Genomic DNA, 115,343 nt, shown 5'->3' with positions numbered 1-115,343 from the left:
TACCTGAAGTCGGCCGCCGGCAGCATGGGCGATATCGGCACCCTCGTCAGCTACCCGCTGGCCATCCCCGTCACGGGACTGGGCACGGTCAATCTCGACGTCAACCTGCTCGACTACACCATGGGCAAGGCGGCACCCACCGTCGACAGCCTGCTCGAGCAATTGCGCGTGCAGCTGCGCGGCGCCCTGGCCGCCAAGGGCGTGCCGGAAGCGCAACTGGAGGCGACAGCCGCTGCCGTGCAGGCGGGCTTGAAAGCGAGCACTGACTTCAGCACGACCCTGCTGGGCCTGGCGCAGCAATTGTCCGGCCTGGGCAACAACCCGTGGATCAAGCATCTGAATACGGATGCGCAGGGCTACACGGTGGTGACTTTGACGCCAGGCAAGCTGGTGGCGCAGTTCAAGCAGGTGAATAAACTGATCGGCACGGCGGCGCCGGCGAACGTGATTGCACGGGTGACGACGGCGACGGTGACGGCGGGCGCGGCGGCGGTAGTGGTTTCCTAACCCAAAAAGCAAGGGCCGGGGTCGGACCCTCAGGGTCCGACCCCGGTATTTGCCGTTGGGCTTATCAGCCGCCTTTCGCTTTTGCCATTACAATCTGGGCATGAGCTCCAGTTCCCCGCAAGCAACCCCATCTTCGCTTCCCCGTTCCGTCTACCTCGGTGGCCTGGCTATCGCCGTGGGTGGGGCGGTGCTGTTTTCCACCAAGGCCATCGTCGCCAAGCTGCTGTACCGCTACCAGATCGATGCCGTCACCCTGATTGCCTTCAGGATGATTTTTTCGCTGCCCGTGTTCGCGGTCATCGCCTGGTGGAAGATGCGCACGGAGCCGCCGTTATCAAACAGCGACCGCCTGCGCCTCGTCGGGCTGGGCCTCGTCGGCTATTACCTGTCCAGCTATCTGGATTTCCTGGGCTTGCAATACATTTCAGTGGGCCTCGAGCGCCTGATCCTGTTCCTTACGCCCACGTTTGTGCTCCTGATTACCACCGTGTACTTCAAGCAGAGCATCAGCCGCTTGCAGTGGCTGGCCTTGCTCACGTCCTACTGCGGCATCGTGCTGGTGTTCGTGCATGACTTGCAGGGCGGCGCCAGCAATGTGGCGCTGGGGTCGACTCTCGTGCTGGGCTCGGCCTGCTCGTATGCCGTGTATCTGCTGGGCTCGGGTGAACTGGTGAAACGCATCGGCTCGATGCGCCTTGTTTCCTACGCGATGTGCGTGGCCAGTTTTGCCTGCATCGCCCAATTCTTTATCCTGCGTCCCGTCGAACTGCTGATCCAGCCCATGCCCGTGTATGGCTTGTCATTGCTCAACGGCATCTTTTGCACGGTGATGCCTGTCTTCATGACGATGATCGCCGTCGAGCGCATCGGCGCGCCCGTCGCTTCGCAGGCGGGCATGATCGGCCCCGTGTCGACCCTGTTCCTGGGCGCCATGATCCTCGATGAACCGATCACCAACTGGCAACTGGCTGGCACCAGCCTGGTATTGGCCGGTATTTACTTGCTGTCGAAAAAGAAATAATTCCTCCACCCACTGAAAAGTCCTCACCATGAAAACACGCATCGCCCTGATTGCCCACGACAAGAAAAAAGATGACATGATTACCCTGGCGGGCGAATACCTGGATTTTTTGAAGGGCTGCGAACTGTCGGCCACGGGCACCACGGGAGGGCGCCTGATCAATGAACTGGGGCTGGCCGTCGAGCGCAAGCATTCGGGCCCGTTCGGCGGCGACTTGCAGATCGGTTCCTTGCTGGTGGAAGGCTTGATCGATTGCGTGATCTTCCTGCGCGACCCGATGACGCCGCAGCCGCATGAGCCGGACATCAATGCGCTGGTGCGCGCCTGCGACGTGCACAACGTGGCGTGCGCAACGAATTTGTCGTCGGCGCACCTGGTGCTGTCGCAACTGCAGGCACGGGCCAACGCGGCCGCCTGATCCACCCAGACAAGGAGATGAGCATGAGCGCAACGATTACCACCAAAGCCATCCGCATACAGCGCACGGGCGGCCCGGAAGTGATGGAATATGTGGACGTGGAACTGCCGCCGCCCGGTCCGGGAGAGGCGCGCGTCAGGCACGAGGCCATCGGCCTCAATTTCATCGACGTGTATTTCCGTACGGGCCTGTACCCGCAGCCGCTGCCCAATGGCCTCGGCGTCGAGGGCGCGGGCATCGTCGAGGCGGTGGGCGAGGGTGTCACGGAAGTGAAGGTCGGCGACCGGGTGGCGTATGCGGCGCGCATCAATGGCGCGTATGCGCAGCAGCGCAACCTGCCGGCGGCCCTGCTGCTGGTGCTGCCCGAGCGCATCGCTTTCGACACGGCCGCCGCCATGATGCTGCAAGGCTTGACGGTGCAATACCTGTTCCACCGCACGGTGGCCCTGAAGGCGGGCGACACCATCCTGTTCCACGCGGCTGCGGGCGGCGTGGGCCTGATCGCCTGCCAGTGGGCGAAGGTACTGGGCGTGAACCTGATCGGCACGGCCGGCTCCGATGAAAAGGTGGCGCTGGCCAAGGCGCACGGCGCGGCCCACGTCATCAACTACAACACGGAAAACTTCGTCGAGCGCGTGCGCGACATCACGGGCGGCAAGGGCGTCTCCGTCGTCTACGATTCCATCGGCAAGGATACGTTTACGGGCTCGCTCGACTGCCTGGCGCCGCTGGGCATGATGGTCAGCTTCGGCAACGCGTCCGGTCCCGTGCCGGCGTTTACCCTCGGCGAACTGGCCTCGCGCGGCTCGCTGTTCCTCACGCGCCCGGCTCTGTTCAGCTATGCGTCGAACCGCGCCAACCTGGAAGAGATGGCGACCTCGCTGTTCGGCGTCGTCAGCAGCGGTGAAGTGCAGATCGAGATCAACCAGCGCTACAGCCTGGCCAATATCGCGCAGGCGCATACGGACCTGGAAGGGCGCAAGACGACGGGCTCGACCATCATCGTGCCATGAGCGGCGGCAGTGACGGCACGCCGAAATTTGGCCGCCTGCTGATCGTGCTGTTATTGGCCGTCGCCCTGATCGGCGCGCTGACCTTTGCGGCCGAGGCGTATTATTCTTAGGAATGAAATGCAGACATGAAAAACCCGGCTGATGCAGCAATGCACAAGCCGGGTTTTTTTTAAGCATACTTCAGACTTTCCGCGCCTGACAAAACCGTAGCGAGCGGAAGGGAGCTGCGGTCGAGAAGCGCAACTGTACGAAGGTACAGTGAGCATCGCAGGCCGTAGATCGCGACGCGCAGTAGGTTTTGGCTGGCGCTCTCAGTCCACCTTGACTTCGACTTTACGGGGTACGCCGCTCTGGCCGGGGAAGTCGGCAAAGGCGCTCGCCACCATGGCCGGCATCACTTGCGACGTGGCGCGCTTGTTGCTGGTCGATTGCACGGTCACGTCGTACAGTTTCTTGCCGTTGCGGTCATTGATCGTGATGCGCAGTTCGCGTTCGTATTTATGGCGCACGCTTTCTTCCACGTCCAGTGGACCGTACCAGTAGGGGTTGTAGCCGAAGCGGCCGTAGCCAGGCCAGGCGCCGTAGCGGTAGCCATAGCGGCCGGGCCAGTAGCCTGGACCATACCAGAATGGGTCGGTGGCCTGCAGCACGCGCTCAGGATAGTCGACGGTGGAGAAATGCATTGCCACGCGCAAATTGGCTGCCGCAGGGCCGGAAGCTTCGCCGAAGCCGTGCTTGGCCAGTTCCGCGCGCACCAGGTTCTGGTAGCTGCGGTATTCCAGCGTATCGTTTTCCGCCGCTGGCGCTTCAAACGCATACGATTTGTCCTGCAATTGCGCAGGCCATTCATGAAAGACGGTCACATCGCTGCGTATGGTGGTGGCGCATCCGGTCAGCAACACGGTCAATGCGGCCATCATGATGGTGAGATAACGTTTCATTGCATGACCTCCTGATTAGTAGACACAATTCATCGCTTAGTATTATAAGAATAGTTCTATTTGTTTCTATTCATTATTACAGAATGTTACCGAGCATGTCGGCGTGTAAGGGAATCCAACATTCCTGAGGTGAATCGCGACTATCGGGGGCTGGTGTTGGTAAAATAGGCTTTTGCCTCCGCTCCCACCCAAATCCCTATGCGCACAGACAGCCCTCAGACGATTTACCGCAAAGATTACACGCCGCCCAGCTTCCTGGTCGACAGCGTCGAACTTGGTTTCGATCTTGATCCCGCCCGCACAGTGGTGGCGAGCCGGATCCGCATGCGCCACAACCCGGCCAGTACCAGCCGCAGCATCGAATTGCACGGCGAACATATCGAACTGGTGATGGTACGCCTGAATGGCAAAGCGCTGAAGCCGTCGCAGTACAAGCTGACGGCCGGCATGCTGACCATCCCGAAGGCGCCGGACGACGTCGAACTCGATATCGAAACCATATTGGCGCCGCAGGACAACACGTCCTTGTCCGGCCTGTATGTATCGAACCATAACTTCTTCACGCAGTGCGAAGCGGAAGGCTTCCGCCGCATCACCTTCTTCCCGGACCGTCCCGACGTGATGGCCAAATACACGGTCATGCTGCGCGCCGACAAGGAACAATATCCGGTGCTGCTATCGAATGGCAACCTGATCGAAGAGGGCGACCTCGGCGACGGCCGCCATTACGCCAAGTGGGAAGATCCGTTCAAGAAGCCGTCCTACCTGTTCGCGCTCGTCGCCGCGCGCCTGGTGTGCCAGGAAGAGCGCTACACCTTGAAATCGGGCCGCGAAGTGCTGCTGCAAGTGTGGGTGGAAGACGGCAACCTTGATAAGACCGACTACGCCATGCAGTCGCTGAAAAACTCGATCCGCTGGGACGAGGAACGCTTTGGCCTGGAGCTGGACCTGGACCGCTTCATGATCGTTGCCGTGGGCGACTTCAACATGGGCGCCATGGAAAACAAGGGTTTGAATATCTTCAACACCAAGTACGTGCTGGCCAATTCGCGCGTGGCGACCGACGTCGATTACGCGGGCATCGAAGCGGTGGTGGGCCATGAATACTTCCACAACTGGACCGGCAACCGCGTGACGTGCCGCGACTGGTTCCAGCTGTCGCTGAAGGAAGGCTTGACGGTATTCCGCGACCAGGAGTTCTCGGCCGACATGATCGGCACGGACACGGGCCGCGCCGTCACGCGCATCGACCAGGTGCGCACCCTGCGCCAGGCGCAGTTCCCCGAAGATGCGGGCCCGATGGCCCACCCCGTGCGTCCCGATTCCTTCGTCGAGATCAACAACTTTTACACAGTCACCATCTACGAAAAAGGCGCCGAAGTGGTGCGCATGTACCAGACCCTCGTGGGCCGCGACGGTTTCCGCAAGGGCATGGACTTGTATTTTGAACGCCACGATGGCCAGGCCGTGCAGTGCGACGATTTCCGTGCCGCCATGGCCGACGCGAATGGCCGCGATTTCACGCAATTCGAGCGCTGGTACAGCCAGGCCGGTACGCCCATCGTCACCGCTTCCACGCGCTACGATGCTGCCAGCCGGACGTTCGAGCTGACCCTGGCGCAAAGCTGCCCCGCCACGCCGGGCCAGGCGAAGAAACTGCCGTTCCACATTCCCGTCACCGTCGGCTTGCTGGGCGCGGATGGCCGCGACCTGCCGCTGCACGTCGATGGGGTGGCAGCCAATGGCGCCACCAGCGTCGTGCTGGAATTGACGCAGGCGTCGCAGACTTTCCGCTTCACGAACGTGGCGGAAGAACCTGTGCCATCGCTGCTGCGCGATTTTTCCGCGCCCGTGGTGCTCGAATACGGCTATACCGACGCGGAACTGCTGCACCTGTTCCGCCACGACAGCGACCCGGTCAACCGCTGGGAAGCGGGCCAGCGCCTGGCCATGGAGCGGCTGCTGAAACTGACGGGCGCCGTCGCCGCCGGCGAGACCATGGCGCTGGACGACACCTTCATTGAAGCGCAGCGCGCCTTGCTGGCCGACGACACGCTCGATCCTGCCTTCCGCGAGCTGGCCCTGATCCTGCCGTCGGAAACCATCATCGCCGAGCGCATGGCGCAAGTCGACCCGCAAGCGATCCACGCGGCGCGCCAGTTCATGCGCCGCACGATTGCTGCGGCCCTGAAACCCGAATTGCTGGCGCAGTACCACGCCAACCAGACGCCGGGGGAGTACAGCCCCGACGCCCTGTCGGCCGGCAAGCGCGCGCTGAAAAACCTGGCCCTGTCGTATCTGCTGATCGCGCCTGAAGCGGCAGAGCTGGACCTGGCGCGGCTGCAGTTCGACAATGCCGGCAACATGACGGACCGCGCGGCGGCGCTGGCGGCGCTGATTCATTCCGGCTCGCAGCCGCACGCGCAGGCGGCCCTGGCCAGTTTCTATGCCGACTTCGAGAACGAAGCGCTGGTGGTCGACAAGTGGTTCGCCATGCAGGCGGCCGCGCCAACGACCGATGTGCAAGCCGTGCGCCAGTTGATGACGCATCCGGCCTTCACCTTGAAAAATCCGAACCGCGCGCGCAGCCTGATCTTCAATTTCACCAATGGCAATCCTTCGCAGTTCCATGCGCAGGACGGCAGCGGCTACGCCTTCTGGGCCGAGCAAGTGATCGCCCTCGACGCCCTGAACCCGCAAGTAGCCGCGCGCCTGGCACGCTCGATGGACCGCTGGCGCCGTTACGTGCCGGCGCTGCAAAGCCCCATGCGCGACGCGCTGGAAAAAGTCGCCGGCCAGGCCAGTTTGTCGAATGACGTGATGGAAGTCGTTTCCAAGGCATTGGCAAACTAGGCGCAGATTATTTACACCCCCAGGCAGAGACTGGGGTCGGACCCTCAGGGTCCGACCCCGGCCTTTCTTTTTGGGGCAATGGTTAATCATTAAAACAAAAGGGAATTCATGAAACGCATCAGTCTTACGCAATATCTGGTTGAAGAGCAGCGCTCGAACAACAGCATTCCGGCCGAACTGCGCCTGCTGATCGAAGTCGTCGCGCGCGCCTGCAAGACCATCAGCCACGCCGTCGGCAAGGGTGCGCTGGGTGAAGTGCTGGGCACGGCCGACACGGAAAACGTGCAGGGCGAAGTACAGAAAAAACTCGACATCATCTCCAACGAGATCCTGCTCGAAGCGAATGAATGGGGCGGCCACCTGGCGGCCATGGCGTCGGAAGAAATGGAATCGATCCACCCGATCCCGAACCGCTATCCGAAGGGCGAATACATGCTGCTGTTCGACCCACTCGATGGCTCCTCGAACATCGACGTCAACGTCTCGATCGGCACCATCTTCTCCGTGCTGAAGGCGCCGGACGGCATGGGGCAGCCGACCGAGCAGGACTTCATGCAGGCAGGCAGCAAGCAAGTGGCGGCCGGCTACGCCGTGTACGGCCCGCAAACCATGCTGGTGCTGACCTTCGGCAATGGCGTGAACTGCTTCACCCTGGACCGCGAAATGGGTTCGTGGGTGCTCACGCAAAGCAATATGCAGATTCCGCCGACGACGAAGGAATTCGCCATCAACATGTCGAACGCGCGCCACTGGCATCCGCCCGTGAAACGCTATGTCGATGAGCTGCTGGCCGGCGACACTGGCCCGCGCGGCACCAATTTCAATATGCGCTGGATCGCCTCGATGGTGGCCGACGTGCACCGCATCCTGAACCGCGGCGGCATCTTCATGTACCCGGCCGACCTGCGCGACACCTCGATGCCGGGCAAGCTGCGCCTGATGTACGAAGCGAACCCGATGGCCTTCATCGTCGAGCAAGCCGGCGGCGCGGCCACCGACGGCCAGCAGCGCATCATGGACATCGCCCCGCACAAGCTGCACCAGCGCGTGCCCGTCTTCCTCGGCTCGAAAGACGAAGTGGCCCGCGTCACGGCCTACCACGCTGAGTAAAAAAACCGCACTTTTCCACGATTTTCAGCGGCCCGCAGCCGGGCCGCTAAAAAAATGCAAAAAAGTTCGCGTTGACACTAGCAAATTTTGTGCATTGTTTGTAGAATGTGGGTCTTCGCCGTTGTAGCTCAGTTGGTAGAGCAGCACATTCGTAATGTGAAGGTCGCCAGTTCGATTCCGGCCAACGGCACCAAGTTTCATCAGAAAACCCGCTCACTTGCAAAAGTCAGCGGGTTTTTTGTTTTTTGTCATCGTTCCGGCTTCAGATCCACTGATCGTTTTGCACCGTGCGCTCGCCCGCGCCGCCGTCGCCCGTATTGACCACGCCACGCGGTTCGATCAGCAGCAGCCTCGTTTCGGCAAGGGCGCACGGCTTGTGTTCGACACCCTTGGGCACCACGGCCAGCTGGCCGGCAGTCAGCACGATGGCGTGTCCTTCCGCATAGCCAGGGCCGCGCACGGCGATGCGCAATTCGCCGTCCAGCACGATGAAGGTTTCATCCGTGTCGGCGTGCCGGTGCCACTGGAATTCGCCCAGTACCTTGACGACCTTGAATTGGTAGTCGTTCATTTCGGCGATGACGCGCGGTTGCCAGTGCCCGTCGATCAGGTCGATCTTGCCTGCCAGGTCGATGGACTGGCCCTGGCCGCGCGTGGTGGTGGTAATGGTAGTGTCTGGCATGCTGTGCTCCGTTCAAGTGGCGATGCAGCCAGAATACGCAGGTGCTTGCCGGCCGTATTGAACGATCGTGGGTGTTTTCAGCGTGTGCTGGCGCCGCCAGCGTAACGCAGCCAGCGGCCGGGCGTGATTCCATGGGTTTTCAGGAAATGCCGCGTCATGTGGCTCTGGTCGGCAAAGCCCGCCGCCATGGCGGCCGAGGCGAGCGTGGCGCCACCCAAGAGCAGGCGCCGCACCATCTCCAGGCGCCGCATCGTCAGATAGCGGTATGGGCTGGTGCCATAAAACACGCGAAAGTCGTGCGACAGGCTCCAGCGGTCGCGTCCCGTTGCCGCTTCCAGTTCCGCCAGGGTGACGGCGCGCGTGCAGTGCGCCTGCAAGTAGTCGCGCGCGCGCCGCGCCGCCAGGAAGTCGCCTTTTGGACGCTGCGCCGGCGTGCCGGCCGCCGCCGCCAGCGCATGCGCCAGTTCGGCCAGCGCCTCGCTCTGTTCCAGCGCTTCGAGCGGGTGGCCGTCGTGCGGCAGCAAGGTTGAAGTGGCCGCCGCCAGGCGGGGATCGGTCGACACGCCGCCTTCGATGAAGGGCAAGGCGCGGCCGCCCAGCACGTCCTGGAACAGCGCCGGTTCGATATACAGCATGCGGTAACGGAAGCCGGCGTCGGTACCCGCCTGGCCATCGTGCGCCTCGTCGGGATGCAGGATCATGGTATTGCCGGGCAGGCTGTCGCGCTGGCCGCGGCGGTAGCTGAAACGCTGCACGCCGGCCAGCGTGCGGCCGATGGCGTAGGTGTCGTGGCGGTGCATGGCATAGGCCTTGCCCTGGAACCACGCTTCGATGCGTTCGATTCCCTGTACCGGTTCGGCGCACTTGACCCAGTCGCCAAGCGCCGGCGCTGATGCTCGCTTCATGGTGTCTGTTCGCAGATGCCTGCCCTGGTTGCGGAACGAAGACTGTACGCGCCGCGCGCGGGGCTGTCCACGAAAACCGTGCCTCAGAAGTTGTGTTTGATCCCCAGTGCCACGCCCGACATGGTCGCGCCTGCCGTACCTGTTTCGCGTCCGACGCTGTTGATGGCAAAGCCGGCGATGCCGTTATGGCCGTTGGCCAGGCGCGTGTAGTAGGCATACACGCTGCTGCGTTTCGACAGTTGGTAGTCGTAGCCGATGGTGGCGTGGGTGGCACCCGTGCCGGCTCCCGCGCGCACGGTACCGATGGTTTCCAGCGAATTGCCGGTGGCGCTTTGCGCGTGGGCCAGGCCGAAACGCAAGCCGTGGCGGCCGAACTGGCGCGTGGCGGAGACATACACCGTGCGCCGGTGCAGGTCTCCCGTCGCCGTGGCATAGCGCAGGCTTTCCGCGGCCACCGCCAGCTGCGTGGCGCTGTCGATCCGCCAGGCCAGGGCCAGCTTGCTGCCACGGTCGCTCAAACCCCGTCCCTGGTAATCGTGGTGCTCTTCATGCGCCAGGCTGGCGTACAGGGCGCCACTGTCGTAGAGCAGGGAGGCCGACGTCAGTGCCGGATGCGCACCGCTGGCCGGCCGTTCTTCCGCCATGCCGCGCGCCACGCGCAGCGACCAGCCCTGCCACTGCGGCGTCCAGTAATGCACGCTGTTCTGCTGGCGCCGGTCGAACGAATATGCGTTGCTGGTATTGTTTTCGGTGGCGCCCGCGCCATTGCCCATCAAACTCATGTAGCCGGCCGTGGTGGGATAGAACGGGTCGAGCGCGGAAGTGGCGCTGTTGTAGGGCAGGGTCCAGTTGCCGGCAAACAGCGTGCCCCACGGCCCGGCAATGCCGACACGCGTGTCGCGCGCGGCGAGGGAGCCCGCGCCCGTGTCGGGCGATAGCGTACCTTCGACCTGGAACAGCGCCTGCCAGCCGCCGCCCAGGTCTTCGCTGCCGCGAACACCGAGTACCGAGCGGTTGTTGGACAGGCGCTGCACGCTAGCGCCGCCGCCGGACGCATGCAGCGCTTCGAGCGCCACGTTCAGGCGGCCGTACAGCTGCACATTTTCCTGTGCCTTGGCGGGCAGGGCTGCCGCCAGTGCCAGGGCACCGGCGGCGCATGAAAACACGCGCGCCATACGCACCTCAGAACGCAAAGCAGCTGCACCCCAGCGCGCCCCAGAAGCCGGAGTGGCTGGACACGGGTACGGAACTCTTGCGCGCCACGTCGTGGGCGTGGGCATGCACGCCGCAGGCGCCCTGGCACTGGTGCTGCTGCATGACGCTGGTTTTTTGCGGCGGCGCGGAGCGGTAGTGGCCGGCCACGTTTTTCACGGGCGACCAATCGGGCAGCACGGGAATCGCAGGCGGCGCCAGCTTGGTAAATTCCGCCTGGCCGTAGACGATCTTGCCGCCGACGATGGTGAGCACCGATTCGATGGACTTGATCGCCTCTTCATCGATGCTGAAGAAGTCCGCGCTCAGCACGGCCAGGTCGGCCAGCATGCCTTCCTGGATGCGGCCCTTCTTGCCTTGCTCACTCGAAAACCAGGCGCTGCCTGCCGTCCACAGTTCCAGCGCCGTGTCGCGAGACAAACGGCTGCCCGCGTCGTACAGGCGCAAGCCGCCCACGGTGCGGCCCGACACCAGCCAGTACAGCGCCGTCCACGGGTTATAGCTGGCGACCCGGGTGGCGTCCGTGCCACCGCCCACGGGCACGCCCGAGGCAAGCATGCGGGCGATGGGCGGCGTGGCCTTGGCCGCTTCCGCGCCGTAGCGGTCGACAAAGTATTCGCCCTGGAAGGCCATGCGGTGCTGGATGGCGATGCCGCCGCCCAGCGCCTTGACCCGGTCGATGTTTTTCGGCGTGATGGTTTCGCAGTGGTCGAACATCCAGTGCAGGCCGTCGAACGGGATATCGCGGTTGACCTTTTCAAAGACCGTCAGCATGCGGGCTATCGATTCGTCGTAGGTGGCGTGCAGGCGGAAAGGCCAGCGTTTCGACACCAGGTGGCGCACGACCTTTTCCAGTTCGTCGTCCATGCCGGGCGCCAGGTCCGGGCGCGGCTCGAGGAAATCCTCGAAGTCGGCGGCGGAAAACACGAGCATTTCGCCGGCGCCGTTATGACGGTAAAAGTCAGTGCCGTCGCCAGGCTTGATCATGCCCGTCCACTTCTGGAAGTCCTGCAGTTCCGCGCCCTTGTTTTGCGTGAACAGGTTGTAGGCGATGCGTATCGTCAGTTGCTCTTTTTGCGCCAGTTCCTCGACCGCCGCGTAGTCTTCCGGATAATTCTGGAAGCCGCCGCCCGCGTCGATGGCGCTGGTCAAGCCCAGGCGATTGAGTTCGCGCATGAACTGGCGCGTGGAATTGACTTGCAATTCGCGCGGCAGGGTTGGACCCTTGGCCAGGGTCGCATATAAAATCATGGCGTTCGGACGCGCGATCAGCATGCCCGTGGGATTGCCGGCCGCGTCGCGCACGATTTCGCCGCCGGGCGGGTTCGGCGTATTTTTATCGTAGCCGACCACGCGCAGGGCGGCGCGGTTGAGCAGGGCGCGGTCGTACAGGTGCAGGATGAAAACGGGCGTGTCGGGTGCGGCCGCGTTGATCTCGTCCAGGGTCGGCATGCGCTTTTCCGCGAACTGGAATTCGTTCCAGCCGCCCACCACGCGCACCCATTGCGGGTTTGGCGTGCGCAAGGCTTGCTCTTTCAGCATGCGCAGGGCGTCGGCCAGCGACGGCACGCCTTCCCAGCGCAATTCCAGGTTGTAGTTCAAGCCGCCGCGGATCAGGTGCAGGTGCGAGTCGTTCAGGCCTGGAATCACCGTGCGGCCACCGAGGTCGATCACACGGCTGTCGGGCGTGCGGTGGCGCATGACGTCATCCGCATCGCCCACGGCGAGAAATTTGCCGTCGGCGATGGCCACCGCGCTCGCTTGCGGGCAGCTTTTGTCGACGGTATGGAAACAGCCGTTGAGCAGTATCAAGGGCGCGGCGGCGGGGAGGGTGTGTTCTGGCATGGTGCAGCTCCATGGTTGCGGTGCGGGGAGGGCCGGCGTGCGCGGCGCGAAAGTCACGTCGGCCAGTGTAGCTGGCGTCCCGCGTTTGAACACGGGTCAAAAGATCAGGTGAAGCGTGGCGCACTGGCCGAATGGCGGGGGCGCAGGCCGGCCGCATGGCTTACCATGCAGGCAGTGGCGCCGGGGCGCTTCCCTGGCGCGTTTTCGTTTTTTAGTGCATTGCACGGTATCGGGAGTCATTCGATGGATCAGCCACCACACAGCCGCTTGTTCGGCACCAGCCTGGGATTTTTAGCCGGGTATGTCGATACCCTGGGTTTTATTGCCCTGTTTGGCCTGTTTACGGCCCATGTCACGGGCAACTTCGTGCTGATCGGCGCCGCCCTGGCGGACGCATCGCGCATGTCCATCCTGCTGAAGTTTCTCGCTTTTCCCGCGTTTATCGCCGGCGTCGCGATCACGCGCCTGATGGTGCTGGCCGTCGAGCGCCGCGCCGGCCCGTCGCTGACCCTGGCGATGCTGCTGCAGTGGGCCTTGCTGGCCGGCTTCATGGTGTTTGGCATCCTGGCCGAACCGATAGGCAAGGACGTCAGTTCCATGGCCATGGCGGCGGGTTTGCTGGGTACGGCCGCCATGGGCGTGCACAGCGCCACCAGCCGGCTGCTGCTGGCGCACCTGGCGCCCACCTCCATGATGACGGGGAACGTGACGCAGATCGTCATCGACACCGTCGACGTGCTGCGCGGCGCTGCCGATGCCGCCACCCATGCGCGCTGCGGCAAGTTCTTCTGGCCGCTGGCAGCCTTCGCCCTGGGCGCCATCGCGGCCGCCTTTGCCTACCTGGCTTTCGGCTTCGTGGCGCTGGCCGTACCCTTGCTGCTGCTCGCCGGCCTGATCATCGTGCAGCACCGCAGCGGCCGTGCGGCCGTGCCTGCCGCCTGATCCGCCGTGCGCCTGTCCGTCCTGGCCGCGCTGTGCTGGCTGCCTTTGCTGCTGTTGTTCAGCCCGCCCGGGCTGGCCATCGACGCGGCGCGCGGCATCCACCAGCTGCAGCACACCAGCTGGACGTCCAGGGATGGCGCACCGGACGATATCAGCGTCATCGCCCAAGGGGGCGACGGCTTCCTGTGGCTGGGCACCCATGCGGGCCTGGTGCGCTTTGACGGCCTGCGTTTCGAGCCCGTGCGTGCGCGCCAGGGCGCGTTTCCCGATACGGTGACCCTGGCCCTCAAGCGCGCGGCTGACGGCGGCATGTGGGTGGGCTGGCAAGTGGGCGGCATCAGCCATGTCAAGGATGGCGTGGTGCGCAATTACGGCGAGGCGCAGGGCGTGCGGCCCGGTTCCGTCTGGGGTTTTGCCATCGACGCCACGGGCGCCGTGTGGGCCGCCGGCGTGGCCGGGGTGTCGCGCTTCGACGGCCGGCGCTGGCAGGCGATGGGGCCGGCGCAGGGCTACACGGCGCAAAAGGCCTCGGCCGTGTTCGCGGACCGCGGCGGCAGGCTGGGCGTGTTCAGCGAACAGGGCCTGTTTCTCTGGCAGCCGGGCCAGGCGCGCTTTGCGCCGCCCGTGGGGCGCCTGGACCTGCGCGCGCCGCCGCAGCAGGGACCGGACGGCCGCCTGTATCTGCTGGAGCTGCGCGGCATCCGCATCATCGACTCGCTCGAACGCTACGACCAGCTCGATCATCGCTGGATCTACCGCGATACGAGCGGCACCAGCGGCAGCATGCTGGTCGACCGCCAGGGCACCCTGTGGTTCGACAGCCAGTTCGGCCTGCACCGCACGCGCAGCGCCGGCGCGCTGGAGCCGCAACAGCTGGGCATCAGCAGCGACACGGAATCGTTCCTGCCGCGCGACGGCTTGAGCAATGTGCTGATCGGTTCCCTGTGCGACGACAATGAAGGCAATGTCTGGGTTGCCACGTATGCTGGCCTGGACCGCTTTCGCCAGGCCGCGCCCGTGATCCTCAGCGCGCGCGCGGGACCCGAGGCGCCCGAAACCTTCCGCGCGCAGCAGCTGTCGCCCGGCACGGGAGGGCGCATGTGGCTGTCGCGCGAAGGCGATGCGCCGCTGATGCTGGCGGCGCCCGACGGCAAGGTCTTGCGCGCCCCTGCACTGGGGCCCGTCACGGCCATCATGGCGGCGCCGGGCGGCATTCGCGTCGGCACCCGCGCCGGCCTGCTGCGGCTCGATGGCGACGATGGCCGCGTGCTCGAGACGATTGCCTATCCGCCGGAAGCGGCCGCCTTGAAACGGGTGCGCATGGCCGTGAACGCGCCCGACGGCAGCCTGTGGGCGATTTTCAGCGGCGCCGGCGTGTTCCAGTACGCCGACGGCGCATGGCGGCGCGAACCGGCCTTGCCCGAGGGCGGGCGCAAGGTGCCGCTGGCGCTGCTGGCCGATGCGGCCGGCCGCCTGTGGCTGTCCTATCCGGACGGCAGCGTGGCGGTGCTGGACGGCGGGCAGCTGGCCAGCTATGGTCCCGAACAGGGCCTGGACCTGGGCAAGGTACCCGCGCTGCTGGAGACGGGCGGCCAGCTGCTGGCGGGCGGCCAGCATGGCCTGGCGCTGTGGCGCGATGGGCGCTTCGTGCCGCTGCGTGCCGCGGCGCCCGGCGTTTTCGATGGCGTGGTTGGCATGCTGCGCGCGCGTGACGGCAGCCTGTGGCTCAATACGGGCAATGGCGCCGTGCGCGTGGCCGCGGCCGAGATGGCGCAGGCCTTGCGCGACCCGTCGCATCCCATGCAGGCGCAGTTGTACGATGGCGCCGATGGCTTGAACGGCAAAATGAGTTTGCTGCATAACGACTCGATTGCCGAAGCGGACGATGGCAAAATCTGGTTTTCGCGCCAGAGCGCGACCTTCTGGATCGACCCGCGCCAGCCGGCGCCGCCACTGCCGGCGCCGCAGGCCGAGATCGGCGCATTGATGGTCGATGGCGAGAACGTCGCCGCCGCCGATTATGAGCGCCTGCCGGCCGGCACGCGCGACGTGCAGTTCGCCTACAACGCCAGCAGTCTGGGCGCGCCGTCGCGCCTGCGTTTTCGCTACCGGCTGGAAGGCTATGACAGGGACTGGCAGCATGCGGACGAGCGGCGCCAGGCGCAATACACGGGCCTGGGGCCGGGTGCCTACCGCTTCCAGGTGATGGCCATCAATGGCGACGGCGTGGCCAGCGCGGTGGCGCAATTGCCATTTCGCGTGCTGCCCGCTTTCTACCAGACCTGGTGGTTCCGCAGCCTGTGCGCGGCGGCGCTGCTGGCGGCCGCGTATGGCGTTTGCCGCTGGCGGCTGGGCCAGCACGCCGCGCGCCTGCAGGCGCGGATGGAGGCGCAGCAGGCCGAGCGCGAACGCATCGCACGCGAATTGCACGATACCCTGCTGCAGGGCACGCAGGCGATGATTCTGCACTTTCACAATGCCAGCATGGCCATCGCCGAGGATGATCCCGCGCGCGCCGCCATGCTGCGCGCGCTCGACGACGCCGACCGCATGCTGGGCGAGGGGCGCGACCACGTGCACGACCTGCGCGCCGGCGACGATGCCGGCGCGCGCTGGAGCGCCATCCTGCAGCGCGAAGGCGAACGGCTGGCGGCGCAGCACGGCATCGTCTTCCGCTATGCGGAGGAAGGCGAGCCGCGCATGCTGCATGCGCGCGCCGCGCACGAAATCTACCGCATCGCCAGCGAAGCGCTGCGCAATGCCTTCCAGCATGCGCGCGCGCAGGTGGTCGAGGTGGCGGTGCACTATGCGTGCGGCGGCATCGAACTGCTCGTGCGCGACGATGGCCAGGGTTTGCCGCCCGTGGTGGCGGCCAATGGGCAGATTCCCGGACACTGGGGCATGCCCGGCATGCGCGAGCGCGCCGCCAGGCTCGGCGCGCGCCTGTCCGTGGGCGGGCGCGACGGAGGCGGCACGCAGTGGCACCTGCGGGTGCCGGCGCGCCGCGCCTGGCCGGTGGCGCACGGCCCGCTGCGCCGCTGGTGGCAGCGCTGGCGCCGCTCAGGCGTCGAGGATGCCGCGCCGTAGCGCGATGGTGACGGCGTGGGTGCGGTCCCTGGCGCCCAGCTTGGCCAGGATGGTGCTCATGTGCGCCTTGACGGTTTCTTCCTTGATCTGCAGCAGGGCGCCCGTTTCGCGGTTGGAATTGCCTTGCGCGACCTGCTTGAGCACGTCCAGTTCGCGGTTCGACAGCACGTCGCTGCAGGCATACAGCGCCAGCTCCGCCTCGATCTCGGGCGTGATGTGGCGCCGCCCCGCGTGCACGTTCTGTATCGCCGCCAGCAATTCGTGGCGCAGCGCGCTTTTCAGCACATAGCCGCAGGCGCCTGCGCGGATGGCGCGCAGCACTTGCGTGTCGCCCTTGTAGGTGGTCAGCACGATGATGCGCGCCTGCGGATGGCGCACGCGGATGGCGCCGATCGCGTCGAGGCCGCTCATGACCGGCATCTGCAAATCCATCAGCGTGACATCGGGCAGCAGCGCGTCAAATTGCTGTGCCGCCTGCTGGCCATCGGTCGCCTGGCCCACCAGTACCACGCCGGGAAAGGCGCGCAGCAGGGCCGCGATACCGTCGAGCAGCAACTGGTGGTCGTCGGCGATGAGGACGCGTATCGGTGCCGTATCGCTGCGCATGGTGTTGTCTGGCAAAGAGGAGTTATCGATCAAGAGTCGTCGGAGCATGGTGAGCAAAAGGTATTTTACCGCAGCGCCCGCCCTCCTGCAGGTGGTATTTCCCAGAGGCAATCAACATGCCAGCCTATATTTAGATAGTGGTGCGGGCGCGGCGCCAGGCATACGATGCACGGCAGTACCCACTCAACCCTCTCTTCATGGATGACATCATGACCAATCCGAAACTGGAAGTCCTTACCCCCGACAATTGCCAGATCATCTTCATCGACCAGCAGCCGCAAATGGCGTTCGGCGTGCAGTCGATGGACCGCCAGGCGCTGAAAAACAATACCGTGGGCCTGGCCAAGGCCGCCAAGGTGTTCAACATCCCCACCATCATCACCACGGTGGAAACGGAAAGCTTCTCCGGCCACACCTACCCGGAACTGCTCGACGTCTTCCCCGGCAAGGATATCCTCGAGCGCAGCTCGATGAATTCGTGGGATGACCAGAAGGTGCGCGATGCGCTGGCCGCCAACGGCAAGAAGAAAGTCGTCGTGTCGGGCCTGTGGACGGAAGTGTGCAACAACAGCTTCGCCCTGTGCGCGATGCTCGAAGGCGACTACGAAATCTACATGGTGGCCGATGCCTCGGGCGGCACCTCGAAGGAAGCGCACGACTACGCCATGCAGCGCATGATCCAGGCCGGCGTGGTGCCGGTGACGTGGCAGCAGGTGCTGCTGGAATGGCAGCGCGACTGGGCGCACAAGGCAACCTATGACGCCGTCATGGCCATCGTGCGCGAACACTCGGGCGCCTACGGCATGGGCGTCGACTACGCCTACACGATGGTGCACAAGGCGCCGCAGCGCATCCATGGCGACCATACTACCCTGGCACCGGTGCCGGCCAAGTAATCGCCGCGTGGCTATGCCATGCGCCGCGCGCCCGACCGCGCGCGGCGTTTTTTTTCATCGAAAGGAATGCGCCATGAAGTTATATGTGATTTCGCTGGCCGTGGGCTTGCTCGTTGGCATCATCTACGCCGTCTTGCAAGTGCGCTCGCCGGCGCCGCCCGCGATAGCCCTGATCGGCCTGCTGGGCATGCTGATCGGCGAACAGATCGTCCCCAGTGTCAAGCGCCTGATGGCGGGCGAAGCCGTGACGGTATCGTGGCTGCGCAGCGAATGCGTGCCGAAGATCAGCGGCGTGGAAGCCAAGCCAACGCTGGCCAAGGCCGCGGCAAAGTCGGATGATGATGCAGCGTAAATGCTGGGGTCAGACCCGGCGGGCCTGACCCCGGTTCCCGGCAGCTAGAACGCGCCCAGCAAGCCGCGCCGGGCGGCCACCGTGGCCGCCTCGGTGCGGCTTGATACGTTGAGCTTGGTCAAAATATTATTCACGTGAAATTTCACGGTGCCCACCTCGATGCCGGCGCTGCGCGCGATCATCTTGTTGCTCTTGCCTGCGGACAGGTGCAGCAGGATGTCGTGCTCGCGTTTCGACAGGCGGTTCGCGTCGATGCGGCTGGCCTGCTGCGCCGCCAATTCCGGCGGCAGATAGTGCCTGCCGGCTGCCACCTGGCGGATGCACTGCGTCAGTTGCAGGAAGCCGGAATCCTTCAGCAGATAGCCGCGCGCGCCGGCGCGCAAGGCCCGGTGCACGCTGTCCTCGCCCTGGTAGGTGGTGAGGATGATGATCTTCGCTTGCGCGTCGTCCGCGCAGATGCGCTCGATCGCCTCGACGCCATGCATCTCCGGCATGTTCAAATCCATCAGCACCACGTCGGGCCGCAGCTGCCGGTACAGCTCCACGGCGGCGAGGCCCGTGCCGGCCTGGCCCAGCAGGCGCAAACCGGGCAGCGAGGCGATCAGCGAGGCCAGGCCGGCCAGGATCAGCGGGTGGTCGTCGGCGATCAAGAGGGTAATCGGCGGATCGGCCGGGGGCGTGGTCATGTCCATGGTTGTCCTCATAACGCCGGCAGGGTGAAGTGGAAGACGCTGCCGTGGGGCGCGCCGGGCGCATGCCACAGGCGCCCGCCATGCGCGTCGACGATGCGGCGGCAGATGGCCAGGCCCATGCCCATGCCGTCCGGCTTGCTGGAATACAGGGCGTCGTACAGGCGGCCGGCTGCCTGCGGCGCGATACCGGCGCCATTGTCGGCGATGCTGAAATGCTGCACGCCCCCATCGAGGCGCGAGGACAGCAGCACCGTGCACGGCCTGCCGCTGGTGCCCTGCAGGGCTTCGATGGCGTTCATCAGCAGGTTCAGGACGACTTGCCGGAATTGCACCGGGTCGGCGTGCAGCAGCGGGCGGCCCGGTGCCAGCTGCGTTTCCAGGTGGATGGCGTGGCGCTGCAGTGGCGCGCGCAGCAGCGGCAACAGGTCCTGCACGGCGTCGTCGGCCACAAAATGATCGTGGCTGCCCGGTGCCTTGCAGGCCAGGCCATGCACGCTGCGCAGCACGGCGCTGGCATGGCTGCCGGCGCTGGCGACCAGGGCCAGCGCCGCGCGCGCCTCGTCGAGGCGGGGCGGATCGTGATCGAGCCAGCGCAAGGCGGCATCGGCATTGAGCGCGATGGCCGCCAGCGGCTGGCGCACCTCGTGCGCGACCGATGCGGCAAATTCACCCATGCCGTCCATGCCGCCCATGTGCTGCGCGTGCGCCAGGCCGGCGTCTTGCTTCTGAGGGAAATAATGCATGCTGGCCATCGCCGTGCTCCTGTCGCTGTCGCGGCGTATGCCGCATTGCAACAAGTATGCACGCGCCGTCAGGCAAGGCAGTTATACGAATGGGGGAGGCGGGCGGTTTTTTTATGCGGCGGAGGCGATAAACACCGCCGGGCGGGCCGGCGGTGCGGGGAGCGAAGAACGATCAGGACTTGATAAAGGCCAGCAAGTCTTCGTTCAGGCGGTCCTTGTGGGTCGCCGGCAAGCCGTGCGGCGCACCTTCATAGATGACCAGCTTGGCGTTCTTGATGAGCTTGGCCGCAGCCTTGCCGGAAGCGTCGATCGGCACGATCTGGTCGTCGCCGCCGTGCACGACCAGGGTCGGCACGGAGATTTTCTTCAGGTCGGCCGTGAAGTCCGTCTCGGAAAATTGCTTGATGCAATCGTAGGCGTTCTTGATGCCGCACTGCATGCCCTGCAGCCAGAAGGTGTCGCGCATGCCTTGCGACACTTTGTTGCCGGGACGGTTGGCGCCGAAGAAGGGCACGGTCAGGTCCTTGAAGAATTGCGAACGGTCGGCCAGCACGCCGGCGCGGATGCCGTCAAACACCGACATCGGCAAGCCGCCCGGATTCGTGTCCGACTTGACCATCTGCGGCGGCACGGCGCCCACCAGCACGGCCTTGGCCACGCGTTTTTCGCCATGGCGGCCGATATAGCGCGCCACTTCGCCGCCGCCCGTCGAATGGCCGACCAGGGTCGCGCCCTTGATGTCGAGCGCGTCGAGCAGGGTGGCCAGGTCGTCGGCGTAGGTATCCATGTCATTGCCCTGCCATGGCTGGCTCGACAGGCCGTGGCCGCGGCGGTCATGCGCGATCACGCGGTAGCCGTGGCTGGCCAGGAACATCATCTGGTCTTCCCAGGCGTCGCCCTGCAATGGCCAGCCGTGGCTGAAGACGACGGGCGTGCCCGTGCCCCAGTCCTTGAAGTGGATGACGGTGCCGTCCTTGACGGTGACGCTGTTGACGGTGAGCTTGCCCGGCGCGGTGGCAGCGGCAGCGGCAGCGGCAGCGGCAGGCTTGGCGGCGGCGCTGGCGCCACCGGCGGCCAGCAGGCCCGCTCCGGCGGCGACACCGGCGACGCTGACGAGCAGCTTGCGGCGTGAAGTGACTTCTTCGGCTTCGATTTTCTTCGACATGATGCATTTCCTTCGGGGATGGGGGAGGGAGGCCGGTTATGGCCTGGACCAGTGATGGCATCGGCCAGTCTAGGCCTTCGCGCGCGCCGGCGCCTCTGCCAAAAGACCAGTCGCGCCCAGGTGTCCGCCTGCCTATGATGGCTGGCAGCGGCGCGCCGCGCCGACTGGCTTTCCCACTGGAGCGATCATGAAGAAAAACTGGATGGCGGCGCTGGCCGGCCCCTTTTTACCCGATGCGGGTATGCTGTTTGCGCGCCTGACGGGTGCGCTGCTGGTGCTGCACGTGCACGGTCTGCCCAAGCTGCTGCATTTTTCCGATGAACTGGCGCATATCGACGATCCTCTGCACCTGGGCCGCGCCGTCACCCTGTACTGCGCCCTGTTCGCGGAAATCGTCTGCCCGCTGCTGGTCGCCGCCGGCTTGCTGACGCGCCTGGCCTGTCTGCCATTGCTGTTCCTGCTGGGTGTGTCCATGCTGCTCGTGCACCCGGGCTGGAGCATCGCCGACGGCCAGTTCGGCTGGCTGCTGATCATCGTCTTTGGCACCATTGCCATCAGCGGCGCGGGACGCTATTCGCTCGATGCGCGGTTGCGGGCGTAAGCGGTGATGTCAACGATGTGTCGGCTTACGATCCGCTAACCCGGCCTACGCCTAAATAACACCATTTCACCCCGATCCCCGTCCGCCCCACCAGGCCGGCGGGGATTGTTATTTCCAACAGGCATTTAAGTCTGTGCCTCAAGGTGTGGCAGCGCACGGTGGCGCGGGGCGGACGCAGTTAAGGTAGTGCCAACAGCTTGCTGCTGATCCACTGTTTGATATGGCTCAGCCCGGCAGCGTTTAGCCGCTTCTTTTTCCCCGAAGCGAGGAGAATCATGATTCGGTCACGGCATCGAGCATGGTTGAAATTATTCACTGTTAAAGGAAACCATCATGAACGCGATTGAAAAAACCAGCTCCGATATGAATGGCACCGCCCAGGATACCCGCCAGGATTTGCACCGCACCATCGACAAGGTGGCAAGCCAGGCCCAGCCCCTGGCCGACAAGGTGGCCACGCGCGCCCATGACAGCGTGGACCAGGTGGGTGAACGCCTCGGCCAGGTCAGCGACAGCGTCAACAAGGCTTCCGAACGCCTGATGGCGCGCGGCAAGCAATTGGGCGCCGCCTGCCAGCGCGCCGGCGAAACTGGTCGCGGTTATGTGCGCGAACGCCCGGCCGTGTCCCTGCTGATCGCGGCAGCGGCTGGTTATGGCCTGTCGAAACTGCTGGGTTCGCGTAAATAAGTTCTGCGCCTTCCTGGAAGGTACTGTCGTGGGCGCTGTTCCCTCCGCCGTCATGGCGGGGCGGGCCGGCGCCCACGCGCACAAGGTAGTAGCAAGCAGTAAAGGAGAGTGATGATGCGCTCCATTTTGTTGTGGTTGATCGGCATACCTATTCCCATCATTATTTTGATTGCCCTGTTCGTGCGCTGAATGAGGGAGTTGTAGCGTTACTTCCCGGGGCAAACTACTCACAGGAGATGTAATGGCTACCAACAAGAAAACGCCGTCCACGGACGGTGCGGGTTCCGTATTGAGCAGCATGTCCGGCCCATCCGACAGCAATGCGCCGCACAGCCTGGGCGCGGACAATGACGTGACCCGCGCGCTGCTGCAAAAGACGGCCGCCGGCCAGCAGTTGTCCGCCGCCATGGCCGTCAATCCCAAGGAAGATGGCCAGTATGGCGACGCGGCGCGCACGCCGGTCGAAGGCGTGCATGTGGCAACGGGCGAGCCGCTGGCCACGGCCAGCACCACGGGCGAAACGACAGCGTCTCCCAAGACGGGCGACGGTCACCCGGCACTTGGCGAAAATGCGCGCAATGCCTCGCTCGACGGCGCCCGTGCCGACGACAGCGGCTGCGTGCTGACGACGAACCAGGGCGTGCCCGTGGGCGACAACCAGAATTCCTTGAAGGCGGGCTTGCGCGGCCCCACCCTGATGGAAGATTTCATCCTGCGTGAAAAGCTCACGCATTTCGACCATGAACGCATCCCCGAGCGTGTCGTGCATGCGCGCGGTTCGGCCGCCCATGGCTATTTCGAATGCTACAAGGAGCAAAGCAAGCTGACGCGCGCCGCGCCGTTCGCCAAGGCGGGCAAGCGCACGCCCGTCTTCGTGCGCTTTTCCACGGTGGCCGGCGAACGCGGTTCGACCGATACGGCGCGCGACGTGCGCGGCTTCGCCGTGAAGTTTTATACGGACGAGGGCAACTGGGACCTGGTCGGTAATAACATCCCCGTCTTCTTCATCCAGGATGCGATGAAATTCCCCGACGTGGTCCATGCCGTCAAGCCCGAGCCGCACCACGGCATGCCGCAGGCGGCCAGCGCGCACGACACCTTCTGGGATTTTGCGTCGCTGTCGCCGGAAATCACACACATGCTGATGTGGGTCATGTCGGACCGCGCCATCCCGCGCAGCTATCGGATGATGCAGGGCTTCGGCGTGCATACCTTCCGCCTCGTGAATGCCAAGGGCCAGTCCGTGTTCTGCAAATTCCACTGGTCGCCGATGGCCGGCACGCATTCGCTCGTGTGGGACGAAGCCGTCAAGATCAGCGGCGCCGATTCCGACTTCCACCGGCGCGACCTGTGGGAAGCCATCGAGTGTGGCGAGTATCCCGAATACGAGCTGTCCTTCCAGGTCTTCACGGAAGCGCAGGCGGAAGCGTTCCCCTTTGACGTGCTCGATCCGACCAAGCTGATTCCCGAAGAAGTCGTCCCTCTCATCCCCGTCGGTAAAATGGTCCTGAACCGCAATCCCGACAATTTTTTTGCCGAGACGGAGCAGGTGGCGTTCTGCACGGCGCACATCGTGCCCGGCATCGATTTCAGTAACGACCCGCTGCTGCAGGGGCGCATCCATTCCTATGTCGATACCCAGCTGACGCGCCTGGGCGGCCCGAATTTCCACGAGATTCCCATCAATGCGCCGCTGGCGTCCGTGCACAACAACCAGCGCGACGGCATGCACCGCCAGGCCATCAACCGGGGCCGGGTCGCGTACGAGCCGAACTCGCTGGCGGGCGGCTGTCCGTTCCAGGCGGGCGCCAAGGGTTTCAACAGTTTTCCCGCGTCCGCAGAAGGCGACAAGGTGCGCGGCAAGCCCGAGAAATTCGCCGAGCATTATGGCCAGGCGCGCCTGTTCTGGATCAGCCAGACGCCTGTCGAACAAGAGCACATTGTGCATGCGTTCCGCTTTGAGCTGAGCAAGGTGCAGACGGTGGCCATCCGCCAGCGCATCGTCGCCATGCTGCGCAATGTCGACGAGACCCTGGCGCAGCGCCTGGCCGATGGCCTGGGCCTGGCGCTGCCGCCCGTGATGCCGCGCGCTTCCCTGGATCCGCTGCCCGCGTATCCGCCATCGCCAGCCCTGTCGCTCTTTTTCCGCCCTGGCAAGACGGGCATCCATACCCGGCGCGTGGCCATCCTCGTGGGGCCGGGCAGCGATGGCGCGCAGGTGCGCAGCATCTATGCCGCGCTGCTGGCCGACGGCGCCGCGCCGCGCCTGGTGGGCAGCCACCTGGGTAAAGTCGACACGAGCGGCGGGGCGCCGCTGGCCGTGGAAATCTCGCTCGAAGCGGGGCCGGGGGTGCTGTTCGACGCCGTCGTGGTGCCGGACGGCCAGGGCGCCGTGCAGCAGCTGGGCAGCGACGCCAATGCGCTCGACTTCCTGCGCCTGCAATACCGCCACTGCAAGCCGATGCTGGCCATCGGCGCGGGCAAGGACCTGCTGGACAAGGCGGGCGTGCCGGTGACCCTGCCCGACGGCAAGCCCGATCCCGCCATCATCGTCGCGCCATCCGGCGACGTAGTGAAAGCCGTGGCTGCGTTCAAGAAAGCGCTGGCCGCGCACCGGGCGTTTGCGCGCGAGACGGACCCGCCGCGGGTGTGATACCCGCTTGAACGGAGGACAGGGCGGGCCTGGCTTGCCCTGTCATGCGGCGCCTGGATGGCGGCAAAGCAGGGATGGGGAAACGTTGATTACATCACCCCGCCCGATTTAAACGTTTTTTCGTCGAACTTGAAGCGCAGCCGCACAAACGTGCCGTGCGCCGTGTAATCGGTGCCCGCCAGGTCCTTGTCGGTGAATCCGGACAGGTTGTGTCCAACCGACAGGTACAGATTGCGCGCCAGTTGGTAACCGACTTCGGCGCCGTAGGCGTACTGGCGGCTCTTGCCCTGTGGGCTGTACAGCACCGACACCAGCACTCCCACATCCCATTTCGGAGCCACGTCCAGCACCGTGCGCCCGCCCAGCAGCCAAGCGCTGTACTTTTGCTCGCCGGCAGGCAGGGTATGGTCGGTGTTGAGCTTGCCCGCCAGGCGCGACGTGATCCACCACGGCCGGCTCGGGTGGTAGTCGACATGGGTCGAGACGATGTGGGCGCGGTAATTCTCGCCGTCGGGCCGTGCATGGTCGCGTACCGTCTTGTATTCGTAGCGCGCCAGCGCGTTGACATCGTTGCGCTCGCGCGGGCGCCAGGCAAATCCCAGTTGCGCCCTGTCTTGCAAGGTATTCCCCAGCGGCGCGCCGAGGGCGTCGGCGCGGTTGCGCTGGTAGAGCAGGTAATTGCGCGCCAGCAGAGTCCAGTCGTCGCTGATCTTGCGCGCCAGCGCCACCGTATTCAGCCATTGGTCCTGGCCCTGGTTGGCGGGCTGGTCGGCGCGGTCGAACAGCTTGCGGTATTCGAGTTTAGCGGAGGCACTCCACAGCGGATCGATGCGGTAATCGATGGCGCCGCTCAGGGCCACCGCCTCCTGCGCACTGCCGTTGAGTACCTTGACGTATTCGGCCCCGGTGCTGACGTTCACGCCGGGGCGCAATTGCCAGCTATTGCGCAGGCCGGAAGCCAGTTGTGCGTTGCGTTCGTCATCCAAGCCCAGGCCGGCGCCATCGCCGGCACTGTCGCGTAGCCGGTATTCGCTGAACATGGTCCCGCCCGCCATGTACGAAGTGTCGACCCCGGCCACCACGCTGGTGCCGCGCTCGGCCGGATTGATCGAGTAAGACGACGCCAGCCCGCTCTGGGTTTCGGCGCGCGCGTACAGACGGCCGTTCGACTCGGTCGCGTATTGCACGCCGAGGCCGTAGCGGTGCTGCCGTTCGCCGTCGACGCTGTGCTCGGCGTCGGCGCTGACGGTCAGCTTGTCGCTGGCCTTGAATTGCACGCCGAGCCGCGCGGTGGTGGCGTCGACGCCGCGGTAGGGCGCGGCGGCCGCGCCGCCCTGGGTGGCCTGGGTGTTCAGGGGCAGGCCGCTCAGGGTATCGAGTCCCGCCCCGTCCAGGCTGCCGAAGAAACCGCCGCTTGGGTTTTGCGCGCCGCCCGGCGGTGCCGTGTTGGGCGCGATGCCGGCGTTGGGTGTCAACTGGCCGTTTTCCTGGACATGGCGCAGCGAGAGGTCGAGGTTCAGGCGCTCGCTCAGCGCGTACAGCACGCCCACGCGCTGGCCCTGGCGGGCTGCGTCGGCGTAGTCGTTATCGCTGCGCACCGCTTCCGCATATAGGCGGGTGCGCCCGTCCATGCGCCACTTGGCGCTGGCGCCGGCGTCGCTTTGCCCGGCGCCCAGGCCGGCCGCCGTATTGTTGAAGTAGCGTCCGGCCTGGTGCCACCAGGCGCGCGCTTCCAGCCGCTCGTCCTGGTGGCGCAGTTCGATGCGGCCGGCGTTGCCTTCGCGCTCGTCCATTTGCTCGCCGGCCTGGCGGGTCGGGGTAGCCGACACGCTCTGGCCTACCGTATAAGTGGTCGAATTGCTGCGCGCCACTTCGGCCACCAGTTCGGTGCCCGCGCCCAGGCGGATCTGTCCGGCCACGCTTTGCAACTGGTAAGGCGAGTCGGGATTACGGTCCTCGACGATGGAAGCACCCAGTTTGACGTTCCCGCCCAGCGCTACGTTGGCATCGGCGCCGGCCACCCAGAATTTGTCGCCGCCTTGGTCCACCTCGTACGTGATGCGGATCGATTGCGGGTCGCCGTCCGGCGTCAGGGTGGCGATGGCCTGGTTGAACAGGATGCGCCCGCTGAACGGTTCGAAGCTATAGTCGACATAGCGCTGCAGCACCACCGCTTGCTTGACCAGGTTGGACTGGTTCTTGTCACGCACCAGCAGCTCGACCTTGTCCGAATTCTGGATCGCGCTGTTGCTGCGCACTGCGAACGGGCCGGAGGTGCCGTTGGCCTGGTACTCCTCGGTCACTTGCCTGAGGCTGTCGTGGATGGCGAAGGCGTTGCCGCTGATTGCGCCTTCTTCGTAATGACCGCGCAATCCGGTGGCAGTGCGGTTGTACTGGCCCAGCTTGTGCAGGGAAGCGTCGCTGCCGGCGCCGCCGCCCGCCAATTGGCTGAATTCGGCGCTGGTGACGAAGTCGCCGTACAGCAGGTAGTTCTTGCGCTGGTCCAGGCGCAGGTACAGGCGCTCGGTGGAACGCGCGTCGAAGGCGGTCACCGCCTCGTCGCCGTAGACGGGATAGAAACGGTTCGGATCGAGGTCGCGCAGCAGGCGATTATTGTTCGCCTTTTCGGAATCGTAGGCGGCCGTCACGGTGCTGTCGGCGCCGACGTCGCCCTTCATGAAGAAGGCCAGGCGCGCCGCGACATCGTCCTTGCCGCCATTGAACTGGCGGCTCCAGTGGGTCAGCGATTGTTCAAAGCCATCGTCGAAGCGCTGCGGGCCGCCCGAAGACCCCTGGCGGTGGCCGATCACGCCCTCGGCCACTCCGGTGACGAACAAGGGACGGCGTTCGGCCACGAAGCTGAGCTGGCCCTGAGCTTGCAGCACGCCGCTGGCGACCGACAAGGTCACGTCTTGGGCGTGCGGCGGCGCGACCACGATGAAGCGGGCGATCCCGTCCTCGACTTCGATGCGGGTACCGCGCAGCAGACGGTCGACGGGCGCGCCCAGACGCAGCCCGGGGGCCGCGCGGGGATCGACGATGCGGCCGCCATTGCTGTCGGCGCTGATCCAGGTGGTGCCGCGCAGCGGCTGGCCATTGGCGTCGAGCAGGTGCACCGTGACGGCGACTTGGGAGCGGCCATCGGCGGGCAGCATGTTGGTGTCGGTCTCGACCACGATGTCGGCGAGCGCCGGATCGCTGCGCAAGGTCATCTGGCCGGTCCGGGCCGGTGCCGCCTGCGGTGCCATCGTCTGGGCATGCAGCGGATAGGCAGCCGCAATCGCCAGCACGCCCATCAGCAGGCGGGCGCGCGAACCCGGGGACAGGGAAGGCAGGGATTTATTGCGCATGTTGTTCCCCTTGTACCGGCTCTGCCACTGACGGCTTGCCCGCGCTATTGCTGTTCACCTTGTTTTTTACCTTGCTTGAGAATGTGACGCCGGGACCGCCAACGGGCGGCGGGGCTTGCCCCGATTGGGGCGAGCGGGGTAGCCTGATGCGTTCGAGCACGGGCGCGGCGCACGAGGTTTCGGCGAAGTCCGCGCGAATCAGCTCGCCATTGCGCACGTCCAGCAGCAGGCTGTCCGGATCGCTCAGGTTGCGGTTGCTGGTTTCGCCCAGCACGCTGCCTGCCGGCAGGGTGACGGGGTCGACCTTGATCACGTGCGCGGTCGGGCTCAAGCCGCAGTAACTGTACTTGCCATCGGCGTCGGTGGTGATATTGGTGCCGTCTTCGAGGTACAGGCGCACCGCCGGGATGCCGGCTTCGCCGGCGTCCTGCACGCCGTTGCGGTTGCAATCGGTGAAGACCTTGCCGGCCACGCAGGCCTCGTTGGTAAACACGCCGCCGCTGACCTGCACCTTGAAGCTCGCCTCGTTGGAGGTGGTGGAGCCGGCGCGCGGCGCCAGCGTGGCTGCGTCGAGGCAGCCGTCGGCGCTGTTGCAGACATATGCGCGTGCCCGGTTGACGCCGTCGCCCTGCATGCTGCCGACACCGACCCGCACGCGGTAGCCCAGCACCAGTTCGCGGCCGGCCGTCGCGCCGCCCAACTGGAAGCCGAGTACGGCGCCGGGTCCCACCACCGGATCGGCGGCGCGCGCGCCGTTCAGCGTGACGCTGCCCGGAATGAAGCGGAAGCCGGATGGCAGCACGTCGCGCACGCTGGCCTGGCGGATGGTGGAAGCGGCGCTTTGGCGCAGCACGATGGTGTAGCGCACCGTGTCGCCCAGTTCGACGCTCTGGCGGTCGCCGGTCTTGCTCAGCGACAGGCCGGCGGCCACGGCCGCGTCCAGCGGAATGTGGTCGTTCAAGATCGGCGCCGACATCCCGTTGGTGATGTGCAGCTTCAGATAGTACTGGGTGCTGGCGGAGCCGCCCTGAACCAGGCCGGTGCAGGCGGCCGGATCATGGCGCGCCACGCCGGTGCCCGGAGCCACGTCGCTGGACTGGATAAACGCCGGATCGGGCACCGCGCCCACGTTCAGCGTGCCGGCGCAGGGTGGCAGCAGGGCCGAGACGGTGCCGTAGCCGGCTGGCGCCGTGAGCACGGCCAGCGTGTAGACGCCGCTCGGGAAACCATTCTGCAGCAGGTACTGGTAGGCGCCGTCGGCGCCGGTCAGCTGGTTCTTGATGGCCGCACCGCCGACCAGGTGGGTGGCCGGATCGAAGCCGGGCGGCCCGTCGATGGTGACCGTGACGCCCGCCAGCGGCTGGCGCGAGACGGAGTCATACACGATGCCGGCCGGGTCCAGCGGCAGGTTTTGCTGGCTGATCTCGTCGCTGGTCGACAGGCTCAGGTTGCGAATCGCGCGCGGCGACTCCAGGCCGGCCTCGCCACCCGAATCCGGCTTGCCGCCCAGGTTGCTGCCGGATTTATTGAACCGGATGGTAAAGCCGCTGCCGGTAGGCAAGCCGCTCTGTTCGTAGCCGGGGCATACCAGATTGTTGAATTGATACTGGCCCTGTGCATCGCTGCTCACGCCGCATATTTGCTTGTCGTTTTGCGACAAGGTCACATTCCAGCCGGCCACCAGTGCACCGCCGCTGTGTCCCGGCGTCGGTTTGCTGCTCAATTGCACCGCGCCGCTGATGATCGGCAGCTTGATGCCGTTGGCGGCGCGCTTGCGCAGGCCGAACAGATAGCCGTCCAGCTTGCCGCCCGAAGCGGCCAGCTTGGCGCCATCGACGTCGATCACGCTAATGCTGGTCTGAAAAGGCAGGGTGCCGAAGCCGGTGTCGTTGACCTTGCCGCCCGCCGCGCCTGCTCGTTCGCGCCCGTCGGAGTACTGGGCGCCGTCGAGGTCGGCCACGTTGCGGCTGAGCGAATAACTGCCGGCGGCGATGGCGGGAAAGCTGAAGCTGCCGTCGGTGCCGCTGGTGGCCACGCCGGTGGCGCTGCCGGACAGATTGATGCGTACGCCCGACAGAGGCGTTTCGCCCGCATCCTTGATGCCGTTGTCGTTGGTATCGACATACACGAAGCCTTGCAGGGTGCCGCTGTTCTGTTCGCCGAACAAGTAACCGCTGCCTGCCTGGCCGGAGGCGATCACGATGTTGCCGATCTGGTTGCGCGCCGCGCTGTCGTCGAAGCCGCTGTTGTCGACGGTGCCGCCGAGGTTGCCGGCCGTTTCCCTGCCGTCGCGCTTGGCGGCTGGCTGCAGTTCGGTCAGGGTGTAAGTGCCGCCCTTGATGGTGTTGAAAGCGAAGCCGCCGTCGGCGCCGGTCACGGTGCTCAGGGCCACCGTCGCGCCGTCGAGGTCGGTGCCGTCCAGCTTGACGGTGACCCCGGCCATGCCGGTTTCGCCGCTGTCGCGCACGCCGTCGTGGTTGTTGTCGGTGTAGACCAGGCCGGCCAAGGAGGCCGTGGCCAGCGGCGCGCGGGTGACCTTGACGGTGGTAGTGACGGCGGTGCCGTTCTGCGCCGTCACCACGATGGTCACGGTGTTGTCGCCCACGGCCAGCGCGATCGGCGCCGAGGCGCTGGCGCTGGCGACGGGCGCGCCGTTGACGGTGACCGTGGCGCTGCTGTCAGCCACGGTCGGGGTCAGGCTCAGCGCGGTGGCGCTGTTCGGCAGGTCGATCGCATAGGCCGTGGTGGCGCTGGCGAAAGCCGGGCTCAGGCTGCCGATCGAGGGAACCAGGGCGCTCAGGGCCGCGTTGGCCGAGGTCGCGCGCGTCACGGTGATTGTGTAGGTCTTCACAGCGCCGTTGGGGGCGTTGACCTGGACCGTGATCGTGTTCGCGCCCAGGGCCAGGGCGATCGCACCCGAGGCGTTGCCGCTGATGGTGGCCATGCCGTTGACGGTGACGGTCGCGGTTGGGTCGGCCACGGTCGGGGTGACGGTAAGCGAGGCGGTGGCGTTGCTCACGCTGGCCGTGTAGCTGGTTGTGCCGGCGGTGAAGGACGGGCTCAGAGTGCTACTCGACAGCGCCAGCGCGGACAGGTTGTTGTTGGCCGAGACCGTGCGTGTCACGGTGACCGTGTAGGTCCTGGTCGTGCCGTTCTGCGCGGTGACCACGATCGTGACGATGTTGGCACCCGTGTTCAGGGCGATCGCGCCCGAGGCGTTGCCGCTGGTGGTGGCCATGCCGTTGACGGTGACGGTCGCGGTTGGATCGGCCACGGTCGGGGTGACGGTGAGCGAGGCGGTGGCGTTGCTCACGCTGGCCGTGTAGTTGGTGGTGCCGGCGGCGAAGGCCGGGCTCAGAGTGCCGCTCGACAGCGCCAGCGCGGACAGGTCGGCGTTCGACGAGACGTTGCGGGTGACGGTGATGGTGTAGCTGCGCGGGGAGCCGTCCTGCGCCGTCACGACAACGGTGATGATGTTGGCACCCGTGTTCAGGGCGATCGCACCGGAGGCGTTGCCGCTGGTGGTAGCCACGCCGTTGACGGTGACGGTCGCGGTTGGATCGGCCACGGTCGGCGTGACGGTGATCGAGGTGGTCGCGTTGGGCACGGTGGCGCTGTAGCTTTGCTGGGCCGCGCTGAATACGGGATTCAGGGTGCCGCTTGATAAGGCCAGCGCGGCCAGGTCGTTATTGGTCGAGATCGCGCGCGTCACGGTCACCGTGTAAGTCCTGGTGGCGCTGTTTTGCGCGGTGACCACGACCGTGACGGTATTGCTGCCAGTATTCATGGCGATCGCGCCCGAGGCGTTGCCGCTGGCCACGGCCACGCCGTTGACCGTGACGGTGGCGTTCGGCTCGTTGACGGTCGGCGTGACCGTGACGCTGGCCGTCGCGGCCGCAATCGACATCGTGTAGCCGGTAGTGGACGGCGCGAACGCCGGACTGAGGCTGCCGCCGGACAAGGCCAGCGCCGACAGATTGGCATCGCCCGAGCCGGCGCGGGTCACGGTGACGGTGTACGTCTTGGTCGTGGTGCCGTTCTGGGCCGTGACGATGGTGGTGATGGTGTTGGCGCCGACCGCCAGCGCGATCGCGCCGGAGGCGTTGCCGCTGGTGGTGGCCACGCCGTTGACGGTGACCGAGGCGGTGGCATCAAGCACGGTCGGGGTGACGGTGAGCGAGGTGGTGGCGTTGCTCACGCTGGCCGTGTAGCTGGTGGTACTGGCCGCGAAGGCCGGGTTCAGGGTGCCGCTCGACAGCGACAGCGCGGAGAGGTCGGCGTTGGTCGATGGCAGAGCGCGGGTGATGGTCAGGGTATAGCTCTTGGTCGCTCCGTTCTGGGCGGTGACGTCGACGGTGACGGTGTTACTGCCCGGATTCATCGCGATGGCGCCCGAGGCAGCCCCGCTGCTGACGGCCACCCCGTTGACGGTGATGCTGGCGGTGCCGACGGCCGTGGTGGGGGTGACGGTGATGCTGGCGATGCCGGCCGCGATCGAGACGGTATAGCCGGTCGTGGCGGGATTGAACACCGGGCTCAGGCTGCCGCTGGAGGTGCTCAATGCGGACAGGTTGTTGTTGGACGAAGCGGCGCGGGTCACGGTCACGGTGTAGGTCTTGGTTGTGCTGCCATCCTGGGCCGTGACGACGGTGGTGATGGTGTTGGCTCCCACGTTCAGGGCGATCGCGCCCGAGGCGCTGCCGCTGGTGGTGGCCACGCCGTTGACGGTGACGCTGGCGCTGCCATTGGCCACGGTCGGGGTGACGGTAAGCGAGGTGGTGGCGTTGCTCACGCTGGCCGTGTAGCTGGTGGTGCCGGCCGCGAAGGCCGGGCTCAAGGTGCCGCTCGACAGCGACAGCGCGGACAGGTCGGCGTTGGCCGAGCCGGCGCGTGTGACGGTGACGGTGTAGCTGAGCGGCGTGCCGTTCTGCGCGGTGACGGTGACGGTGATGGTGTTGCTGCCGATGGCCAGGGCGATGGCGCCCGAGGCGTTGCCGCTGGTGGTGGCCACGCCGTTGACGGTGACGCTGGCGGTGGCATCAAGCACGGTAGGGGTCACGGTGATCGAGGTGGTGGCGTTGCTTACGGTGGCCGTGTAGCCGATGGTGCCGGAGGCAAACACCGGGGCCAGGGTGCCGCTCGAGAGCGACAGTGCGCTCAACTGGTTGCTGCTGGAAGCGGCGGCGCGCGTGACGGTGGTGGTGTAGGTCTTGGTGGAGCTATCCTGGGCCGTGACGATGGTGGTGATGGTGTTGGCGCCCACGTTCAGGGCGATGGCGCCCGAGGCGTTGCCGCTGGTGGTGGCCACGCCGTTGACGGTGACGCTGGCGGTGCCATCGGCCACGGTCGGGGTGAGTGTCATCGAGGTGGTGGTAAACGGCACGCCGGCCGTGTAGCTGGTGGTGGCCGAGGCGAACACGGGGGTCAGGGTGCCGGTCGAGATGGCCATGTTGCTCAGGTTGGCGTTGCTCGACGGCGGCGCCGCGCGCGTGATGGTCGTGGTGTAGGTCTTGGTGGTGCTGCCGTCGAGCGCCGTGACGATGGTGGTGATGGTGTTGGCGCCCACGTTCAGGGCGATCGCACCCGAGGCGGCGCCGCTGGCGACGGTCACGCCGTTGACGGTGACGGTCGTGCCCGGGGTATCGACCGTGGGCGTGATGGTGGTGCTGGCGGTCGCGTTGGGCACGGCGATGGTGTAGGCGGTGGTGGCCGCCGCGAACCCGGGGACCAGGGCACCGGCCGTGGCCGAGAGCGCGCTCAGGTTGGCATTGCCGGAGGGGTTGACGAAGGTGAAGGTGTTGAAGCCTTCCTGAAACAGCGTGTTGGGGGTGCCGATGCCGCCGTCGCTGGTAATGCGGATCTCGTCGACGTTGCCGAATCCTGCTGATGGCAGGTTGATGACGGATGACAGGCCACTGGGATCGGCTGAAAAGGTCGAGGTCACGCCGGGCGTGCCGCCGCGGTAGGCGGTGGCGGTATAGACGGATCCGGCTCCCTGGGCATCTTGGATGCGGAAGCTGGACAGGCCGAACAGGCGGTTCGATTGGCTTTTGATGATCAGCGCGCCGACCGTGGTGCCCGTGTCGAAGATCAGCATCGAACCGCCGGGGCCGCCCAGGTTGAAGTTCGTAACATTGCCGGTCGGCGTGTTGCCGGCGTTGGCAAAGTAGATCTCGTATTCGATATTGGGAAAAGGGGTCTGGGACGCAGCGTGGCTGTCGACGAACTTGGGCACGGTGAAATTGTTATTAGGCAGGTTCGCTGCGATCGACAAGGTGCCGGCCACGGTCGGCAAGACGTGGCGGTAGGCGGGGAAGGCCAGCGCGGCGCTGCGTAGCGGGCCGGTGCGTGCCTCCAGCATCCAGTCGCCGCCTTGGGTGGCGGCGCCGGTCAGGTTGCTCGAGGCGGCCACGCGGGCGCCGGTGCGTCCGGCCAGCGCGCCGATGAAGTCCTGGCCCGCTTTGCCTTCGGCCACGTTACAGCCGTACAGCAGGATGTCGGCGTCACGGCGCAGTGCGGCGCGGATGATACCGAGGTCGGCGCCGCGCTCGTTCAATTGCTCGCGACCGAGTTGCAGCGAGCCGAGCTGCAAGCTGCCCGGTGCGCCGTGCGAAATGAGGTGCAGGCCGGCGATGTCGCGCCGGGTTTCCAGCGCCTGGGCGATCTGGCGCAAGCCGTCGCGCTCGCCGTCGAGCACCACCACGTCCATGTGATCGGTGCCGTTGCCGATGAGTTCCCGATAGTCGGCGACATTATCTTCGACAAACAGGATTTGTTTTCCCGTTTGGATTGATGTGGCTGCGGTTGGCGGCGCACCGGACGACCAGGCCGGCGCGGGAAAAAGAAGATTGGCGCAAATGCATGCCATCAAGAATAGACGCCACCACATCGGTGTAGCGGGGAATGTTGACACGACAAACTTGGTCATTTTTTCGTCTTTCATTGTCTAACAAGTCAGCCCGCCCGCAGCGGGGCAGGTGGCGTCAGGCCTTTGGTGATCGGGATGCTGGTGAATAAATATATGGAGGGCATTCATGACGGCACCGGCAGGTCCGTTTTCCTGCGCTTTTTGGAAACACTACATATGCGAATTGGATATTGCGTATCCCGCATGAATATCGGGAAAAAACTTATTGTTGCTGCAAAGCTAATTATGTGAAGAAATTATAAATTCTCATAGTTATTTAAGGCGGATTGTTATGCAGTCTGTTTATTGTTGCCGGAATGCTACAAAATGATCGTTGTCGAGCGGTCCAGGCGTAGCGTTTCCAATCTGCGGTAGCGCTGCGCAAGCTGCAAGGACAGCCCGGTGCCGTCACTAGGTCCTACGGCAAATTGTCCGCCTCGATGAACATCTGCGTGAAAGGCTGCTTAGCCGTCTGAATGACGAACGGCCCCATTAAAAATTCGGCCGGGCCGTTAAGGCAAAACCACAACGCTATGCCACGCGCATCCTACGACTTTCCGACGGCCAGGGCGCGGTGCAGCAGCTGGGCAGCGACGCCAACGCGCTCGACTTCCTGCGCCTGCAATTGCGTGCAGCAATGTAAACAATAAAAACGTCCTGCGGTGCTATGCTGCTGCCTAGAACTGTTCATTTGCCACCATCTGTATAACAGCAGCAAGGAACGGCTTCAGCAAACCGGATCGCGATTACCGCATGGACAAGTACACACCTCGCACCTGGGGGCCGGGCGAACGCCCGACCTTGCCCGGGTCGCCATCGATGCCCGAACATTCGACGCCCAAGCGTGTCGCGTATTTCATCGTCGGCCTGATCGTCGCGCTGACGGGAGGGCTGGGCAACGGCCTGGTGACGGCCAATTTGCTGAACCTGCAAGGTTCGCTGGCCGCTTATGCCTATCAGATGCAGTGGCTGCCGGCCGCCTACGTGATGACCATCGTTTCCATGAATCTGCTGCTGGTGAAGTTCCGCCAGCAGTTCGGCCTGCGCCTGTTTACGGAAGCGTTCCTGGTGCTGTATGCGCTGGTGACGTTCGCCCACTTGTACGCGAATACCTTGCCGTCGGCGATCGCCGTGCGGGCCGCGCATGGCATGGTGGGCGGCGCGCTGGGCGTGCTGGGCCTGTACTACACCTTGCAGGCGTTTCCCGCGCGGCACCGCCTGAAGGGCGTGGTGCTGGGCCTGGGCTTTGCCCAGCTGGCGCTGCCCCTGGCGCGCATCTTCACCTCCGAACTGCTGCAGATCGGCGAATGGCACGGCCTGTACCTGTTCGAACTGGGATTGGCCCTGCTGGCGCTGGGCTGCGTGCTGGCCCTGAAACTGCCGCCCGGCGACCGCGTGCAGACGTTCGAGCCGCTCGACTTCCTTACTTTTATCCTGTTCGCGCCCGGCGTGGCCCTGCTGTGCGCCGTGCTGGCGCAGGGGCGTACGGCATGGTGGATGGAGTCGGAGTGGGTGGGCGTGTGCCTGGCGTGCTCCATCGTGCTGATCGCCGCCTCGCTGGCCATCGAGCATAACCGCGCGCGCCCGCTGCTCAACACGCGCTGGCTCACGACGGGCAAGATCGCCAAGCTGTTTTTATCGGTGCTGCTGTTTCGCATCGTGCTGTCCGAATCGACGGGCGCCGTCGGCTTTCTGCAGGCGCTGGGCCTGAACACGGACCAGATGCAGAACCTGTTCGTCGTGGTGCTGCTGGGCAGCGTCGCGGGCCTGGTGGTCAGCGCGCTGACGATCAATCCGGCGACCTTGAACCGCTCGCTGATGTTCGCGCTGCTGCTGATCGCCGCCGGCGCCCTGATCGACGCGCACGCCACCAGCCAGACGCGCCCCGTCAACATGTATGTGAGCCAGTTCCTGCTGGCCTTTGGCGGCACATATTTCCTCGGTCCCACGATGGTGGCGGGCATGGGCGCCGTGATCGCCGAACCGCGCAACCTCGTGAGTTTTTCCGTGATGTTTACCATGACGCAGAACCTGGGCGGTCTGCTCGGTGCGGCCATCGTCGGCACCATCCAGACGGCGCGCGAAAAATACCATTCCAGCTACCTGGTCGAGCATCTCACCATGCTCGATCCGCAAGTGGCGGCGCGTGTGCAGTCGGGTGCCGCAAGCTATGGCGGCGTACTGATGGACCCTGCGTTGCGCAGCGCCCAGGGCGTGGCGCGCCTGGGCGCCGTCGCTACGCGCGAAGCCAATGTGCTGGCCTATAACGACGTTTTTTTGATGATCGCCGGCGTTGCCATCGCCACCCTGATCTGGATGCTGGTCAGCCAGTCCTGGACCCGCATCACCACCGGCGCGCGCCGCCTGGTCGGGCCCGTGCGCGATGCGCAGACGGCCATGGCCATCGTCCCCATTACCAATTCGGAACCGAGCAATGACAGAAAATAATACTCCGCCACCAGCACCGACAACGCCCGCAGCCGCGACCACGCCGGCGCCAACCACTTCCACGGCGCAGCCGGACCGCCGCCATCAGTGGCTGTCCGCGCTGGCCTTTGCCGCCGTGGCCCTGGTGGGCGTGCTGATCGTGCTGTACGCGTGGCGTCTGCCGCCGTTCACGAGCCCCATCGTGACGACGGAAAACGCCACCGTGCGCGGGCAGGTGACCATCATCGGCACGCAGCTGTCGGGCTATGTAGTGGAAGTGACGGTGCAGGATTTCATGGACGTCAAGGAAGGCCAGCTACTGGTGCGCATCGACGACCGCATCTACCAGCAGCGCTACGAGCAGGCGCAGGCCCAGTTGGCCGCGCAGCAGGCGGCGCTGTCGAACTGGGCGCAGCAAAAGGCCAGCGCGCAGGCTGGCATTTCCGTCAGCGAAGCGGCCCTGGCCAATGCGGAAGCGCAGGCGCGCAAGGCCAGCGCCGACCTCAATCGCGTGGAGCAGCTGGTGGCCGATGGTTCGCTGTCGCAGCGCGAACACGACCAGTCGCGCGCCACGCAGGCGCAGATGGCGGCGGCGCTGGCGCAGGCCCGCGCCAATCTCGATATCGCCCAGCAAAGCGTGCATAGCGTGGTGGTCAACAAGCAGGCGCTGGAAGCGGCCGTGGCCAATGCGCAGGCGGCTGTCAAGGCGGCGAAGATCGACCTCGATAACACGCGCATCGTGGCGCCATCCGATGGACAACTGGGTCAGGTGGCGGTGCGCCAGGGCGCGTACGTGAATTCGGGCGCGCAGCTGATGGCGCTGGTGCCGCGCCAGATGTGGGTGATCGCCAATTTCAAGGAAACGCAGATGAACGGCGTGCAGGAAGGGCAGAGCGCCACTTTCCACGTCGACGCGCTCGACGGCGCCGTGCTGACGGGCCAGGTGGAGCGCATTTCGCCGGCCACCGGTTCCGAGTTTTCCGTGCTGCCGGCCGATAATGCGACGGGCAACTACCTCAAAATCGCCCAGCGCATTCCCGTGCGCATCCGCATCGATCCGGGGCAGGCGAATGCGCGCCGTCTCGTGCCCGGCATGTCGGTGGTGGTCAGCGTCGATACGTCCGCCGTGCTGAATGACTCGGCGGACAATCCGGCACCGCCACCGCCGCCGAAGAAGGCCAAGCCATGAAGCGCCGTTTCCTGCTGATGGCCGCCGCGCTGGCGCTGGCTGGTTGTGCCGCCAACGCGCCACCGCAGCCTGCGTCGGCACTGCAGCTGCCGTCCGGCTGGCGCGCGCAAGCGGCTGGCGCGCCTGCGGCGACTGGGGCCCATGTCGAGCAGCTATGGTGGCAAGCCTTCGGCGACCCGGTCTTGAGCGACCTGGTGGGCGAGGCGCTGGCGCGCAATGGCGACTTGCGCGTGGCGCGCGCCCGCGTGCAGGAATACCGCGCGCGCCTGGCGCAGGCCGATGCGAACCGCGCGCCCAACCTGGCCTTCGACGGTTCGCCCACGCGTACGCGCACCCTCGCGTCCAGCGGCAAACCGTACGTGACGAATGTCTTCCAGGCGGAACTGCAGGCCAGTTATGAGATCGACGTGTGGGGCCGGCTGGCGAGCCTGAGCGATGCGGCCGGCGAGAGCTACCGCGCCGAGCAGGCCAGCCTCGATGCGGCGGCCCTGTCGATCGCCGCCAGTGTGGCGACGAGCTATCTGAACCTGCGGGGGCTCGACGCGCAGCTGGCGCTCACGCAATCGACCCTGCAGCTGCGCGAACAGTCGCGCGAGCTGGCGCGCAAGCAGTTCGAGGTGGGCTACAGCTCGCGCCTGGAATGGCTGCAGGCGCAATCGGAATACCATGCGGCGGCCGAACAGGTGCCGCAGCTGCAGCGGCAGATCTTCGAACAGGAAAACGCGCTGGCCATCCTCGTGGGCGGCAATCCCGGTCCCATCGCGCGCGGCTTGCCGCTGTCCGAGCTGGCGGCGCCTGGCGTGCCGGCCGGCCTGCCATCCGAATTGCTGCGCCGGCGGCCCGATATCGCGCGCGCGGAACACAACCTGGCAGCCGCCAACGCCAGCCTGGCCGCCACGCGCGACCAGCTGCTGCCCTCGTTCAAGCTGACGGCCGTCGGCGGCGGGCAAGCGACGACCCTCACCGATTTCCTGCATGCGCCCACTGCCCTGTGGCGCCTGACGGCGCTGGCGGCCGGCCCCCTGTTCGATGGCGGGCGCGTGCAGGCGCAGACGGATGCGGCCGGCGCCCAGCGCGACCAGCTCGTGTACACATATGAAAACGTGGTGCGCAATGCCTTCGCCGAAACGGAGAACAGCCTGGGCGCCATCTACCGGCTGCGGCAGCAAGCCGTGGAAAACGATGCGCGCCGCGCCACGGCGGCCGACACCCTGCGCATCGCGCACAACCGCTACCGCAACGGCTATGCCTCCTACCTGGAAGAACTCGACGCCCAGCGCACCCTGTACAGTGCCGACGTGGGACTGTTGCAGCTGAAGACGCGCATCCTCGTCGCCTCGGTGGACCTGTACCGCGCCATGGGCGGCGGCTGGTCGGCCAAGGCGCAATAGGCGCGTGTGCACGGCGTGGCCAGTGTAATATTCTGAGCAGGGAAAGCGGCGGCATGGTGCCGGCTGCTCCCATCACGAACGAGGTCGCAGCATGACGATTTTTGGCATAGGCATCCACATCCTGATCGCGGTATTTTTTGCGGTCCACGTGGTGCGCAACGGGCAGCAGCTGTACTGGCTGCTCATCTTATTCATGTTCCCGCTGCTGGGCAGCGTGGTGTATTTCTTCGCCATCTACCTGCCCAATTCGCGCCTGCCGCAAGGCGCGCGCAAGGTTGCGTCGGTGGCCGTGCAGGTACTCGATCCGAACCGCGAATTGCGCGAGGCGAAAGCGGCCTTCGAGTACACGCCGACGGCGCAAAACCAGATGCGCCTGGCCAGCGCGCAGCTCGAAGCGGGCAATGCAAAGGAAGCGGCATCGACCTACGAAGCCTGCCTGCAGGGAGCGTTCGCATCGGACCTGGAAATTCGCCTGGGCGCGGCGCGCGCCTACCTGGAGTGCGAACGGGGCGCCGAAGCGCTGACGCACCTGGAATTCATCCGCCGCAGCGACATCCATTTCCGTCCCGAGATGGTGTCCCTGCTGACGGCGCGCGCGCTGGCGCAAAGCGGGCGGCAGGTGGAAGCGAAAGCGGAATTCGACGATGCGCTGACGCGCTACAACAGCTTCGAGTGCCGTGCCGAGTGCGCGATCTGGGCGCTGCAGCAGGGCGACAAGGTGTTGTCGGAACGCCTGCTGCTCGATATCGACAGCGCCATGGCCCGCTGGAGCAGCCATACGCGTGCCATGTATGCGCCGCTGCTGGCGCGCCTGGAAGCGGCGCGCAAGTAGCTGGCTTACGTGGGGCAGACCCGGCGGGTCTGACCCCATTAGACGCCCGGCACCGTGTTCTTCCCTTCAATTAATTTATATCCCTTGCCATCGAAGCCGTAGCGCGCGTGGTTGTTCAGGGGCGTGGCGATGCGCGGCGGGTCTTCGTCGGGCTTGACCGTGACGCCGGGCTTGATCTTCTCGGAGGCGCCCTTGAAATCGATCAGCAGGTCATCGTAGGCGCCGCCATTGCGCGCCGGCGCGAAGCGCCAGTTCCCCTTGACCATCCAGCACTCGTCCGTCTCGGGCCCGCAGGCGCCCATATTGTCCGAATACAGATCGATGGCGCCATCGAGTGAGGTGACCTTGCCGTCGCCGATTTCAAACAGGGCCAGTTGCGTGATGGTGTAGCCCTGGCCCGTATAGCCATGGCGGATCGCCAGTCCCGGCTTGTTCGCGCCCAGCATGACCCAGTGGACTTCGCCGAGCTGCCCCGACGATCCCAGGGCGGCGATGTTTTCCAGCCGTTTCACGACTTGCCACTGGCCGTCTTCCGGCTGGCCCTTGGGCGCCAGGAAAAAGACATTCAGCAGCCCCGGCGAAGCATGCGCCGATTCGGCCGTGCCTTCCGTGTTGGCCGTTTCCGCATTCGCCACCAGGATGGCGCTGCCATCGGGCAGCAGCTTGTGGCTGACGGCGCTGACCACGTAACTGAGCTTGTCGACGTGGTTATCGGGATCGGGCAGGTCGGCCAGCGCATCTTCGCTGTCGCTGCGGTAGTCCTTGCCGAAGACGGCGCGCATCATGCCCACTTCGCGCTCGCGCGCCTGGGGCGTGTTCATCGCTTCCGTCCTGGGGGCGGTGGCGGATGGCGGCGGCACGTGTTCGGCCGATGCGGTGTCTGCTGCGGCTGCGGCAGCGGGGACTTCGGTGACCACGTCAGCTGCCAGGTCGGCGCTGGCGGGGGCGGTCTTGTCCGAGCAGGCGCCGAGCAGCGCGGATGCCATCAGCAGGACGAGCGGGGTGCGGTAATTCATAGGCAGGGCAGATTGCGTTCATGGAGAATGGGCGCAGTATGCCAGATAGATGAAAGCGAGGGAGCGCGGCCTGGCGGCCGGTCCCTCGTTTCCTTGCCCGCAGGGGGCGATTTTGCAATTGACCGTGGCGCTTATTTTTCCAGTGCCACCTTGTCATCGCGCCGCAGCGGCGCCTTCTGGCGGCGCAGTTTCGCCATGCCGCGCTTGAGCAGGTGCTCGAGGTCGTCGATGTAGGTGAACACGGCCGGCACCACCAGCAGGCTCAACAGGGTCGACGTGATCAGGCCGCCGATGACGGTAATGGCCATCGGCGAACGGAAGCTGGGGTCGGCGCCCCAGCCCAGCGCCAGCGGCATCATGCCGGCGCCCATGGCGATCGTCGTCATCAGGATGGGGCGGCTGCGCTTGTGGCAGGCGTCGACCAGCGCATCGAAGCGGTTCATGCCGGCCTGGCGCGCCAGGATCGCATAGTCGACCAGCAGGATCGAGTTCTTGGTGACGATCCCCATCAGCATGATCAGGCCGATCATCGACGGCATCGACAGGGCGCTGCCCGTAATCAGGAGCGCCACGAAGGCGCCGCCGATCGACAGCGGCAACGCCGCCAGGATGGTCACCGGCTGCATGAAGTCCTTGAACAGCAGCACCAGCACGCAGTAGATGCACAGCACGCCGATCAGCATGGCCAGGCCGAAGCTGGCGAACAACGAGGCCATCTCCTGCGCGTCGCCCAGTTCGGCGATCTTCACGGATGGCGGCAAGTTCTTCATCGACGGCAGCGCGCGCGCCTCTTCATTCAGTTCGCCCAGGGTGCGCGAACCGAGTTCCACGTCGAGGGTCACATTGCGGCTGCGGTTCAGGCGGTCGATCTGCGCCGGGCCGCTTTCCATCGTCACGCTGGCCACGTTCGCCAGGCGCACGGGACCATTCTTGCCGGGCACGGTCAGGCGCTCGATGGCGGCCAGGTCGGCGCGCACGCTGTTGGGCAGCTTGACGCGGATCGGCACTTGCCGCTCGGGCAGGTTCATTTTCGTCAGGTCCGTGTCGTAGTCGCCGGCCGTGGCCACGCGCACCGTTTCGCCGATGGCCGCTGCCGTCACGCCCAGGTCGGCCGCCTTGGCGAAATCGGGACGCACGATGATTTCCGGGCGCACCAGCGAGGCGCTGGAATTGACGTTGCCGATGCCTTTCAGGCCGCGCAGTTCGCGCTCGACCTTTTGCGCCGCCGCCATCAACGCCACCGGGTCTTCCGAGCGCAGCACCAGCTGCATCTTGACGCCGGTGTCGGGCGGTCCCACCGTGAAGCGGGCGCCGGGGATGGTATCGAGCTTCTGGCGCAGCTGGGTTTCCAGGTCCGCCATCGATTCCTTGCGCTCGGTGCGGTGCACGGTGGTCAGGGTCAGCACGGCGCGGCGCGCCTCGGCCGCGGCGCCGGGGGCGAAGGCATCGCCGCTCGAGCCGCCGCCTATCGAACTGAAGACGCCCTCGATGCCCGGCGTGCGCATGGCCGCATCGCGCGCCAGGGCTGCCACGGCCTGCGTTTCGCCCAGAGTGGAGCCGGGCGGCAGTTCCAGGTTGATCTGCGTCTGCGCACGGTCGGCGGCCGGCACGAAACCGGTCGGCAGCAGCGGCACGAGCGCGATGGCGCCGACAAAGAACAGGGCCGCGGCGATGGCCGTGATGCCGCGGTGGTTCAGGCACCAGCGCATGACCGTCAGGTAGCGCGTCATCAGCCAGCCATCCTGCTCTTCCTTGTGCGGCAGCGGTTTCAGGATATAGGCCGCCATCATCGGGGTGAGCAGCCGCGCCACCACCAGCGAGGCCAGCACGGCCAGCACGGCGGTCCAGCCGAACTGCTTGAAGAACAGGCCGGGAATGCCGCTCATGAAGGCCGTCGGCAGGAACACGGCCACCAGCGCGAAGGTGGTGGCGATGACGGCCATGCCGATTTCGTCGGCTGCTTCCATTGCCGCTTCCATCGGCGACTTGCCCATGCGCAGATGGCGCTCAATGTTTTCGATTTCCACGATGGCGTCGTCGACCAGCACGCCGACGACCAGGGCCAGCGACAGCAGGGTGACGGTATTGAGCGTGTAGCCGAACCAGTAGATGCCGAGGAAGGCGGGCATCACGGACAGGGGCAGGGCGGCGGCGGCCACCAGGGTGGCGCGCCAGTCGCGCAGGAACCACCACACCACCAGCACGGCCAGCAGCGCGCCTTCGTACAGCAGCTCCATCGAGCCATCGAAGTTTTCCTCGACGGGGAAGGCATTGTCGATCGACTGCTGCAGCACCACGTTCGGGTTTTCCTTTTGCAGGTCGGCGATGGCATCGCGCGCGCCCTTGGCGACAGCCACTTCGCTGGCGCCCTTGGTGCGGAACACTTCAAAGGCGACGACCGTTTTGCCATCCTGCTCGGCCAGCGCGCGCGGTTCGGCGATGGTGTCGCGCACGGTGGCTACCTGGTCCAGGCGCACATGGCGTCCGTCCGGCAGCGGCACTTCCACGCGCGACAGTTCATCGGCCGTCTTGACGGTGGCGATGGTGCGCACCGACTGCTCGGCGCCGCTGATGTCGCCCCTGCCGCCAGGCGCTTCGCGCTGCACCAGGCGCAGCTGGCGCGACACGTCGAGGGCCGACACTTTCAATGCGGCCATGCGCGCCTCGTCGAGTTCCACCTGGATCTCGCGATAGACGCCACCGACTCTGGTGACGGCGCCCACGCCGGGCACGGTCAAGAGGCGCTTGGCCACCGTGTTGTCGACGAACCACGACAGGTCGGGAGAGTCGAGCGGGTTGTCCACGCCCGGCTTCGCCGTGGCGATAAAGGTCAGCACCACGCGTCCCGCCGTGGATGCCTTGGTGACGGTGGGGTCGCGCAGCTCTGCCGGCATGTCCGCCTTGACGCGCGCGACCGCGTCGCGCACATCGTTGACGGCTTCGGCGATCTGCTTTTCCAGGATGAATTCGACGGTCACCGTGACGACGCCATCGAGCACCTTGGTATAGATGTTTTTCACGCCTTGCAGGGTGGCGACGGAATCTTCGATCTTGCGCGCCACTTCCGTTTCCAGCTGGGCTGGTGCCGCGCCGGGCAGCACGGCGCTGACGGTGACGATGGGCAGTTCGATGTCGGGGAAATCCTGCACCGGATTGGCCTTGTAGGCCAGCAGACCGGCCAGGGTCAGCAGCGCGAACAGCATGATGGCCGGGATCGGGTTCTTGATCGAGAGGGAGGAAAAATTCATGGCCTCTCCTTACTTTTTCGCTGCCGGTGCTACGGCAGCCTTGGCCGCTGCCGGAGCCTGTACATTGCGTACCAGGTCGCCGTCATTGAGGAAGCCTGCGCCGCTGACGACGATGGTGGTGTCGGCCGTGATGCCGCCAAGGATCTCAATGCGGTCGCTCAGGCGCCGTCCGGCCTGCACCTTGATCTGGCTGACCCGCTGGTCGGGATTGAGGCGGAAGACATAGCTGAAACCATCGCGCACGGCGATCGCCTGCTGTGGCACGGTCAGCGCGCCCGAGGTACCGAGTTCGAATTCGCCGCTGGCGTACATGCCGGCCTTGAACGGCGCATTGCTGCCCGTGCCGGCAGGCAGGTCCACGTAGACGAGGGCGGAACGCGTCTGCGGATCGACGGTAGGGGCGATCATGCGCACCTTGCCTGTCAAGACGCTGCCGTTGGCCGCCTTCACTTGCGCCAGGGTGCCTGGTTTCAGATTCAGCAGCTCGGTGGCCGTCACTTCGGCACGCCATTCGAGGCGGCCCTGGCGGATCATGCGGAACAGTTCCGTGCCGGCGCCCACCACGGAACCGACGGTGGCCGAGCGCGAAGAGATGATGCCGCTGTCGGGCGCCACCACCTGCGTGTATTTCAGGCGCAGCTGTTGCGACGCCAGCTGCGCCTTGGCGGACGCGATGCGCGCGTTGGCCGTCTGTTCTGCCGTCAGGTACTGGCTGATCTGCTGCGCGCTGATGGCGCCCGTGCTTTGCAGCGAGCGGGCGCGCTGCGCGTTGGCGGCGGCTTCCGCCGCATTGGCTTGCGCTTCCAGCACGGCGGCCTTCGTTTGCGCCACGTCGGCATTGACCGTGTCGTTCGAGAACACGGCCAGCACCTGGCCGGCGCGCACGACGTCGCCCACGTTCACGCGCACGTCGGTCAGACGCAAACCGTTCGATTCGCTGCCGATGACGGCTTCCTGCCAGGCGGCCACGTTGCCGTTGGCCTTCAGCTTGATGGGCAGGCTGGCCGTCTGCGGCTTGGCCGTGGTGACGGTCAGCGCCGGCTTTTGCGCCGTGTTTTTATCCTTGGCGTCGTCCGCCGCCGTGGAGGAAGGGGAGTACAGGGTCACGCCGGCGCCCAGCATCAAGCAAAGGGCGGCCAGGACGAGCGCCATCGGTTTCAATGTCATTTTTTTCATGTTGTGTATCCGTCAGGGGGCGTTGTTGGCGATGGCGCTGCTGGTCCAGCCGCCGCCGGCGGCGCGGTACAGCGCCACCCAGGCGGCGCTGCGTTCGCGCTCGAGGTTGACTACCGTGTTTTCGGCTGCCAGGCGCGTGCGGCGCGCGTCTTCCAGTTCGATCAGGCTGGCCAGGCCATTCTTGTAGCGGTCTTCCGTGGCGACGAACGACACGCGGTAGCCTTCCAGTGCCGTTTGCGCATGGCTGCTGCGCTCGTCCGTGCTGGCCAGGTTGACCAGTGCCTCTTCCACTTCGCGCACGGCCTGGCGCACGCCGGCGCGGTATTTCACCACGGCTTCGTCGTAGCGCGCCGTGGCCGCATCGATCTGCGCGCGGCGCGTGCCGCCGTCGAAGATGGGCAGGCTGACGGCCAGCGGGCCGATGCTCCAGGTGCTGGCCGTGATGCTGGTGCCGCCGGCGCGGATATTGCCCTTGCCGATGGAGCCGGCCAGGCTCAGGCGCGGATAGCGCTGCGCCTGCGCGCCGCGTACTTCGAAGCTGGCGGCAGCCACTTCGCGTTCGGCGCTGTAGATGTCTGGGCGCTGGCCCAGGGTTTGCGCCGGCAGTTCCGCAATCGCCACGGGCGAGGGCAGGATGGCGGGGCTGGCCGCCAGCTTCTCGCGCAGCGACGCTTCCGGCATGGCCGACAGGGCCACCAGCGCCTTGATATTCACGTCGCAGGCGGCGCGCTGTTCGATGGCGCGGCTGGCGCCTTCGGCGGCGCTGGCGCGGGCCAGCGCGGCATTGGCGGGCGGCTGGAAGCCGGCGCCGGCGCTCAGTTCCGTCAGGCGGGCCGAGTCGCGGCGCGAGACGGCGTCCTGTTCGGACACGGCCTGCAACTGCTGGCAGGTGCGCAAGGCGTAGTACTGGTTCGCCACTTCGGCGGCCACCGAGACGCGCGCTTCATGCCAGAGCGCGCGGGCGCTGTCGTAGCGCTCCTGCGCCGCGTCGCGCGTGGCGCGGTTGGCGCCGAACACGTCGATTTCCCACGACGCCTGCAGCGCGGCCTGCGAGGTGGTGCCGCTCGGTTGCGCCGATTGCTGGCTGGTGCGCACCACGCTGCCCGTCGCGTCCAAGGTGGGCGCCAGCGCGGCGCCGCTGGCGATGCGGTCCGCGCGTGCCTGCACGATGCGCGTGCCGGCGGCGGCGATGGTCGGACTGACCTGCTGCGCGTCGTTGATCAATTCCACCAGCAGGCTGTCGCCCTGGCCCTGCCACCAGCTGGCCAGGTCCGTCAGCTTGCCGTTGTGCGGCAGCGGCGCCTGCCACTGCGCGGGCGCGCTGGCGGCCACCGCTGCGGGCGGCCCCTGCAGGGCGCAACCGCCCAGCGCCAGCACGATGCTGGCGGCCAGGACGCGTTGAACGGTGCATCGAATAGTCGTCATGCTGGTCCTTCTGCTTGTCGTTGAGGTGTAGAGGGGGAGGGAGGAATGGCCAGGCGCTGGCGCTCCACGTCGGCCATGGCCAGCGCGTAGTCGGTCAGGCGCGCCAGCCAGGTGTCGATCGCGTGCGGCGATTCCAGCAGTTGCGGGCGCAAGGTGTGCAGCACCTCGGTGCCCACCATGTGCTGCAGAGCCAGCGAAGCGATGGAAAACGCCAGCCGGTGCATGTCGTCGCTGTTGTCGGGCGCGCCCAGGTGGCGTGCCAGCACGCGCGTGAGCGCTTCGTGTTCGGGGCGGATGTTCTGGTCGATCTCGCGCGCCCACAGTCCCGTCGGTTCGAGCATTTCGCGGCACCACAGACGCATGCAGTCGCGCGCGATGTCGCCCTGCTGCATGGGAGCGAGCAATTGCGCATAAAAGCCTTCCAGGCTTTGGCGCAAGGTGAAATGCGGTTGCTCGTACAGGGCGATATTGTCTTGCGGGTCCGCTGACTGCTGCGCAAAGGCGGCGCGGTACAGTCCCGCCTTGTCGCCAAAATAATAGCTGATGGCGGCCGCGTTGGTGCCGGCCGCCTGCGCCAGTTCGCGCGTGGACGTCTTGGCGTAGCCTTGCTCTGCAAACAGGCGAATGGCGCTATGCAGCAGCCGCTCGCGCGACTGCTCGCCGTCGGAGCGGGGCTTGCGCCCGTCGTCGGCATGGGAAGTGGGGATGGCGTTTTTTTCAATCATGCCGGAGATTTAATCATATATCTCAAACGATTGATATAACTAAGCCGGTTGATTTAGTTAAGAAAGGATGAAGATAATGAAAAACGCAGGCAAAAAAAAGCCCGCGGTTGTATTCGCGGGCTGAATCCAATGTTCGGAGAACGAATTGGAGGAGACAGTTCTACTATAGCGCTGAAAATGGTGCAGTGCAATACCGTAGAACTACTGTATCGGTCTCTTTTCGATGGCAAAAAGCTGGTATTCCATGTTGCGGCGCACAGAAGCTCAGGCCTTGCTGCGCAGGGCCAGTGTAAACGTGCTGCCCGAGCCGTAGTCGCTGTTGAAGAACAGGGTGCCGCCGATGGCGTTGGCCAGGTTCTGGCACAGGTACAGGCCCAGTCCCGCGCCTTCCACGTGGCGCGTGGAGGTGGAATCGAGCTGCGAGAAGGCCTGGAACAGCTTGGCCTGGTCTTCTTCCTTGATGCCGGCGCCGCTGTCGGCGATGCTCATTTCCGTCACCAGCACGCCGTCTTCGTCGCGCTGGGACAGGCTGATGCGGACCGTGCCCTGTTCCGTGAATTTGATGGCGTTGTTGAGCAGGTTGATGAGGATTTGCGTCAGCGCGCGGCGGTCCGTCTCGATGATGGCGGGCGGCTGGCCCGGCTCGCCCAGTTCGAGTTCCAGCGCCAGGCCTTTTTGCTGGGCCAGGGGACGCAGGGTATCGGCCACGTCGGCCATCAGCTCCTGGCAGTGCACGGGTTCGATCGACAGGGTCAGCTTGCCCGCTTCGATCTTGGCCACGTCGAGGATGTCGTTGATCAGCGAGAGCAGATGGCGCGCGCTGGCGCGGATGGTATTGAGCTGCTTGTCCTGGTCGGACGTCAGGGGACCGGGCAGTTTCATCAGCAGCGCGCCGGTGAAGCCGATGATGGCGTTGAGAGGCGTGCGCAGTTCATGCGACATGTTGGCGATGAAGGCGGACTTCATGCGGCTCGCTTCGGCCAGTTCCAGGTTTTTCAGGGCGATTTCGCGGTTGATGGTTTCCAGTTCGGCCGCATGGTGCGCCAGGCGCATGTTCAGCTCGATCACCTGGCGTTCGCGCGCCTGCAGTTCGCCGTTGACCTGCACCGCCTGTTCATACGTGGAGATCAGCAGGTCGAGGATTTGCTGGCGTTCCGCATTGATGAAATGCTTCTGGTCGCCCAGGTACAGGGCGATGCCGATTTCCACGTTCTGGTTCTTGCGCAGCTTCTGGTTCATCAGCATGTGGCTGATGCGGTTGAGCAGGTAGTCTTCCGCGTAGGGCTTGCGGATGAAATTGTCGGCGCCGCACTCGATGCCGCGGATGATGTCCTTCGGATCGTTGAGCGAGGTGACGAGGATCACGGGAATGTCGCGCAGGGTCGGATCGGATTTGATGGCGCGGCACAGGTCGTAGCCATTCATTTCAGGCATGACGATATCGGACAGCACCAGGTGCGGCTTGCGCTCGCGGATGGCGGCCAGGGCCAGCTGGCCATTCGCCGCCACGCGCGCGTTGTAGTGCAGCGACTGGATCAGGCGGCGCAAGCGCTCCGCCTGGGTCGGGCTGTCCTCGACGATCAGGATCTCGATTTCGTCAGGCTTGATTTGGTTGTTGGAGTCCACAGACCTCTCCTAGGATTTCAGTGTGGTGATGCTGGGCGCCGTGAGCGCGCAATATCGACATCGTATGACTATATCGGATTTAGGTCTGCAAAAGTAACTTCCAAGTAACTATTTTGGCCACAGGAAATGCTGTGGCCGCTTGTCAGTTTTCGCCCTGGAACTGGCCTGCGCGATAGGTCAGCACGAGGGTGTCGCGGTGGCCATGCTCGCCCAGGGGCTGGATCGGCGTCGATTCGTGGATCACGGCAGCGTCGTCGAGCAGCAGCAGCGACCACGGTTCGGTCAGGGTAAAGCGCTTGCCGTTGGGGCCATCCGCGTCGAAGATGCGTGTCTCGCCGCCCTTGACCTGTTCGCGCCCGATCAGCAGCACGGCGACGAAATCGACGCCGTCGCGGTGTGCGCCTTCCGGCGTGGGCCGGCCGATGCCGTCGGTCGTATCGATGCGGAACTGGTGCGCTTCGATGAACCACGGCTGGCTGCCCTTGACTTGCGAGCAGACGTCGCCGAGCGCGCGAATCAACTGCTGCCAGGCCGATTGCGCGACGATAGCCGCTTCGACCGGTTCGAACAGGCGGTGCATGCCGCCGTGCAGGGCGTTGTATTCCACCGGCTGCCAGTGCGGACGGTGCGCGGTCTGGGCCAGGCGACCGCCATCCTGCACGAAGCACGAGTGGCGCCGGCGGCGATAGCGGCCGCCATCCTTCAGGTAATTGTCCAGCGCCAGGGTATTCCAGCTTGGTTCCAGCGCGCGCAATGCGTCCAGCGGGCAGTCGGCCAGCGCGGCCACGTCCTGCGGGCGCAGGACGGCATAGCCGTCATCGCGCAAGGCTTCCTTGACGTGGGACGGGTCGGTAAAGATCGGTGCGGAAGTGCTCATGGCGGTGCGGCCGCAACGCGGCCTGTCTCAGTTTATCCAGCCTGGCATTCTACGACTTCGCGGCGTTTCCTGTGCAGTGCGATAAGAATTATTCTTGTTTACTTAAAAATTCTTTACCAGGGTCAGGCGCAGCGAGCGCGATTCCACCGGATGGAAGTGGACGTCGTCGACGGGCTGCGCCTCGCCGGGCAGGCGCGAGGCATAGTAGTAGTCGATGGCCGAGTCGCGCCGGTTGGCCAGGTTGTAGCCTTCGACTTCCACGCGCAAGGTCTTGTCGATCTGGTAGGCGATGCGCCCGTTCAAGCCCACACTGGCCGACGAGCGCACGCTGTTGTCTTCCATCAGGGGGCGCGGGCCGAAGTAGCGCAAGCGCAAGGAGCCCGACCACGGCCCTGGCGGCGTCACCGTCATGGCCAGCTGGGCCACGCCTTCGATGGCGCCGGGGATGAAGTCGCCCGCCGGGTCGCTGCCGCGCGAGCGTGCGCGCGCATACGCGAGGTCCAGGTCCAGCGACAGCCATCTGGTCGCCTTGTAGTAGCTGGAAAACTCGATGCCGTAGCGGCGGCTGGGGCGGCCCGCCTCGGTGGCGCCCGCGTCGCCGATGAACAGCAGCTCGGAATCGAAGTCCAGCCGGTACAGCGACAGCGACGTTTGCAGGCCGGCGATGGCGGCGCTGCGCAAGCCCAGTTCCAGTCCGCGCGAGCGCACCAGCGGCGTGACCTTGTCGGCCGCTTCGCCTGTCTTCGGGTCGACCGTGATCGTCGTGCCGCGCGCGTCGTTGCTGTGAAAACCATTGCCAATGTTGATATACGCTTCCGTATCGCGCCACGGTCCGGCGATCACGCTCAGGCTGGGGCTGAACAAATGGTCACTGGCCTTGCCCGAATTGGCGGCGCGGTCGCTGCGCACGTCGAAGCGGTAGGCGTCCGCGCGCAGGCCGGCCACGGTGCGCAGCCAGCGCGACCAGCGCGTGCTGTTTTCGCCATACACGCCGATGCTCGATTCAACGATATGGTCTTGCCGCGTGGTCGACACGGTCTGGCGCTGCCGAGTGTTGTACAGGCCATTGTGGATATTGTCGTTCTGTAGCTGCAGGCCGATGGTGGTGTCGCTGCTGCCCCTGTCCGTGTGGCGGTGCCAGGTGTGGCTGGCGTCGAGGCCGGCCGTCACGCGCCGGTCGGGCTGGGCGAACTGGTCGCCGTTATCGGGGTCGTCCATCGCATACGTAAAATTCGAGAACAGGGCCAGGCGGTTGGCGATCACATACGCGCTGACTTTGGACGACATGTCGTCGGTCGTCCGGCGCCAGGCGCCCGACAGGCTGTAGCGCTGGGCCTTGCCGCCGTCGCTGGCATCGATGGCGTCGAAGCGGCCCAGGGTGCCGTCCTGTACGGCACGCAGCGGAATCTGGTCGGTGGCGTTCCAGCTGGCGTCATACGCCATGGCCGTGACGTTGAAGCCGTTGTTGGCATAGCCTTCGCTGTAGCGCAGCACGCCATTGAGCTTGCGGTAGCGGTCCGGCTGCGTGAACGGGCCGTCGTTGTGCTGCGCTTCGAGCGCGTACAGCAGGCTGCCGTCGCCCGCATCGAGCGTATCGGCCAGCAGGGCGCGGCGAAAGCCGTTTTGCCCGACGCTCACGCTGGCGATGCCCTGCGTCAGGCGGTTCGCGTAGACGACGGACGCCGCGCCCGCCGAGGAAAAATCGCCTTGCGCCGCCGAATACGGCCCCTTTTTGTAATCGAGGCGCATGGCCAGTTCGGGGATCAGAAAGTTCAGGTCCGTCCAGCCCTGTCCGTGGCCATGGCTGCGCTGGTTGACGGGCATTTCGTCGACCGTGGTGCGCAAGTCCGTGCCATGATCGAGGTTGAAGCCGCGCAGGTAGAACTGGTTGGCCTTGCCCTCGCCGCTATGCTGGCTGACGATCAGTCCCGGCACGGCTTCGAGCAATTCGCCGGGCCGGTAGCTGGTGCGCGCATCGAGCTGCTGTTGCGTGACGCTGCCCGCGTTGGCCGAATCGGCCACGCCCAGCTGGTTCAGGCGCGAACCGTCGATCAGCACGCGCTGGAAGATGTCGTCGGCGTGGGCGGCGGTGGCTGAAAACAGGGCGGCGAGGAGCAGGGGAAGAGAGCGTGGCGTCATGGATGTAATAGGGGGGCGGGCCTTAGCGGATCGGCAGTTCCGTGTTCTGGCGGTCGAAAAACAGCGTCTGGATGGCGCCGCTGTCCTGCACGTTGAGGGTATTGCGCTGGCTGGGCAGGAAGTCGATCAGCAACTGGTTGTGGATGCGCGTGGCGGGGGCCAGGCGCGTGCGTTCGAGCTCCTGGAAGATGACCACATTGTCGGCGTTGACCTTCATGCCGACCCAGTTCAGGCGCAAGCGCTTGCCGTCCGGCCCCACGAGGTAAAACTGTTTTTCCACATAGCGGCGCAGCGCCGCTTCGCTGTCTTCCTGGCCCAGGTCGAACTGGCGCTGGTACAGGTTCGTCAGCAACGCCTCGACGTCGTGGCCCGTGTAGGTGTGCACCACTTCCGTGCTGCCGCTGGCCGCGTTGTAGCTGATGTCGGCGATACCCATGTGGAAGTTGTGGGCGCCGGCCCCCATGCTGGCGCAGGCCAGCACGGCGCAAGCCAGCGTGCGCCAGCGCTTCATGCTTCGTCGCCCTTGGCCGAGCCGCCGTTCTGGCCTTTCAGCGGCGTATGAAAATCGCGCATCAGGTTATCCTTGGGCGACTTCTCGCTCTTGAACAGCTCCAGGCGCGATGGCGTGATCTTGCGCGGCCAGCTGTTGTTGCTCGTGTCGATGTCGGCCGTTTCCCAGTACGGGTCTTGCACCAGGCCCACCATCGGTTCATCCGTGATGACGACCTTGGTGATTTTCTTCGGCGAGTAGCGCCACACTTCGGCCGGTACGCGCTCGACGTATTTCTTGCCGCTTTTCAGTTCGATCTCGAGGATCAGGGGCATGACCATGCCGCCCACGTTCGACAGGTCGACCAGGTACAGGTGCTTGCCCTGTTTCAGCAAGTCCTTTTCCCACGGTTCCAGGGCGGCCAGCGCTTCGGCGTAGGCGTTGCGGTCCTTGTTGGTGACCGTGAAATCGTCGTGCTGGTTGTAGAAATCCTTGAGCTCCGGATGCGCATCGACGCGGCGCGGCATGCCCTTGTTGGCGCGGCTCGTGACGGATTCCGGCTGGGCCTCTTTCTGCGCCTTTTTCCACGCTTTTTCCGTGGCCGGATCTTTCGAGCTCACGCCGTATTCGCTGATGCCGTCGATGCTGATGTCGACCGGGTCGGTCGTATAGAACCAGCCGCGCCAGAACCAGTCGAGGTCCGTGCCGGAAGCGTCTTCCATGGTGCGGAAAAAGTCGGCGGGCGTGGGGCGCTTGAATTTCCAGCGTTGCGCATATTCCTTGAATGCGTAGTCGAACAGTTCGCGCCCGAGGATGGTCTCGCGCAGGATGTTCAGGCCCGCCGCCGGCTTGGCGTAGGCGTTGTTACCGAACTGCAGCAGGGACTCGGAATTGGTCATGATGGGTACCTGGTCGCGGCTGCGCATGTAGTCGACGATCTCGCGCGGCTCGCCCCGTGAGGCAGGATAGTTTTCTTCCCACGCCTGCTGCGCCAGGTATTGCACGAAGGTGTTGAGGCCTTCGTCCATCCACGTCCACTGGCGTTCGTCCGAGTTGATGATCATCGGATAGTAGTTGTGGCCCACCTCGTGGATGATCACGCCGATCAGGCCATACTTGGTGCGCTTCGAGTAGGTCAGCTCGCCCGTCTTCTTGTCTTTCACCGGACGGGGGCCGTTGAACGAGATCATCGGATACTCCATGCCGCCCACGGGACCGTTGACGGAAATGGCCGTCGGGTACGGGTAGGCTATGCTGTACTTGTTGTATTGCTCGATCGTGTGCACGATGGCTTGCGTGCTGTACTTTTCCCACAGCGGATTGCCCTCTTTCGGGTAGTAGGACATGGCCATCACATCGCTGCCGCCCTTCTTGTAGCCCTGCGCATCCCAGATGAACTTGCGGCTCGAGGCCCAGGCGAAGTCGCGCACGTTGGCCGCCTTGAAGTGCCACGTCTTTTGCGCGCGGCTGACGGATTTCTCGGCCGCTTCCGCTTCTTTTTGCGTGACGATGACGACGGGCTTGTCGCTGCCGCGCGCTTTTTCCAGGCGCTCGCGCTGCGCGGCAGACAGCACGTCCTGCGGATTTTGCAGCTGGCCCGTGGAGGCGACGATATGGTCGGCGGGCACCGTCAGCTGCACGTCGTAGTCGCCGAATTCCAGCGTGAATTCGCCCGAGCCGAGGAACTGCTTGTGCTGCCAGCCGGCCGCGTCGTAATAGGCCGCCATGCGGGGGAACCACTGCGCCACTTCGAACAGGGCGTTCTTGTCGTCGAAGACTTCATAGCCGGCGCGCCCGCCCAGCACCTTCTGTTCGTTGATGCGGTAATCCCAGTCGATCTGGAAGGCAAAGTCCTGGCCCGGCTTCAAGGGCTGCGGCAGGTCGATGCGCATCATGGTGCGGTTGATAACGTATTTCAAAGGCTGGCCATCGGCGCCCGTCAAGCGGCGGATATGGAAACCGCCCTGGAAGTCGCCGCGCGCGAGGATGCCGCGCAAGCCTTCGAATTTCATCGTGTCTTCGCCCGCCGTCTTGGCCCACGCCTGGCGCGACGGCGCCGTGGCCATGCGGCGCGCGTCGGAATCGGGCTTGTAGATATTCTGATCCAGCTGCACCCACAGGTAGCCGAGCGTGTCGGGCGACTGGTTATGGTAGGTGATGGTGCCGCTGCCGGCGATCTCGCGCCTGGCTTCATCAAGGGTGGCGCGGATCGTGTAGTCGGCGCGCTGCTGCCAGTAGGCGTGGCCTGGCGCGCCGGAGGCGGTGCGGTAGGTATTTGGGGTGGGCAATACCTCTTCGAGCTGGCGGAACTTGTCGTCGAATGGCTCGGCGGCGAAGGCCGACACGGTAAAGCAGAGAGCCAGCGAGGCTACGGAGCCGAAAGGTATGCGCATATTCACCCTGATGTTGTTGTAAGGAAATAGTGGCAACTATTCTATACGCAGGGTGGGGCCATCCATGTATCGATTTGTAATAAAGAAAGGCGGATTTTGCGCCAGCTTTTGCCTGGCGCTGTCAGGGGGATGCTTTGCCTGATTTTGCTCGGAAAAGTGGCGATTTCACTCACTTTTCATCAGGCTGTCGCGCAACTGGTTCAGTTGTTGTTTCATGTCCACAACCTGCTCCACGCTGCAGTGGCTGGCCGCCAGGATGGCCTCGGGCAGCAGGGCCGCCTCGTGGCGCAGCTGGTCGCCCTGCTGCGTGAGGGAAATGATGACCTGGCGCTCGTCGCTGGCGGCGCGCGTGCGCGTGAGCAAGCCCGATTGCTCCATGCGCTTGAGCAAGGGCGTCAGGGTGGCCGAGTCGAGGAACAGGCGCTCACCCACTTCCGACACCGTCAAGCCGTCGCGCTCCCACAACACCATCATCACCAGGTATTGCGAATAGGTCAGGCCGAGCTTGCGCAGCAGCTTGCGGTACAGCTTGTTCATGGCAAGCGAAGTCGAGTACAGCGCAAAGCACAGCTGGCCGTCCAGGCGCGGCACCTGGTGCAAGGGGTTGGGGGCGGTAGTGGTATCCATGGCTACAGTATATATAGTGCGCTACTTAGTTGCAAGCGACCTCAATGCCGCCAGCGCCTGGGCGTCGAGCGTGAGCGCGCCTGCCGCGATGTTTTCGCGCAGATGCGCCACCGACGAGGTGCCGGGAATAACCAGCATGTTCGGTGCACGCTGCAGCAGCCAGGCCAGCGCCACCTGCATCGGCGTGGCTTGCAGGGTGGCCGCCACCTGGTTCAAGGTATCGGACTGCAGCGGCGAAAAGCCGCCCAAGGGGAAGAACGGCACATAGGCGATGCCTTGCGCGGCCAGGGAGTCGATCAGCGCATCGTCCGCGCGGTGCGCCAGGTTGTAGTGGTTCTGCACGCAGACGATGGGGCTGATGCGCTGTGCCTCGGCCACCTGGGCCGCATCGACATTGGACAGGCCGATATGGCGCACCAGGCCTTCGCGCTGCAGTTGCACCAGCGTGTCCAGCGGCCCTGCAAGCGATGAGCCGTCCGGGCCGGCCATGCCCGGCGCGCGCAGGTTGACCACGTCGAGCACGTCCAGGCCCAGGTTGCGCAGGTTGTCGTGCACGGCGTCGCGCAGCTGCCGTGGCGATGCGGCCGGCAGCCAGGACTGGTCGGCGCCGCGCATGAAGCCGATCTTGGTGACGATGGTCAAGCCGTCGCGGTAGGGATGCAGCGCTTCGCGGATGATCTGGTTGGTGACGTGCGGGCCGTAAAAGTCCGACGTGTCGATATGGTTGACGCCCAGTTCGATGGCTTCGCGCAGCACGGCGACGGCGGCGGCGCGGTCTTTCGGCGGCCCCCAGACGTGCGGGCCGGCCAGTTGCATGGCGCCGTAGCCGAGGCGGTTGAATCCGATGTCGCAATGGGCGGGCGTGAATTGGTCGCGGGCGGGGGAAGGCGTGTGCATGGCAGCTCCTGTGTGGTGGTTGAGGACAAGAGCAGCCATCGTAAGGCCGATTGCGCTGTATGATAATCGGGTCAATCCGGCACAGGCTGTACTCATTTACGCACAATGAAAGCTCTTCCCATGCATGCAGACAGCCCTTCCATGGCCGATTTGGCCGCCTTTGCCCTGGTGGCCCGGCACCAGGGTTTTCGCCAGGCCGCGCGTGCCAGCGGGCAGTCCGCGTCCGCCATGAGCGAGGCGCTGCGGCGGCTGGAGCAGCAGCTGGGCATCCGCCTGCTGGAACGCACGACGCGCAGCGTGACGCCAACGGCAGCCGGTGCGCTGCTGCTGACGCGCTTGCGCCCGGCGCTCGATGAAGTGAGCAGCGCACTCGATGTGCTGAACGACTTGCGCGACAGCCCGCGCGGCACCTTGCGCCTGAACGTGCCTGTCAACGCGGCGCGCTTCTTCTTGCAACCCATGGTCGACCAGTTCCTGCGCGCCTATCCGCAGATCAGGGTCGAGCTGGTGGTCGATAATAATTTTGTCGATGTCGTCGCCAGTGGCTGCGACGCCGGCATCCGCTATGGCGAGCGGCTGGAGCAGGACATGATCGCCATCCCGATCGGCCCGCGCACGCAGCGCTTCGCGGTGGCGGGCGCGCCATCCTACCTGGCGCAGCGCGGCGTGCCCGTGCATCCGCGCGACCTGCTGCAGCACGCCTGCCTGCTGGGGAAATTCCTCAGCGGCGCGGTTCCACCATGGGAGTTCGAGCGGGACGGGCAAAAAGTGAGCGTGGAGCCGGACGGCCCCGTGGTCGTCACGCCGACGGCGGCTGATTTTGCGGTCAGCATGGCCATCGCCGGCCATGGCCTCGTCTATCTGTTTGAAGAGTGGCTGCAGCCATATATCGATGCGGGCCAGCTGCAGCCCGTGCTGGAAGACTGGGCGATGCCCTTTCCCGGTCCGTTTTTATACTATGCGGGCCGGCGCCATTTGCCCGCGCCGCTGCGCACCTTCATCGATTTCGTGCAGGCCAATTTTGCGCAGTTTCCTTAATCTGCCGGATAACGCTGGCGTAAAAGCTGCAGCATCGCGACGTTCTGCTCCCACGCATCGCTCACGGGCTGCTGCGTCCACGGCAAGGTTTGCGTGTAGGGCGCGGGGCCGAATTCCGGCGTGAACGTCATGTGCTCGGCGCCGGCCGCGCGGCGCAGGGCGACGATGGCATCCCACCAGGCCAGGTGGGCGGCGAGCGCAGGTTTCGCTTCCGGCGCGCGGAAGTCGGCCACTTGCGGACCCTGCGCATGACCGACGCGCGCGTGCACGTGGCGCACCAGCGGCAGCACTTGCGCCAGCGTGTGCGGCTGGTCTTCCAGCAGCGATTCGCAGGCGCAACACCAGTGCGACAGGTCGGCCGTCAAGGGCAGCTCGGGATACTGCTGCAGATACGGCAGCAGCAGCATCGGGTGGCCGGAAAAGCGGCTGCGGTGAATTTCATGCACGATGGGCACGCCGTGCCTGGCCGAGATGGCGGCGGCCAGGTCGAGCAGTTCTGCGTTTTGTGCCTGCGTATAAAAATCCTTGCCCGTGTGCGTGTTGACCAGCACGGGGCGCGCCAGGCAGGCGTTTTCCAGCAGTTCGGTCAGAGCCGCGCGGTGCAGTTCGAAGTCGCTGTGGAACACGGTTTCCCACTGCGCGGCGATCAGCTGCAGTCCCGCCTTGGCGATGCGGTCCGTCCATTCCTCGCGCAGGGCGGCGTCCAGCGGCAGCGACATCTCGATGCCGTCGAAACCGGCATCGAGCACCTTGTCGATGAAGACGTCGGGCGGCAGCGCGTTATTGCCCCAGTGGGCGGCGAAGACGTCGATGCGCATCAGACGAAGCCCCGCACAGGGAAGGAGTCGTCGCGCTGGATCCAGTTGTGGGCCGCGTATTGCGTCTGGCCGTCGGTGGCGTGCAAGGTGTAGGCGTGGCGCGACACGGGCGAGCGGTTCGGCGCGCTGTAGTGGGGCAGCAAGCCGTGGAAGCAGACGAGGGCGCCCGCCTTGACTTCCAGGGGCACGGCCGTGCTGTCGTCGGGCCACGGCATGGCATCGAGTTTTTCCACGCGCACCTGGTCGCCGTTGCGGATGAAGCGTTCGCGCAGGGGGCCGCGGTGGCCGCCCGGTTCCGCCCACAGGCAGCCGTTTTCCAGGGTGGCGTCTTCCAGCGCGAACCAGAAGGTCGTCACGCTGATGGGCGTGGTTTCGAAATACGTGGCGTCCTGGTGCCAGCGCACTTCGCCGCCGATGCCGGGCTGCTTGAAGATGTACATCGATTGCCACACCTGCGCATCCGCCAAACCCAGGTCGCGCGCCACTTCGGCCAGTTTCGGATCGGCCGAAAAAGCGCGGAAGACGGGGTCCAGGTCATGCATGGCGTGGCCGATCTTGTTGATCGACAGCGATTTCGCCTGCTTCAGCTGGCCGTCCGGACCGAACGCTTCTTCCTCGAAGAAGCAGCGGATGGTGTTGTCGGAAGCGAGGAAATAATCGTTTGTATTTTTTGCCTGGTCGCGCGTGGTGAAGATGGACTGGCTGACGCTGGGATCGAATTCGTTGACAATCTGCTCGGCGCGCGCGCGCAGGGCGGCGATGTCGTCCGCACCCTTGAAACCGGGCAGGATGATGTAGCCGTCGCGTTGATACTGTTCTTGTTGTTCGATCGTTAGCATGGCGGCGGCTCCTGATGAGGTCAGTGGAAAGCGCCATTGTAGGATGGGCGAGGGCGGCAAACAATCGCCCAGCGGTTGACAGATTGTCGCCAAAACGAAGACAATCTTTGACATGGATCAATTAAAAGCGATGGAAATCTTTGTCGAGGTGGCGCGCCAGCGCAGCTTTACGGTGGCCGGGCAGCGCCTGGGCCTGACGCGAGCCATGGTCAGCAAGACCATCATGCAGCTGGAGGAGCGCCTGCATGCGCGCCTGCTGCACCGCTCCACGCGCGAAGTGAGTCTGACGGACGCGGGCCGCGCCTACCTGGCGCCGTGCATGGCCACCGTCAGCCAGGCGCAGGAAGCGGCGCGCATGGTGGCGCACGTGGCGCAGGCGGGAGCGGGGGCGGAGCTGGCCGGGCCGCTGCGCATCCAGGCGCCATCGAGTTTCGGCAGCGCGTGGCTGGCCGACGCCGTCGCCCGTTTCAGCCTGCTGCACCCGCAGGTGCAGGCCGAATTGTTTGTCGATGATGCGCTGCTCGACCCGATACGCCACGGCTTTGACTTGACGATACGCGTGGGCGGCATCCCGGACAGCAGCGCGCTGGCCATGCGCCCGCTGGCGCCGTGCCGCGCCGTGCTGTGCGCCAGCCCCGCCTACCTGGCGCAATGGGGCGTGCCGCAGACGCCGCAAGAGCTATTGCAGCACCAGTGCCTGCATTTCAGCCACCTGACCGATGGCACGAACTGGCATTTCCAGCGTGGAGAAGGCGAGTCGCGCGAAGAAGTGAGCGTGCGCGTACAGGCGGGTTTTACGGCGAATAACGGCCTGGTGCTGCACCAGGCGGCGCAGCGGGGTCTCGGCATCGTCTATAGCACCACCTTCCTCGCCTGGCGCAATCTGCTCGATGGCAGCCTGGTGCCCGTGCTGACGGACTGGGAGCTGCCGCTCAATCACTTGAGCGCCCTGTATCCGGCCAGCCGCCAGCCGTCGCCCAAGGTGCGCGCGCTGATCGATTTCCTCGTGGCCGAATACCAGCCCGTGCCGCCGTGGGACCGCGAGCTGGAAGCGGCGGGTTTTTTTAACTGAACGCGACCGGTTCCACCGTCCACGCGCCATCGGCGTACACGCGCTCGTCGTCCAGATAAACTGCTTCGGTGACGGCGAAGATGTCGACGTGGTAGCGCGCATCCTTGCGCTTGAATTGCGGTTTCGTGTAGACGCCATGCTTGGCGCCCAGCGACAGATGGATGCCGCACATGCGTTCATACGTGCCGATGTCGTTGACCAGCTGTTCGCGCGAAAAGGCGCGGTTCATGCCGAAGCCCAGTTCGCGCACCCACACTTCGCCTTCGTGCGCGCGGATGATCTCCAGCATGGCGGTAAATTCCGGCGTGGCGTTTTCCGTGCCAGTGACTCGGCCTTTTTCGATGATCAGGGTGATCGGCGTGTCGGGGCGGTTGACCATGAAGTGCGTGTCGCCGAAAACGAAGATGCGCACGCGCCCGTTTACCGCTTCCAGGTCCTGCGCTTCCGTAAACACTTCGCCCAGCGGGAACTGGCCGCCGATATTGTTCATGCCGCTGTAGTCGCCGATATTGAGCTTGGCCGATTCGAATGGCGAAGCAAACACGAGCTGCTCGCCACCGCTGTCGACCATGCCGTGGCGGGCTTTGTCGATGCGCGCCTTCAGCGCATGGCCCACGCCCCGGTAGTAGGCGGGGTCGTAGGCCAGCGAGGCGATGTAGTGCAAGCCCTGCACGCCGGGCATGCGCGACAGGTGCACGTGCTCGATGACTTTCAGGCCTCGCTTGAACAGCTCGATGCGGATGCGGAACGCTTCCAGGCGGAAGCTGGTCGACTGGATCAGCACGACGAGGCTGCCGGCCGGCAGTTCGGCAAACGCGGCCAGCACGGCATCGGGCGTGACCTCGTCGAAATCGATGAAGGTGGCGTCCGGCAAGGCCTGGCGGTACGCTTCCGTCAGCACGACGTTGAGCCAGCTGCGCTTGTCGCAGACGATCAGGGACGGTTCGTCCGGGCGGTGGCAGATGGCCATGGCCAGCAGGTCGGCCACGTTTTGCGCGGCCACTTCGGTGGCGGCGGCGCTGATGGCGTCGAGCCGGCTGGTGTCATTCTCGGGAAGCGTCATGGTGCGAAGGTGGGGACGTGAAGTAATCGCAGCATTATAAGGTGATTGCCCCGGGCGCCGCCATTCCCCATCCGGCGGAGGACAGGCGGCTGCCGCGCCCCCTGATTATCTTGTGTAGTGCTTTCCGGCAATGTATTATTTGAGAAATGGTATGGCAGGGTATGGCAGCGAGCCTGGCAGCGGCCCGGCGCAGCGGCAAACGCACGCATGCGCACGGCGGCACGCTTTCAGTGATGCAGGGACAACAAGCCAACAGGCGATGACGAAGAGTGTGATGTAATGAGCATAATCGGACAAGATATTCCCATGGAGCGGCCGGATACGGATGGGCGCGCCGCCGTCTTCGTTCCCGTCACGGGCGTCAAGGAAGATGTCCTGTTGACCATACGCAAGGGCGCGGCCATCGTCGGCTTTGCCAACCACGACCGCACCATCACCGTGTATTTTGAAAGCAACCGCTTTGACGACCCCGTGCTGGCCAAGTGGGAGCACAAGGCGCGCAAGGCCTACGACCGCCTGGTCGACAATGCGCCCACCGTGTCGAAACTGACCACCAGCCCCGCCAATTTCGAGCAGATCGGCTACATCAATGGCAAGGGCATCACGATTCGCCGCATGGAAAGCCTGCAGCGCTGGCTTGCGTATTCGGATGCGATGGATACTTGCCCGGCGACGGATATCATTCCGCGCACGGTCATTGCCAAGGCTGAAAGCGTCAAGGTGTAGGTGTGCATGCGGGAGCCAACAATATTGTCGGATTACGCGGGGCTTTGCCCCGCTAATCCGACCTACCCCTGACCTCGCTTCTTACTACACCACGACGATATTTGCCTGCGCCTTGAGCGGGCAGGGCAGGGTGTCGTCGAAGGTGATTTCGATGGCGCTGGCGACGAACATGCCGCCGATGTGCTGGGCGGCGATTTCGGGCGGCGTGCCGGGCTTGGTCAGGTTGACGTCCTGGGCGAAGACGAAGACTCTCCAGGTGCCGTAGACCTTTTGATCATATTGCAGCAGGGTGCGGTAAGCGCGCTTCAAGTCCAGGCTGCCTGCGTAGACGCCATCGTTGGCGCCCGGGTCGAAGCCCAGGCCGTCATCGGTCAGCGATTCGACGAAATACAGGCCTTGCGGCGCCTGGAACAGCACGAAGGCATACAGTTCCGTACCGCGGAACACATTGCCATTGTCGCGCTTGAAGCTGGCGCGTATCCACAGCGGTTCGTACGCCTGCACGACGGCGGGCGTATCCGTTTCCACGGGCCCCGCCACGTGGATGTTGACTTGCGTTTCGGTGACGGCATGCTGGTAGATGGCGCCCGTCGTGAAACGCTGATACTCCCAGCTGATGTCGGCCGTGTAGGGAAGGCCGGCGTTCGGCGCTTCCGGCAACACCCATTTCGCCACCACGCGCTCGGCCAGGGTCAGTTCGCCGGCGGCCGGTGGTGTTGCTTCCTGACCACGCCAGAACGGGTCCGCGATATCGGAGCAGGCGACGGCGATGGCGCCCGAGGCGATTGCCGAGGCCACGCCCGCCACTGTGAATTCGGGCTGGCCCGAGCCGGCCCCCTCGAGTGAGCAGCAATCGACGCTGGGATCGGTTTCCTCGAACGTGCCGCCCACGCTGAAGCTGGCTTTGCCTGAACCGAGCGCAGCGGCAATGATGGCCACCAATGCGGCGATGATAGCGATGATGATGGCGAGCACTTTCCACCACGGGTCGGAAAACGGCAAGTCTCCGTGCGTGCCCGCATAAGCGGGGTTCGGCGTCCAGACGAGGGTCATGCCGGTCGGCACGATGGGCCCCAGACCGGGCGGGCAGCGGCACTCCTTCCCATCCGTGCCCGTGCTGCCCCAGCGCTTGCCCGGCAGGTGGCCTTGCGGCTTGGACAGTTCCAAGGTGCCTTCCTCAACCGTGCACGTGTAGGTGTTGGTGGCGCTGTCGAAGCGCGTCTGTGACACGAAGATTTGCTGGATCGAGCGGTGCGGCGTGTGGCCGTCCGCCTTGGCGACGAAGCTGACCAGGCGCTTGCCGGGTGTCGCATGCTGGAAGTCGGCATCCCACATGACCAGCATGGCCGCGCCGGCGGGAATGCTGGCAAAGAAAAAGGTGCGCGCCACGGGCACGATGCCGGGGTCGCCCACGCTTTCCAGATACACGGTGACATTCGTCAGGGCGCTGCCGGACATATTGGTGACGTGGGCGGCGATGCGCAAGCCATAGATGGCATTGTCGAAGATGCCATCGGGCAGCATGATATTGGTGACGGGCTCGATCGCGAACGGCCGCGTCAGCACCTGCAGGGGGGTATCGCTCATGATGCTTGCTCCTCGGGGCTGTGCTGTTCTTGCGCGGGCTCTTGAGCTTGCTCGTTCTCGAGATCGGTGACGACATACGTAACGCCGCCCATGACCTTGCCGTCGCGCGTTTCCAGCACGCGCAGCAGCGCATACTGGCGTGGCGGCAAGGCTTCGGCGCGCACGCTCAGGTACACGGCCTGCGCCTGGCCGCGCGGCACTTCCAGCACCAGCTTTTGCTCACCGGGCGCATCGCCATTGCAATGGGGCGTGCGCACCAGCCCCGCTACCAGGCGTGCGTCCCTGGCCGGCTGCCATCGTTCCAGCCCCAGGGTGGCCAGCAGGCGCTCGGACAACTCGCCGCCATATTCAATCTGCAGCTCCACTTTTTTCGTCGCACGGGGCAGGGCCGCCACCGCGATGCTCAGCAATTGCGCCCGCCTTGCCGCCAGCACGACGTTGACATTGCGCTGGGCGATCTGCTCGTGCTGCTTGGGCTGGAAGGGAAAGCCGTTGGGCAGCGGATCGGGCAGCGGGTTGACGTCGCCCGGGCCATGGGCCACGGCCAGCAGGCATTCGTGGCCGCCATTGACGATGACGGGGATCCACGGCACCAGACACAGCACTTCCTGCGTGGCGCCGGGCTGCAAGTCGGCAAAGGCGGAACCGATCTGTGTGGCGGCGCCGACGGCGATCTGGCCGGAAGGATCGGCCCAGTAAAAATCCACACGCACGCCGTTCGAGGCGCTGTTGCCCGTGTTGTGCACGCGGCCCCACAGGTAATTGCTGGTGCCGGCGATGGGCGCACCCGGCGGGCCATTCGGATCAGTGCCCGGCACGACCCAGATATCGGCGCTGTCCCACCAGGGCTGGCCGTCTTCGATGATCAGGTGGGCTGGCATGGCGTTCTCCTTGTCCTTGGCCGGTGCTTCCAGCTTAGGCCGCGGCGGCCGATGCTTTTTGATCGGTATCAAGGCTGCGGAACACGATGCGGGTGCGCCGTTGTGATGCTTGCGTAAGGTAATATTGCGGCAGAACGCAGTGGAATGACTCCAGGAAAAGGTTGGAATGTGCTTGAAACAGTGAATGACGTTTGCATCAACGCCGCTTGCGGCCAAACCTTGCCGCTGCGCGTGGCGCATTGCCCGTTTTGCGGCGCGCGCCAGGTGGCGCAAGCGCCTGTTCTGGAGAAAGCAGTGGCGCCGCCGGTGCCCATAGCTCAGCCTATTCCTGCGCCCATCCCAGCGCCTCCGCCAGCGTCTGCTCCTGCGCCCAAGCCCGTCCCGCCAGCGCCTGCAGCATCGGCTCCCGCGCCGGCCAAGGCGCCGCCAGCCAAGCCTGCCAGCAAGGGCTCGGTGCCGCCTCCGCGTCCGCCCGTGCGCTTGCGCACGTGGATCGCGGCGGCAGTGGTGCTGACCGGTATCTGGTTTTACAACAAGCCCGCCGACAAGCCCGCCAGCGTGGCGGAACAGGTCGAGGCCGCCACTGCGCTGGCGGCGCAGTGCGACCTCGATGGGGCGCGCAGCGCGCTGGCTGTGCTGAAAAGCGCCAAGGCGCCCGCCGCTCACATCAAGCGCCTGCAGGCGAGCATCACCAAGTCCGCCGCTACTTGCGAGAAGCAACAGCAGCGGGCGCAGGCGTGGTCGGTGCTGCAAGACAGCGTCAAGCAGGCGCTCGATGCGGGCAAGCCGGAGCTGGCCGCCACGCGCCTGGCCATCTACGTGAAACGCTGGGGCGACGATCCCGACACCCTGGAACTCGACGCCAAGGTGAAAGTGGCGCAAGCGAGCGCCCAGCTCGATGCGGCCGACGCCTGCCTGGCCAGGGGCGACCGCGTCTGCCTGGAAAACAGCCTGATCGCCGCCGAGCGCTACAAGCGGCCGGAACTGGCGGCGCGCACGCAGGCGCTGCGCACGGCGCTGTCGCAATTGCTCGAACGCTCGCTGCTCGATGCGTCCCCCGGCCAGTAGCGTCAGCAGGTAACACCCCCGCCGCGGTCAAATCGGGCGGGCGCATTGTTACTCAGCCTTACTCTTGCGGTACCAGCGCCAGCGCCGCGCTGAAGTCGCCCATGGGCTTGCCGCCATTGGCCACCAGCGCCTTGTCGCGCGTGCTCAAGCCATCGAGCACGGGCAGGGCGAAGCGGTGCGTGATGGCGCGCAGGATCGAGGCCGAATCGTATTGCGTATGGTCGACCAAGCCCTTTTTCACGTACGGCGAGACGAGGATGGCCGGCACGCGCGTGCCCGGACCCCAGCGGTCGCCCTTCGGCGGCGCGGCGTGGTCATAAAAGCCGCCATTTTCATCGTAGGTGACGATGACCAGCATGCTTTTCCATTGCGGACTTTTCTTCAGCTGGGCGATGACGCTGGCGATGTGCGCATCGCCGTCGGCCACGCTGGCGTAGCCCGGGTGCTGGTTCAAATTGCCCTGCGGCTTGTAGAAGGTCACGGGCGGCAGCTTGCCGGCGCCCGCGTCGGCCAGGAACTGGCTGTCGAAGTCGCGCAGGTGGGCGGCGCGGTAGGCGGGCGCCTTTACGGGGTCCATGTTGGCAAAGTAATTGAACGGCTGGTGGTGGAACTGGAAGTTGGGCGGATTCGGGAAGCTGCCGGCGCGCGCGCTGGCCGTGGCCAGGGCCGTCGTGTCCTTCCAGGCGCCCGCATACCAGGCCCAGTCGATGTTCTTGCCAGAGAGCAGGTCGCCGATATTCGTCTGCGTTTGCGGCGGCAGCGTATTGGCCTTGCCCGTGTCCGCATACAGTTTGCTGCTGTCGCCCGAGGCGGGCGCGTTGCTGCTGGGCTGGAACGGCGGCTGCATGGTATTGACGGCGTAGAACATGCCCGTGCTGTCGGCCGGCGTCAGCGCGCCGTCGTTGGCATAGGCGGGCGCCCCGTTCAAGACCGTGCCTGGCGCCGTGGCGGATGGCGTCAGGCGCACAAAGTTGCCGTTGGCGTCGACGTCGATCTTCGCGATCGAGCCTTTCGCCACCGAAGTGTCCGCGTTTGGATACGTGGGTGCGCACGCGCAGATCAGGTACTGGTGCGTGAGGAAGGAGCCGCCGAAGGCGCCGATGAAGAGGTTGTCGGCCAGCGCATATTGCTTGGCGATGTCCCACAGCTGCATCTTGCTGCCATCGTAATAGCCCATCGAGAGTCCGCCCGCATCGGAATACGCGGCGAACTTGTCGTTGGCGCCGCCGTTGATCTGCATCTGGTTGTTGTAGAAGCGGTGCACGAGGTCGCGCGTGATCACCGATTGCGGCAGGTACAACGGGCTATTGGCATCGTCGATCTGGAACGGCTTGTTGGGCAGGTTGGCCGATTGCGCCTGCGTGATGACGGTGCTCTGGCCGGCCGCCGTCATGCCGCCCCAGGTGGGTGGCAGCACGGGCAGGGTGCTGCCGTCGATGTCTTTCTGTGGCACATAGGCGGCGCTTGATGTGGGGTTCACGCCCGGCACGCCGTTCGCGCCCGGGAACAGGCCGTACAGATTGTCGAAGCCGCGGTTTTCCGCGTAGATGACGACGATGGTCTGGATATTGTTCAGTGCCAAGCTGCTATTCAGTGCGGCCAGCGCATCGGCGGGCGCCGCCTGCGCGCTGGCGCTGGCGATCAAGGCCGTCACGCTGGCGTTTTCCGCCTTCAGTTTCGCCAGCTCGTCGCCGCTGGCCTTGTTGAAGTCCGACGCCAGGCCCGCTTCGGACACGCCGATGCGCGCGGCCAGCTTGCCGCTGGCGGATGCAAAGTCGCCGCCATTGCCATCCATGACTTGCGCCAGTTCCGTCGACAGGGCGCTGACGAAGGCGCTGTGCCCGGCGGGGGCGCGCAGCAGCAGCTTTTGCGTGACTTTGGTACCGGCATCGCCGACGACTTCATGGCGGATGGCGTCCGTGCCGACGGTCACCAGCACGGCGCCCTGGCCGTCCAAGGTGTAGCTGCCGTCGGCCGCCGTGCGCACGGCGGCGGAGGCGCTGTCGCACGTGAGTTTGGCGTTGGCGCTTTCCAGGCATACCTGGGCGTTTTCATAGTAGCTGCCGATCACCTGGCCCGTGGTGCTGGGCGTGATCGCATAGTTGCTGCCGCAGGCGGCCAGGCCCAGCGACAGCAGGATAGGCAGGGGACGTAAGACGGGGCGGGAGTGCGGTTTCATGTGCATGCCTTTTGGGTGGAAAACGTCGCATGCTAGGCAGGCAATATGTCAGCTGCGTGACATGTCGGCGCCTGTTACATGACGTAATGTACGGACTTGATACATTAGGTTTCGCAGGGTTTTGTCACGCAGCTGTCACATGCCATTGCTACGCTGCCAGCCCATGATGAAAACGAACTCCACCTTGCTGCTTGCCATTTGCGTGCTGTCCGCCTGCCAGCCCGCGCCGCAAAAAGAAGCGTCCGCTCCCGCCGCCTACCTGGCAGGCGCCTACGCGCCCAGCCTGAAACATCAGCCTTCCGTGGCCCAGATGACGGCCATGGGCCGCGCCATGTTTTTCGAGCCCAGCCTGTCCGTGTCGGGGAAGATGTCGTGCTCCAGCTGCCACAGTCCCGAGCATGCATATGGCCCGCCGAATGGGCTGGCGGTGCAGCTGGGCGGCCCTGAGCTCCAGGATGCGGGCACGCGCGCGGCGCCCTCGCTGCGCTACCTGCAGACGGCGCCCGCCTTCACCGAGCACTATCACGACGACGATGGCGACGACAGCGTCGACGCGGGTCCCACGGGCGGACGCAACTGGGATGGCCGCGCCCAGTCGGGCCACGAGCAGGCGCTGGCGCCCTTGCTCTCCAAACGCGAGATGGGCAACCGCGATGCGGCCGCCGTCGTCGCCAAATTGCAGGCCGGCCCCCTGGCGGCGCAGTTCCGCCAGACGTATGGCGCGGATATCTTCGCGCAGCCGGGCCAGGCGCTGCGCTGGGCGCTGATGTCGCTGGAAGTGTTCCAGGAAAGCCCGTTGGACTTCTATCCGTACACGAGCAAGTATGACGCCATGCTGCGCAAGCAGGCCGTGTTGAGCCCGCAGGAAGCGCGCGGCCTGGCCCTGTTCAACGATGAACGCAAGGGCAATTGCGCGTCCTGCCACATCAGCCAGATCACTTCCGGCGGCGCCTTTCCCCAATTTACCGATTACGGCTTGATCAATATCGGCGTGCCGCGCAATGGCAAGCTGCCCGTCAATGCGGATCCGGCGTACTTCGACATGGGCTTGTGCGGCCCGGACCGCACCGACTTGATGGAGCATAAGGAGTATTGCGGCAGCTTCAAGACGCCGTCCCTGCGCAACGTCGCCCTGCGCAAGGTGTTCTTCCACAACGGCAGCTTTGACAGCCTGGAGCAGGTGCTGCGCTTCTACGTGCAGCGCGATACGGCGCCGCAAAAATGGTATCCGATGGATAAAAACGGCAAGGTGCGCAAATACGACGACCTGCCGCCCGGCCTGGCGTCGAACGTGAACGTGGAAGCGCCGTTCGACCGCCAGCCGGGGCAGGCGCCAGCCCTGAACGACGCGGAGATCGCCGACGTGATCGCCTTCCTGCACACCCTGACGGATGGCTATCAGGCCGCCCATCCGGTGCAGGGAAAACATGGCTAAAAGATATCAAGATACCATTGCTTACAACTACGCCACAAAAGCCTGTTTTTATGTGCGTTAGCGCACGCTAGAAAATTTTAGCCAGGTGTATATTGCGAACTGATCTGTGTCTTTTGATAACAACGAAAGGGAATACCATGAAAGCAAGCAAAAATTGGATGACCGTGTGCGCCGCCGGGATGATGGTTGTGGCACTGGCTGCCTGCCAGAAGAAGGATGATGTCGCCGCCGCCGGTCCTGCGGAACAGGCTGGCCAGAAGATCGATGCGGCCGCTGCCAAGGCTGAAGCCGACATCAAGGATGCCGCTACCAAGGCTGACGCTGCCGTGAGCCAGGCCGCTGCCGATACGGGCGCCAAGATGGACCAGGTCGCCGCTGACGCCGACAAGAAAATGAGCGAAGCGGCCGATGCCGTGGGCAAGAAAGTGGAAAAAGCCGGCGAAAAGATGCAGGACGCCGCACACAAGTAAGCACGTCATCATCGCACCCCGCAGCTGCCGTCAGGTGATGGCGGCTGCGGCGACGCCTTCGCTGGCCTGGCCGCCTGATACGGCCGTCTCCGTCTTGTCCATCCCGTCTGTTCCCCCCAGTACCACGCTCAAATCGACAAAGCCGTCGCGCCACGCGCGTTCCAGGTCTTGCTCCACCGCTTCCAGTGTCGTTCTTTCCACCTGCCGAAAACCGCGCAAGCCATACGCCCGGTTGCGCCCGTGCGCCTTCGCCAGGTACAGCGCCATGTCGATCAGGTTGACGCTGCGTTCCCACGTGAGCGGCCGTCCCAGCGGCGCCAGCGGATAGGGCGCAAAGCCGACGGACACATGCACCTGGATGGTCTGCCCCTGGTAGTCGATGCTTTGCGCCGCCATGCCGTTGAGGATGCGCCGCGCGATGTCGTCGAGCCCGTCGCGGGCGACGGCCGGCAGGAAGGCGAGGAATTCCTCGCCGCCCCAGCGCACGATCATGTCCGTTTCGCGCAACACGTCGTGCAGGGTTTCGGCGATCGTCGTCAGCACCAGGTCGCCCGCCGCATGGCCGTAGCCGTCGTTGATGTGCTTGAAATGGTCTACGTCGAGCAGGAACAGCGCACCCACGACATCGCCGCCGGCATAGGACGGCTGCGGCTTGCCCGCATGGCTGCGCATGAATTCCTGGAAATGGCGCCGGTTGTACAGGGCCGTCAGCGGGTCGCGCGAACTCTGGCGCTTGAGTTCCTGGTTTTTCACCTTGAGCTGCACGTTCGCGTGGCGCACCTTGCGGTATAGCAAGCCGACGATGGCGGACGCCATGGCCAGTACCAGCGCCAGCAGCCACCACACGCGCTGCTGCAGGCGGCGGTTGTCGATTTCCGTGCTCTTCAGCTGATTTTCGCGGCTCAGCAGCTCGATCTGGCGCTGTTTCTTTTCCGCCTCATACTTTTCTTGCAGCTCATACACGGCCTTTTGCCGCTGCTTTTCGAACAGCTGGTTGGAAATGCCGCGCTCGCGGTGATACGCGGTGACGGCGCCACGCAGGTCGCCCGCCTTTTCCAGCGCCATGCCGTATTCCAGCAGCACGGCCTGCATTTCCGGCTGGTTGGCCGTGCGTTCGTAGTAGGCCAGGCCCGTGGCCACGCTTTGCTTGCCTTCCTGCAACCGTCCCTGGCCGATCAGCGCCTGGCCGATATTGAGCCTTGCCGTCGCTTCCACCTGTTCATCGTTGACGAGGCGCGCTGCCGTGATGGCTTCATTCGCGTAGCGCAAGGTTTGCCCGTAGTCGTCTTCCTTCAGGTAGCTGTCCGACAGATTGACGAGGGTGACGGCGACCATGCCGCGCGCGCCCAGCTGGCGTTCCAGCGCCAGGGCCGCCAGCAGGGCGCGCTGGCCCCGCCGAGGCTGCTGCGCGTCGAGCGCCAGCCCGTATTCCGTATTCTTCGCCTGCGCCATGCGGCCCGGCGACGCCAGGGTGCTGGATACGGCCAGCAATTCATCGAGCACCTCGAAACCCTTGTCGTATTCGCGCATCTGCGTGTACAGCAGGGTGAGGGCATTCAGGGCGGCGGCCAGGCTGGACGGGGATTTGCTCTGGCGCGCCAGGTCGACGGCCGCCTGCAGCTTGGCCAGCGCAAACGGGAAATTGCCTTCCTCTGCCCACGATTGCCCCGCGCTGATGGTGGCCTGCGCGCGCACGGTCAAGTCGTCCGTGCGGTTGGCGATCTTTTCCGCTTCAAAGGCCAGCAGGTGCGAGGCGCGGCGCTCGTTCCGGGCAAACGTGATGTAGGCCTTGTTGAGCATGCCCTTCGCCAGCGCCACGTCGCTCTTGTTCTGGCGGGCGTAGGCGATCAGCTCCTCGGCCAGCTGCATGGCGATGTCGTTCTGCCCCAGGCGCATGCGGGCGTTGCTCAGTTGGGTAAGGAATTCCGCGCGGATGGGCAGGGGAGCGCTGCGCGCCTGCGTTTCCACCTCTTGCAGGCGCTGCAGGGCGCGCGCGGGTACGAAGCGGCCATCGTCGCGCACGGCGGTGAGATACTGCTCGAGGTTGCCGACCTGGGCGTGCACGGCAGGCGGCAGCAAGCAGGCCAATACCAGCAGCCAATGCGCCTTTCGCCATGATGCCCGTCTCTGTCTGCCTGCCAACGTCCCGCTCCCGCAATGACCACCTGTCTGTAACAGATTATATTCTGTTGCAATCAAGAAAGATCATGCGGGACGCAGAAATTTGCGAAAGTGCACACGGCAGGCATTGACAAGGGGCTATCACTGCGCCAGCTGCTGCAACAGGTACAGGCGCTGGTACAGGCCGCCTTCGATCTGCATCAGGGCGTCGTGCGGCCCCGCTTCCGTGATGCGGCCGTGATTGAGCACGATGATACGGTCGGCCTCGCGGATGGTCGACAGGCGGTGGGCGATGGCGATGATGGTGACCTTGCCGCGCAACTCGTTGAGGGCCAGCTGCACGATCTGCTCCGTCTGGCTATCGATGCGCGACGTCGCTTCGTCGAGCAGCAAGATGCGCGGCTGGCCGGCCAGCGCGCGGGCAATGGCGATCAGCTGCTTTTGCCCCGACGACAGGCGCGAACCGCCTTCGCCCAGCGGCGTGTCGTAGCCGTGTTCCAGCGCGGCGATGAAGTCGTGCGCATGCGCGGCGCGCGCGGCCGTCTCGATCTGCGCCTGCGTGTAGCCGCGGCCCATGTCGATGTTTTCACGCGCCGAGGCGGCCAGCAGGAAGGGGTCTTGCGGCACCAGGCCCACATCGGCGCGGAAATGCTCGTTGTCGATGCTGTCGAGGGCGACGCCATTGATGGCGATGCTGCCCTGCGTGACGGGGTAAAAGCGCAGCAGCAGCGACAGCAGGGTCGACTTGCCGCTGCCCGTGTGGCCGACGATGCCAAAAAACGCACCTTGCGGTATCGTCAGCGACAGCTCGTGCAGCACGGGCTGGTTTTCCACGTAGGCGAAGGTCAGGTTCCTGATGTCGACGGCGGGCAGCTCGCTGCCAGTTTGCGCCTGCCGCAGGGCCGGCGTTTCCCGTCCCTGCGCGTGCTCGAGCGCCTGTGCTTCGTCGAGCAGGGCCGACACGCGGGCCGTGGCCACCACCGACTGCTGCAGCTGGCTGAACTGCATGGTGATCTGGATCAGCGGCTCGATCACGCGCGCGATGTAGCTGATGAACGCATACAGCACGCCCACTTCCACGGCGCCCATCTCACGCCGGCCGAAGCTGAAGATGACGACGGCCAGCAGCACGATGTTGAGCATGTCGAGCGCGGGGCGCAGCAGCCAGGCGTTGGCGCGCAATTCCTGCATGCGCGCCGTGTAGTGGTCCTGGTTGATGCCCGTGAAGCGCGCGCCGAAGCGCTTTTCCGCGTTATTCGCCTGCAGCACGCTCATGCCGCCGATCGATTCGGCGATCTGGCCGTTGATCTCGCTGCGCAGGGCGCGCGCCCGCGTGACGGCCGGCGCGCTCCAGCGCTGGTACAGGAAGACGATGAGCAGCACGGCCGGCAGCAGGGCCAGCACGATCAGCATCAGCCGCCAGTCGAGAAAAGCCATGGCGGCCATGGTGCCGATCAGGACGATAGAGCTGTCGAGGATGACGAACAGCACCTGCACGTACAGCGATTTCACGGCTTCCGTGTCGTTGGTGACGCGGCTGACCAATTGCCCCGTGATGGCGCGGTCGAAAAAACTCATCGGCAGGCGCAGCACGTGCTGGTAGACGGTTTCGCGCAGGCGCTGCACCGAGCGCATGGCCAGGCCGGACAGGCGCACCAGCTGCAGATAGCGCAGGCCGGACGCGACCCAGCCCGTCAGCAGGCAGCCGCCCAGCAGCAATGACATGCGCGTCCAGTCGAGGTGGCGCGGCAGCAGGTGCTGGTCGATCAGGGCCTTGCCCAGGATCGGTCCCGTCACTTCGAGGGCGGCGGCGAGGATCAGCCAGAACGTGGCCCAATACAAATGGCGCAGGTCGGGCGCGGCGGCGCGGCGCAGCAGGCCGATCGCTTGCGCGGCCTGGCGGCGCACGGATTGGGTGGCTGTATCTGTTTGTACTGTCTTAGATGGCATCGAGGCTGGCCTCCAGTTGTTGATAGCGCCACTGGCTGGCATACCAGCCGTCGCGCTGCATCAGCGCGTCGTGGTTGCCCGTTTCCGTGACGTGGCCGTCGCGCAGCACCAGGATCAGGTCCGCGTTGACGACGGCGCTCAGGCGGTGGCTGGCGATGATGGCGCTGCGTTCGGGGCGGCGCGCGCGCAGTTCTTCCAGGTGCTGCAGGATGCGCGTTTCCGTGCCCGTGTCGACGGCGGACAGCGCGTCATCGAGCAGCAGCAAGCCGTTGTCGGCCAGCAGGGCGCGTGCAATCGCCACACGCTGGCGCTGGCCGCCGGACAGGGTGATGCCCTTTTCGCCCACGTGCGTCTGATAGCCATCGGGGAATTGCAGGATATCGTCGTGGATGTCGGCCAGCTGCGCCGCCCGTTCCACTTCCTCGCGCGTGGCGCCGGGACGGGCCAGGGCGATATTGTCGGCGATGGTGGCGGAGAACAGGAACGACTCCTGCGGCACCCAGCTGATGGCAGCGCGCAGCGCGTGCAGGGTGTAGGCGTCGAGCGGCTGGCCGTTCCACGTGGCTTGACCTGATTGTGGCGTCACCTGGCGCAGCAGCACGCGCAGCAGGGTCGACTTGCCGCTGCCTGTGGGCCCGACGAGGCCCAGGGTCTGGCCCGGCTGCAAACGCAGCGAAATGCCGGACAGTGCCGGCGCCGTCTGGCCTGCGTAGGCAAAGCCGACGTCCTGCAATTGCAGGGGGCCGGGCGTCAGGGTGGCGATGGTGCCGTGGTCGTCGATGGCCAGCGGCGCATCGAGCATCGGCTGCAAGCGCTGCCAGGCGGCGCGGCCCCGTTCGATCAGCGAGAGCACCCAGCCGGCGGCGAACATGGGCCAGATCAGCTGGCCCAGGTACATGGAAAAGCTCGTCAGCGCGCCGATGGTCAGCTGGTCTTGCCACACGAGGTAGCCGCCCAGGCCCAGGGTCAGCGCCGTGGCGGCCGTCAGGGTCAGGCCGACGGCCGGTTCGTACGCCGCTTCCCAGCGCTGCGCCGTCAGGCTGGCGTTGGCTGCATGGCCGGCCAGGGTGGAAAACTGCTTGCTGCTGCGCTCTTCCAGGCCCAGCGCGCGCAAGGTGCGCACGCCCGACAGCGATTCCTGCACATGGTCGTTCAGCGCGGAAAAGCGCTTTAAGGAATCCGTCGACGCCGTGTGGATATGGCTCGAGATGCGCCAGAAGGCCAGTCCCATCAGCGGGAAGGGCAGGAGGGCGATGCAGGCCAGGCGCCAGTCCACGCCCAGCAGCATGATGCCGAGCACCATCAGCAAGGTCAAAGTGCCGTCGAAGCCGGCCAGCATGGCTTCGCCGGCGGCCATTTCGATGGCGTCGATGTCGTTCGTTGCCAGCGCCATCAGGTCGCCCGTGCGCTGGTTCTGGTAAAACGACGCGCCCTGCTGCGACATGCGCGTGTAGAAGCGCGTGCGCAGCATCACGCCCAGCTGGTAGGCAGCCTTGAACAGGGTGATGCGCCAGCCCACGCGCAGGAAGTAGATGACGACGCCGACGGCGAGCAGGGTCAGCAGCTCAAGCCACAGTTCGGCCGCCGTCATGCGGTGCGCGGCCAGCGCGTCGATGATGGCGCCCACGCGGCGCGGGATCCAGACGGTCAGTGTTGCCACGCCTGTCAGCATGACGGCAGCGGTGGCATACGCCGGCCAATGCTGACGCACGAAGCCGGCGATGAGCCTCGATAAACTCATGGTTACCTTTTGTTTTTGAGTAATGGGGTGTCGCGGGGCGGAAGGACGGGCACGCGGACGGAAAGTACGCGTAGGATACAACAAGGTGGAAAAGCGCGCTGTGGACGGGCACGCAAAAAACGGGCCGTAGCCCGTTGTTTTGCTGCGTCAGTGCTGTGCGCGAGGCTTACTTGCGGCCGCTGCCTTTAGCGCCACCCAGCATGTCGAGCTGTTTCGATGGCGTACCCTTTGGAGCGGCCTTGGCTGCCGGCTTGGCGGCTGGGGCAGGGGCGTGCTTGACGGCGGCCTTGGCTACGGTCTTGCCGGCGGCGCTGGCTGGCTTGGCGGCCGGTTTGCTCGAAGGAAATGGTTTTGCGGCAGGCTTGGCCGGTGCCGGCGCGGCGGCTTTCGCTGGTGCTGGTGCTGGTGCTAGTGCTGGTGCAGGTGCGGGTTTGGCCGCTTCCGGCTTGGCTGCCGGTTTGGCTTCCACCGCTTTCACGGCTGGCTTGTCGGCGGCCTTCTCGGCAACCTTGGCAGGCGCTGCTTCTGGTTTGGCTGCCGGCGCGGCGGCAGGCTTGGCTACTTCGGCAGGCTTGGCGGCAACGGGCGCAGGTGCGGCTGCTGGCGCTGGTGCAGGTACAGCGGCAGGCGCAGGTACAGCTGCCAGCGCAGGCTTGGCTGCGGCAGGAGCGGGGGCGGCGACAGGCGCGGCTTCGTCGAGGCGGGCCTTGGCCGAGGCCAGCAATTCCGCCTGGGTGCTCGAGGCGATGCCGAACAGCTGGCGGCTGTAGGCCAGCACGCTCTCGATGTTCGGTTGCGCCTGGCTGGTGCTGTAGCTGAAGAAGTCGCGCGGGTCCTGCGTTTCCAGCAGGTGCTGGGCCGTCTCCGCCGTTTGCGAGATGGCGGCCTTGCCGGCGTTCAGGTTCAGCGCGATGATTTTTTCGGCGCTTTCAAAGACTTTGCTGGTGAGGGTGCTGAAGATTTGCAGCTGGCTTTCCAGTTGCGACTTGGCGGCGCTGGAAAATTGTTCAGGAAGCGGAAACATATTTACTCCTTTGTACGGATTAAAATGCTGGCAAAACGCTCTGCAAAATCCCGAAAACCAGAGTTGGCCGCGTTTTGTAAAGTGGGTAGCGTGCTAAACAGCTGATCATAGACTTTTTATGATGCAACGCAATATGAATATTCTAGCGGTGATTCGAGTTAGTTGAAAGCTATTTTCTCAAGGGCGTCTGCCCCGCGCATGCTTGTATTCATGCGTCTGGCAGCATTTGCCATAAGTTTGCGCGTGCGCAAAGCGTTGTCAGGGAATCTATGGCTATGCTTTTGCCAGTGACTATATTCGTGCACCGCAGCATCCTTGAGAAAGCCAAGATGCCAAGCTACTTGAAGCGCCAGGTACCGTAGTCAACCGAAGGAGTGTCCGCATGGACCTTGTCATCCGCAATGCCAGCCTGCCCGACGGGCGCCGCGCCATCGATATCGCCATCGAGGGCGGCCGCATCGCCGCCGTCGGCCCTGCCTTGCCCGTGACGGGCGCGCAAGAGATCGATGCCGAGGGCGACCTCGTCACGCCGCCGTTCGTCGACGCCCACTTCCACATGGACGCCACGCTCAGCTATGGCTTGCCGCGCGTAAACGCCTCCGGCACCCTGCTCGAAGGCATCGCCCTGTGGGGCGAGCTGAAGCCGCAATTGACGCAGCAGGCGCTGGTGGACCGCGCCCTGCAGTATTGCGACTGGGCCGTGGCGCGCGGCTTGCTGGCCATCCGCTCGCACGTCGATATCTGCGACCCGCGCCTGCTGGCCGTCGAAGCGCTGCTCGACGTCAAGCGGCAGGTGGCGCCGTATCTCGATTTGCAGCTGGTGGCGTTCCCGCAGGACGGCATCCTGCGCAGTCCCGGCGCCTTCGACAATCTGAAGCGCGCGATCGCCATGGGCGTCGACGTGGTGGGCGGCATCCCGCATTTCGAGCGCACCATGGCGGACGGCGCGGAATCCGTGCGCCTGCTGTGCGAATTCGCCTGCGAACGTGGGCTGATGGTCGACATGCATTGCGACGAGTCGGACGACCCGCTGTCGCGCCACATCGAAACCCTGGCCTTCCACAGCCAGCGCCTTGGCATGCAGGGCAGGGTGACGGGATCGCACCTGACGTCCATGCATTCGATGGACAATTATTATGTGAGCAAGCTGCTGCCCCTGATCCGCGAGGCAGGCGTGGCGGCCATCGCCAATCCCCTCATCAACATCACCTTGCAGGCGCGCCACGATACGTATCCGAAGCGGCGCGGCATGACGCGCGTGCCCGAAATGCTGGCCGCCGGCATCCCCGTCGCCTTTGGCCACGACTGCGTGATGGACCCGTGGTACAGCCTCGGTTCGGGCGACATGCTGGAAGTGGCGCACATGGGGCTGCACGTGGCGCAGATGACGGGCCAGCAAGCGATGCACGACTGCTTCCTGGCCGTGACGGAAACGCCGGCGCGCATCCTGGGCCTCGATGGCTACGGCATCGCGCCCGGCTGCCATGCGGATTTGCTGATCCTCGATTGTGGCAGTACCGTGGAAGCGCTGCGCCTGCGCGCGGCGCGGCGCCTGGTGCTGCGGCGCGGGAAAGTCGTCAGCGAAGCGCCGCGCGCGCAATCGCGCCTGCACTTGCCGGGGCGTCCGGACAGCGTGAACTTCCGCCTGGGCCGCTGATACAATCAGCCATCACTTGTTATCAGGAGCACCGACTTGAAAGAAATTGATATCCGCCCGGCCAACGAAGCCGATTTCGACGCCATGTGGCCGATCTTCCAGACCCTGGTGGCCGGCGGCGACACCTATCCCTTCCCCGCCGATACCACGCGCGAAGCGTGCCACGCCTACTGGTTCGGCCCCGGCGTACAAAGCTTTGTCGCCACCATGGGCACGGAGCGCCTGCTGGGCATGTACAAGCTGGTGGCGAACCAGCCTGGCCATGGATCGCACGTGGCCAATGCCTCGTTCATGGTCGACCCGGCCGCGCAGGGCGTGGGCGTGGGGCGCCTGCTGGGCGTGCACTGCATGGAAGAAGCGCGCCGCGCGGGCTACCTGGCGATGCAGTTCAACTTCGTCGTCAGCACCAACCTGGCCGCCGTCACCCTGTGGAAAAAACTGGGCTTCACGGTCGTCGCCACATTGCCGCTGGCCTACCGCCACGCGCAGCTCGGCTATGTCGACGCCTATGTGATGTACCAGCTGCTGACCGACCCGATGCAGTGGCCGGCATGAGCGGCGCCGTCACCGTGATCGAGACGCCCCGCCTGCGCCTGCGCACCGCCAGCGTCGATGACGCGGCGTTTTTCCTCGGGCTGGTGAACGAACCGACCTGGCTGGCGACCATCGGCGACCGTCAGATCCATACCATGGACGCGGCGCGCGCGGCGCTGGAAACGGGTCCGATCGCGCAACAGCAGGAACTCGGCTACTCTTTCTATATCGTCGAGCACCGTGGCGATGGCGTGGCGATCGGCATGTGCGGCCTGATCAAGCGCGCCACAATGCCGGGTCCCGACATCGGCTACGCGCTGCTGCCCGCGTATTGCGGCCAGGGCCTGGCCTGGGAGGCTGCAGCTAGCGTGGTGCGCCATGCGCGCGACGTGCTGTGCCTGCCGGCTGTGTATGGCCTCGTGTCGCCGCAGAACCAGCCTTCGATCAACTTGATCAACAAGCTCGGTTTGCGCTTCGAACGCTTTTCGCGCCAGCCCATCGTCGGCAAGGACATCAATATCTATCGCAAGAGTTTTTCTTAATCTCTATACAAAACAACGCGACAGAACCTTTACTTGAGGAACAGGTCCCGGTCCGGCGCGAAATGCGCGTACAGCGGCAGGAAGGCGCCGCCAACGGCGCGCGCGTCGGAGCCGACGGTGCCGCCGAGCACCTGCGGTCGGGCGATGCCCTCCCAGCTATAGCATTCCAGCGCGCGCTCGACCTGGGCCAGCAATTGTTCGAGCAGGCCGCGGTCGAAGGAACCGTCGATAATCACCCCCTCCAGGTCGAGCAGGCAGGTGGCGCTGGTGATGCTCAGCGCGATGGCCCGCGCCGCGTCGTCGAGCCAGGCCACGGTGTGCGTGACGAACGGTTCCTGCAGCGCGCGCCCGTCGTGGGCGGCGGCCGGGTCCAGCCCGGCCAGGGTGTACAACTGCTCGAGGTTGAACAGGGAAGCGTCGCCCAGCAGCTGGCCCGGTGGATGCCTGGCGCCGGCCGTGGCCATGCCGAGCGGCAAGGAACCGACCGCGCCGGCGTTGCCGTGCAGGCCGCTGTGCAAATGGCTGTTGATGACCAGGCCGCCACCGATAAAGATGTCGACGAAGATGTACAGGAAGTTCTTGATGCTGCGCCCGCGCCCGAGTACCAGCTCGGCGACGCAGGCGGCGGCCGTGTCCTTGGCGAACTCGACCGGCAACGCCGTCATCGCCTGCACGCGCTGGCCGATGTCGATGCTGTCCCACGCGTTGGCCTGCTCCGGCGCCATCTCGAGCAGATTCTGCCAGCCGCCCAGGCCCAGCGGCGCGGCGATGCCGACGCCGCACAGGCGCGGCAGCAACTTCGGTCCCAGCAGCACGGCCATGCTTTTCAGCGCCGACTCGATCTGGCCGAACACGGTGTCGGGGACGGGAAAGGGATAGGGAAACGACAGGCGCTCGCGCGTCTTGCCGACGAAATCGACCAGCAACACGTCGAGGCTGCGCCGGCCGATCTTGATGCCGATCGAGAAGGCGCCGTCCGGATTGAGCATGATGGGCACCGATGGCTGGCCGACCTTGCCGCGCACGGGCGCGCGCTTGCTGACCAGGCCGTCTTCCAGCAGGCGGTTGATGATCAGGGAAACCGTTTGCGTGCTCAGATTGGTCAGCCGGGCCAGGTCGGCCTTCGGCATGCTGCCGTGCAAGCGCACGGCCTGCAGCACCACCCGCTCGTTGAACTGGCTCATGCCCATCTGGTTCGAGCCGCGCGGCTGCAGCCATGGAACATCGTCGATGGCTGCTTGCGGCGCGCACGCCTCTTCGGTAAAGCTGTCTGACATGGCGGGGCGGGTCCGGTTTCTACAGGCGTAAAGAAGGACATTTTATTACATATCCACCGCCCCGCCAGTGAAGCCCCAGGTGGCTGGAGCTCCCGTGCAGCTTTAGCGCTTGGCCCAGATCGACTTCAAAGGCCAGATGGTCAGCTCTTTCAGTGTTGCCGCGCCGCCCACGGCGAACAGCGCGACACCGTTGCTGGACGGTTGCGGGAAGATCTGGTCGGTCAACACCACCTCGTTGCCCGCAAATACCATCACCGACGAGGTATCGACCACGATGCGCAGGTCCACCGTGCTGGTGCGCAGCGGCAGCGGGGCGGTATGACGGGCGGCAAAGCTGGCGTTGAAGCTGGCGTCGCCCGATTTGCTGCGGTCGATATAGACCTCGCCCGCTACCGCGTCATAACCGATGACGGTTTCTTCGCCATTCGCGCCGGTGCGCACCTTCAGGCCAAAACCGGTGGCACTGCCCGGCTGGAATTTGGCCACGATGTCCAGGGCCTGGCCCGGGGCGGGGGCGATAGCGAGTGCTTGCACGCCGGTGGCCACGGAACGGTCCTGGGCGCTGTACAGCGCTTTGCTGCGCAGTGTGCTGAAGTTGTCCACCGGCTGCTGCACCAGCCGCGCCTGGCCGGCTATGGTGCGCAGCGTGAATTCCCGGGCGAAGGTCTGGGCGCTGCGCCATGGCGTGGTGGGCGTGTTGCCAGCGTAGTCCCAGTTGCTCATCCAGCCCAGGCCGATGCGCTTGCCATCGGGTATGCCGTTCCAGGTCACGGCGGCATAGAAGTCGGCGCCGTAGTCGAGCCAGTTGGCTTCTTCCTTGGCGCTGTCCGAAAAGACGATATGGTCGACCAGGATATGGCCCCAGCCGCCCGTGTTGTTGTCCACCACCTGGATCTGCGCGCTCTTGCCACGGTAGGCGTCCACGTTCCAGCTGCGCCAGTTCAGGGTTTCGGCATTGGCGCCGGTTGCGCTTTTGACCACCTGGCCGTTCACCAGCAGGTTGACCGTCGTTTCATCGCTGACGGGCTTGGCAGGCTGGTCCGATGCCTCGAACACGTCGGCAACGATGTGTCCCCAGGCGCCGTCGTTGTCGTCGATGATGACGATCTGGGCCTGCTGTCCGGCGAACTCGCGCACGTCCCAGTTTGTCCAGTTCAGTTCGGAGTCCGCCCCGGTGGCGCTGCGCACCACCTTGCCATTGATCTTGAGCACCACCGCCGTGGGATTGGGGCTGCTGTAGGGATGGTTGCCTCCTCCGATGAGGAAGTTGATATAGTCCCTGGAGATGGTGAAGGTGGGCGACGTCAGGCTGCCCTTGGACACGTCACCGGCCCCGAAGAAGGAATTGAACACACCCGCGCCCAGCTTGCCGGCTGCCGCCTGGCGGTCGGCGTCGCTTCCGGCGGCAACCTTTTGCCCCACCACGTCGCCGGCGGGTGTCCAGCCCAGGTCGGCGTAGGTGGCATTGGCCGGGCCTTCAAAACCGGCGCCCGGGAACAGCAAGGTTCCCGCAGGCACCGTGCCGTCGCCGGCACCGGCCAGGCGTGGATGGCGCCCGCCGCCGACCATCAGATTGATGTACTTGCTGGTGACGGTGAAGGCGGGCGAGGTGAGCGTGCCCGTGGCGCCGTCATCCTTGCCCAGCCGGTAGGTGTCGAGCAGCTGGCTGCCCTGGTTGTCGGCCACGCCATGCGAGGGGACCACGGGCGTCTTGCCTGCAAAGTCGCCCGTCGATGCCCAGCCGGTGGCGTCGAAGCTGGCCGCTTCAAAGTCCTGGTAGACGGTGCCCGTGGGCGGCTTCTTGTCGATCACGCTGTTGGCGTCGGCCACAAAGCGCGTGCCGTCGAATTTCCCCACAAAATAATGCGCTCCGGAACCACCGGCCACCGAGCCGGGGTTGATGTTGATGTTCATCACCCATTTGCGTTTGCTGGCGTCGCCATCGACGGGCAGTTCGAACAGGTCGGGACATTCCCAGATGCCACCGACCGCGTTGGCCGGGCCAAAGGCGCTCATGTAGGTCCAGTCGCGCAGGTTTTTGGACGAGAACAGCAGCGCCTGGTGCTTCTCCGAGGCCACGGCAACCATGACCCATTTTTGCTCCGGTGCATACCAGAAGACTTTTGGATCGCGGAAATTTTGCCCTTCGGTTTCAAACGGCGCCGGTGGCGCGGCAATCACCGGGTTGGCGGCGTACTGGGTCCAGGTGCGTCCCCGGTCCAGGCTGTAGGCGATGGACTGGGACTGGGTGTTGGGGGCGAGCACTTGTCCGTTGGCCAGCGTTTTTCCTTGCGGGTACACACTGGTATAGATGGCCACCATGGCAGGATTGCCGGCGCTGCCAAGGCCGCTGGTATTGTTGGTGTCGACCACCACGCTGCCGGAGAAGAACATTTGCGTGAGCTTGCCGCCAGCGTCTTTTTCGGCCGTCAGGGCGACGGGCAGCTCGTTCCAGTGCAGCAAGTCGGTGCTGACGGCGTGGCCCCAGGACATGTCGCCCCAGGTATTGCCGTTCGGGTTGTACTGGTAGAACAGGTGGTATTCGCCGTCGTGGTAGACCAGTCCGTTGGGATCGTTCAGCCAGTTTTTGGCGGCGGTGTACGAGAGCTGGGGACGGTAGGTTTCAAGGTACTTGGACTGGGGCGGTCCGCTGGTGCTGTCGCTATCGCTGCCGCAGCCCACCAGCAGGGTGGCAAGGCAAGAGGCGAGAACAGGGAAGTGCTTTGACATGGTTGTCTCCTTATATTTTATGTTTTATGCCAGCTGCACATTCCTCAGCCCGCCAGCGGATCGCTGATCACACCCTTCTTGAACAGGAAATTGGCGTACGGCTGCATTTCGCCGGTCTGCACGATGGCGTAGGCGCCCTTGACGCGTTCGTAGAAGGCGAAGCGCTCGACCGCCTCGCATTGCGCCGGCGTGGCGGCGCCGGTGGCGGCGATCTGCTCGATCATGGTGCGCTGCAGCGCCGACAGATAGCCGTCGGCGGTGTTGCATACCTTCATGAAGGCGACCGGCTGGTCGACCATGGCGTCGAGCGGAAACACCGACAGCAGCGCCGCGCTGGCGCGCTGCAGGTCGATGCCGGGCAGGCGCACGAGCGGCTTGCCCTGGCCCAGGGTCTGGCTGGTGAAGTTGGCGTCGACCAGCACGACTTCCTCGCCATGGCCCATTTCGCACAGGATCTTCAGCAATTCCGGGCTGAGCAGTGGATCGATTCCCTTAAGCATGGGCTTCCTCCGGAAAGTCTTCGGCGCTCTTCGCGCCCGTCATCACCGCCACGGTGTCGGACATGCTGATGTGCTTCGGGTTCAGGACGGCGACGCGCTTGCCCAGGCGTTGCACGTGGATGCGGTCGGCGATTTCGAACACGTGCGGCATGTTGTGGCTGATCAAAATCACCGGCAGGCCGCGCTCGCGCACATTGCGTATCAGTTCCAGTACCATATTGCCCTCCTTTACGCCGAGTGCGGCGGTTGGTTCATCGAGAATCACGACATGCCTGGCAAACGCCGTGCTGCGCGCCACGGCCACGCCCTGGCGCTGGCCGCCAGACAGGGTGCCGACGGCTTGCTTCATCGAACGGATGCCGATTTTCAGATCGCGCATATGGGCTTCCGCCTCGGCCAGCATCCGCTTCTTGTCGATGCAGCGCAGGAAGCGCGACAACATGCCCTTGCGCAGCAGTTCGCGGCCGAGGAACAGGTTCTCGGCGATCGTCATGGCCGGCGCCACGGCCAGGTCCTGGTACACCGTCTCGATACCGTAGCGGCGGGCGTCGATTGGTGACTTCAGATGGATCGGCTTGCCATCGAGCAGCATCTCGCCTTCGTCCGGGACGAGGGCGCCCGACAGGGCCTTGATCAGCGAGGACTTGCCGGCGCCGTTGTCGCCGATCACGGCGAGTATTTCGCCCGGCAACAAGTCAAAATCGGTGCCGTCGAGGGCGGTCACGCTGCCGTAGCGCTTGACCAGGCCGCGGGCCTGGAATACCGGTTGCACATGCGTCGTCATGCTCATCAACCTTTCTTGTGTGTCAGTTGATCGGTGGCCACGGCCAGGATGACCAGGATGCCCGTCACCAGGATCTGGTACACCGAGGACACGCCCATCAGGGTCAGGCCGTTGCGGAACACGCCGACGATCAGCACGCCGACGAGCGTGCCCATGATCGAGCCGCGCCCGCCGAACAGGCTGGTGCCGCCGAGCACGACGGCGGTGATGCTGTCGAGGTTGTCGGTCTGGCCGCCCTGCGGGTCGCCCACGCCCATGCGCGCCACCGACATCAGCGCGGCGATGCCGTAGCACATCCCGGCGATCATGTAGACGCCCAGCAAAACTTTATTCGTGGCGATGCCGGTCAGGCGGGCCGCCTCCGGATTGTTGCCGACGGCGTACAGGTGGCGGCCGGGCGCGGTCTCGCGCAGGTACAGCCAGGTCAGCACGTACATGCCCAGCATCAGCACGGTGCCGTAGGTAAAGGTGGCCTGGCCGAGCTGGAAGGTGTTGCCGAAAAATCCCATCGCTTCCGGCAGTCCGGTGACGGTTTGGGCCTGCGAGTACAGCTGCGTGACGGCGAAGGCAATGTTCATCGTGCCCAGCGTGACGATAAACGCCGGCAGCTTGATCGAGGTCACCAGCGCGCCGTTGATGAAGCCGATCAGCACGGTGACGGCGATGCCGCACCCGATCGCGAGATAGGGGTTCATGCCGAGGTCGACGGCGAATTTGGTCATGATGACCGAGCCCAGGGCCATGGCCATGCCGCAGGACAGGTCGATGCCGGCGGTCAGGATGATCAGGGTCTGGCCGATGGCGATGATGCCGACGACCATGACTTGCTGCAAGATCAGGGAAAAATTCTGGCTGCTGAGGAAGCGGTCGCTTTGCGACGCAAAGAACACGCAGGCGGCGAGCAGGGCAATGACCGGGCCCAGTTTGGAGAGCGGCGGCATAAATGTCGGGATGGTGGAACGCATCTGTTATCCATATTCAAGAGGGGAAAAAGGCGACGCGCAGGCGGCCGCGCGCCGGCAAGGCAGATAGCCTTGCCGAACGTGGCCGCCTGCGTGGATTTATTTACCCCAGCAGGAGTTCAGGCCGAACGCCGTGTCGCGGCTCTCGATGCCTGCTTGCTGCTTGTCGCTGATCAGGGTGACGCCGGTGTCGACGTAGCCGCTGGCCTTCTTCCCGTTCTTGGCGTACTCGACGCCGGCTTCGACGCCCAGGCCTGCCATGTTCAGCGGATACTGCTGCGCGGTCGCCGCGATGACGCCGGCCTTGACGTCGCGCACGCCGGCGCAGCCGCCGTCGACCGAAACGATCATCACGTTCTTTTCCTTGCCCACGGCCTTGAGCGCCTTGTAGGCACCGGCGGCGGCCGGTTCGTTGATGGTGTACACGAGATTGATGTCGGGATTTTTCTGCAGGCAGTTTTCCATCGCCGTCTGCCCCTTGCCCTGGTCGCCGAAGCTGTCGGCCATGCACACCACGTCGGCGGTTTTCGCCGGTCCGACCGTCTTGGCGCTGATGCCCGGCGCGCCAAAGCCGGCCAGGAAACCGTTGTGGCGGGCTATCCCCACCGGATGGCCGGGGAACAAGTCCAGCATGGCGATCTTGACGGGCTTGCCGGCGAAGGCGGCCTTCGCGTATTGGCCGATCAGCAAGCCAGCTTTGTAGTTGTCGGTGGCGAACAGCGCATCGGTGGCGTCCTGCGGCTCGGTCGGGCTGTCGAGGGCGATCACCAGCACACCGGCGGCGCGCGCCTTCTTGATGGCCGGCACGATGGCTTTCGAATCGCTCGGCGTGATCATGATCGCCTTGGCACCGGCGGCCACCATGTTTTCAATCGCCGTCACCTGGCCGGCGTTGTCGCCGTCGGCGCGTCCGGCCGCCGTCAACAGCTTGGCGCCCTTCAGTTTTGCGCGTTGCTGCGCGCCTTCTTTCATCTTCACGAAGAAGGGGTTGGTATCGGTCTTGGTGATCAGGCCGACGATCGGTTCCTCGGCCATGGCGGCGCCGCCGGCTGCCGTCAGGACAGCCAGTGCGATGCATTGTTTGACGTTCATTGTGTTGTCTCCAGAATCTATTTATTTTTTACCGGGAGGCGATTGCCTCGGCCTGGGGGCGGCCGTCAATGCGGTGCCCGAGCCAAATATACGCTCGGCTAATTAATAAATCAAGCGGCTTTATATATCGTGTGTGGTAAAAAAGATCAGTCCATCGTGGCCGGCATGGAGGTCGTTTTGCTGAAAAATAGTATTTGAAAACTCGCCGCTTTTGCAGTGGTGGCAGATGGGTTTTGTTTTTATAGTTGGCATACCGGTGGAAAACCGCCGGACTATAAAAATGGAGACGTGTTATGAAAATCATGACTGCTGTTGCATGGGGTACCCTCATGTCCGCCGGGTTTGCAGACGCCTCGGCGCAAAGCTGCTCGGTGCCCGTGATCAAGGTGCTGGCGCAAAAAAGCCTGGGCCTGACGGTGATGGAAAAGACCCTCGCCGAGTATGAAAAGAAAAGCGGCACCAAGGTACAAATCAGCTATTTCGGCGAAAACGACCGCCGCTCGAAAGCCCGCCTCGATGCTTCCACCAAGGCCGGTTCCTACCAGATCTATTACATTGACGAAGCCAACGTGGCCGAATTCGCCACGGCCGGCTGGGTCGTCCCCCTGCTCAAATACCTGCCCAAGGACGCCGACTACGACGACTTCCTGCCGGGCCGCCGCGCCGTCGCCTCGTACAAGGGCGTGGCGTATTTCGCGCCCCTGATCGGCGGCAGCGATTTCCTGTTCTACCGCCGCGACCTGCTGGAAAAGGCCGGCATCGCCGTGCCGAAGACGCTCGACGAACTGGTCGCCGCCGTCAAGAAAATGAATAATCCGCCGAACGTGTATGGCTGGGCGGCGCGGGGCCAGCGCGGCTCGGGCATGAATGTGTGGCGCTGGGCGCCGTTCATGCTGGCCGCCGGCGGCAAGTGGGAAAACAATGGCATGCCGGCCTTCAATTCGCCGCAGGCCGTGAAAGCCACCACCCTGTACCGCGAGCTGTTCAAGTATTCGCCACCGGGCGGCGCCACCTACGACTGGAGCAACGCGCTCGAAGCATTCAGGTCGGGCAAGGTGGCCTTCATGATCGAATCGACGCCGTTTGCCGACTGGATGGAAGACCCGAAAAAATCCTCGGTGGTCGACAAGGTCGGCTATGTACGCCCGCCAGCACCGCTGCCATCGGCTGCGTATGGCCACGGCCTGGCCATCTCCGCCACCGGTGCGAAAGATGAATGCACGCGCCAGGCGGCCGGCAAGTTCATCGCTTTCGCCACAGGCAAGGAGCAGGAGCAGGCGCGCCTGAAGGACAACGTCTTCAGCGACTACAACCGCACCAGCACCATCAACAGCGACTACTTCCGCAAGCACGTCAAGCCGCAGATCCAGGCGGGCCTGACGGACACCACGCCCGTCTCGCGCGTCACCATCTGGCCTAGCCCCGAGTGGCCGGACATTGGCGACAACCTGGGCGTAGTTTTGGAAGAAGTGTTTACGGGCACGCGCGGCGATGTGCAAAGCGCGTTGGATGAGGCGAATGAGTATGCGACGGAAGTGATGCAACGGGCTAAGAAACGTCAGTAAGCCCGTATCGCCGACGACTCCGCTAGCTTAAATCAGGGGTCAGACCCGGCGGGTCTGACCCCAGCTCTTCGGTTCCAAGCCCCAACGGCGAAACGCTGGGGTCGGACCCTCAGGGTCCGACCCCGGTACTCGCCTTTTGGGTGAAAAAATGAAGCTCGAAAGCCATCCTATGCCACACTCCATCCATAAAAAACGCCACACCTGGCTGCCCGCCGTCTTCCTGACCTTGCCGCTGCTGGTCCTGCTGGTACTGGGCCTGGTGCCCAGTATCGCCGCCATCAACCTGGCCCTGCAAAACCGCGTGCTGCGCTACAGCGACAGCGATTACGTCGGCTTTGCCAATTTTCTCCGCCTGTTCGGCGACCGCCGCTTCCTCAATGCCGTGCAGGTATCGGCCATCTGGGAAGTGGTCACCGTGGCCGGCTCGCTGATCGTCGGCGTGCTGCTGGCCGTGTTCCTGTTCGAGAAGGTCAAGGGACGCACGCGTGACATCATCGCGCTGCTCTTGATCGTGCCCGTACTGCTGCCGCGCGTGTCGGCCGCCTTCATCTGGAAGTTCATGTATTCGCCGCTGATGGGTATCCTCAACTGGATGCTCGAATGCGTGGGCCTGGGCGGCACGGCCCTGCTGTCCGACCCCGCCACGGCCCTGTATGCGGTGGCGCTGGTCGACATCTGGCAGTGGGGCCTGTTCTTCGGCGCCGTCATCCTGAAACTGCTGGAAACCCTGCCCGGCGAACCGCTGGAAGCGGCGCGCCTTGACTACGCCAGCACGCTCCAGGTGTATGCGTATATCGCGCTGCCCATGCTGAAGGTACCCATCATGAGCCTCGTGTTCATCAAGATGGTCGAGTCGCTGCGCTCGTTCGACCTGATCTACGTGATGACCAAGGGCGGCCCCGGCATCTCCACCGAAACCCTGGACATGTATGCGTATGCGCAAGGCATCGGCCTGATGGGCAAGGTGTCCTACGCATCGAGCATGGCCGTGCTGATGATGCTGGCCACGACCATTATTTTCACATTGCTCTGGAAGCGAGTCGCCAAATGGGAAAACTGACTATCCGGCGCGGCGTGGACCATGCCGCCACCACCGCCATTACCACCGTGATTATCCTGGTGGCGCTGTTCCCCATCCTGTGGGCCGTGCTCAATTCCTTCAAGGAGCTGATGGACATCGTCACGCCCGTGCCGCGCTTTTTCTTCAGCCCGACACTGGCCAACTACAAGCAGGTGCTGGCCAGCCCGGAAGTGCTGACGGGACTGGGCAACAGCGTGGCCATCGTCGGCGTTGCCGTGCTGCTGGGCGCCGTGCTGGGCGTGCCCGCCGCGTATGCGATCGCCCGCTATCCGATCCCGGCCAAGAAGGATATCCAGTTCTTCCTGCTGTCGCTGCGCTTTTTGCCGCCGGTGGCCGTCGCCATTCCCTTGATCTCGATCTGGATCGACCTGGGCCTGTACGACTCGCGTCTGTCGATGGTGGTGACGTATCTGCTGGTGACCCTGTCGACCATCATCTGGCTGTCGATTCCCGCATTTGCCCGCATCCCGAAAGAGATCGAGGAAGCGGCCGCGCTCGATGGCTACGGCCCTTACCAGGTGTTCTGGTACGTGGCCCTGCCGGTAGCCTCGAAAACCCTGATGGGCGGCATCGTCTTCAGCTTCGTGCTGGTCTGGAATGAACTGATGATCGCGCTGGCGCTCACCTCGTCGAAAAGCATGACCCTGCCCGTGGTGGCATCGGCCTTTACCTCGATGGGCCAGGAAGTGCCGTGGGGCGTGGTGAACGCTTCCACCGTGCTGCTGGCGCTGCCGCCGCTGCTGTTCGTCGGCATCCTGGGACGGCTGCTCAACTCCATGCTCAAACATAAATAAGGAATTAATCATGCAAGCACTCGTACTGGAACAAGCGCATTCCATCACCTTGCGCGACATCGACCTGCCGCTGGCCATCGGCCCGCGCGACGTGAAAATCAGGATTCACACCGTGGGCATCTGCGGCAGCGACGTGCACTACTTCAAACATGGCAAGATCGGCCCCTTCGCCGTCGAAGCGCCGATGGTGCTCGGCCACGAGGCGTCCGGCGTGGTGGCCGAAGTGGGCGATGACGTGACGCACCTGAAGGTGGGCGACCGCGTCTGCATGGAGCCGGGCGTGCCGCAGCTCGATTCGCCGGCCACCATGCGCGGCCTGTACAACCTCGATCCCGCCGTGCGCTTCTGGGCCACGCCGCCCATCCACGGTTGCCTCACGCCGTATGTCGTGCATCCGGCCGCCTTTACCTTCAAGCTGCCCGACAACGTCAGCTTCGGCGAAGGCGCCATCGTCGAACCGCTGGCCATCGGCCTGCAGGCGGCCAAGAAGGCGGCCATCAAGCCGGGCGACGTGGCCGTGGTGATCGGCGCCGGCACCATCGGCGCCATGAATGCGCTGGCCGCGCTGGCGGGCGGCTGCTCGCGCGTGATACTGGCCGACCTGGTGCCGGAAAAACTGGCCCTGTTCGCCGGCAATCCCGCCGTGACCACGGTCGACGTGCGCCACACCAGCCTGTTTGATACGGTGCGCGAGCTGACGGACGGCTGGGGCGCCGACATCGTTTTCGAGGCCAGCGGCAGCATGCGCGCCTACGACAACATCGTCGACCTGCTGTGCCCGAACGGCTGCCTGGTGCTGGTCGGCATGCCGCCCGAAAATGTCCCTTTCGATATCGTCGCCATCCAGGCCAAGGAAGTGCGCATCGAGTCCGTGTTCCGCTACGCGAACATCTTCCCGCGCGCGATCGCCTTGCTGGCTTCCGGCAAGATCGACGTCAAACCCTTCATTTCGCGCACCTTCGGCTTTGCCGACGGCGTGCGGGCGTTCGAGGAAGCGGCCCAGGGCCATCCGCGCGACGTCAAGATCCAGATCGAACTGGCAGGAGACTAACCATGGCAAACATCACTTGCAGGCAGCTGCACAAGACTTATGACGAGAAGACGGCCGTGCTGCAGCCGTTCGACCTGGAAATCGATGACGGCGAATTCATCGTCCTGCTGGGGCCATCGGGCTGCGGCAAATCGACCTTGCTGCGCATGATCGCGGGCCTGGAAGACATCAGCGGCGGCGAGCTGCACATCGGCGGCGCCATCGTCAACGATTTGCCGCCGCGCGCGCGCAACGTGGCGATGGTGTTCCAGAACTACGCGCTGTATCCGCACATGACGGTGTACGACAACATCGCCTTCGGCCTGCGCCGCCTGAAGGTGCCGAATGACGAGATCGAGCGCCGCGTGCGCGAGGTGGCGGCCATCCTCAGCCTGGACAGCCTGTTGGAACGCAAGCCGCGCGCCATGTCGGGCGGCCAGCAGCAGCGCACGGCCATTGCGCGCGCCATGATCAAGACGCCGCAAGTGTTCCTGTTCGACGAACCGCTGTCGAACCTGGACGCCAAGCTGCGCGCGCAGCTGCGCGCCGACATCAAGCGCCTGCACCGCCGCCTGCGCACCACCACCCTGTACGTCACGCACGACCAGCTCGAAGCCATGACCCTGGCCGACAGGGTGGTGCTGATGAAGGGCGGGCATATCGAGCAGATCGGCACGCCGGCGGAACTGTACAACCATCCGCGCACCCTGTTCGCGGCAGGGTTCATTGGCACCCCTGCCATGAACTTCATCGATGGCGTCGTCGAGAAGGATGGCTGGCAAACGGTGCTCGTCTGCGCCGGCTACCGCTGGCCATTGATATCGCCCCGCTTCACCGCGCTGGCCGAGGGCACGCGCGTGGTGTTCGGTTTGCGGCCGAATCACTTGCGCGCGGCGCTGCCGCAGGAGCAGGCAGGCACGCATGGCCTGGCGTGCGTGATCGACCTGGTCGAGCTGCTGGGCGCCGAAGCGCTGATCAGCTTCCAGTGCGGCGCCCTGACCTTGTCGGCGCTGCTGCCGGCGAACGCGGCCAACAGCGCGGCGCAGGTGGGCCAGACCCTGGCGCTGGCCTTCGATGAAGAGCACATGCACCTGTTCGACGCCGACAGCGGTCTGGCTTTGGCGCTCAATGCCCAGGTAAGTGGTTAGAATAGCTGGCAACGAGACCGCGTAAGGAACTGCCGTGACGCCTGACCTGGAACTGATCCACAAACCGATCCATGAATCGTTTCGCGCGTGGGCGCACGGCTTTCCGCACACGGTGGCGAAATGGCATTTTCATCCCGAGTACGAACTGCACTTCATCATCACGTCAAACGGAAAATTTTTCATCGGCGACCATATCGGCAGCTACGGGGCGGGCAATCTGATCCTGACGGGGCCGAACCTGCCGCACAACTGGGTCAGCGAACTGCCGGAAGGCGTGGTCTTGCCCGAGCGTGACCTGGTGCTGCAGTTTTCCGGCGACTTCATCGAACGCTGCGCGCTGCTCTTCCCTGAAATGGCGCCCCTGAAAGCGCTGCTGGGCGAGGCTGCCAGGGGCTTGCAATTTCCCGATGCGCTGGGCCTGCGCCTGGTGCCGCTGATGAAGGAATTGACGACGGCGCAGGGCTTGCGCCGGGTTGAACTGTTTACGCGCCTGTTCGGCGAGCTGTGCGACTGCCGCGAGCGGCGGCCCCTGGCCAGCGTCACCTATCTGGCGCAGGCGGGCCGCTACATGTCGTCGACCATCAACCTGGTGCTGGCGTATATCAAGCAGAACATCACGCTCGATTTTTGCGAGCAGGACGTGGCTGACGTGGCGGAGATGAATACGCTCAAGTTCACGCGTTTCTTCCGCAAGCATACGGGCACCTCGTTCATCCAGTACGTGAACCAGGAGCGCATCGCGCTCGCTTGCGAACTGCTGATGAATACGGACATGAAGGTCACCGATATCTGCTACCGCACGGGGTTCAACAACCTTTCCAATTTCAACCGCCAGTTTTTGGCCCACAAGCAGATGTCGCCGTCGAAGTTCCGCTCCTGCCTGCTGATGAACATGCCCGATCCGTCCGGCGACGGCCATTCTTAACTTTATTCTGGAATCAAATGACTTATCTCGGTATCGATATCGGCACTTCCGAAGTCAAGGCCATCCTCACCGATGACGCGCAAACCATCGTTGCCAGCGCCGGCGTGACCCTGCGCGTGTCCAGCCCCCATCCCGGCTGGTCGGAACAGAATCCCGAAGACTGGTGGCACGCCACCCTGGACGTCATCGCCGCCATCCGCGCCGCCCAGCCGGTGGCGTTTTCCGGCTTGCGCGGCATCGCCCTGTCGGGCCAGATGCATGGCGCCACCCTGCTCGACAAGCAGCAGCACGTGCTGCGCGCAGCCATCCTGTGGAATGACACGCGCGCCTTTGCCGAATGCGTGGAACTCGAGGCGCTGGTGCCCGAGTCGCGCGCCATCACGGGCAACCAGGCCATGCCCGGCTTCACGGCGCCCAAGCTGCTGTGGCTGCAAAAGTACGAACCGTCGCTGTTCCGCGCCACGGCCAAGGTCTTGCTGCCCAAGGATTACGTGGCCCTGCGCCTGACGGGCGAGTATGTCTCCGACATGTCCGACGCTTCCGGCACCTTGTGGCTGGACGTGGCCAAACGCGACTGGTCGGAGCGCATGCTGGCCGCCACCGGTTTGACGCGCGAGCACATGCCGCGCCTGGTCGAAGGCAGCGCCGCCGCCGCGCAGGTGCGGCCATCGCTGTGCCAGGAATGGGGCATCGCGCACCCGGTGCTGCTGGCCGGCGGCGCGGGCGACAATGCGGCGGCGGCTGTCGGCCTGGGCGTGGTGGAGCCGGGCGCCGGCCTGCTGTCGCTGGGGACGTCCGGCGTGCTGTTTGCCGGCAGCGACGGCTTTGCACCGAATCCGGGCCAGGGCGTGCACGCGTTCTGCCACTGCCTGCCCGAGCGCTGGCACCAGATGAGCGTGATCCTCAGCGCCGCGTCCAGCCTCAGCTGGGTGGCGCGGCTGACGCAGTCGAGCGACATCGGCGAATTGGTCAGCCTGGCGGAAAACGTCGAGGCGCGCACGGCGCCCATCTTCCTGCCGTATTTGAGCGGCGAGCGCACGCCGCACAACGACGCTGCCGCGCGCGGCGTGTTCTTTGGCCTGTCGACGGAACACGGCCGGGCGGAACTGGCCTACAGCGCGATGGAAGGCGTGGCTTTTGCCATGGCCGACGGTAATGCGGCCCTGCGCAGCGCTGGCACGCATCTGGAAGAAGCATCGTTCGTCGGCGGCGGTTCGCGCAGCCGCTTCTGGGCCCAGCTGTGCGCGAATGCCTCGGGCTTGCAGGTGCTGCGCCACGACCACGGCGCGGCTGGCGGCACCATGGGCGCGGCGCGTCTGGCGCAGATGGCGGTGACGGGCTTGCCGCCCGCGCAAGTGTGCACGCGGCCTGCCGTGCAGGAGACAATTGCGCCGCAAACCTCCGCCGTGCTGGACGAACGGCTGGCGCGCTACCGGCGTCTGTATCCGCTGCTGCGCGAGGAATTTGCCGGCGCGGCGGCCGACGGCGTGGCCGGATAGTTAACTTTTCCTTGTAATTTGTTGTTTCTATGTTGAAAGTGTTTCTCTAACGAAAGCGTTGCTTGGTTTTTCATGGGGCGCGCCGCATGATTTCCCTATTTGGTGAGAATTGGATAGTTTTTGGCAGCGCCTTTGTTGCCATCCTGTTCTTGCCGCCGGGAGAAACACATGCAACTTGCGAATCTGAAAATCTCCGTCCGCCTCGGTCTGCTGGGCGCCTTCTTCTTTCTTGCGCTGGTGTTCGTCGGCGCGCGCGGCTGGAGCGCGCTCGACGCGGCCAGTGCGCGCAGCGCGGACGCCATGCAGCGCGCCGTGGCCCTGACGGAAGCCATCGACGCGGCACGCAGCGCGCAGGTGGAATTCAAGATCCAGGTGCAGGAGTGGAAAAACATCCTGCTGCGCGGCGGCGATGCGGCCGCCTTCCAGCGCTACCGCGAAGCGTTCGTCGCCAGCGGCGCGCAGACGCGCAAGGAATTGAAAAGCCTGCAATCGATGATGGCTTCGCTGGGGCTCGACACGGCGCCCGTGGCGCAGGCGCTGCAGGCGCACGACGCGCTGGGCGTGAGCTACCTGGCGGCCCTGCAAAAATTCGATGGCGCGCGCGCCGACAGCGCCCACGTGGTCGATGCGCTGGTCAAGGGTATGGATCGTGAACCGACGCGCCAGATCGACGCCATCGTCGCTGCCATCGGCAAGCAGTCGCACAGCCTGATGGCGCAGATGAAGGAGCAGGACGCGGCCGCGCATCGCAGCGCCAGCATCGTCATGCTGGCCACCGTGCTGGTGACCCTGGTGGTTGGTACCGTCACCGTGTGGTGGCTGATCCGCAGCATCACGCTGCCGCTGGGCGCGGCCGTCGGCATTGCCCAGCAGGTGGCGGCTGGCGACTTGCGCGCCGTGGTGGCCGATGGCAGCCGCGATGAAATCGGCGACCTGTTGCGGGCCCTGAAAGCCATGAGCGGCAACCTGGCCGCCATCGTGGGACGTGTGCGCACCGGCACGGACGCCATCGCCACGGCCTCGGCGGAAATCGCCAGCGGCAATATGGACCTGTCCTCGCGCACGGAAGAGCAAGCCAGTTCGCTGGAAGAGACGGCCGCCTCGATGATCGAGCTGACGTCCACCGTGCGGCAGAATAACGAGAATGCCGACCAGGCGCGCCAGCTGGCCGGCGGCGCGTCCGACGTGGCGCAGCGCGGCGGCGCAGCCGTGGCGCAGGTGGTGCAGACCATGAGCCATATCAATGCCTCGTCCAAGCGCATCGTCGACATCATCGCCGTCATCGACGGCATCGCCTTCCAGACGAATATCCTGGCCCTGAATGCGGCCGTGGAAGCGGCGCGCGCGGGCGAGCAGGGGCGCGGCTTTGCCGTCGTGGCGACGGAAGTACGCAGCCTGGCGCAGAGGTCAAGCGCGGCGGCCATGGAAATCAAGCAGTTGATCGGCGAATCCGTGCGCACGGTGGAAGAGGGCAGCGTACTGGCCGGCCAGGCGGGGCGCACGATGGATGACGTGGTGAGCAGCGTGCAGCGCGTGAACGCCATCATCGGCGAGATCGCCGTGGCGAGCGTGGAGCAGCGCGACGGCATCGAGCAGATCAGCATCGCCATCAGCCAGATGGATGGCGTGACGCAGCAGAACGCGGCCCTGGTGGAGCAGGCCGCCGCCGCCGCGGACGCGCTGCAGCAGCAGGCGGCCAGCCTGGCCGACGCCGTCAGTATCTTCAAGCTGCATGGCACGCCCGGCGTGGCCGCAGCGGCGGGTTCCGCCCCGGGCAGGACGCTGTCGCTGGCCTGAAGCGGGCGTGCCACGCGCCGCTTGATGCCAGTCAAGCGGCGCCCGATCAGGCAAATATCGCGCCAAAATTCTTATATTATTTCCTTTCAGCATGTATCTGCGCCCGGCCGCATGGCGCACGTTGCAAAGGAAAACCATGTTCCGTACTTTCCGCCTGCCGGGTGACGCATGACGGCGCTGCTGCTGGCGCTGTGCCTGGCCCTGGCCATGGTGCTCGCCGTGCTGCTGGCCTGCCAGTGGCGGGCGGCGCGCATGTGGCGCATGCGCCATGCGACGGGCGTGGTGCTGCAGGCGGCACAGGCTCAGCGCATGGCCGATGCGCTGGCGCTGCTGCATGCGCTGCCGGCGGCCGTCATCGGCACCGACCACGATGGTGTGGTGCGGTACCTCAATCCCCGCGCCAGCGCCATGGGCGGCTTGCAGGGCGACGATGGCCCGGGCCAGGCCGTGACGCAGCTGCTGCCGCTGTTCCATGACGGCACGCCCATCGATGCGGCGCGCCAGGTGCGCGACTGCGTGGCGCGGCAGGAAGTGCTGGAAGTGGCGCGCGGCGCCGTGCTGCTGCGCCATCTCGACGGCAAGCGCATCGACGTGCAGTACAGCTGCGCGCCGCTGGCGCAGGGCGGCGCGGTGCTGCTGCTGCACGACGTGTCGGCCCGCCGGCGCGCCGAGCAGCAGCTGGAATTCATCGCCCACCACGATGGCTTGACGGGCTTGCCGAACCGTTTGCATTTCCAGATCCGCTTCGAGCACGGCATCGCCTACGCGCGCCGCCACCAGGGGCTGCTGGCCGTGCTGTTCGTCGACATCGACCGCTTCAAATCCATCAACGACAGCCTGGGGCACGACGTGGGCGACCAGGTGCTGACGGAGTTCGCGCGCCGGGTGCAGCAGTGCGTGCGCAAGGTCGATACGGTGGCGCGCCAGGGCGGCGACGAATTCATCATCCTGCTGACGGAACTGCGCACGGCGCACGATGCCGAGCGGGTGGCCGAGAAAATCGTCCGCGCCATCGCCGCGCCCTTCGTCATCGGCGAATACAGCCTGTCGGTGGCGGCCAGCGTGGGCGTGGCCCTGTACCCGGACGACGATGACGACGTCAATGCGCTGATCGAAAAGGCCGACCTGGCCATGTATGCGGCCAAGCGCCACGCGCCCGGTACTTGCCAGCGCTATGCGCCGCGCATGCAGACGCAGTCGTATTCGCGCACCATCCTCGAGACGGCCCTGCGCCACGCGCTCGAACGCAATGAATTCGTGCTGTACTACCAGCCGCGCATGGACTTGAAGACGCGCAGGATCACGGGCGTGAAGGCGCTGCTGCGTTGGAAGCACCCGGAACTGGGCCTGATGATGCCGCTCGACTTTTTACCGGTGCTGGAGGAAAGCGCCTTGATCCTGCCAGTCGGCGCCTGGGTGCTGGCCACGGCCGTGGAGCAGGCGCGCAGCTGGATCGCGCAGGGGCAGATGCTGACGGTGTCCGTCAGCCTGTCCGCGCGCCAGTTCTACCAGCGCGATATCGCGCGCAATTTCGCCGCCGCGCTGGAGGCGGCCGGCGTGCCGGGCCATTGCATCGAACTGGAAATCGCCGCCGGCATCCTGATCGACAGCAACCAGAACTGCGAGCTGATACTGCGCCAGTTCCGCCAGCTGGGCATGGCGATCGCCATCAGCGATTTCGGCACGGGCGACGCCTCGCTCACTTACCTGAAACGCTTTCCCACGGATGCCGTCAAGATCGAAAAGTGCTTCGTCGACGACCTGGGCAAGCCGGGCGGTGATAGCGCCGTGGTGCGCGCCATCGTGGCGATGGCGCGCACGCTCGGACTGCGCACCATCGCCGGCGGCGTGGAAAGCGGCGAGCAGCTGGAACTGCTGGCCGAGATGGGTTGCGACGAAGCGTTCGGCTATTTTCTCGGCCGCGCCGTGGCGCCCGAGGACATCGAGGCGCTGCTCAAAAGTAGCGAAGCCATTCAGAACTGATAGCGCAGCGACAGCATGGCGTTGCGCGGATCGCCGTAGTAGCCGCCCATGCCCGTCGAATAGTAGCGCTTGTCGAAGACGTTATTGACGTTCAGGGTCGCCACCAGCTGCCTGCTGACCTGGTACTGCGCCATCAGTCCCGCCACCGCATACGCCTTCTGCGTGAAGCGTTCGCCATTCGGTCCGCGGTCGTCCATGTAGATATCGCTCTGCCAGTTCACGCCGCCGGCCAGCACCAGGCCAGGCATGCCTTGCGCCAGGCGCCAGGTGGTCCACAGCTTGGCCATGTTTTGCGGCTGGTTGGTCTGGATGCGTGCGCCGGCGGCATTGCGGATGCGGCTATGCGCATAGCTGGCCGTCAGCTGCCAGTCGGGGCGCAACTGGCCCGATACTTCCGCCTCGAAGCCGCGCGTGGTGGCGCCCTTGACCGTGTGATAGGCGTAGGAGCCGCCGCCCGTGCCGATGATCCAGACATTGCCCGGATCGGCTTCGGCCAGGTTTTCCTGCTTCAGCTGGAAGAGGGCGGCGCTGGTGGTGAGCTTGCCGCCGAAGAATTCACCCTTGGCGCCCACTTCGTAGTTCTTGCCTTCCAGCGGCGCCAGGAAGCGGCTGTTGACGTCGCGCTGGCTTTGCGGCGTGAAGATGCTGGTGTAGCTGGCATAGGCCGACCAGTTTCGGCCCAGGTCGTAGACGAGGCCCGCATACGGCGTGATCTTGCCGTTTTCGCGCATCGCGTCGTACAGGTCCGTGTCGGCATCGTAATCGCTGCGGATGTCGCGCTTCCAGTACGACAGGCGCGCGCCCAGGATCACCGACAGCGCGTCCGTCGGGCGCAGGCGCAGCGTCGAATACAGGCCGCTTTCGCGCTCCTTGTCGTACGAGCTGCCCAGGCGCGTGCCGCTGTAGTCGGGCACCGGCATGTCGCCATTCCAGGCGTGGATATTCGGCACCGCATGATCATAGCCGGCCAGGCGCCAGCCCGGATAGATGGGGCTATTCGTCTCAAGTTCCGAGGCGCTTACGCCCAGCACCAGTTCGTGCTGGCGGCCGAAGGCCTGGAACGGTCCGCTGACGTACGCGTCGAGCGAGGTCTGTTGCGGCTTGCTGTGCCAGTTGGCCAGCCACAGCCGCATGCCGCCGCCCGTCACGCGGTCCGGGTAGCCATTGCCGGAAAAACCCTGCAAGGCGTCGTACTGGTTGCTGCTGCGGCTGACGGCCAGCTTGGCGATCCAGTCGTTGTCGAAATAATGGTCGAGCGTGGCAAACAGCATGCTCTGTTCGCGGTCATACGTGCTCCACGCGGCCGTGCCGTTCATCGAGCGGGGGAAGCGGGTCTGCGAGCCGTCGGCATAGAACATGGGGAATTCGCGGCCCGCGCCCTTGAGCTTTTCCTGCTGGTAGTTGATGCCGGCGCTGAGCACCGTCGACGGCGTCAGGTCCGCTTCGACGATGGCGTACAGCACGTCCTTTTTCTGCCGGTAGCGGTCGATGAACGAGCGCTGGTCTTCATGCGCGGCGACGAGGCGCGCGCGTACCTTGCCGTCCGCCGTCAACGGCGTCGAGACGTCGCCTTCGATGCGGTAGCGGTCCCATGATCCCAACTGCGCGCCGGCCGTGGCGGCAAAAGCGCGCCCCGGGCGCTTGCGCACCAGATTGACGGCGGCCGACGGGCTGCCCGTGCCGCTGATCAGGCCCGTGGCGCCGCGGATGATTTCCACGCGGTCGTAGATGGCCATGTCGTAGGTGCGCGCTTCCAGGTTCTTGCTGGTCGGGATACCGTCGAACATGTACGACGTCACTTCGAAGCCGCGTGAAAATACCTGATCGTATTCGCGCGTGCTCGACGAATGGTCGACCGTGATGCCGGGCGCCTGCACCAGCACGTCCTGCAAGGTGCGCAAGCCCTGGTCGTCGATCTGCTGGCGCGTGATGACGCTGACGGCCTGCGGCGTTTCGCGCAGCGACAGGTTCAGGCGCGTGGCGCTGGTCAGGCCCGCGTAGCCGCGTTTGCCTTCCGTGGTGCCGTCGCGCAGGGCGCTGGAACTGACGGCCACTTCGTCCAGGGTGGCGGCGATTGGCGCGCCGGTCGATGCGGCACCCGCCTTGCGCAGCACGTAGCTGCGTTCCCCGCTGGGCAGCGCCTCGAGGCCCGTGCCGGCCAGCAAGCGGGCCAGTGCCTGCGGCACCGTGTAGCTGCCGCTCAGGCCAGGCGTGCGCACGCCTTGCAGCAGTTCGGCCGCCGCGCCCACGCTCACTTTTGCTTCGATGGCAAAGCTGGCGATGGCGGCGGACAGTTCGCCGGCCGGCACGTGGAAGACCGTTTGCGCGGCGGCTGGCGCGGTGGCATCGGCCGCCATGGCCGGCGCCTGCGCCAGCGACAGCAGGATCAAGGCGCTGCCGATGGCGCGCGCGAGGGGAGTCAAACGGGGTAGTTGCATGGTCTGGCCTTTCCGGTGAGTGTCGTTGTAAGGTATCGTTGTAATACCCTCAGGACAGGTCACGGCGAAAAAAAGGGCCAACTTTTAACAATTATTTTTTGCGGGCCGCGATGGTGACCCAGTACGGGGTGCGATACAGCACGTCGACGGGCAGCATGCGCGCCAGGCTGTCCAGCACGGCGCCCGTGTCGTCGAGCTGGAAGGCGCCCGACAGGCGCAAGCCCGCCACTTGCGGCTCCACGCGCAGCAGACCCGGGCGGTAGCGTGACAATTCGGCAGCGAAGGTATCGAGTCGCATGTCCTGCACCGCCAGCATGCCGCGCGCCCACGCATCGGCTTGCAACGGCGCCGGCGTGGGCAGGCCCGCGTGATTGGCGTCGAAGCGGCTGTGCTGGCCCGCCACGAGTGTGCGGACGGTGGCGGAGGGCGCGCGCGGCGTGATTTCCACCGCGTGTTCGAGCACCGTCACGCGGCTGCCGTCGTCGTCGACGCGCACGGTAAAGCGCGTGCCCAGCGCGCGGATGAGGCCATGGCAGGTGGCGACGATGAAAGGGCGGCTGCCCGCATGGTCGGGGCGCGTCTGCACCAGCACTTCGCCGTGGCGCAGGGTCAGCCGGCGTTCGCTGGCGCCATACGCCACGTCGACGGCGCTGTCCGTGTTGAGCACCACGGTGCCGCCATCGGGCAGCGAGACTTCGCGCCGTTCGCCCACGCCGCTGCGGTAATCGGCCAGCATGTCGTGGCGCACCAGCAGCCAGGCTGCGGGCGCCGCCATCAGCGCCAGCAGCACTTGCACGGCCACGCGGCGCTGCGGCCGGCGCAGCACGGGCACGGCCAGGTCCGGCGGCAGCAGGCCTGCCGTCTGGCTCACCTGCTGCACCCGGTTCCAGGCGCGCGCGTGTTCCGGGTCGCGTGCACGCCACTGGGCGCTGGCGGCCAGATCGTCCGGCGTGGCCTGGCCCGACTGCTCCAGCAAATACCATTCGACGGCCTGGCGCGCCACCTTGCGCGACAACGGTGGATATGGCGAAGTGGCCGCGCTCATGCCGGCAAGTCCTGCGCCAGCAGCACGCATTCGGTCAGCGCCTCGGCCATGTAGCGTTTCACGGAGCGCTCGCCGATGCCCAGCTGCGCGGCGATGTCCGCATAGGCATGGCCTTCGATCTGCGCCATGATGAAGACGGCGCGCACCTTCGGTTTCAGGCCGTCGAGCATGGCGTCAACCGCTTGCAGCGCCTGCAGGATTTCCGCGCGCTGCTCGGCCGATGGCACGTGCTGTTCGGGCAGGGCGGCCAGCGCGGCCAGCCACGCGCGTTCCAGCGACTGGCGGCGCAGGTGGTTGATCAGCAGGTGTTTGGCGACGGTCGCCAGGTAAGCCTTGGGCGCGCGCAGGGCCGGCGTGTGCGGCTGCATGGGCGCGCTGGCCAGCAGGCGGGCGAAGGTATCGTGCATCAGGTCGGCCGCTTCGGCAGCATTGCCCAGGCGCCGCTGCAGCCAGTGCGCCAGCCAGCCGTGGTGCGCGCGATAATGGCTTTCCAGCTGCGTGGGCAGCAGGGGTGGCATGGCCATGATAATTACAGCACTGCCAGCGCGACGGCGGCCAGCAAGGCCGCCACGCCGATCATGCGCGCCAGGCGAATGGCCTGGTGGGGCGCATACGGCAGCAGCCAGATCAGCAGCAAGCCGCAGCCCGTCAGGCTGCCGACCCAGTAGACGAGGCCATAGCCGCCGCCCGCGATGTGCATGGCCCAGGCCAGGGCCGCCGCCAGCGCCAGCCAGCCCGTCCACTGCAGGCGGCGGCGCAGCGGTGCGGGCGGTTCGGCGCCGCGTCCGTGCAGGTCGGCGTAGTGGCGGTCCATCGCCAGGCACAGCGAAGACAGGCCCGCATAGCACAGGGCAAAGACAAGAAAATTCGCGAGGAAGTTCGACAGCAGCTCCATCACGCGGCCTCCATCGTCTGCGCCGGTTGTACTGGCGCCGCCTTGGCCGCTTTCACGGGCAGCGGTTTCAACTTGAACGCCGCATACGCGAGGCCCAGGCCCAGCACCAGCACCACCAGGTCGAAGGCGGCCACCGCCACGGGGCCACGGCCCAGGAACAGCGTGACGCCCAGGTGCGAATTGGTGGTGAAGACGTTCAGCACGGGCAGCGACGCCAGCAGGAAGGCGCCGGCGGCCAGCTGCATGCGCCACATGGCGCGCGATGGGCGCAGCTGGGCGATGATGGCGGCCAGGGCCCAGGCGCCGAAGAAGCAGGCGATTTCCTCTTGCGGCCGGTCTTCCATCGCCACGGGCAGCAGGCGGTTGGCCCAGAAGTAGGCGCCGAAGGCGATCGGGATGCCGGCGATGGCGCCGATGTTGAGCGCCTCGACCAGGCGCAGGCCGAAGCTGGCGCGCTTGCCGGCGGCCAGCGCCTTGGCCTGCTTCTGGCGCGTCTTGACGGCCCACAGCAGGGCGCCCGTGGCGACCATGGCGCAGCCGGCCAGGCCGGACAGGAAGAACAGGGCGCGCAGCAGCGGGCCGCCGAAATGCGCGACGTGCAGTCCCACCATCACGCCTTGCGTGGCGGCGGCGCCAGGCTGTGCGTCACCGTCGGTCGACAGCAGCTTGCCGGAAACGCCATCGAATTCCATCGATGGCTGTTTCGACGACATGTCGCGCCCGCCCGCGCGCGTCAGCGAAATGGTGGCGTTGGCGTCACCCGGATGGCTGACGGAAATGCGTTCGACCTTGCCGCCGCCCCAGTGCTGTTCCGCCTGGCGCACGAGGGGTGCGAGCGCCGTCAGCGGCGCGGCCACGCCGGCCGGCTTGCTGTCGCCCGAGCGGCCGGGAAACGCCTCGGCGAAGAAGGCATCCTTGTCGCCCTTGTAGGCGGCCGTGGCGCCCGATGGCATGTACAGGAACATCAGCGTGACCAGGCCCGTGTAGGTGATCATGATGTGGTAGGGCAGGGCCAGCACGGCCGTCACGTTGTGCGCATCGAGCCACGAGCGCTGGCCTTTTTTCGGACGGAAGGTAAACAGGTCCTTGAAGATGCGCTTGTGCGTGACGATGCCGCTGATGATGGAGACGAACATGAACATGGCGCAGAAACCCACGATCCAGCGGGCCCAGATGGCCGGCATGTAGTGCAGGTCGAAGTGCAGGCGGTAGAGGAATTCGCCGCCCCGCGTCTCGCGCGGCTTGGACAGCACATCGCCCGTGGCCGGATCGGCCTTTTCGCTATGAAAATTGCCGCGCCGTCCGCGTTTCTTTTCGCCCGGTTGCGATGGCTTGCTCCAGCCCAGTTGCGTGGCGGGGCTGCGCTCGCCGGGCAGGCTGATGAACCAGCGCGTGGCGCCCGTGGCCCGCTCTTCCATCGCTTTTTGCGCGACCTTGGCCGCTTCCTCGGTGCTCACTTGGCTGGCGGCGGCGCCGTGCAATTCGGGCTGCATCCACATGGTGATTTCGTTGCGGTAGTAGCTGGCCGTGCCGGCGCAAAACACCAGCAATAAAATCCAGCAGACGAGCAGGCCGGACCAGGTGTGCAGCCATGCCATCGACTGGCGGAAACCTTCTTTCATGCGAGACTCCAGGATAGTGCGTCCATCCACTGCAGGATGGCGGCGATGACGGCGGCCGGTATCAGAAGGCCCAGCCAGGCGCGCAGGGCGCTGCGCGTGGCGAAGACCCACATCACGGCGCAGGTGTAGATGGCAAACGACAGCAGGGTGGCTGTCATGACGGCTTCGGAACGGGCCATGGGCAGGCTCACCGACAGCAGCATGGTGACCAGCGCGGCCAGCACATAGCCGCCGACGATGGCCGCCACGCTGCGCGAGGCCACGTCGAGCCGGTACACGGCGCCGGCGGACAGCCGCAGGCGCGGCATTTTAATGATGGCTGGCGCTGGCATGGTCAGTCGTGATCCTTGCTGGGCGGCAGGGCCGGGCCGGCCGGCAGCGGCGTCACGCCTTGCGGCTGCACCAGGCTCAGGGTGGTCACGAACATCGCCTTGTCATAGGCTTGCGCGCCGCGCTGGCCGGCCGTCTTGTCCGTGTGCTGCACTTCCAGCACATAGGTGCCTTTCCAGGGCAGCGGGAAGCTGACCAGGCCTTGCGCATCGCTCCACGCTTCCTTGCCCCAGCCCGACTGCACCACGGCGTTGACCTTGGCTTGCGCCAGCGGCTTGCCCTGATAGCTGACCTGGAACTGGCCTGGTTTGCCGGTCGGCACGAGGTCCAGGGTCAGCGCTGGCGCCTGCGCCTTGCCGTCGGCGATCAGGCGCGCGGCCGGGACCCACACGGTGCGCGTGGCCTTGCCATCCTTTTTCTCTTCCCACGACGGGTAGTTGTCTTCTTCGACGATGATGCTTTCGCCGGCGCCCACCTTGCCATTGAGGAGGAACGCGCCGGCCGTCTTGCTTGCCTGCAGCGGCTGCGTGCCCTTGGCCGATACCCACGTCACGTTCTTGATGCTGAACTTGTCGAGCAGGCCGGGCGACGCTTCGCGCAGGTTGTCGCCGAATTCGCCGAAGTAGACGCTGGCCGCCTTGCCGTCCTGCTGCAGCCAGATCTGGTGCGCGCTGGCGCTGCCGGAGGCGATAGCCGCGCCCAGCAGGGCGGTGGCGAGGGCGCCGAGGCGCGCGATGGAAGTGATGTGCATGGTGTATCCCTTATCTTGTTATGTGAGTGGAAAATCGGCTCGTATCGTGCTTCAGTACTGGTAACGCAGGTTCAGCGCCACGTTGCGCGGCTCGCCGTAATAGCCGCCGTTATAGAAGCCCACGCGGCGGAAATACGTCTTGTCGAACAGGTTGTTGACATTCAGGCTGGCCGACAGTTTCGGGCTGATCTGGTAGCGCGCCATCAGGTTGGCCAGCACGTAGCTGCCCTGGCTGACCCGGATCTTGCTTTTGTTCGGCAGGGTGGCTGTCGTGTAGATTTCGTTCTGCCAGTTCAAGCCGCCGCCGACGGTGACGTTTTGCAACTCGCCCGGCAGGCGGTAGGTGGTCGAGACGCGCAGCATATTGGTCGGCTGGATGGTGTTGGTCAGCACGCCCTTGCCCGTCTTCGATTTGTTGTGCGTGTAGCCGGCGAACAGCTGCCAGCCGCTCAAGGGGCTGCCCGACACTTCCGCTTCGTAGCCTTTGCTTTTCGTGCCCTTGCCCGAAGAGACATAGGGACGGCTGCCATCGGGCAGCACGAAGGTCAGCGGCACCGATTTGTCTTCCTCGCCCAGGTTGTCCTGCTTGGCTTCATACACGGCGAACGAAGCATTCACGGCGCCATCGAAGAATTCGCTCTTCACGCCCGCTTCCACGTTGCTGCCCGTGATCGGGTCGAGGAAGGCGTTGTTCTTGTCCTTCAGGTTTTGCGGCTTGAACAGATCGGTATAGCTGGCGTACAGCGAGGTGCTCTTGCTCACGTCGAGCACCACGCCCGCATACGGCGTGATGACGTCGTCCGTCTTGTAGGCGGAGCTGCGCTTCACGAAACGGCCCTGGGTGTCGATGCGGTCGTTATACGTTTCCCAGCGGGAGACGCGCGCGCCGGCCAGCACCTTGAAGTTGTCCGTGACGTTGATGCGCGTGGCGATGAAAGCGCCCGACTGCTTGGTGGTGGCGATGTCGCGCGCGCCCGTGCGCGTCAGCACCGGCTCGGGCACGTCGCCCGTCCAGTGGCGGAAGTCGGGGATGGTGGTGGCGTAGGGCAGCGGATCGGGCAGCAGGGTTTCATTCGTCGTGCCGGTGCGCTTCCAGCCGTTCACGCCCAGCACCAGGTCGTGCTGGCGGCCGAACAGGGTGAAGGCGCCATTGGCCGACAGGTCGAAGTTGTCCTGCTTTTCATCGTAGGGGAAGGCGCCGCTCCAGACTTCCAGGCCGCTGCCATCGCGGTTGGGAAAGCCGCTGCCGCCGTAGAACAGCTTGCCGTTCGAGGAGCTGTCCAGGCGGCCGTAGGCAGCCTTGATCTTCCAGTCGTTGGCGAAGCGGTGCTCGAGGTAGACGTATTTGTTTTCGAATTCACGCTCCCAGCTGCTCCACTTGGCCGCCATGTTGAACGAGCGGGGCATGTTGGCCGAGGTGCCGTCCGAGAAGAACAGCGGCGTGGTGCCCCAACTCGTGCCTTTCGGCGTGTTCTTTTGATAGTCGATGCCGGCCGTCAGCAGAGTGTCCGGCGTCAGGTCCGCCTCGACGATGACGGCGCCCACCAGCTTGCGTTCCTTGTACAGGTCCATATAGGAATGGCGATTCTGGCCTGCCACGACGACTCTTCCGCGGATGCTGCCGTCGGCGTTCAGCGGCGCACTGATGTCGCCTTCGAGGCGAACTTTGTTCCACGAGCCCACGGTCAGGCCGGCCGAGGCGGCGAACTCCTTGCCGGGACGCTTGTGCAGCATATTGATGGTGGCCGACGGGTCGCCATTGCCGCTGACCAGGCCCGTAGCGCCGCGCACGATTTCGATGCGGTCATAGATGGCCGTGTCGAACAGTGCATTGCTGCCGGAATTGACGGCCACGCCATCGATCTGGTAGTTGCCGATGGAAAAGCCGCGTGCCGAAAAGCTCGTGCGTTCGCTGTCGTTTTCCTGCACCGTCACGCCCGTTGACTGCACCAGCACCTCGGCCAGGCTGTTCAGCCCCATGTCGTCCATGCGCTGGCGCGTCACCACGGAAATCGATTGCGGCGTTTCGCGGATGGACAGGCCCATGCGCGTCGCCGTGGCCATCTGCTTGGTGGTGTAGGAACCCGTGTGCTCGGTCGACGCCTTGTCTTGCTGGGCCTGCACCTTGATTTCGCTCAAGGTGGTTTCTTCGGGCTTGGCGGGCGCTTCCGCTGCCAGGGCCGTGCCCGCGCCCAGCGCCGCCGTCAGCAAGGCCGAATGCACGGCGATGGCCAGCGGGCGCATGGCAACCTTGGAAATCGGTGGGGAAAACGGGCCGGCAACCATGCCGGCCAGCGAACGTGCTCGCGCCATGAAACATCCTTCTTCTCGTGCGCCTGCCGTTGTGCGGCACACAGGTATTGATAGGGAAAGGCTTGCTTGGCGTAGTGCCTGGCTGGCGCAGCGTGTCATCCAGCTGCGCACCAGCCGGTGGCCGTGTGCAGGCTCTGGCAAGAGTCTAAATGTGAATGAGAACTATTCTTATTATAGTGCGGGGTTGCGAGACATGCAAGAGTGCGATGTTGTAAACGAGCACGGCCACCGCAGGGATGCGGCGGCCGTGTGCAGGTCAAGCCAGGGGAACGCTTACAGCTGGCCGCGCAGGGTCAGCATGGCGTTGCGTGGTTCGCCATAGAAGTTGGAACCGTAGGCGGCCCACACGCGCGTGTAGTATTTCTTGTCGAACAGGTTGTTCACCGTCAGCGACAGCTCCAGCTTGGGGCTGAGGCGGTAGCCCGCCTGCAAGCCCACCGTGGTGACGGGGCCCTGCTCGAATTTCACGGGCCCGTTCAGGCGGTACATGCTGCTGACGCTGCGCAAGCCGCCGCCCACGCTGATATTATCGAGCGCGCCGGCGAGCCGGTAGCTGGTCCACAGGTTGACATTGTGGCGCGGTGCGATGAAGGTGTATAGCTGCGCCTTCTGGTCGTCGCTGCCTTCGAGGGTGCGCGTGCTGGTGTAGGAATAGCCGCTCGTGATGTTCCAGCCCGGCAGGGGACTGCCGCTCAGCTCGGCTTCCACGCCCTGGCTGCGCATCTTGCCCGCGCCGATGGAAAACAGCGGGTTGGCCGGGTCGGGCATGACGCGGTTTTCATCTTCCATGCGGAACAGCGCCGCATGCGCGTTGACGTTCTTGTCGAACAGTTCCGCCTTCAAGCCCAGTTCGAACTGCTGCCCCGTGCGCGGTTTCAGGGTCTGGCCGGCCGCGTCCGTGGTTGACTGGGGCGAGAAGATGCGCGTGTAGCTGCCGTAGGCCGACAGCTGTTTGTCGAGCTCGTAGACCAGGCCCGCATACGGCGTCAACTTGGCGTTGATCTTGTTGCTGACATCGGTGAACTGGTTGAAATATGCGTTGCGGTTGACGGTACGATTGTCCCAGTGCGTCAGGCGCCCGCCCAGGTTGACGGCCAGGCGTTCCGTTGCCTGCAGGCGGGTGCGGGCGTACAGGCCGAACTGCTTGCTGCGGTTGTCATTGCCGTTGGAAAAGGTATAACTGGGCTGCGCGATATTGTTATCCGGATGGAAGATGTTGATTGGCGCATTGTCTCCGCCGCCGTACTGGAAATTCTTGTGTACCTGGCGGTAGTCGGCGCCCACGATCAGGTCGTGGCTGCGGCCAAACGCCTGGAACGGCGTGGCCAGCCAGGCGTCGAGGCCCTGCGTCTTCCAGTGGCTGCGGTAGTTCCAGCTGATCAGGCAGCTGTCACCCGTGACAGGATCGGCCGCACAATCGGACCATCCGAAGTTGCGCGACGGTTCGTCCTGTTCGCGGTACAGGGCGGTGACCTTGAACTGGCCGCCGTTGTCCAGCTTATGTTCGAGTTCGGCAAAGTATTCGGTGACCTTTTCCGTGATGTGGTTCCAGGCCGGGTCGAGGTAGGTGGAGCGGGGCACGTCGAGCAGGCGCCCGTCTTCATGTGCGGGCAGGCCGAAGGCGGGACGGCCCTTGTATTCCTGCCAGGTGATGCCGCCCGTCAGCACGGTGCCCGGTGCCAGATCGATGGCGACGGTGCCGTACAGCAGCGGTTTTTCCGCATACACATGGTCGACGAAGGAACGCCGGTGTTCATACGCCGCCACCAGGCGGCCGCGCACCTTGCCATCCGCGCTCAGGGGCCCCGTCATGTCCGCTTCCGCATAGTAGCGGTCCCAGGAACCTGCGCTGAGCACGCCGCTGGCGGCAAAGGTGTCGCGCGCCCGCTTGCGCACCAGGTTGATGGTGCCGCCTGGGTCGCCTGCACCCTGGAACAGGCCGGCGGGGCCGCGCAGCACTTCCACGCGGTCATAGATGGCCAGACCGAAGCCGGCCGACAGGTCGCTTCCCGTGCTGGCCGGTGTCATCACGCCATCGACCTGTACGGTATCGAGCGCATAGCCGCGCGAGTAAAAATTGCCGTGGTTGCCGCCCGTGCTGCTGGCTTCGACGGTGATGCCCGTCACGCCGCGCATGGCGTCGTCCAGGCTCAGCAAATTCTGGTCGTTCAACTGCTGGCGCGTCAGCACGGAGACGGACTGGGGAATCTCGCGCAGGCTTTGCCGGCCCTTGCCGATGCTCACCGCTTGCGCCGCATACGACTTGGTCAGCTCGCTGTCTAGTGTCGCCTCCTGGCGCGCGCTGACGGTAATCTCCGCCAGGGTCGCCACCTTGCCCGTGGCGGCGGATGCCGGGCGGATGATGACGCTGTTGCCGTCGATGCTGGCGGCAAGGCCGCTGCCGGCCAGCAGGCGCTCCAGGCTGTCGGCCACGCTGAGGGTACCGCTGACGGCGGGCGCCGTTTTGCCCGCCACCAGTTCCGGCGCGAACAGCAGTTGCAAATGGGCTTGCCGCGCCAGTTCATTCAGGGCTTGCCCCAGCGGCTGGGCGGCGATGGCCAGTGTCACGGTGGGTGCCGTTTGCGCCTGCGCCAGGGGAATGCTGCCCAGGGCCAGCATGGCGGCCAGGGCGAGTGGGGCGGGTTGTACATTGAGACGGGGTGACCACATGTTGCATTTCTCCAAGTTAATTGTTTTCGATTAACTTGGTAGACGCGGCAGCGGGCAAAACCCTCACCTGCGAATGCGAACTATTTTCATTTATTTTTTTGCAGATGCATGGCCGGCGCTTGCGCAGGTGCTTTCTGTGCCATGCGGATCTCGTTGGCGCCGTCGCTGCGCACGATCTGCACGGGCAGCAGCTGGGGCAGGGCGGCCGCAAAGCGGTCGAGCTGGGCCAGGCTGAAGCTGCCGCCGATGCGCAGCTGCGCGACGGCGGGATCGCGCACGACGAAGCCCGTGTCGCCATAGCGTTCGAATTCGTCCAGCGCCGCGCCCAGCGGCACATTGTCGAAGGTGATCCTGCCGTTGCGCCATGCTGCCACGCTGCTTGGGGCCAGGCTGGCGACGGCGGACAGGCGGCCGCTGGCATCGCTGCTGACGCCCTGGCCTGCCCGCAGGCCAACCAGATCTTGTCCTGCGCCCGCCACGCGTACATGGCCATGCTGTACGGCCACGCGCAGGCTGCCATCGTGCTCGAGGGTATTCCGAACCGAAAACTGCGTGCCCACCACCGTCACTTTCAAGGGACCGCTCAGCACGTCGAAAGGCTGGCCTTGCTTAGATTGCACCTGGAACAGCGCTTCGCCCTGCGCCAGGCGTACTTCGCGGCTCTGGCGGTACAGGGTGACATGTAGCTGCGTGGCTGTATCGAGCTGCATGCTGCTGCCGTCGGGCAGCGAGACGGCCAGGCGCTGTCCGCGCATGGTGGCATACGACTGGCTGAACGTGGGTTGCCGCCACCACTGATAGCCCCCCGCGCCTACGCTGAGCAGCAACATGGCGGCTGCCGCATACGGCAAGGCGCGCAGCCAGTGGGGGCGGTGAGCGGAGGCTGGCGCAGGGGCAGGTGTCGCCGGCGGCACTGCCCAGCGCGCGGCGACCTGTGCGGGAATCCGGCGTACCGCGCGGTGCGTCTCCTTCAGTTGCGCATATTCCTGGGCGTGCAGCGCATCGGCCGCCAGCCAGGCGGCAAGCTCGGCCTGTTGCTGCGCATCGAGGTTGCCGCGCCGGCTGAACCAGGTGGCTGCTGCCAGCGCCACGCCATCTTGCGTGGCGACAAAAGCGGCATGCTCGCGCATATCAGCCTCGTCCTGCGCGGACGGGCCGAAATCGTGGCGGGGCGGGTGGGCGGTCATGGACGGCATTATGCGCATTCCCGTAGAGAACGCAACTGTGCCTGGCAACTGAGCATGCCCCGTGCGATATGTTTTTCCACCATGCTCACGGAAATGCCCATGCGTGCGGCGATCTGCGCGTGCGGCAATTCCTCGAAGACGTGCAGCACGAAGGCGTCGCGGCAGCGCGGTGGCAGGGCGTCGATGGCGGCCACGCAGGCTTGCCAGTCCTGGCTGCTTTCGAGTGCCTGTTCCGGCTGCAAGTGGCGCGGCGCGGCCGGGTGCGCGGCCTCCGGCAGCACGTCGAGTTCCTCATGCTGGCGCAAGGCGGCGCGGCGGTGATTGTCGACCAGCAGATTGCGCGCCGTGCGGTACAGCAGTGCGCGTGGTTCGCGCACGGCCGCTTCGCCCAGCACGCGCGCATAGCTTTCCTGCACCAGGTCGGCAGCAGCCTCGCGGTTGCGCAAGCTGCGCCAGCAAAAGTTCAACAGTTCTTGGTAATAGCGTGCAACCACGGCGTCCGATATATGAGTCCGCAGCCAGGAATAGTGCCGCATATGAGAATGATTCTCATTATATGTTATGCCGGGATACCGCGTTAAGCGGCTTGGCGCACCGTGGCAGACGTACAACGCTTTGCCACCAGCCCCGCATGCGTTAACATGCAAAGTTAATATGGAGGCAAGATGGCTATTCAAATCATCAATACGGCGCCGATAGCCGGCCAGCGACCAGGTACCTCGGGCCTGCGCAAGAAAGTGGGCGTGTTCAGCCAGCCGCAATACCTGGAAAATTTCGTGCAGAGCATTTTCGACACGCTCGGCGACTGCCGCGGCCAGACCCTGGTGCTGGGCGGCGACGGGCGCTACTACAATCGCGCGGCCATCCAGACGGTGCTGCGCATGGCGGCCGCGCACGGCTATGCGCGCGTGCTGCTGGGGCAGGGCGGCATCCTGTCGACGCCGGCCGTCAGTTGCGTGATCCGCAAGCATGGCGCCAGCGGCGGCATCATCCTGTCGGCCAGCCATAACCCGGGCGGCCCCGATGGCGATTTCGGCATCAAGTACAACATCGCCAGCGGCGGCCCGGCGCCCGAAAAGGTCACCGAAGCCATCTACGCTCGCACGCAGGCCATCAGCGAATACCGGATCAGCGACGCTGCCGATATCGACCTCGATACCCTGGGCACCGTGCGCATCGAGCAGATGACGGTCGAAGTGATCGATTCCGTCGCGGACTACGCGGAACTGATGCAGCAGCTGTTCGATTTCGACGCCATCCGCGCCCTGTTCGCGGGCGGCTTGCGCATCTGCTTCGACGGCATGCACGCCGTCTCCGGCCCGTATGCGACGGCCATCCTGGAAGGCATGCTGGGCGCGCCGAAGGGCAGCGTCATCAACGGCCTGCCCCTGGAAGACTTTGGCGGCGGCCATCCGGACCCGAATCCCGTCAACGCGCAGCAGCTGATCGCCATCATGGCCGCCGCCGATGCGCCGGACTTCGGCGCCGCCTCCGATGGCGACGGCGACCGCAACATGATCGTCGGCCGGCGCTTCGACGTGACGCCTTCGGACAGCCTGGCCATCCTGGCCGCCAACGCCAGCGTGGCGCCCGGCTACCGCGCCGGTTTGTCCGGCATCGCCCGCTCGATGCCCACGTCGGGCGCGGCCGACCGGGTCGCTGCCGCGCTGGGCATTCCCTGCTACGAGACGCCGACGGGCTGGAAATTCTTCGGCACCCTGCTCGACGCCGGCATGGCCACCTTGTGCGGCGAGGAAAGCTACGGCACGGGCTCGAACCACGTGCGCGAAAAGGATGGCCTGTGGGCCGTGCTGTTCTGGCTTAACCTGCTGGCAGAGAAGAAGCAACCGGTGGAAGACATCGTGCGCGCGCACTGGGCCACGTATGGCCGCAACTACTATTCGCGCCACGATTACGAAGACATCGACAGCGCTGCGGCGGCGCAGCTGATGGAGGCCGTGCGCGGCCAGCTTGCCGCCTTACCGGGCCAGGTACTCAATGGCTACACGGTGGCGCTGGCCGACGACTTCAGCTACACGGACCCCGTCGACGGTTCCGTGGCCACGCAGCAGGGCATCCGCATCATCATGACGGACGGCGCGCGCATCGTGCTGCGACTGTCCGGCACGGGCACCGAAGGCGCCACCCTGCGTTTGTACCTGGAGCGCTACGAAGCCGATCCGGCACGGCACGCCATCCCGACCCAGGAAGCGCTGGCGGAGCTGATCGCGGTGGCGCAGCAGGTCGCGCAGATCCGCGAGCGCACGGGGCGCGATGCGCCCACGGTGACGACGTAAAAAAGAAGGATGCGTAGGGCGGATTAGCGTGGCATCGCCACGCGTAATCCGACGACATTGTCAGCAGCGTTGTCGGATTACGCCCTTCGGGCTAATCCGACCTTGTATTATTCCCTTCATGCCGTTCGTGATATTGCGAACGGTATCGACCGCTGTCAAAATCTTGGTAGGCATATCAAGACCGGGTAACTGGATGCCGTATCCGCCCTTAGGCTCC

The 115,343-nt window shown here is 65.2% G+C and carries 86 protein-coding genes and 1 tRNA gene (1 of these 87 running past the window's edge); 37 read left to right on the top strand and 50 right to left on the bottom strand.

The window, feature by feature from the left end; translation table 11 throughout:
- The 4 genes from MRBLMS1_RS19310 to MRBLMS1_RS19295 form a co-directional block, all read left to right on the top strand.
- On the top strand, positions 1–507 hold the 3' end of the coding sequence (locus MRBLMS1_RS19310) for an alkaline phosphatase D family protein (RefSeq protein WP_485881194.1). The gene continues 1,977 nt to the left of window position 1, outside the view; 507 of the gene's 2,484 nt are visible here — the last part of the coding sequence; its start codon lies off the left edge, out of view; its stop codon occupies positions 505–507.
- Between the two features lie 100 nt (positions 508–607).
- Positions 608–1,528: a DMT family transporter gene (locus tag MRBLMS1_RS19305; protein ID WP_485881192.1), complete on the top strand. Its 921-nt coding sequence runs from the start codon at positions 608–610 to the stop codon at positions 1,526–1,528.
- A gap of 28 nt (positions 1,529–1,556) precedes the next feature.
- A complete protein-coding gene (locus MRBLMS1_RS19300) occupies positions 1,557–1,946 on the top strand; it encodes a methylglyoxal synthase (RefSeq protein WP_092608131.1) in 390 nt (129 codons plus the stop codon).
- A gap of 23 nt (positions 1,947–1,969) precedes the next feature.
- The gene (locus tag MRBLMS1_RS19295) at positions 1,970–2,959 is read left to right on the top strand and encodes a quinone oxidoreductase family protein (protein WP_485881189.1); all 990 of its coding nucleotides are present in this window, start codon (positions 1,970–1,972) and stop codon (positions 2,957–2,959) included.
- A 311-nt stretch (positions 2,960–3,270) separates the two neighbouring features.
- Here MRBLMS1_RS19295 and MRBLMS1_RS19290 read toward each other — a convergent pair whose 3' ends face one another.
- Entirely contained in the window at positions 3,271–3,900 is a 630-nt protein-coding gene (locus MRBLMS1_RS19290; RefSeq protein ID WP_485881187.1) for a DUF4136 domain-containing protein, read from the bottom strand.
- Between the two features lie 198 nt (positions 3,901–4,098).
- Here MRBLMS1_RS19290 and pepN point away from each other — a divergent pair, with 198 nt between their 5' ends.
- The 3 genes from pepN to MRBLMS1_RS19275 all read left to right on the top strand — a co-directional run bounded on the left by pepN (position 4,099) and on the right by MRBLMS1_RS19275 (position 8,056).
- On the top strand, positions 4,099–6,753 hold the full coding sequence (gene pepN / locus MRBLMS1_RS19285) for an aminopeptidase N (RefSeq protein WP_485881185.1): 2,655 nt from the start codon (positions 4,099–4,101) through the stop codon (positions 6,751–6,753).
- 108 nt (positions 6,754–6,861) lie between these two features.
- Positions 6,862–7,863, top strand: coding sequence for a class 1 fructose-bisphosphatase (locus MRBLMS1_RS19280; RefSeq protein ID WP_034747152.1), 1,002 nt, complete (start codon positions 6,862–6,864; stop codon positions 7,861–7,863).
- 117 nt (positions 7,864–7,980) lie between these two features.
- A tRNA-Thr gene (locus tag MRBLMS1_RS19275) sits at positions 7,981–8,056 on the top strand.
- A 69-nt stretch (positions 8,057–8,125) separates the two neighbouring features.
- Here MRBLMS1_RS19275 and MRBLMS1_RS19270 read toward each other — a convergent pair.
- From MRBLMS1_RS19270 to MRBLMS1_RS19255, 4 genes are all read right to left on the bottom strand, one after another.
- Entirely contained in the window at positions 8,126–8,545 is a 420-nt protein-coding gene (locus tag MRBLMS1_RS19270; RefSeq protein ID WP_319990814.1) for a cupin domain-containing protein, read from the bottom strand.
- A gap of 77 nt (positions 8,546–8,622) precedes the next feature.
- Positions 8,623–9,450 carry an AraC family transcriptional regulator gene (locus tag MRBLMS1_RS19265; RefSeq protein ID WP_485881182.1) on the bottom strand — a complete coding sequence of 276 codons (828 nt, stop codon included), beginning with the start codon at positions 9,448–9,450 and terminating at the stop codon, positions 8,623–8,625.
- Between the two features lie 83 nt (positions 9,451–9,533).
- Entirely contained in the window at positions 9,534–10,625 is a 1,092-nt protein-coding gene (locus tag MRBLMS1_RS19260; RefSeq protein ID WP_485881180.1) for a porin, read from the bottom strand.
- Positions 10,626–10,632: 7 nt separating this feature from the next.
- The gene (locus tag MRBLMS1_RS19255; protein ID WP_485881178.1) at positions 10,633–12,507 is read right to left on the bottom strand and encodes an amidohydrolase; all 1,875 of its coding nucleotides are present in this window, start codon (positions 12,505–12,507) and stop codon (positions 10,633–10,635) included.
- A 243-nt stretch (positions 12,508–12,750) separates the two neighbouring features.
- On the opposite strand from MRBLMS1_RS19255, the gene MRBLMS1_RS19250 reads away from it, so the two are divergent.
- Positions 12,751–13,449 carry a YoaK family protein gene (locus MRBLMS1_RS19250; RefSeq protein WP_485881176.1) on the top strand — a complete coding sequence of 233 codons (699 nt, stop codon included), beginning with the start codon at positions 12,751–12,753 and terminating at the stop codon, positions 13,447–13,449.
- 6 nt (positions 13,450–13,455) lie between these two features.
- Positions 13,456–16,536, top strand: a complete 3,081-nt coding sequence (locus MRBLMS1_RS19245) for a sensor histidine kinase (protein WP_485881174.1) — start codon at positions 13,456–13,458, stop codon at positions 16,534–16,536.
- On the opposite strand, the gene MRBLMS1_RS19240 is transcribed toward MRBLMS1_RS19245, so the two are convergent.
- Entirely contained in the window at positions 16,510–17,142 is a 633-nt protein-coding gene (locus MRBLMS1_RS19240; RefSeq protein ID WP_485881172.1) for a response regulator, read from the bottom strand. The genes MRBLMS1_RS19245 and MRBLMS1_RS19240 overlap by 27 nt on opposite strands.
- Before the next feature lie 209 nt (positions 17,143–17,351).
- Between MRBLMS1_RS19240 and MRBLMS1_RS19235 the strand changes: the two genes are divergently transcribed.
- Both MRBLMS1_RS19235 and MRBLMS1_RS19230 read left to right on the top strand, forming a co-directional pair.
- Positions 17,352–18,038 carry a hydrolase gene (locus MRBLMS1_RS19235; protein ID WP_072455759.1) on the top strand — a complete coding sequence of 229 codons (687 nt, stop codon included), beginning with the start codon at positions 17,352–17,354 and terminating at the stop codon, positions 18,036–18,038.
- 73 nt (positions 18,039–18,111) lie between these two features.
- Positions 18,112–18,390 (top strand): XapX domain-containing protein, encoded by a 279-nt coding sequence (locus MRBLMS1_RS19230; RefSeq protein WP_139091116.1) that lies wholly within the window; start codon positions 18,112–18,114, stop codon positions 18,388–18,390.
- A 44-nt stretch (positions 18,391–18,434) separates the two neighbouring features.
- Here MRBLMS1_RS19230 and MRBLMS1_RS19225 read toward each other — a convergent pair whose 3' ends face one another.
- From MRBLMS1_RS19225 to MRBLMS1_RS19215, 3 genes are all read right to left on the bottom strand, one after another.
- Positions 18,435–19,076 carry a response regulator gene (locus MRBLMS1_RS19225; RefSeq protein WP_456150888.1) on the bottom strand — a complete coding sequence of 214 codons (642 nt, stop codon included), beginning with the start codon at positions 19,074–19,076 and terminating at the stop codon, positions 18,435–18,437.
- A gap of 14 nt (positions 19,077–19,090) precedes the next feature.
- Positions 19,091–19,834: a sensor histidine kinase gene (locus tag MRBLMS1_RS19220; protein WP_485881169.1), complete on the bottom strand. Its 744-nt coding sequence runs from the start codon at positions 19,832–19,834 to the stop codon at positions 19,091–19,093.
- A 163-nt stretch (positions 19,835–19,997) separates the two neighbouring features.
- Positions 19,998–20,990, bottom strand: a complete 993-nt coding sequence (locus MRBLMS1_RS19215; RefSeq protein ID WP_485881167.1) for an alpha/beta fold hydrolase — start codon at positions 20,988–20,990, stop codon at positions 19,998–20,000.
- Positions 20,991–21,177: 187 nt separating this feature from the next.
- Here MRBLMS1_RS19215 and MRBLMS1_RS19210 point away from each other — a divergent pair, with 187 nt between their 5' ends.
- The 3 genes from MRBLMS1_RS19210 to MRBLMS1_RS19200 all read left to right on the top strand — a co-directional run bounded on the left by MRBLMS1_RS19210 (position 21,178) and on the right by MRBLMS1_RS19200 (position 24,931).
- Complete coding sequence (locus tag MRBLMS1_RS19210) at positions 21,178–21,591, top strand: DoxX family protein (RefSeq protein WP_485881165.1); 414 nt, start codon at positions 21,178–21,180, stop codon at positions 21,589–21,591.
- Between the two features lie 333 nt (positions 21,592–21,924).
- Complete coding sequence (locus MRBLMS1_RS19205; protein WP_034747191.1) at positions 21,925–22,278, top strand: ElaB/YgaM/YqjD family protein; 354 nt, start codon at positions 21,925–21,927, stop codon at positions 22,276–22,278.
- A gap of 241 nt (positions 22,279–22,519) precedes the next feature.
- The gene (locus tag MRBLMS1_RS19200) at positions 22,520–24,931 is read left to right on the top strand and encodes a catalase (protein ID WP_485881162.1); all 2,412 of its coding nucleotides are present in this window, start codon (positions 22,520–22,522) and stop codon (positions 24,929–24,931) included.
- 89 nt (positions 24,932–25,020) lie between these two features.
- Here MRBLMS1_RS19200 and MRBLMS1_RS19195 read toward each other — a convergent pair whose 3' ends face one another.
- Positions 25,021–28,281: an Ig-like domain-containing protein gene (locus tag MRBLMS1_RS19195; protein ID WP_485881160.1), complete on the bottom strand. Its 3,261-nt coding sequence runs from the start codon at positions 28,279–28,281 to the stop codon at positions 25,021–25,023.
- Positions 28,271–35,149, bottom strand: coding sequence for a cadherin-like beta sandwich domain-containing protein (locus tag MRBLMS1_RS19190; protein WP_485881864.1), 6,879 nt, complete (start codon positions 35,147–35,149; stop codon positions 28,271–28,273). Before MRBLMS1_RS19190 ends, MRBLMS1_RS19195 begins: the two co-directional genes overlap by 11 nt.
- A 792-nt stretch (positions 35,150–35,941) precedes the next feature.
- Here MRBLMS1_RS19190 and MRBLMS1_RS19185 point away from each other — a divergent pair.
- The 4 genes from MRBLMS1_RS19185 to MRBLMS1_RS19170 all read left to right on the top strand — a co-directional run bounded on the left by MRBLMS1_RS19185 (position 35,942) and on the right by MRBLMS1_RS19170 (position 41,027).
- Positions 35,942–37,636 (top strand): MFS transporter, encoded by a 1,695-nt coding sequence (locus tag MRBLMS1_RS19185; protein WP_456150884.1) that lies wholly within the window; start codon positions 35,942–35,944, stop codon positions 37,634–37,636.
- On the top strand, positions 37,623–38,804 hold the full coding sequence (locus MRBLMS1_RS19180) for an HlyD family secretion protein (RefSeq protein WP_456150883.1): 1,182 nt from the start codon (positions 37,623–37,625) through the stop codon (positions 38,802–38,804). Before MRBLMS1_RS19185 ends, MRBLMS1_RS19180 begins: the two co-directional genes overlap by 14 nt.
- Positions 38,801–40,195 (top strand): efflux transporter outer membrane subunit, encoded by a 1,395-nt coding sequence (locus MRBLMS1_RS19175; protein WP_485881157.1) that lies wholly within the window; start codon positions 38,801–38,803, stop codon positions 40,193–40,195. Before MRBLMS1_RS19180 ends, MRBLMS1_RS19175 begins: the two co-directional genes overlap by 4 nt.
- A 91-nt stretch (positions 40,196–40,286) precedes the next feature.
- Complete coding sequence (locus tag MRBLMS1_RS19170) at positions 40,287–41,027, top strand: hypothetical protein (RefSeq protein WP_485881155.1); 741 nt, start codon at positions 40,287–40,289, stop codon at positions 41,025–41,027.
- 38 nt (positions 41,028–41,065) lie between these two features.
- On the opposite strand, the gene MRBLMS1_RS19165 is transcribed toward MRBLMS1_RS19170, so the two are convergent.
- The 12 genes from MRBLMS1_RS19165 to MRBLMS1_RS19110 form a co-directional block, all read right to left on the bottom strand.
- Positions 41,066–42,043, bottom strand: coding sequence for a hypothetical protein (locus MRBLMS1_RS19165; RefSeq protein ID WP_034747205.1), 978 nt, complete (start codon positions 42,041–42,043; stop codon positions 41,066–41,068).
- A 131-nt stretch (positions 42,044–42,174) separates the two neighbouring features.
- A complete protein-coding gene (locus tag MRBLMS1_RS19160; RefSeq protein ID WP_128142066.1) occupies positions 42,175–45,291 on the bottom strand; it encodes an efflux RND transporter permease subunit in 3,117 nt (1,038 codons plus the stop codon).
- 9 nt (positions 45,292–45,300) lie between these two features.
- Positions 45,301–46,467, bottom strand: coding sequence for an efflux RND transporter periplasmic adaptor subunit (locus tag MRBLMS1_RS19155; RefSeq protein ID WP_485881152.1), 1,167 nt, complete (start codon positions 46,465–46,467; stop codon positions 45,301–45,303).
- A 12-nt stretch (positions 46,468–46,479) separates the two neighbouring features.
- Complete coding sequence (locus MRBLMS1_RS19150; RefSeq protein ID WP_485881150.1) at positions 46,480–47,892, bottom strand: efflux transporter outer membrane subunit; 1,413 nt, start codon at positions 47,890–47,892, stop codon at positions 46,480–46,482.
- Positions 47,889–48,617, bottom strand: a complete 729-nt coding sequence (locus tag MRBLMS1_RS19145) for a CerR family C-terminal domain-containing protein (protein WP_485881148.1) — start codon at positions 48,615–48,617, stop codon at positions 47,889–47,891. The genes MRBLMS1_RS19150 and MRBLMS1_RS19145 overlap by 4 nt, the downstream gene beginning before the upstream one ends.
- A gap of 264 nt (positions 48,618–48,881) precedes the next feature.
- A complete protein-coding gene (locus tag MRBLMS1_RS19140) occupies positions 48,882–50,243 on the bottom strand; it encodes a hybrid sensor histidine kinase/response regulator (protein ID WP_485881146.1) in 1,362 nt (453 codons plus the stop codon).
- A gap of 142 nt (positions 50,244–50,385) precedes the next feature.
- Entirely contained in the window at positions 50,386–51,120 is a 735-nt protein-coding gene (locus tag MRBLMS1_RS19135) for a 2OG-Fe dioxygenase family protein (protein ID WP_485881144.1), read from the bottom strand.
- Positions 51,121–51,222: 102 nt separating this feature from the next.
- Entirely contained in the window at positions 51,223–53,259 is a 2,037-nt protein-coding gene (locus MRBLMS1_RS19130; RefSeq protein ID WP_485881142.1) for a TonB-dependent receptor, read from the bottom strand.
- Positions 53,260–53,281: 22 nt separating this feature from the next.
- Positions 53,282–53,770, bottom strand: coding sequence for a DUF6702 family protein (locus MRBLMS1_RS19125; RefSeq protein WP_485881140.1), 489 nt, complete (start codon positions 53,768–53,770; stop codon positions 53,282–53,284).
- Positions 53,767–56,142: a M1 family metallopeptidase gene (locus tag MRBLMS1_RS19120; RefSeq protein WP_485881138.1), complete on the bottom strand. Its 2,376-nt coding sequence runs from the start codon at positions 56,140–56,142 to the stop codon at positions 53,767–53,769. Before MRBLMS1_RS19120 ends, MRBLMS1_RS19125 begins: the two co-directional genes overlap by 4 nt.
- A 165-nt stretch (positions 56,143–56,307) precedes the next feature.
- The gene (locus MRBLMS1_RS19115; RefSeq protein ID WP_101482558.1) at positions 56,308–56,769 is read right to left on the bottom strand and encodes a MarR family winged helix-turn-helix transcriptional regulator; all 462 of its coding nucleotides are present in this window, start codon (positions 56,767–56,769) and stop codon (positions 56,308–56,310) included.
- Between the two features lie 21 nt (positions 56,770–56,790).
- On the bottom strand, positions 56,791–57,666 hold the full coding sequence (locus tag MRBLMS1_RS19110) for an aldo/keto reductase family oxidoreductase (protein ID WP_485881135.1): 876 nt from the start codon (positions 57,664–57,666) through the stop codon (positions 56,791–56,793).
- Between the two features lie 120 nt (positions 57,667–57,786).
- On the opposite strand from MRBLMS1_RS19110, the gene MRBLMS1_RS19105 reads away from it, so the two are divergent.
- Complete coding sequence (locus MRBLMS1_RS19105; protein WP_485881133.1) at positions 57,787–58,704, top strand: LysR family transcriptional regulator; 918 nt, start codon at positions 57,787–57,789, stop codon at positions 58,702–58,704.
- Here MRBLMS1_RS19105 and MRBLMS1_RS19100 read toward each other — a convergent pair.
- On the bottom strand, positions 58,701–59,522 hold the full coding sequence (locus MRBLMS1_RS19100; protein WP_485881131.1) for a sugar phosphate isomerase/epimerase family protein: 822 nt from the start codon (positions 59,520–59,522) through the stop codon (positions 58,701–58,703). The two genes, MRBLMS1_RS19105 and MRBLMS1_RS19100, sit on opposite strands and share 4 nt — an antisense overlap.
- Positions 59,522–60,361, bottom strand: coding sequence for a phytanoyl-CoA dioxygenase family protein (locus MRBLMS1_RS19095; RefSeq protein ID WP_485881129.1), 840 nt, complete (start codon positions 60,359–60,361; stop codon positions 59,522–59,524). The genes MRBLMS1_RS19100 and MRBLMS1_RS19095 overlap by 1 nt, the downstream gene beginning before the upstream one ends.
- A gap of 112 nt (positions 60,362–60,473) precedes the next feature.
- Between MRBLMS1_RS19095 and MRBLMS1_RS19090 the strand changes: the two genes are divergently transcribed.
- On the top strand, positions 60,474–61,433 hold the full coding sequence (locus tag MRBLMS1_RS19090) for a LysR family transcriptional regulator (RefSeq protein ID WP_485881127.1): 960 nt from the start codon (positions 60,474–60,476) through the stop codon (positions 61,431–61,433).
- Here the strand turns inward: MRBLMS1_RS19090 and MRBLMS1_RS19085 are convergent.
- A complete protein-coding gene (locus tag MRBLMS1_RS19085; RefSeq protein ID WP_485881125.1) occupies positions 61,426–62,496 on the bottom strand; it encodes a hypothetical protein in 1,071 nt (356 codons plus the stop codon). The two genes, MRBLMS1_RS19090 and MRBLMS1_RS19085, sit on opposite strands and share 8 nt — an antisense overlap.
- A 306-nt stretch (positions 62,497–62,802) precedes the next feature.
- Here MRBLMS1_RS19085 and MRBLMS1_RS19080 point away from each other — a divergent pair, with 306 nt between their 5' ends.
- Entirely contained in the window at positions 62,803–63,222 is a 420-nt protein-coding gene (locus MRBLMS1_RS19080; RefSeq protein WP_080698430.1) for a hypothetical protein, read from the top strand.
- An 84-nt stretch (positions 63,223–63,306) separates the two neighbouring features.
- Here the strand turns inward: MRBLMS1_RS19080 and MRBLMS1_RS19075 are convergent, their stop codons facing one another.
- The gene (locus MRBLMS1_RS19075) at positions 63,307–64,809 is read right to left on the bottom strand and encodes a hypothetical protein (RefSeq protein ID WP_485881123.1); all 1,503 of its coding nucleotides are present in this window, start codon (positions 64,807–64,809) and stop codon (positions 63,307–63,309) included.
- Positions 64,806–65,690, bottom strand: coding sequence for a hypothetical protein (locus MRBLMS1_RS19070; protein ID WP_485881121.1), 885 nt, complete (start codon positions 65,688–65,690; stop codon positions 64,806–64,808). Before MRBLMS1_RS19070 ends, MRBLMS1_RS19075 begins: the two co-directional genes overlap by 4 nt.
- Before the next feature lie 168 nt (positions 65,691–65,858).
- Between MRBLMS1_RS19070 and MRBLMS1_RS19065 the strand changes: the two genes are divergently transcribed.
- Positions 65,859–66,758: a hypothetical protein gene (locus MRBLMS1_RS19065; RefSeq protein WP_485881119.1), complete on the top strand. Its 900-nt coding sequence runs from the start codon at positions 65,859–65,861 to the stop codon at positions 66,756–66,758.
- Between the two features lie 58 nt (positions 66,759–66,816).
- Here MRBLMS1_RS19065 and acpA read toward each other — a convergent pair whose 3' ends face one another.
- Entirely contained in the window at positions 66,817–68,937 is a 2,121-nt protein-coding gene (gene acpA, locus MRBLMS1_RS19060) for an acid phosphatase (protein ID WP_485881117.1), read from the bottom strand.
- A gap of 163 nt (positions 68,938–69,100) precedes the next feature.
- Here acpA and MRBLMS1_RS19055 point away from each other — a divergent pair, with 163 nt between their 5' ends.
- Together MRBLMS1_RS19055 and MRBLMS1_RS19050 are read left to right on the top strand one after the other, a co-directional pair.
- Positions 69,101–70,372: a cytochrome-c peroxidase gene (locus MRBLMS1_RS19055; RefSeq protein ID WP_485881115.1), complete on the top strand. Its 1,272-nt coding sequence runs from the start codon at positions 69,101–69,103 to the stop codon at positions 70,370–70,372.
- 137 nt (positions 70,373–70,509) lie between these two features.
- Positions 70,510–70,842, top strand: a complete 333-nt coding sequence (locus tag MRBLMS1_RS19050; RefSeq protein WP_034747273.1) for a hypothetical protein — start codon at positions 70,510–70,512, stop codon at positions 70,840–70,842.
- Positions 70,843–70,872: 30 nt separating this feature from the next.
- Here the strand turns inward: MRBLMS1_RS19050 and MRBLMS1_RS19045 are convergent, their stop codons facing one another.
- The 4 genes from MRBLMS1_RS19045 to MRBLMS1_RS19030 all read right to left on the bottom strand — a co-directional run bounded on the left by MRBLMS1_RS19045 (position 70,873) and on the right by MRBLMS1_RS19030 (position 77,678).
- Positions 70,873–72,930, bottom strand: a complete 2,058-nt coding sequence (locus MRBLMS1_RS19045) for a sensor domain-containing diguanylate cyclase (RefSeq protein WP_485881112.1) — start codon at positions 72,928–72,930, stop codon at positions 70,873–70,875.
- Positions 72,931–73,104: 174 nt separating this feature from the next.
- Complete coding sequence (locus MRBLMS1_RS19040) at positions 73,105–74,913, bottom strand: ABC transporter ATP-binding protein (RefSeq protein WP_485881110.1); 1,809 nt, start codon at positions 74,911–74,913, stop codon at positions 73,105–73,107.
- Complete coding sequence (locus MRBLMS1_RS19035) at positions 74,903–76,654, bottom strand: ABC transporter ATP-binding protein (protein ID WP_485881108.1); 1,752 nt, start codon at positions 76,652–76,654, stop codon at positions 74,903–74,905. The genes MRBLMS1_RS19040 and MRBLMS1_RS19035 overlap by 11 nt, the downstream gene beginning before the upstream one ends.
- Positions 76,655–76,820: 166 nt before the next feature.
- Positions 76,821–77,678 (bottom strand): phasin family protein, encoded by an 858-nt coding sequence (locus tag MRBLMS1_RS19030; RefSeq protein ID WP_485881106.1) that lies wholly within the window; start codon positions 77,676–77,678, stop codon positions 76,821–76,823.
- 382 nt (positions 77,679–78,060) lie between these two features.
- Between MRBLMS1_RS19030 and MRBLMS1_RS19025 the strand changes: the two genes are divergently transcribed.
- Genes MRBLMS1_RS19025 through MRBLMS1_RS19015 form a run of 3 tightly spaced genes read left to right on the top strand, consistent with a single transcriptional unit; the run spans position 78,061 to position 80,411 of the window.
- Positions 78,061–79,335, top strand: coding sequence for an amidohydrolase family protein (locus MRBLMS1_RS19025; protein WP_485881104.1), 1,275 nt, complete (start codon positions 78,061–78,063; stop codon positions 79,333–79,335).
- 36 nt (positions 79,336–79,371) lie between these two features.
- A complete protein-coding gene (locus MRBLMS1_RS19020; RefSeq protein ID WP_485881102.1) occupies positions 79,372–79,890 on the top strand; it encodes a GNAT family N-acetyltransferase in 519 nt (172 codons plus the stop codon).
- A complete protein-coding gene (locus tag MRBLMS1_RS19015) occupies positions 79,887–80,411 on the top strand; it encodes a GNAT family N-acetyltransferase (RefSeq protein WP_128142085.1) in 525 nt (174 codons plus the stop codon). Before MRBLMS1_RS19020 ends, MRBLMS1_RS19015 begins: the two co-directional genes overlap by 4 nt.
- Before the next feature lie 29 nt (positions 80,412–80,440).
- On the opposite strand, the gene MRBLMS1_RS19010 is transcribed toward MRBLMS1_RS19015, so the two are convergent.
- The 6 genes from MRBLMS1_RS19010 to MRBLMS1_RS18985 form a co-directional block, all read right to left on the bottom strand.
- Complete coding sequence (locus tag MRBLMS1_RS19010; RefSeq protein ID WP_485881099.1) at positions 80,441–81,688, bottom strand: ROK family transcriptional regulator; 1,248 nt, start codon at positions 81,686–81,688, stop codon at positions 80,441–80,443.
- A 102-nt stretch (positions 81,689–81,790) separates the two neighbouring features.
- Entirely contained in the window at positions 81,791–84,418 is a 2,628-nt protein-coding gene (locus tag MRBLMS1_RS19005) for a GH32 C-terminal domain-containing protein (protein ID WP_485881097.1), read from the bottom strand.
- A gap of 44 nt (positions 84,419–84,462) precedes the next feature.
- On the bottom strand, positions 84,463–84,918 hold the full coding sequence (locus MRBLMS1_RS19000) for an RbsD/FucU family protein (protein ID WP_485881095.1): 456 nt from the start codon (positions 84,916–84,918) through the stop codon (positions 84,463–84,465).
- Positions 84,911–85,708 (bottom strand): ATP-binding cassette domain-containing protein, encoded by a 798-nt coding sequence (locus MRBLMS1_RS18995; RefSeq protein ID WP_485881093.1) that lies wholly within the window; start codon positions 85,706–85,708, stop codon positions 84,911–84,913. The genes MRBLMS1_RS19000 and MRBLMS1_RS18995 overlap by 8 nt, the downstream gene beginning before the upstream one ends.
- A complete protein-coding gene (locus MRBLMS1_RS18990) occupies positions 85,708–86,667 on the bottom strand; it encodes an ABC transporter permease (protein ID WP_456150850.1) in 960 nt (319 codons plus the stop codon). The genes MRBLMS1_RS18995 and MRBLMS1_RS18990 overlap by 1 nt, the downstream gene beginning before the upstream one ends.
- Before the next feature lie 96 nt (positions 86,668–86,763).
- Positions 86,764–87,756 carry a substrate-binding domain-containing protein gene (locus tag MRBLMS1_RS18985; protein WP_485881091.1) on the bottom strand — a complete coding sequence of 331 codons (993 nt, stop codon included), beginning with the start codon at positions 87,754–87,756 and terminating at the stop codon, positions 86,764–86,766.
- Between the two features lie 293 nt (positions 87,757–88,049).
- Here MRBLMS1_RS18985 and MRBLMS1_RS18980 point away from each other — a divergent pair, with 293 nt between their 5' ends.
- The 9 genes from MRBLMS1_RS18980 to MRBLMS1_RS18940 all read left to right on the top strand — a co-directional run bounded on the left by MRBLMS1_RS18980 (position 88,050) and on the right by MRBLMS1_RS18940 (position 99,578).
- Positions 88,050–89,321, top strand: coding sequence for an ABC transporter substrate-binding protein (locus MRBLMS1_RS18980; protein ID WP_485881089.1), 1,272 nt, complete (start codon positions 88,050–88,052; stop codon positions 89,319–89,321).
- Positions 89,322–89,490: 169 nt separating this feature from the next.
- Positions 89,491–90,381, top strand: a complete 891-nt coding sequence (locus MRBLMS1_RS18975; protein WP_485881087.1) for a carbohydrate ABC transporter permease — start codon at positions 89,491–89,493, stop codon at positions 90,379–90,381.
- Positions 90,369–91,196, top strand: coding sequence for a carbohydrate ABC transporter permease (locus tag MRBLMS1_RS18970; protein ID WP_338679584.1), 828 nt, complete (start codon positions 90,369–90,371; stop codon positions 91,194–91,196). Before MRBLMS1_RS18975 ends, MRBLMS1_RS18970 begins: the two co-directional genes overlap by 13 nt.
- A gap of 10 nt (positions 91,197–91,206) precedes the next feature.
- Positions 91,207–92,247 (top strand): NAD(P)-dependent alcohol dehydrogenase, encoded by a 1,041-nt coding sequence (locus MRBLMS1_RS18965; protein WP_485881085.1) that lies wholly within the window; start codon positions 91,207–91,209, stop codon positions 92,245–92,247.
- Between the two features lie 2 nt (positions 92,248–92,249).
- Positions 92,250–93,374 (top strand): ABC transporter ATP-binding protein, encoded by a 1,125-nt coding sequence (locus tag MRBLMS1_RS18960; protein WP_128142093.1) that lies wholly within the window; start codon positions 92,250–92,252, stop codon positions 93,372–93,374.
- Between the two features lie 34 nt (positions 93,375–93,408).
- A complete protein-coding gene (locus MRBLMS1_RS18955; protein ID WP_230519138.1) occupies positions 93,409–94,299 on the top strand; it encodes an AraC family transcriptional regulator in 891 nt (296 codons plus the stop codon).
- A gap of 17 nt (positions 94,300–94,316) precedes the next feature.
- The gene (xylB, locus tag MRBLMS1_RS18950; RefSeq protein ID WP_485881082.1) at positions 94,317–95,798 is read left to right on the top strand and encodes a xylulokinase; all 1,482 of its coding nucleotides are present in this window, start codon (positions 94,317–94,319) and stop codon (positions 95,796–95,798) included.
- Between the two features lie 168 nt (positions 95,799–95,966).
- On the top strand, positions 95,967–97,595 hold the full coding sequence (locus tag MRBLMS1_RS18945; protein ID WP_485881080.1) for a methyl-accepting chemotaxis protein: 1,629 nt from the start codon (positions 95,967–95,969) through the stop codon (positions 97,593–97,595).
- Between the two features lie 168 nt (positions 97,596–97,763).
- Positions 97,764–99,578, top strand: coding sequence for a putative bifunctional diguanylate cyclase/phosphodiesterase (locus MRBLMS1_RS18940; RefSeq protein ID WP_083292508.1), 1,815 nt, complete (start codon positions 97,764–97,766; stop codon positions 99,576–99,578).
- On the opposite strand, the gene MRBLMS1_RS18935 is transcribed toward MRBLMS1_RS18940, so the two are convergent.
- The 11 genes from MRBLMS1_RS18935 to MRBLMS1_RS18885 all read right to left on the bottom strand — a co-directional run bounded on the left by MRBLMS1_RS18935 (position 99,569) and on the right by MRBLMS1_RS18885 (position 113,323).
- On the bottom strand, positions 99,569–102,016 hold the full coding sequence (locus MRBLMS1_RS18935; RefSeq protein ID WP_485881077.1) for a TonB-dependent siderophore receptor: 2,448 nt from the start codon (positions 102,014–102,016) through the stop codon (positions 99,569–99,571). The genes MRBLMS1_RS18940 and MRBLMS1_RS18935 overlap by 10 nt on opposite strands.
- Before the next feature lie 91 nt (positions 102,017–102,107).
- Positions 102,108–103,061 carry a FecR domain-containing protein gene (locus tag MRBLMS1_RS18930; RefSeq protein WP_485881075.1) on the bottom strand — a complete coding sequence of 318 codons (954 nt, stop codon included), beginning with the start codon at positions 103,059–103,061 and terminating at the stop codon, positions 102,108–102,110.
- A complete protein-coding gene (locus tag MRBLMS1_RS18925) occupies positions 103,058–103,585 on the bottom strand; it encodes a sigma-70 family RNA polymerase sigma factor (protein ID WP_485881073.1) in 528 nt (175 codons plus the stop codon). Before MRBLMS1_RS18925 ends, MRBLMS1_RS18930 begins: the two co-directional genes overlap by 4 nt.
- A gap of 5 nt (positions 103,586–103,590) precedes the next feature.
- Positions 103,591–103,956 (bottom strand): DUF3325 domain-containing protein, encoded by a 366-nt coding sequence (locus tag MRBLMS1_RS18920; protein ID WP_485881862.1) that lies wholly within the window; start codon positions 103,954–103,956, stop codon positions 103,591–103,593.
- Positions 103,956–105,578: a PepSY-associated TM helix domain-containing protein gene (locus tag MRBLMS1_RS18915; RefSeq protein WP_485881071.1), complete on the bottom strand. Its 1,623-nt coding sequence runs from the start codon at positions 105,576–105,578 to the stop codon at positions 103,956–103,958. The genes MRBLMS1_RS18920 and MRBLMS1_RS18915 overlap by 1 nt, the downstream gene beginning before the upstream one ends.
- On the bottom strand, positions 105,575–105,910 hold the full coding sequence (locus tag MRBLMS1_RS18910) for a DUF3649 domain-containing protein (protein ID WP_485881069.1): 336 nt from the start codon (positions 105,908–105,910) through the stop codon (positions 105,575–105,577). Before MRBLMS1_RS18910 ends, MRBLMS1_RS18915 begins: the two co-directional genes overlap by 4 nt.
- A gap of 2 nt (positions 105,911–105,912) precedes the next feature.
- A complete protein-coding gene (locus MRBLMS1_RS18905; RefSeq protein ID WP_485881067.1) occupies positions 105,913–106,659 on the bottom strand; it encodes a DUF4198 domain-containing protein in 747 nt (248 codons plus the stop codon).
- Between the two features lie 51 nt (positions 106,660–106,710).
- A complete protein-coding gene (locus MRBLMS1_RS18900) occupies positions 106,711–108,972 on the bottom strand; it encodes a TonB-dependent siderophore receptor (RefSeq protein ID WP_485881065.1) in 2,262 nt (753 codons plus the stop codon).
- Positions 108,973–109,245: 273 nt separating this feature from the next.
- Entirely contained in the window at positions 109,246–111,642 is a 2,397-nt protein-coding gene (locus tag MRBLMS1_RS18895; protein ID WP_485881063.1) for a TonB-dependent siderophore receptor, read from the bottom strand.
- 86 nt (positions 111,643–111,728) lie between these two features.
- Positions 111,729–112,838 carry a FecR family protein gene (locus MRBLMS1_RS18890; RefSeq protein WP_485881061.1) on the bottom strand — a complete coding sequence of 370 codons (1,110 nt, stop codon included), beginning with the start codon at positions 112,836–112,838 and terminating at the stop codon, positions 111,729–111,731.
- A complete protein-coding gene (locus MRBLMS1_RS18885) occupies positions 112,838–113,323 on the bottom strand; it encodes a sigma-70 family RNA polymerase sigma factor (protein ID WP_485881059.1) in 486 nt (161 codons plus the stop codon). The genes MRBLMS1_RS18890 and MRBLMS1_RS18885 overlap by 1 nt, the downstream gene beginning before the upstream one ends.
- 171 nt (positions 113,324–113,494) lie before the next feature.
- Between MRBLMS1_RS18885 and MRBLMS1_RS18880 the strand changes: the two genes are divergently transcribed.
- Positions 113,495–115,126: an alpha-D-glucose phosphate-specific phosphoglucomutase gene (locus MRBLMS1_RS18880; protein WP_485881057.1), complete on the top strand. Its 1,632-nt coding sequence runs from the start codon at positions 113,495–113,497 to the stop codon at positions 115,124–115,126.
- Positions 115,127–115,343 lie beyond the last annotated feature (217 nt).

It is taken from the genome of Massilia sp. LMS1-1-1.1 (assembly GCF_040815535.1).
GTDB lineage: Bacteria > Pseudomonadota > Gammaproteobacteria > Burkholderiales > Burkholderiaceae_D > Janthinobacterium > Janthinobacterium aestuarii.
The sequence above is the reverse complement of the archived record's forward strand: the minus strand, read 5'-3'. Positions and strand labels throughout refer to the sequence as shown.

Coding starts and splice junctions, on each gene's coding strand:
- MRBLMS1_RS19305 (WP_485881192.1), top strand. CDS start 608: ATGAGCTCCAGTTCCCCGCAAGCAACCCCATCTTCGCTTCCCCGTTCC.
- MRBLMS1_RS19300 (WP_092608131.1), top strand. CDS start 1,557: ATGAAAACACGCATCGCCCTGATTGCCCACGACAAGAAAAAAGATGAC.
- MRBLMS1_RS19295 (WP_485881189.1), top strand. CDS start 1,970: ATGAGCGCAACGATTACCACCAAAGCCATCCGCATACAGCGCACGGGC.
- MRBLMS1_RS19290 (WP_485881187.1), bottom strand. CDS start 3,900: ATGAAACGTTATCTCACCATCATGATGGCCGCATTGACCGTGTTGCTG.
- pepN (WP_485881185.1), top strand. CDS start 4,099: ATGCGCACAGACAGCCCTCAGACGATTTACCGCAAAGATTACACGCCG.
- MRBLMS1_RS19280 (WP_034747152.1), top strand. CDS start 6,862: ATGAAACGCATCAGTCTTACGCAATATCTGGTTGAAGAGCAGCGCTCG.
- MRBLMS1_RS19270 (WP_319990814.1), bottom strand. CDS start 8,545: ATGCCAGACACTACCATTACCACCACCACGCGCGGCCAGGGCCAGTCC.
- MRBLMS1_RS19265 (WP_485881182.1), bottom strand. CDS start 9,450: ATGAAGCGAGCATCAGCGCCGGCGCTTGGCGACTGGGTCAAGTGCGCC.
- MRBLMS1_RS19260 (WP_485881180.1), bottom strand. CDS start 10,625: ATGGCGCGCGTGTTTTCATGCGCCGCCGGTGCCCTGGCACTGGCGGCA.
- MRBLMS1_RS19255 (WP_485881178.1), bottom strand. CDS start 12,507: ATGCCAGAACACACCCTCCCCGCCGCCGCGCCCTTGATACTGCTCAAC.
- MRBLMS1_RS19250 (WP_485881176.1), top strand. CDS start 12,751: ATGGATCAGCCACCACACAGCCGCTTGTTCGGCACCAGCCTGGGATTT.
- MRBLMS1_RS19240 (WP_485881172.1), bottom strand. CDS start 17,142: ATGCGCAGCGATACGGCACCGATACGCGTCCTCATCGCCGACGACCAC.
- MRBLMS1_RS19235 (WP_072455759.1), top strand. CDS start 17,352: ATGACCAATCCGAAACTGGAAGTCCTTACCCCCGACAATTGCCAGATC.
- MRBLMS1_RS19230 (WP_139091116.1), top strand. CDS start 18,112: ATGAAGTTATATGTGATTTCGCTGGCCGTGGGCTTGCTCGTTGGCATC.
- MRBLMS1_RS19225 (WP_456150888.1), bottom strand. CDS start 19,076: ATGACCACGCCCCCGGCCGATCCGCCGATTACCCTCTTGATCGCCGAC.
- MRBLMS1_RS19220 (WP_485881169.1), bottom strand. CDS start 19,834: ATGGCCAGCATGCATTATTTCCCTCAGAAGCAAGACGCCGGCCTGGCG.
- MRBLMS1_RS19215 (WP_485881167.1), bottom strand. CDS start 20,990: ATGTCGAAGAAAATCGAAGCCGAAGAAGTCACTTCACGCCGCAAGCTG.
- MRBLMS1_RS19210 (WP_485881165.1), top strand. CDS start 21,178: ATGAAGAAAAACTGGATGGCGGCGCTGGCCGGCCCCTTTTTACCCGAT.
- MRBLMS1_RS19205 (WP_034747191.1), top strand. CDS start 21,925: ATGAACGCGATTGAAAAAACCAGCTCCGATATGAATGGCACCGCCCAG.
- MRBLMS1_RS19200 (WP_485881162.1), top strand. CDS start 22,520: ATGGCTACCAACAAGAAAACGCCGTCCACGGACGGTGCGGGTTCCGTA.
- MRBLMS1_RS19195 (WP_485881160.1), bottom strand. CDS start 28,281: ATGCGCAATAAATCCCTGCCTTCCCTGTCCCCGGGTTCGCGCGCCCGC.
- MRBLMS1_RS19190 (WP_485881864.1), bottom strand. CDS start 35,149: ATGGCATGCATTTGCGCCAATCTTCTTTTTCCCGCGCCGGCCTGGTCG.
- MRBLMS1_RS19185 (WP_456150884.1), top strand. CDS start 35,942: ATGGACAAGTACACACCTCGCACCTGGGGGCCGGGCGAACGCCCGACC.
- MRBLMS1_RS19180 (WP_456150883.1), top strand. CDS start 37,623: ATGACAGAAAATAATACTCCGCCACCAGCACCGACAACGCCCGCAGCC.
- MRBLMS1_RS19175 (WP_485881157.1), top strand. CDS start 38,801: ATGAAGCGCCGTTTCCTGCTGATGGCCGCCGCGCTGGCGCTGGCTGGT.
- MRBLMS1_RS19170 (WP_485881155.1), top strand. CDS start 40,287: ATGACGATTTTTGGCATAGGCATCCACATCCTGATCGCGGTATTTTTT.
- MRBLMS1_RS19165 (WP_034747205.1), bottom strand. CDS start 42,043: ATGAATTACCGCACCCCGCTCGTCCTGCTGATGGCATCCGCGCTGCTC.
- MRBLMS1_RS19160 (WP_128142066.1), bottom strand. CDS start 45,291: ATGAATTTTTCCTCCCTCTCGATCAAGAACCCGATCCCGGCCATCATG.
- MRBLMS1_RS19155 (WP_485881152.1), bottom strand. CDS start 46,467: ATGAAAAAAATGACATTGAAACCGATGGCGCTCGTCCTGGCCGCCCTT.
- MRBLMS1_RS19150 (WP_485881150.1), bottom strand. CDS start 47,892: ATGACGACTATTCGATGCACCGTTCAACGCGTCCTGGCCGCCAGCATC.
- MRBLMS1_RS19145 (WP_485881148.1), bottom strand. CDS start 48,617: ATGATTGAAAAAAACGCCATCCCCACTTCCCATGCCGACGACGGGCGC.
- MRBLMS1_RS19135 (WP_485881144.1), bottom strand. CDS start 51,120: ATGAGCACTTCCGCACCGATCTTTACCGACCCGTCCCACGTCAAGGAA.
- MRBLMS1_RS19130 (WP_485881142.1), bottom strand. CDS start 53,259: ATGACGCCACGCTCTCTTCCCCTGCTCCTCGCCGCCCTGTTTTCAGCC.
- MRBLMS1_RS19125 (WP_485881140.1), bottom strand. CDS start 53,770: ATGAAGCGCTGGCGCACGCTGGCTTGCGCCGTGCTGGCCTGCGCCAGC.
- MRBLMS1_RS19120 (WP_485881138.1), bottom strand. CDS start 56,142: ATGCGCATACCTTTCGGCTCCGTAGCCTCGCTGGCTCTCTGCTTTACC.
- MRBLMS1_RS19115 (WP_101482558.1), bottom strand. CDS start 56,769: ATGGATACCACTACCGCCCCCAACCCCTTGCACCAGGTGCCGCGCCTG.
- MRBLMS1_RS19110 (WP_485881135.1), bottom strand. CDS start 57,666: ATGCACACGCCTTCCCCCGCCCGCGACCAATTCACGCCCGCCCATTGC.
- MRBLMS1_RS19105 (WP_485881133.1), top strand. CDS start 57,787: ATGCATGCAGACAGCCCTTCCATGGCCGATTTGGCCGCCTTTGCCCTG.
- MRBLMS1_RS19100 (WP_485881131.1), bottom strand. CDS start 59,522: ATGCGCATCGACGTCTTCGCCGCCCACTGGGGCAATAACGCGCTGCCG.
- MRBLMS1_RS19095 (WP_485881129.1), bottom strand. CDS start 60,361: ATGCTAACGATCGAACAACAAGAACAGTATCAACGCGACGGCTACATC.
- MRBLMS1_RS19090 (WP_485881127.1), top strand. CDS start 60,474: ATGGATCAATTAAAAGCGATGGAAATCTTTGTCGAGGTGGCGCGCCAG.
- MRBLMS1_RS19085 (WP_485881125.1), bottom strand. CDS start 62,496: ATGACGCTTCCCGAGAATGACACCAGCCGGCTCGACGCCATCAGCGCC.
- MRBLMS1_RS19080 (WP_080698430.1), top strand. CDS start 62,803: ATGGAGCGGCCGGATACGGATGGGCGCGCCGCCGTCTTCGTTCCCGTC.
- MRBLMS1_RS19075 (WP_485881123.1), bottom strand. CDS start 64,809: ATGAGCGATACCCCCCTGCAGGTGCTGACGCGGCCGTTCGCGATCGAG.
- MRBLMS1_RS19070 (WP_485881121.1), bottom strand. CDS start 65,690: ATGCCAGCCCACCTGATCATCGAAGACGGCCAGCCCTGGTGGGACAGC.
- acpA (WP_485881117.1), bottom strand. CDS start 68,937: ATGAAACCGCACTCCCGCCCCGTCTTACGTCCCCTGCCTATCCTGCTG.
- MRBLMS1_RS19055 (WP_485881115.1), top strand. CDS start 69,101: ATGATGAAAACGAACTCCACCTTGCTGCTTGCCATTTGCGTGCTGTCC.
- MRBLMS1_RS19050 (WP_034747273.1), top strand. CDS start 70,510: ATGAAAGCAAGCAAAAATTGGATGACCGTGTGCGCCGCCGGGATGATG.
- MRBLMS1_RS19040 (WP_485881110.1), bottom strand. CDS start 74,913: ATGCCATCTAAGACAGTACAAACAGATACAGCCACCCAATCCGTGCGC.
- MRBLMS1_RS19035 (WP_485881108.1), bottom strand. CDS start 76,654: ATGAGTTTATCGAGGCTCATCGCCGGCTTCGTGCGTCAGCATTGGCCG.
- MRBLMS1_RS19030 (WP_485881106.1), bottom strand. CDS start 77,678: ATGTTTCCGCTTCCTGAACAATTTTCCAGCGCCGCCAAGTCGCAACTG.
- MRBLMS1_RS19025 (WP_485881104.1), top strand. CDS start 78,061: ATGGACCTTGTCATCCGCAATGCCAGCCTGCCCGACGGGCGCCGCGCC.
- MRBLMS1_RS19015 (WP_128142085.1), top strand. CDS start 79,887: ATGAGCGGCGCCGTCACCGTGATCGAGACGCCCCGCCTGCGCCTGCGC.
- MRBLMS1_RS19010 (WP_485881099.1), bottom strand. CDS start 81,688: ATGTCAGACAGCTTTACCGAAGAGGCGTGCGCGCCGCAAGCAGCCATC.
- MRBLMS1_RS19005 (WP_485881097.1), bottom strand. CDS start 84,418: ATGTCAAAGCACTTCCCTGTTCTCGCCTCTTGCCTTGCCACCCTGCTG.
- MRBLMS1_RS19000 (WP_485881095.1), bottom strand. CDS start 84,918: ATGCTTAAGGGAATCGATCCACTGCTCAGCCCGGAATTGCTGAAGATC.
- MRBLMS1_RS18995 (WP_485881093.1), bottom strand. CDS start 85,708: ATGAGCATGACGACGCATGTGCAACCGGTATTCCAGGCCCGCGGCCTG.
- MRBLMS1_RS18990 (WP_456150850.1), bottom strand. CDS start 86,667: ATGCGTTCCACCATCCCGACATTTATGCCGCCGCTCTCCAAACTGGGC.
- MRBLMS1_RS18985 (WP_485881091.1), bottom strand. CDS start 87,756: ATGAACGTCAAACAATGCATCGCACTGGCTGTCCTGACGGCAGCCGGC.
- MRBLMS1_RS18980 (WP_485881089.1), top strand. CDS start 88,050: ATGAAAATCATGACTGCTGTTGCATGGGGTACCCTCATGTCCGCCGGG.
- MRBLMS1_RS18975 (WP_485881087.1), top strand. CDS start 89,491: ATGCCACACTCCATCCATAAAAAACGCCACACCTGGCTGCCCGCCGTC.
- MRBLMS1_RS18970 (WP_338679584.1), top strand. CDS start 90,369: ATGGGAAAACTGACTATCCGGCGCGGCGTGGACCATGCCGCCACCACC.
- MRBLMS1_RS18965 (WP_485881085.1), top strand. CDS start 91,207: ATGCAAGCACTCGTACTGGAACAAGCGCATTCCATCACCTTGCGCGAC.
- MRBLMS1_RS18960 (WP_128142093.1), top strand. CDS start 92,250: ATGGCAAACATCACTTGCAGGCAGCTGCACAAGACTTATGACGAGAAG.
- xylB (WP_485881082.1), top strand. CDS start 94,317: ATGACTTATCTCGGTATCGATATCGGCACTTCCGAAGTCAAGGCCATC.
- MRBLMS1_RS18945 (WP_485881080.1), top strand. CDS start 95,967: ATGCAACTTGCGAATCTGAAAATCTCCGTCCGCCTCGGTCTGCTGGGC.
- MRBLMS1_RS18940 (WP_083292508.1), top strand. CDS start 97,764: ATGACGGCGCTGCTGCTGGCGCTGTGCCTGGCCCTGGCCATGGTGCTC.
- MRBLMS1_RS18935 (WP_485881077.1), bottom strand. CDS start 102,016: ATGCAACTACCCCGTTTGACTCCCCTCGCGCGCGCCATCGGCAGCGCC.
- MRBLMS1_RS18930 (WP_485881075.1), bottom strand. CDS start 103,061: ATGAGCGCGGCCACTTCGCCATATCCACCGTTGTCGCGCAAGGTGGCG.
- MRBLMS1_RS18925 (WP_485881073.1), bottom strand. CDS start 103,585: ATGGCCATGCCACCCCTGCTGCCCACGCAGCTGGAAAGCCATTATCGC.
- MRBLMS1_RS18920 (WP_485881862.1), bottom strand. CDS start 103,956: ATGGAGCTGCTGTCGAACTTCCTCGCGAATTTTCTTGTCTTTGCCCTG.
- MRBLMS1_RS18915 (WP_485881071.1), bottom strand. CDS start 105,578: ATGAAAGAAGGTTTCCGCCAGTCGATGGCATGGCTGCACACCTGGTCC.
- MRBLMS1_RS18910 (WP_485881069.1), bottom strand. CDS start 105,910: ATGCCAGCGCCAGCCATCATTAAAATGCCGCGCCTGCGGCTGTCCGCC.
- MRBLMS1_RS18905 (WP_485881067.1), bottom strand. CDS start 106,659: ATGCACATCACTTCCATCGCGCGCCTCGGCGCCCTCGCCACCGCCCTG.
- MRBLMS1_RS18900 (WP_485881065.1), bottom strand. CDS start 108,972: ATGGCGCGAGCACGTTCGCTGGCCGGCATGGTTGCCGGCCCGTTTTCC.
- MRBLMS1_RS18895 (WP_485881063.1), bottom strand. CDS start 111,642: ATGTGGTCACCCCGTCTCAATGTACAACCCGCCCCACTCGCCCTGGCC.
- MRBLMS1_RS18890 (WP_485881061.1), bottom strand. CDS start 112,838: ATGCCGTCCATGACCGCCCACCCGCCCCGCCACGATTTCGGCCCGTCC.
- MRBLMS1_RS18880 (WP_485881057.1), top strand. CDS start 113,495: ATGGCTATTCAAATCATCAATACGGCGCCGATAGCCGGCCAGCGACCA.